Source organism: Streptomyces sp. NPDC046909 (genome assembly GCF_040644695.1).
GTDB lineage: Bacteria > Actinomycetota > Actinomycetes > Streptomycetales > Streptomycetaceae > Streptomyces.
The window spans coordinates 1-114866 of the sequence record NZ_JBEYXC010000007.1 but is presented as its reverse complement, the minus strand read 5'-3'; the positions used below and the strand labels follow the sequence as shown (position 1 = coordinate 114866).

Genomic DNA, 114866 nt, shown 5'->3' with positions numbered 1-114866 from the left:
GAGCGAGACGCGACGGACGCGCACACCCTGGTCGCTGCGGTTCTGCGCGGGCTCACGAGCGGTCAGCTCACGCATCAACGAGGTCGCCTCGGCCGCCTCGCGCTGCGGGATGGCGGGGCCGCCCAGCACCGAGAGATGACGGTCGAGGCGCGAACTGGTCGCGCTGCTCCCGCACGTGATCGCAGGGACCCTCGCCCTGCTGCGCACTGTTATCTGTTCCATGTCACTCCCCACCCGTACGAGTCCACCCGGCCCGGGCAGGGTAACCCTATCGCCCCCAGGGGGCACTCGTGTATCGCGGTCACAGGATTCACCTTCCCCGTAAGGGTGTTGACGACCCCTCCCCGGTTACTCTCCGAATCCAACCGATTTCAGGGCGAGTTGGACAACTGGCTGGGTAGTGGGCTGTGCTGAGCCCCCGTCGGGCTCGACGGTTACAGCCAGTGACGTCGAGGACTTGTCGAGACCGGAGGTGACCAAGGGCGTGTCGGCGTCGAAGAGCCCGAGGGAGCGCGGTTGCGCGCCGGGGCGCATGAGCCACAGCTGGTTCACGCGGTCCGCCGGGATGTCGTCGTATCCGCTGAGGGTGACGACCGCCCGGCCTTCCGACGCGGACGCGACGACGCCGATACTGCGGCCCCGCGCGTCCTTGCCGGTGCTCGCCCGGGCGTCCGGAGCTGCCAGAACGTGGGCGATCTCACTCGCCCTGGCCTTCTCCGCGTTCAGCTGGTCCCGGGTGTCGTTCGCCTGTACCGCGAACAGCGAGGCGACCACCAGGGCCGCGGCCGCGGTGGCGGTGGCAAACGGCACGAACAGCGGCCGGCGCTCGCGGGGAGCGCGGGCGCGCGCGGGCGGCGCCTGGGTGCCCCAGACGTGCGGCGGCAGCTGCGGCTCGTGCACCCGCCCCTGCTGCACGGGCTGCTCCTGCGCCGTGGTGCGTACGGCGGCCAGCACCCGGTCCCGCATCGCGGCCGGTGCCGGGGCGGCCGTCGACCAGGCGAGGCGCACGGCGTCCTCGGTCAGGGCGCGGACCTCGGCGGCGCAGAGCGGACAGTTCCTCAAGTGCTTCTCGAAGCGGGCCCGCTCGGCGGGCTCCAGGGCGTCGAGGGCGTAGGGCGCGGCCAGCGAGTGCGGGTCCTCGCGGCGGAGCAGTTTGTCGAGCAGGCTCACGCCACACCTCCCAGGCACTCGCGCAGCCGGGTGAGCCCGTCGCGCATCCGGGTCTTGACGGTACCCAGCGGCAGCGAGAGCCGCTCGGCCACTTCACGGTACGTGTAGCCGTCGTAGTAGGCGAGGGTCACGGACTGCCGCTGGAGGTCGGTCAGCCGCTCCAGGCAGTGGCGCACCCACTCGCGTTCGAGTCCGGCCTCGACCTCCTCGGTGACCATGTCGAAGGCGGGGCCGCTGCCCCGCCGGGCCACCCGCAGCTCGCGCTCGCCGGCCGCGCGGGCGCTGCGCACCCGGTCGACGGCCCGGCGGTGGGCGAGGGTGAGGATCCAGGACAGGGCGCTGCCCCGTCCCGGGTCGAACCGCGCGGCGGACCGCCAGAGTTCGAGCAGCACTTCCTGGGACACCTCCTCCGACTGGGCCGGATCCCGCACCACTCGGCGCACCAACCCGAACACCGGCCCGGAGACCATTCCGTACAGCTCCTCGAATGCCTTCTGGTCGCCGCCCGCGACGAGCACCAGAAGCTCGTCCGCCTCCAAGTCGCCTCCCCCTCCCGCAAACCCGCATCTGGGCCGTCCGGCCCCACGAGGTATTCGCAACGCACACACCTCCGGATGGGGTTACGGATCAGCGGGCCGAAAACGCGGGTCGCCGTTCGATGAAACATGATCCCCAATCCGCCGTAAGAACGTTTGGGATTCGACCAATCCACCCTGCCGACCGCTCCGAATCAGCGTTCGTCAGGCAAGTTGGGACTGAGGACGGACGGCATGACACCTATCTCCAGGAGCGGCGCGGGGCGCAGGAGCGTCGCGACCCTCATATGCGCTTCGCTGGCCGCCGGGGGGCTCGCAGCCGCCGGCGTGACCGCGCTGGAACCGGGGGCGGCCTCCGCCTCCAGTCACCGGGAGGCCCCGCTCATCTCCGGGGACCCGCAGTACGACAACACCGACGTGTACGCGTTCGTCAGCCCGGACAAGCCGGACACGACGACGATCATCGCGAACTGGATCCCGTTCGAGGAGCCCGCCGGCGGACCGAACTTCTTCACGTTCGCCGAGGACGCCCAGTACGACATCCACATCGACAACAACGGTGACGCGCAGGGCGAACTGCTCTTCCGCTACACGTTCAAGACGCACACGAAGAACGACAAGACGTTCCTGTACAACACGGGTCCCGTCGAGAGCCTCGACGACCCGGACCTCAACATCACGCAGACCTACGACATCGACCTCATCAAGCTGAAGAAGCAGCACGTGGTGTCGAAGACGAAGCTCGCCGACGATGTGCCGGTCGCGCCGTCGAACGTCGGCAAAGCGTCGATGCCGGACTACAACAAGCTCCGCCAGCAGGCGATCTACAAGCTGCCGGGCGGCTCCACGACCTTCGCCGGCCAGGCCGACGACCCGTTCTTCCTGGACCTGCGGGTCTTCGACCTGCTCTACGGCGGGAACCTCTCCGAGGTCGGGCGGGACACCCTCAAGGGCTACAACGTCAACTCGGTCGCCCTCCAGGTGCCGACGGACATGATCACCGAGTCGCACGAGCAGCCGATCGTGGGCATCTGGTCGACGACCCAGCGCAAGAACGCGCAGGGCTACTACAGCCAGGTCTCGCGCCTTGGCATGCCGCTGGTCAACGAGGTCGTCAACCCGCTCAAGGACAAGGACAAGTTCAACGCGTCCTCGCCCTGGAACGACGCGGACTTCCTGAAGAACGTGACCAACCCGGAGCTGCCGAAGCTCATCGAGGCGATCTACAAGATCAAGGCACCCGCCGAGCCTCGCAACGACCTCGTCGACGTCTTCCTGAAGGGCGTCAAGGGGCTCAACCAGCCGCCGTACGTGCGTCCCGCGGAGGAGCTGCGGCTCAACACCTCCATCAAGCCGGCCGCCGATCCCAAGCGGCTCGGTGTCCTCGACGGCGACAACGCGGGCTTCCCGAACGGGCGTCGGCTCACCGACGACGTGCTCGACGCCGCGCTTCAGGTGGTCGAGGGTGAACTGGTCGGTTCCAAGAACGACTTGGGCGACGCGGTCGACAAGAACGACAAGAAGTTCGGCCACTCGTTCCCGTACCTGGCGAACCCGACCGCGGGGTCGCGGGGGGCGCTGGCCAAGGGGACGAGCGGTGGGAACGACGTCCGTAACCAGCTCGGTGACGCGCTCCAGCCCGCGGGTACCTCCGGTGGGGGCATGGACGACACCACGCTGGTCGCCGCGTCGGCCGGTGCGGGGGCCGCGGGTATCGCCCTGATCGGTGCCGGTCTCATGTGGTGGCGTCGGATGCGGACCCGGCCGTACTAGGCCGTAAAGCATCTGCCCGCATCCCTCATTGACTGGCGCGGCCCGCTCGTACTCATCCCCCACGGCGCGGGCCGCGCCGCACATCCGAGCAACTCATTCCTAGGAGAGGGCGATGGTCCCGGGTACGAACGACGACGAGACGCCGGCCACCGGGCGGCGGCTGCGTGCCTTGCAACTCGGTGGTTCCGCCGTTCTGTTGGCCATTGCCCTCACCGCCGGTTCCATCGCCGTCGGCGCCCTGCGTGACGACGGCGGTACGACGGTGGCGGCGGCGCCGAGTGCGGTGTCGCCGGCGCTGATCACCTCGGGTGACCTGGACGCGAGCATCGCCTCGCTCCAGGAGCATCTCCGGTCGCAGCCGCGGGACTTCGGCGGCTGGGCCACCCTCGGCCTCGCCTACGTCGAGCAGGCCCGCACCAAGGGCGACCCCTCCCGCTATCCGCAGGCCGAGAAGGCGCTGAAGCGGTCGCTGAAGCTGGAGCCCGACAACGAGCAGGGGCTCGCGGGGCAGGCCGCTCTCGCCGCCGCCCGGCACGACTTCGCGGACGCCCTGAAGTACGCCGACCGGACCCTGAAGCAGAACCCCTACAACGAGCGCGCGCTCTCCTCCCGTATCGACGCCCTCGTCGAGCTCGGCCGGTACGGCGACGCGGCGAAGGCCGCCGACACGGCCGACTCGCGCAAGCCGGGCATCCCGGTGTTCACGCGGTTCGCGTACGTCCATGAGCTGCGCGGCGACGTGACCACGGCGGAGCGGGTGCTGAAGCAGGCCCTCGTGTCCGCGTCGGCCCCGGGAGACGTGGCGTACGTCGCCGCGCAGCTCGGTCAACTCGCCTGGAACCAGGGCCAGTACGAGAAAGCCCTCACCTACTACGCGCGGGCGCTGGCCGCCGACGACACCTATCTCCCCGCCCTTGAGGGCCGCGCCCGTGCGCAGGCCGCGAGCGGCGACAAGGAGGGGGCGGTGCGCGGTCTGGAGGACGTCGTCGCCCGCTACCCGCTGCCCGGCCCGCTCGTGGAGCTCGGCGAGCTGTACGAGGAGCGCGGCGACAAGGCGAAGGCCGACGACCAGTACGCCCTCGTCGACGCCTGGACCGCGCTCGCCCGCGCCAACGGCGTCAACGCCGACCTGGACACCGCGCTCGCCGCCGCCGACCACGGCGACAAGAAGGCGGCGCTGCGCGCGGCCCGCGCCGAGTGGGAGCGCCGGCACACCGTGCACACCGCGGACGCCCTCGCCTGGGCGCTGCACGTCAACGGCGAGGACGAGGAAGCCCTCCCGTACGCCCGGCAGGCCACGGCGACCGGCTACCGCAGCGCCGCGTTCCTCTACCACCGCGGTGTCATCGAACGCGCCACCGGCCACGCGAAGGACGCCCGCACGCACCTCGCGGCGGCGCTGAAGCTGAACCCCGGCTTCTCGCCCCTGGGCGCCGGCGAGGCCCGTAAGGCGCTCAAGGACCTGGAGGCGGCCAAATGAAGTCCCGTCGGCTGATCGCCTCCGGGGCGGCCGTCCTCACGGCCGCCTGCGCGCTCGTGCTCCTCCCCTCCGGGGCCGCGAGCGCGCACCCCCTCGGCAACTTCACCGTCAACCGTTACGACGGTCTCGTCGCCGCCCCCGGACAGCTCCGCGTCGACCACGTCGAGGACCTCGCCGAGATCCCGGCGACCCAGGCCAAGCCCGACATCGAGAAGCAGGGCATGACCGCATGGGCCGCCGCGCGCTGCGCGAAGGCCGCGCGGGGCAGCAAGGTCACCGTGGACGGCGGCAAGGTCGCGCTGACCGTGGGGAGCAGCAAGGCACGGCTCCGGCCGGGGCAGGCCGGGCTCGACACCCTGCGGGTGGAGTGCCGGCTGACCGCGCCGCTGCCCGAGGGCTCGACCGTGTCCCTCGGCTTCCGCAGCGCGGGCTCGGACACGGGGCCCGGCTGGCGGGAGATCACGGCCCGCGGCGACCGGATGACGCTCACGGCGTCGGACGTACCGAAGACCTCGGTGTCCCATGAACTGACCAGCTACCCGCAGGAGTTGCTCTCCTCCCCCGCCGACACCTCGACGGCACAGCTGCGCGTACGCCCCGGCGGCCCGGCCCTGACCGAGGAGCGGGAGGACGCCCCGGGCGCCTCGATCCTCCCCCGGGGCGCCGACCGCTGGACCCGGGCGCTGGACTCCCTGGTCGCCCGCCACGACCTCACCTTCGGCTTCGCCGCGCTGGCCCTCTTCATCGCCGTGGCCCTGGGCGCGCTGCACGCGCTGGCACCCGGCCATGGCAAGACGCTGATGGCGGCGGTGGCGGCGGCCCGTGGCGGCAAGGCCCGCCTCAAGGACGTCATGCCCCTCGCCGCGTCGGTCACGGTGACCCACACCCTCGGCGTGGTCGCCCTCGGCCTGCTGGTGACGGCCGGTTCGGGCGCGGCGCCCTCGGTCATCACATGGCTGGGCGTGGCGAGCGGTGCGCTGGTGCTCGGGGCGGGGCTGACCCTCGTACGACGGGTGTGGCACCAGCGGAAGCACGAGCACACGGATGGGCATGGTCACGGGCCTGGTCACGGGCCGGAGGACGGGCACACCCATGACCACCCGCACGAGCCCGTGCCGACACCGGAGCGCGAGCTGGTCCTGACCGCCGCCGCGCACACTCCCGCCGCCGCGACGGCTCCCGCGCACGACCACCACCATGACCACGACCACCACCATGACCACGACCATGGCCACAGTCACGACCACGGTCACGGCCACTCGCACGACCATCCCCACCCGCACGATCACCCGCACCCCCACACCCACACCCCCTCCCGCTCGCACACCCTCGTGCACACCCACGGCGGCTTCACCCACAGCCACTCCACGGCGCCCACGCTCCGCGGCACGATCCTTCTCGGGTTCGCCGGTGGGCTGGTGCCCAGCCCCTCCGCGGTCGTGGTGCTGGTCGGGGCCATGGCGCTGGGGCAGGCCTGGTTCGGGTTCCTGCTCGTCGTCGCGTACGGGGTCGGGCTGGCGCTCACGCTCACCGCGGCGGGGTTCGCCGTCGTGAGGCTGGGTACCGGGATGAACCGGCTGCTGGACCGGCGCCCCCGTTGGACCACGCATCCGGTGACGGGGTTCGTCCGCAGGTCCGCTCCCCTGATATCGGCGCTGCTCGTCGTGGCGCTCGGGGCCGGATTGGTGCTCAAGGGGGCGGCATCCGCACTTGGCTGAGCTACTTTTGGGGAGAAATGACGCTAAGTCACGCGGAGTTGCGAATGGGGGACGCCCGTGTCCGAAGAACCGGGCAGTGAACGTCTGATCGCGGGCCGCTACCGCCTCCTGTCCCCGCTCGGCGAGGGCGGCATGGGAACCGTGTGGCGCGCCCGTGACGAGGTGCTGCAACGCGAGGTCGCTGTGAAGGAGGTGCGCGCGCCCTCGGGGCTGCTGGCCTCGGACGTCGAGCGGATGTATGCCCGGCTCGAGCGCGAGGCCTGGGCGGCGGCGCGGATCTCCAACCGCAATGTGGTGACCGTGTACGACGTGGCGAGCGAGGACGGGCGGCCGTGGATCGTCATGGAGCTGGTCCGCGGTGTCTCGCTCGCCGATGTCCTGGACGCGGAGGGCCCGTTGGCGCCGCAGCGGGCCGCGCACATCGGTGCCGAGATCCTCGCCGCGCTGCGGGCCGCGCACGAGGCGGGGGTGCTGCACCGGGATGTGAAGCCGGCCAATGTGCTGCTGTCGAACGACGGCCGGGTGGTGCTCACCGACTTCGGGATCGCCCAGGTGGAGGGGAGTTCGGCGCTGACGATGACCGGCGAGGTGATCGGTTCGCCCGAATTCCTCGCCCCGGAACGGGCGTTGGGCCGCACTCCGGGTCCCGAGTCGGATCTGTGGTCGCTGGGTGTGCTGCTGTACGCGGCGGTCGAGGGTAACTCTCCGTTCCGCCAGAACACCCCGCTCAGCACCCTGCGCGCGATCGTGGACGAGGAGCTGCCGACCCCGTACCGCGCCGGTCCGCTCACCCCCGTCATCGAGGGCCTGCTGCGCAAGGACCCGGCGGAGCGGCTGTCGGCCGAGCGTGCCGAGCACGAGCTGCGGATCATCGGCGCCGGGGGCACGCTGCGCGCGGACACGCCACCGTCCGGACACTACGCCCCGACGATCGCCGCCTATCCGCAGGAGCCTGCGACGGCTCCCTTCCCGCCGGCCCGCACGACCCCCTCCACCCCCGTGGCTCCCCTGGCCGCCGCGCCGACCGCCCCCTCCAGGACCGCCTCCGAGCCGCCCGACCGCAACCGCCGTGCCGCCGTCGTCCTGATCGCGGGCCTCGCCGTCCTCGCGCTGGCGATCGCGGGACTGACGTACGCCCTGCTGAACCGTGACGACAACGGCGGGAACACGGGCACGGGGAACACCACCAGCCAGACGGACCAGGGGACTTCGCCGACCGGGACGGAGCGGGACACCGCGGTGCCGCCACCCGCGAGCACGCGGAGCAGCGGTCCCACGAGCAGTGCGCCGCCCACGCAGACCGTCGCCGTCACGCTCTCGGGTGCCAACACGGAGTACTCGGGGGCGTGTCCGCCGCCGGAGGCCGAGGCGCCCTCCTTCACCGCGACGATCACGGTGAGCCGGTTGCCGGCGGAGGTGACGTACCGCTGGAAGTCCAAGGACGGCAAGGTCATGGACCAGGGCTGGAAGACGCTGAGGTTTCCCGAGGGGGGCGGCAGGTCCCAGCAGGACAAGGCGTTCGTGACGACGTACGACGACAGCGGGACGTTCGAGAACGAGATCAGCGTCGAGGTCCGGGATCCGGAGCACAAGACATCCAACTCGGTGCCGTTCTCGGTGACATGTGAGACGGAGACCCCGACGGACGGGGCCTCCCCCTCTCCTACGGTCACCGAGTGACGGATCAGGCCGCGCTGTTCAGGACGGGCAGGTAGCCGCCGGACTGGCCGGCCGCGGTGGGGTGGTACGACTCGCCGATGTTGAGCCAGTTCAGGCTGTGCAGCCAGGAGCTGCCGGAGCAGATCTCGTGGCCGGTGAAGGTGGAGCGTACGTCGCCCCAGGTGAAGCCGTGGGCGTCGGCGCGCTTCTGGATGGCGTTGTCGAGGTAGTCGGCGGCGTCGTTGATCGCCTTGCGCTTGGTCTCGGAGAGGCCCACGCAGGTGGTGCCGAGCTTGTAGAAGCGCGGGTAACCGAGCACGACGACATGGGCGTTGGGCGCCCTGGTGCTGATCGCCGAGTAGACGCTGTCCAGTTGGCCGGGGAGCGTGGAGTCGACGTACGCCTTGGCCGTGTTGATGCGGGAGAGGCAGGAGCTGTCGGACTGGAGCACACAGGTGGTCATGACGTCGGAGAAGCCGGCGTCGTTGCCGCCGATGCTGATGGAGACCAGGGCGGTGGCGCTGTTCAGCGGGGCCAGCTGGTTCGCCAGAACATCACCCGTTCGAGCGCCCGAGCAGGCCGTGAAGCTGAACGTCGAGGGTGAGTTGGCGGCGGCCCAGAGGTAGGGGTGGGCCTTGGTGCTGCGCTTGCAGTCGCCGCTTGAGGAGAGGTAGCTGCCGGCGCCCACTCCGGAGGAGTAGGAGTCGCCGAGGGCCACGTAGGGGCCGGTGGCGGCCTGGGCGGGGGTTGCCCCGGCCAGTGCGGCGCCGACGGCGAGGAGGAGCGAGGTGACGTAAGCGGCAAATCGGGAACGTCTCATGGAACCTCCCTTTAGCAGGATCTCTGCCTCAACCGTCGTAGCAACTACGCGTGTTGACGGGAAGTGTCCATGCCAAGACTTTTCCGTCCTTACACACCGCGATCCTGTGAGTTCGCTGCGTGTTTGATTACGCGTGCATGACAGATTTGTTGACAGGTGTTCAGCTCCCTTGATCTACACCGGTAGATAACCCAGTCTTTACTCAAGTCCGGGACGGGAACGCGACGTTCCGGGCCCGTGTGCGCGACGACGCGCACCCACCCCCACGGACGCGTGCCCACCCAAGCGCGCGTCGCCTAAGAGGAGGACTCCCTCGCATGGCACAACTGCGTAAGTTCCGGATCGCCGCGATAACCAGCCTGGCGTCCGCCGCCCTCGTGGGCGGACTCACCGCCCTTCCCGCACAGGCCGCCCCGGCCGAGGGCAAGGTCCTTGCCGCTGATTCCCCCACCGCGGTCAAGGACAGCTACATCGTCACGCTCAAGTCGGGCTCCGCGGGTCTCAAGGCGTCCTCCAGCGCCGGAAAGAACCTGGTCAAGGAGTACGGCGGCACGGTCAAGAAGACGTTCGGCACCGTCCTGAACGGCTACTCGGCCACCCTCTCCGCCACCGAGGCCAAGAGACTCGCGGCGGACCCCGCCGTGGCCTACGTGGAGCAGAACCAGGTCGTCAAGCTGGCCGACACCACGCAGTCCAGCGCCCCCTGGGGCCTCGACCGCATCGACCAGGCCGCGCTTCCGCTTTCCGGGACCTACACCTACCCGGACACCGCGGGCAGCGGCGTGACCGTATACGTCATCGACACCGGCGTGCGCATCACCCACACCCAGATCAGCGGCCGTGCCTCGTACGGCTATGACGCGGTCGACGGCGACACCACCGCCTCCGACGGCAACGGCCACGGCACCCATGTGGCCACCACGATCGCGGGTACCACCTACGGCGTCGCCAAGAAGGCGAACATCGTGGCGGTCCGGGTGCTCGACAACTCCGGTTCCGGCACCACGGCCGGTGTGATCGCGGGCATCAACTGGGTGACCAACAACCACACCACCCCGGCGGTCGCCAACATGTCGCTCGGCGGCTCCGCCTCCACCTCGCTGGACACGGCGGTCGCCAACTCCATCGCGAGCGGTGTGACCTACGCGGTCGCGGCGGGCAACAGCTCCGCCAACGCCTCCTCGTACTCCCCGGCCCGCGTCGCCACCGCGATCACGGTCGGCGCGACCACCAGCACGGACGCCAAGGCCAGCTACTCGAACTACGGCTCCACGCTGGACATCTTCGCCCCGGGCTCGTCGATCATCGCGGGCTACAACACCAGCGACACCGCCACCGCCACGCTCTCCGGCACCTCGATGGCGACCCCGCACGTCGCGGGCGCCGCGGCGGTCTACCTGGCCGGACACACCTCGGCCACCCCGGCCACGGTCGCCTCGGCCCTGGTGGCCGGCGCCACCTCCGGCGTGGTCACCAGCGCGGGCACCGGCTCGCCGAACAAGCTCCTGAAGCTCGTGTCGTAAGGCTCGCGGAGCGCATCACCTGAACGACCGTTCCCCGGAGGCGACTTCAGCCTCCGGGGAACACTTGTCTCATTGTCCGTACCAACCGTGGAGCGCGGGGCTTTTCGGTCTTGACGGCGCGCGCGCCCCTGCGCGACATTGAAGCCTCGCATCCGGCGCTTCGGGGGGCAAAGTCGCCAATGCAGACCATACGTATGAAGGCATCTTCAACGGACGCCGAGCGCGCGCGGACAGGACCGGAGAGAGACCTGTCGCCGCTGCTCGCGGGCGCCGCCACGGCGGTCGGCGGGTTCGGGGCGATCCTCGCGCTGGCCGGCTCGGACTCACCGCTGCGCGGCCCCCTCACTCTGTTCTTCCTGCTGGCCGCGCCTTCCGCGGCACTCTTCGCCGCCCTGCGCGGCCTGGCACCGCTCGGCCGGGTGATCACCGCACTCGCGGGCTCGGTCGTCGTCAACATGCTGGTGGCCCAGGGCATGCTGGCCACCCACCGCTGGTCCTGGCGCGGCGGGATCGTGGCCGTCACCGCGATCAGCGCCCTTCTCCTGCTGCTGGTCTGGGTGCGGCGCCGAGGCGGCCGTACGACGACGGGACGGACTCCCTGACGTGGACATCAGCGTGTACCGCCCCGGCGAACTGAGTGCCGCCGACCGGGCGGCGTGGACCTCGTTGCAGTCCAAGGCCCATCTCCAGGGATCCCCGGAGCTGGCGAACCCGTTCCTGTCCCCCGAGTTCACGCTCGCGGTGGGCCGGTGCAGGCGGGGCGTACGGATCGCGGTGGTGCGGGAGGACGGGGAGCCGGCCGCGTTCTTCCCGTTCCAGAGAAGCGCCACCGGGGTGGGGCGGGCCGTCGGCCTCGGGGTCTCGGACGCGCAGGGGCTGGTGCACCGGCCCGGTTTCACGTGGGACGCCCAGGAGCTGCTGCGCGCCTGCGGACTCGCCGTCTGGGAGTTCGATCACCTGGTGGACGGGCAGGATCCTTTCGCCGTCGGCAGCACCGGCAGCTACCCGTCCCCGGTCATGGACGTCGATCAGGGCTACGAGGCCTATCTGGCCCATCTGCGCGCCCACGCCCCGAAGTTCACCAGGACCACGCTGGCCAAGGAGCGCAAGCTCGGCCGGGACGCCGGCGCGGTGCGCTACGTCCACGACGAGCGGGACCCGGCGGCGCTGCGCACCCTGATGGGCTGGAAGTCGGCGCAGTACCGCAGGACCGGGCGCAGCGACCGCTTCGCGCACGAGTGGATCACCCGTCTCGTGGAGCAGCTGTTCCACACCCGGTCCGATCCGTTCGCGGGGATCCTGTCGGTGCTGTACGCGGGCGGCAAGCCGATCGCGGCACACTTCGGGCTGCGTACCGAACGCGTGCTGGCCTGCTGGTTCCCGGCGTACGACCCGGCGTTCTCGAAGTACTCGCCGGGCCTCGTCCTGCACCTGCGGATGGCGGAGGCGGCCGCTGCCGACGGCATCGCGTACCTGGATCTGGGGCGGGGGCAGAAGGAGTACAAGGACTCCCTCAAGACACGGGAGATCTCCGTGTCGGAGGGGTGGGTGACCCGGCGTCACCCGGTCGCACTCGGGCACCGGGCGCGCCGCGCCCCGGTCCGGGCGCTGCGCAACACCGTCCAGTCGCGGCCGGAGCTCTTCGAGCCGGCGGACCGGATCCTGAAGAGGATGGGGAAGTTTCGGTCGGGCCGATCGCACAACCAATAAGGTTCCGTAACGGTCAAACCAACAAAAACGTGAGGCCTGGTTCCAGGTCTTGCCATAGGGGTTCAATCGTCAATACCGTCATACATCTCACCCGCATCGGCACGTCACCCAGCGGTACTAGGGGAGGGCTCAAGGACCGCGACGGACCGGGGCGGGGCGCGGTAGGGGGGTGCCGTGCTCGGTGACCGCACATGTGACCGAGTCGTGCCGCGCGACCGGCGGCCGTTTCGGTTGTCGGCCAGCTTTGCCAGCTCACCCGGGCGTGCTCGGAGATCCCTTTCGGCATGCCGTAGGTGAACAAACCCCCCTTTCGAACCGGACAACAGCCGGACCGCCCAGGGGCGGGCGGTCCAGCCGGACGAGAGGGAACCAGACTCATGAGCTCAGTTCTGCGCCCTGCGTCAACGGGCCAGGATGTGTCCACGGCTGGTAAGTACCGGCCCGTCTCCACTCACCTGGCGATCGCGCCTCCGGTGAGTGTGGTGATCCCCGCCATGAACGAGGCGGAGAATCTCCCGTACGTCTTCAAGACCCTGCCCGACTGGATCCACGAAGTGGTCCTGGTGGACGGCAACTCCACGGACGACACCGTCGAAGTGGCCCGGGGTCTGTGGCCGGAGGTCAAGGTCGTCAAGCAGCGCGGCAAGGGCAAGGGGGACGCGCTCACCAGCGGGTTCGACGCCTGCACCGGCGACATCATCGTCATGATCGACGCGGACGGCTCGGCCGACGGGCACGAGATCCTCAGCTATGTCTCCGCCCTGGTCTCGGGCGCGGACTTCGCGAAGGGCTCCCGCTTCGCCAACGGCGGCGGCACCGACGACATGACCTTCATCCGCAAGCTCGGCAACTGGGCGCTGTGCACCATCGTCAACCGCAAGTTCGGCGCCCGCTACACGGATCTCTGCTACGGATACAACGCGTTCTGGCGGCACTGCCTCGACAAGATCGACCTCGACTGCACGGGCTTCGAGGTGGAGACCCTGATGAACATCCGGGTCGTCAAGGCCGGGCTGAAGGTGCAGGAGATACCCAGCTACGAGTACCTCCGGATCCACGGCGCGAGCAATCTGCGGGCCGTACGCGACGGGTTCCGGGTCCTCAAGGTGATCCTCGGGGAGCGCTCCAACCGGCGTGAGCTGCGCCGGCAGGCCCATCACTCCCCGATGCTCGACTCGGTCCGGGGAGAGGCGTCTTGAGCGATCCCGACATCTCCGTCGTGATCTGCGTCTACACCGAGGACCGCTGGGAGGACATCCTCGCGGCGGTCGCCTCGGTCGGGGCGCAGTCGTATCCGGCGCGGGAGACGCTGCTGGTCGTCGACCACAACGCGGCGCTCCTGGACCGGCTGACCAAGGAGTACAAGGAAGCCGAGACCGTGCGGGTGCTCGCCAACGCGGGCCCCCGTGGCCTGTCCGCGGGCCGCAACACCGGCATCGCCGCCTCGCGGGGCGCGGTGATCGCCTTCCTCGACGACGACGCCGTCGCCGAACGCGACTGGCTGCGCCACTTCGCCGCCGGGTACGCCGATCCGCGGGTGATGGCGGTCGGCGGCCGTACGGTGCCGATCTGGGCGTCGCGGCGGCGCCCGGCCTGGTTCCCGGAGGAGTTCGACTGGGTGGTGGGCTGCACCTACAAGGGGCTGCCCGAGGGCCTGGTCCAGGTCCGCAACGTCCTCGGCGGCAACGCCTCGTTCCGGCGTACGGCGTTCGACGCGGCCGGCGGTTTCGCCACCGGCATCGGACGCGACGGCGACAAGCGTCCGCTGGGCTGCGAGGAGACCGAGCTGTGCATCCGGCTGACCCGGGCCAGACCGGACGCGGTGCTGCTGATCGACGACCGGGCGGTGATCCACCACCGGGTGCCCGAGGCGCGCGAGCACTTCGGGTACTTCCGCACGCGGACGTACGCCGAGGGGCTGTCGAAGGCCCTTGTCGCCCGAAGTGTCGGCGCGGACAAGGGACTTGAGTCCGAGCGCCGGTACACCACCCGGGTGCTGCCCGCCGGGGTGGTGCGCGGGCTGCGGGACGCCGTGCTGGCCCGGCCGGGCGGCGCGGGGCGGGCGGGCGCGATCGTCGCGGGGGTGCTGACGGCCGCCGGTGGGTACGTGGTGGGCAGTGTCCGGGCGCGGAAGGGGGGCGCCACCTTCCAGGTGGCGCGGATCGAGGGGGGATCCGATGGCTGACACGCGCGTGCCGATTCTCATGTACCACGCGGTGGCGACCGATCCGAACGAGGCGACCCGCGAGCTGTCCGTCGCCCCGGACGCGTTCGCCCAACAGATGGAAATCATCCGGGACTTGGGGCACACCCCCATCACCACGGCCGAGCTGGCGGCGCACTGGCGCTCCGGCCGGCCGCTGCCCGAGCGGCCCGTCCTGGTCACCTTCGACGACGGCTACGAGGGCGTGCACCGGCACGCCCTGCCCGTGCTCGCCAAGCACGGCTTCGCCGCCACCCTGTTCGTCTCCACGGCGTGGCTGCGCGGGCCGCACGACAACGGGCACGCCCTGGACACCATGCTGGACTGGTCCCAGGTCCGTGAACTCGCCGCGGAGGGCGTCGAGATCGGCGGCCACAGCCACACCCATCCGCAGCTCGACCAGCTCGACGACGACGCGCTGCGCCGGGAGCTGATCCTCTGCAAGGAGATCGTCGCGGACGAACTCGGCACCGTCCCGGCCTCCTTCGCCTACCCCTACGGCTACTCCAGCCGCCGGGTGCGCGAGAAGGTCCGCGAGACGGGGTACGCCCAGGCACTCGCCGTCGGCAACGGACTCGCGCGGCGCCCCCAGGGGCCGTACGCGCTGCTGCGGGTGACCGTGCGCCGCAGTACGGACGCCGAGGAGTTCCAGCGGCTGATCGAGGGCCGGGCCGTCGCCCGCAACTTCGCCAGGGACCGCGCGTTCACCAAGGGGTACGCCATGGTCCGAAGAGCACGTCAGCTCCGCCGGAAGGCCACCCGTTCCCGTGTCTGACACGACGACCACCCCCGAGGCCACCGAATCCGTGACCGAAGCGCCCGAACAGTCCGGGCGCCGCCTCCGGCTGCCCGGCCTCGGCCGGTCGCCGGGCGGCAGCCAGCTGTTCCGCAACGCCTACGCCCTGATGCTGAACACGGGGATCTCCGCCGTGCTCGGCCTGGGCTTCTGGCTGGCCGCGGCCCGCTACTACTCCGAGTCCGCGGTGGGCCAGGGCTCCGCCGCGATCGCCGCGATGAAGCTCCTCGCGGGCCTGACCGCGGTGACCCTGACCGGCGCCCTCGCCCGCTTCATACCGATCGCGGGCAAGGCCACCGGGCGGCTCATCTTCCGCACCTACGCGGGCAGTTCGGTGATCGTGGCGGTGGCCGCGGCCGTCTTCCTGCTCACGCTGGACGTGTGGGGGCCGTCGTACCGCTTCCTGCACGGCACGGTGAACGGCCTCGGCTTCATCGCGGCCGTCGTCGCCTGGAACGTGCTCACCCTCCAGGACGGCGTCCTGACCGGGCTGCGCAGCGCGCTGTGGGTGCCGGTCGGCAACACCGTGTTCTCCGCGGTGAAGCTGGGCCTGCTGGTCGCGTTCGCGGTGGCGATCCCGACCGCCGGGGTCTTCGTGTCGTGGGTCGCGGCCATCGCGGTGTCCGTGCTGCCGCTGGGCTGGCTGGTGTTCCGGCGCCTGGTGCCCCGGCACATCAAGGCCACCGAGGACCACGCGCAGCCGCCGTCGATGAAGGAGATCGGGCGGTTCCTCGCGGGCGACTACACGGGCTCCCTGTTCTCGCTCGCCGTGGTCTATCTGATCCCGGTGATCATCGCCTCGCAGGTCAGCTCCGAGGACAACGCGTACTTCTACATCACCACGACCATCGGCGGCACGGTCAACCTCCTCGCCATCAACATGGGCGCCTCGCTCACAGTCGAGGGCTCCCACGACCCTGCGCGCCTGGCCTCCAACACCCGTGCCGCGCTGAAGCGGATGGCGCGGATCATGCTGCCGATCTGCGGGCTGCTGTTCCTGGGCGCACCCTGGATCCTCGGGGTGTTCGGCTCGGGCTACGCCGACGCGGCGACCCCGCTGCTGCGCTGGTTCGCGGTCGGCGCGGTGCTGCGGGTCGTCATGGAGACGTACTTCGCGGTGCTGCGCGCCCAGAGCCGGACCGCCGGACTCGCCTGGCTCCAGGGCCTGTTGTGCTTCCTGGTGCTCGGTCTGACGCTGCTGCTGCTCCCGCGGATGGGGCTGACCGGCGCGGGGGTCGCCGAGATCTCCTCGCTCGCGGTGATCGTGGCGATCGCGGCGCCCAAGCTGTACAGGACCGCGATGGGTGTGCCGAGCGGGGTCGTCCCCGAGGAGGCGGCGCCCGACGGTGACCTCGCCGACCTGGGGGCGCGCGAGGTTCCCGTCACGCCGGGCGCCCGTAAGCGGGGGCCCACCTGGGCGCTCGACCAGGACACCCTCGCCCTCGGTATCCATGTCGACTTCGACCACCTGGAACGCCGCCCGGACGTCCGCCCGGGGCCCGGCACCCCGCCCACCGGGATGCCCGTGGTCCGGCCGCGGCCCCGCCCCGAGGCGCACCGGCCGACCTGGGCGAAGCTGCCCGAGGTGGGGCTGCCGGTCGAGGAGCGGGAACCGGGGACGGAGGCCTCGCTGGGACCGGTCGAGGCTTCCGGCGGACCCGCCGAGACCGAGGTGGACGCGCCCTTCGAGAGCACCCTCGACCTGGGGGGAGAGGGAGACGGCGAGCAGGAGGCCGTACGGGAAGAGGCGTCACCGGTGGCCGAGGAACCACCACCGCCGCCGCCACCGCTGTCGTGGCGTGAGCGGTTGCAGCCCAGCAGGGCCGGGGTCGTCCTCGGCGGTCTGCTGACCGCGTCGCTGCTGCTGTACTGGGTGCCCGCGCTGCGTCTGGGCGAGGCCGACCTCGACGAGATGGGCGGGCTCGGGCTGATCTCCGTGCTGCCGCTGCCCACGCTGGTCGGGGCGGCGCTGCTGGCCGTGGCCTTCGCCTCGCTGCTGTGGCTGGGCCGGGAGCACAAGGCGCTGCTGCTCATCACCCTGCTGGCGACGGTCGTGTCGCTGCACGCGCTGCCCGCGGTGATCGAGACGGAACCCCGGTTCGCGACCGCCTGGCAGCATCTGGGCTTCCTCGACTACATCGACCGCACCGGCTCGGCCGTGCCCGACCTGGACGCGCGCTGGAGCTGGCCGGGCTTCTTCGCGGCGGCCGCGTTCGTCGCGCAGGCCTGCGGGGTCACCGACTTCACAGAGCTGATCCGCTGGTGGCCGCTGGCCATCCAACTCCTCTATCTGGCCCCGATGTTCCTGCTCGTGCGCCATATGCGGGCGGGCTGGCGGGCCAAGTGGACCGGCCTGTGGGTGTTCGTGCTCAGCGGCTGGGTCGGCCAGGACTACTTCTCCCCGCAGGGCTTCACCTATCTCCTCTACCTGGTGTTCGTGGCGCTCCTGCTGGTCTACTTCCGCGCCCCGCGCGTGCTCTGGACCAAGAAGCGCCCCGGCGAGGCGGAGGTCGAGCCGACCAACCGCCGCCAGCGCGCGGTCCTGCTGATGGTCGTCATAGGCCTGTTCGCGGCGAGCGTCCCGGCCCACCAGCTGACCCCGTTCGTGATGCTGGGCGTCCTCGCGGCTCTCGTCCTGATCGGCAAGTCCGAACTGCGCGGCCTGCCCATCCTGTTCGCCGTCATGGTCGCGGTGTGGGTGGGCTTCATGGCCGAGCCGTACTGGTCCGGGCACTTCGACGAACTGTTCGGCGGGGTCGGCGGCGTCGGCAGCAACGTCCAGTCGTCGGTCGGCGGCCGCATCGAGGGCGGCAGCTCCACGCACAAGCTCGTCCTCTACACGCGCGTGCTGCTCGCCGGCGGTGTGATGGCGTTCGCCTGCTGGGGCTGGTGGCGCCGCCGCGACGCCCACTACCGCGAACGCGCCCTGCTCGTCCTGACCTTCGTACCGTTCCTGGGCTTCGGCATGCAGTCGTACGGCGGTGAGATGGCGCTGCGCGTCTTCATGTTCGCGCTGCCCGGCGCGGCCCTGCTGATGGGCCTCGCCCTGTTCCCGCGCGCCGGGATCACGGCGAAGGAGCGCGAGAAGGACCGCGTGAGCCTGGCCCCGCTGGCCGCGCTCATGGCGGGTCTGCTCCTCATGGGCGGCTTCCTGATCGCCCGTTGGGGCAACGAGCCGTTCGAGCGGATCCGGCCCGGCGAGGTCGCCGCCATGGAGTACGTGTACGCCCATGACGATCCGACGGTCCGGCTGCTGTGGCTGAGCAACGACACGGTCAACAACGTGACGCCCGCGATGCCGTGGGGCGCGCGGGACATGGAGAAGGTCGAGTACGTGCCGACGCTCGCGCCGACCGACCCCGTGCTGGTGTCGAGCCTCGTCAAGGCGCTCAAGGACGCCGGCCCGAACTCGTATCTGATGATCAACCGCAGTCAGGTGACGTATCTGGAGATGGACGTCGGCTACTCGAAGATGTGGGAGCCGCGGCTCATCGAGAACCTCGACAAGCGGGCGGAGTTGAAGCAGGTCTTCGTCAACGCGGATGTCACCATGTACGCGCTGGCCAAGGAGCCCGCGGGCAAGGTCGCGAAGGCGGACCCGGGTCCGATCGGGCCGCAGGTGACCTGGACGCCGTGGTCGGTGGTCGGCGGTCTCGCGGCGCTGGCGCTGATCGTGCTGCTGACGGCACGTGAGGTGGTCCGGGTCGCGGTGCGGCCGGGGGTGCGGCAACTGCGGTGGCTCCAGAGCAGCTTCTGGTTCTCGCTGCCGCTGCTCGCGGTGCTGCTGGCCTCGCTGGTGCAGCGGTTCATGACGATGAAGTGAGGGCTCGGCGTACCGAGGCTCAGTGGCTCATCCGGACTGCCGGGTGAGCCACTTGACCTCGTAGGCCGCCATGTCGAAGCTCTGCCCGTCGATCTTCGCGCTGATCTGCCGGTCCAGGGTGTTGACCACCAGGACCGTCCTGTCGGTGGCGAGCACGCGCACATTGGGCACGTCGTCGGCGGCCACGGACACCGTCTTGTAGTCGGTCCCCGGCGGGAACGCCTTGCTGAACCGGCTGACGAGGTCGAACATCGGCAGGTTCTGCCCGCCGTCCTTGCCGCTGGTGGGCGTCCAGAGACAGCCGGCGCAGTCGGTGCCCTTCTCGTTCTCCGGGTTCCAGTAGAGGGCGGAGGTCGTACCGCCCTCGGCGAGGGCGATCATCCCGGCGGCCTGTACGGCGACCCGGCGGTCCTCGGACCAGCCCTCGCGTTCGTCGTCGGCGTCGGCGGGCTCGACGTAGTACTCGGCCCACCACAGCGGCAGGTTCCCGGTCTGCTGCCGCACCCACTTGCTGACGGCGGTGAACTTGTCGGTGGCCGCGAACTCGTTCGGCAGCATCTCGTCGTCGTTGGTGTAGCTGGAGCCGTCCACGACAACGAAGTCGGCGCCCACCTTGTTCTTGTTCCAGTAGTCGAAGGCGTCGAGGATCCGCTGGTCCATGGCGCCCCACGGCCCCTTGAAGGTCGTGGACGCGTCCTCGGAGCGCGGATCGACGCTGTCCATCACGAGATACGGCCCGCCGACCATGATCTGCGGGTTGACCTTCTTCAGCGCCCGGTAGACGAGGTTGTAGAGCTTGGTGTAGCCCTCGTAGTCCCAGCGGGCCTCGGAGTCGTTCCAGAAGCCCTTGAACTCGTTCCAGACGATGAAGTGCCGTACATCCGGATAGCGCTTGGCGACGGTCGCTGCGAGCGCGGCGAAGTCGTCGAAGTACGCCGGATCCGGCGCGGTCTCCAGCGCGGACTGGCTCCAGTCGGTGTTGCCGACACCGGGCTCGCCGCCCTTCATCCAGTCCGGGGCGCAGCACAGGGTGACGACCGGGGTGGAGCCGGAGGCGCGGATGAAGTCGATCCGGCGGTCCATGTCCTCGAAGTCGTAACGCCCCTTGACCGGCTCGGGGTTGTCGGCGCCCCAGCCCATGATGTGCTGGTTCTGCGGCAGCCCGCCGACGTCCGCGATGCGCCCCTCGACCCGCTCGACGGCGGTGGAGTTGCCCTCGTCGGCGCTGTACTGGGTGTGGGTGAAGCCCCAGCCCACCTCGGGGGTCTCGGCGTCCGGCGTGCTGGTGGGCGTGCCGTGCGCCTTGCCGCCGTCGCGCGTGGTGCCGTCGGTGCCAGCGCCGTTCCCAGGAAGCGTGTTGAGGAGGGTCACGACCAGCGCCAAGGCCACCGCGCCCACGCCGAGCAGCGCGGTGAGCCGCCACCGCCGTGCCCCCGAATACCACCCATGACGTCCCATCAAGGGTCAATGTAATCGCGGGGACGGCGGTGGCGGCAGGTCTTTGAGATGCACAGCTCTGTAACAGGACGGAGCACCCGCAAGCGGTCTCATCCGACACACCGGACGCACTACGGAAACCGGGTGCATGCGACGCCCCTGTGCCGGATCATGGCGGGCATGTCTGCGAACCCATACGACGCGCTGCCGGTCCGGCTCAACGTCGACGACAGCGACTCCCCGTCCGACGTCGTCGACGCGCTGTTCCTCGGCCGCTTCGCGACGGGCGAGCAGCCGTACTCGCACGCGGCGAACATCGACCGCGTCCGCTCCGCCGCGACCCTCCTCCCCGACAACGCCCGCGTGCTGCGCATCGCCCGCGACGACGACCGCAGCGCCACCCTCGCGGAGGGCGACGGCTGGACCCTGCTGATCTCCCGCTGGAACCGCGGCGCGGACATCACCGTCACCGCGACCAGCGCCGAGCTCGCGCAGAAGGTCCTCGACCAGGCCACGGAGGGCGCATCCGACGAGCCGGAGCCGCAGCCGGAGAACGTGACCATGGGGTTCTGGTACTACTCCCCGCGCCGCGGCCCGCACCGCACGACCCGGCAGATCGCGGCGGGCACCTGGGACGAGGTGCGGGAGAACTACACCGCCCCGGTCGCCGACGCGATGCACAGCCTGATGAACACGACCCCGGAGAACATCGCGGGCCGCCTGCTTCTGCTGCACGGTCCGCCGGGCACCGGCAAGACCTCGGCGCTGCGCACGCTCGCCCGGTCCTGGCGGGGCTGGTGTCAGGTGGACTGCGTACTGGACCCCGAGCGCCTCTTCACCGACGTCGGGTACCTGATGGACATCGCGATCGGCGAGGACGACTCCACGGGCAAGGGCCGCTGGCGGCTGCTGCTCCTGGAGGACTGCGACGAACTGATCCGCGGCGAGGCCAAGCACACGGCGGGCCAGGCCCTGTCCCGGCTGCTCAACCTCACCGACGGTCTGCTCGGCCAGGGCCGCAATGTCCTCGTCGGCGTCACCACCAACGAGGACCTGGAGCGCCTCCACCCCGCCGTGGTCCGCCCCGGCCGCTGTCTCGCCCGCATCGAGGTGGGCCCGCTGACCCGCCGCGAGGCCGTCGACTGGCTCGGCACGGAGGAGGGTGTGGGCCGCGAGGGCGCGACCCTGGCGGAGCTGTACGCGCTGCGCCGCGGCACATCCCCGACGGCCCTGCCGGAGCCGAGGGGCGGGGCGGACGCCGGGCTGTATCTGTGACGGGTGCTTTGATGGAGGTGTGACCCGTTACGTCGGTACGTCGGGCTGGCAGTACAGGGACTGGCGCGGCGTCCTCTATCCGGCCGGATGCCCGGTGCGGCTCTGGCTGGAGGAGTACGCCGCGCACTTCACGACGGTCGAGATCAACAACGCCTTCTACCGGCTGCCGTCCCGGGAGACCTTCGAGGCGTGGCGGGACCGGGTGCCGGCGGACTTCGTGGTCGCGGTGAAGGCGAGCCGCTACCTCACCCACATCAAGCGCCTGAAGGACCCCGGGGAACCGGTCACCAGACTGATGGACCACGCGGAGGGCCTGGGCCCCAGCCTCGGCCCGGTGCTCCTCCAGCTCCCCCCGACCCTGAAGGCCGACCCGGACCTCCTGGACACCTGCCTCGGCTGCTTCCCCTCCGGCACCCGGGTGGCGGTCGAGCCCCGGCACGAGTCCTGGTGGACGCCGGAGGTGCGCGGAGTACTGGAGTCCCGGGGCGCGGCCCTGTGCTGGGCCGATGTCCGGGCCCGCCCGGTGACCCCGCTGTGGCGGACGACGGACTGGGGGTACGTCCGCTTCCACGAGGGGCGCGCGAAGGAGTGGCCGGGGTACGGCAGGCGGTCACTGGAGACGTGGGCGGGGCGGCTGACGGAGACGTGGACCGAGGCCGAGGACGTGTACGCGTACTTCAACAACGACCCGAACGCGGCGGCGGTGAGGGACGCGAGCTCGTTCACGAGGCTTCTCGCCCGCTGAACCCCGCTGCCCGCTGTCTTTACTCCCCTCAACCCGCCCCTCAGCCCTCCCCGTAAGCCGCCCGCAACGCGTCCCGCACCGCCGCCAGCGCATCGGCCTCGCTCTGCCCCAACCGCCGGGCCCGCTCGACGTACGCCTGCGCGGCCGACGCCAACTCCCGTTCCGCGGCCGCCCCCGCCGCCGCGACGAACGTGCCGTTGCGCCCCCGCGTCTCGATCACCCCGTCGCTCTCCAGCGCCCGGTACGCCTTGGCGACGGTGTTGGGCGCGAGCCCCAGCGTCTCGGCCAGTCCGCGCACCGTCGGCAGCCGGTAGCCGACCGGCAGCACCCCCGAGCGGGCCTGGTCGGAGATCTGCGCCCGCACCTGCTCGTACGACGGCGCGCTGTCGTCGATGTCGATCTTCAAGGTCACGGGGTCGATTGTCCCGCACCCGCCGCCGCCCCGCCGGTGGCCCGCCGGAAAATGAGAGGCAACGCGGTACGCCACCCCCGTAGCGTCGGACCACATGACCGTGATCGTGCGCGAGCTGCGCCCCGATGTCCGAGCCGACCTGGAGGACTTCGTCCGCGTCCGCGACCGTGCCCTCCCCTTCATGCTGTACTCCCCCGACTCCGTCGCCTACGACATCGCCCATATGCACCCCGAGGCCCGCTACCGCCCCCTCGTCGCCGAGGCGGACGGCGAGGTGATCGGCACGGCCCAGGTCGGCCTCGTGTACGACAGCCCGGAGCCCGGCCAGGGTTACGTCAACGTGTACGTGCACCCGGAGCACACGCGCCGCGGCGCCGGGGCGGCGCTGGTCCGCGCCGCCGAGGAGCACCTGGCGGCCCAGGGCGCGAGGAAGCTGTACGCCTGGGTCCTGGACGAGCCGGACAACCGCGCCTTCGCCGAGCGCCACGGCTACCGCGCGAGCCGCTCCGCGCACTTCATGCGCCTGGACCTCGCGAACGGCACGCTGCCCCCGCTCCAGGAGCCGCCGCCGGGCGTCGAGCTGCGCTCGGGCGCCGACTTCGCGGCCGATCCGCGCCCGGTGTTCGAGCTGGACGCGCAGACGCTGGCGGACGAACCGAGCGACGTCGACTACGAGTTCACGGACTACGAGGCCTGGCTCCGGGAGACCTGGAACCAGCCGCTGATGAGCCATGAACTCACCACGGTCGCCCTGGTCGACGGCCACCCCGCCGCGTTCAGCCTGGCCCGCACGGACGGCCGCGCCCGCTACGGCACCGCCATGACCGGCACGGCCCGCGCCCACCGCGGCAAGGGCCTGGCCAAGCTCGCCAAGAACGACTCCCTGCACCGCGCCCGCGCCGCCGGATTCACCGAGGCGTTCACGGGCAACGACACCGGGAACGGCCCGATGATCGCGATCAACAAGTGGTTCGGCTACGAGATCTGTGCGACGGAGGTGCGGTATGTCCGCGAACTCGGCTGACGGGACGGCCAGGACGGTCACCTTGGACGTCGTCCTCGTCAAGGCGGGCCGTACGAAGATCCGTTACCCGGCCGAGCTGATCGCCGACGACGGCAACCACATCACGGTCCGCGCCGCCTGGGCGGGCGAGGGCGTACGCGACTTCGGCTTCGTCCGCTTCGAGCCCGGCGACGTCTTCACCGAGCACTACTGGCGGGACCGCTGGTACGCGGTGAAGGAGGTCCGCGCGGCCGACGGCACCCTCAAGGGCTGGTACTGCGACATCACCCGCCCGGCCGTGGTCGACGGCGCCGAAGTCGTCGTCGAGGATCTCGACCTGGACCTGTGGCGCTCCGCCGACGGGACGGACGTACGGCGTCTGGACGAGGACGAGTTCGCCGAGAGCGGTCTGGCGCGGACGGATCCCGAGGCGGCGGACGCCGCGATGACGGCCCTCGACGAGCTGGAGGCACGGGCCGGCGCCGAGGGCGGTCTGGAGTCCCTGCTCGTCTAGACGGTCGCCAGCACCGCGTACCGCTCGTCCGTCACGGCTCTCCCCCACAGCACGGGGTCGTCCGAGAGCCGCTCCACGCGTACGTGCCCGGCGAGCGGCTCGACGAGGGCCGTGAGCCGGTCGGCGGGTATACCCGCCGGGCTGACCGTGCCCCACACGCCCTCGACCAGCACCAGCCGGCCTCCCGGCCGCAGCAGTTCGCGCCAGTGCCGCAGGGCGCGGCCGGGGTCGGGCAGCGCCCACAGCACATGCCGGACGAGGACGGCGTCGAAGCGCTGCTCGCCCACCGGCGGTGCCGCCGCGTCACCGATCTGGAACGCCGCGTCACGCCCGGCCAGCTTGGCGCGGGCGAGGTCGACCATGGCCCGGGAGCTGTCCACGCCGGTGACGCGGTGTCCCTGCTCGGCCGCGAGGAGCGACAGGCTGCCGGTGCCGCAGCCGAGGTCGAGGAGGTCGCAGGACCGGCCGGGGAGCCAGGAGCGCAGCCGATCCGCCCAGGCGGCGCGTACCTCGGGGTCGCGCAGGCCGTGGTCCGGCTCGTCGTCGAAGGAAGCCGCCCGCGCGTTCCAATCCACGTCCGCGTCGGCCTCGAATGCACTGTGATCGGTCATGGTCCCCAGCGTGACATCCGGCACTGACAATCAGAGCTCGCTGGAAGTCCACTCGAAAACCACTCGGAATCGTGATGGTCACCACTGACAGATCGCCACCGATGAGGAACTCTCCCCGAAAGGGTCTACCTCCGTGAGAACGCGGAACTCGGTAGGCACTGAAGGAGGCAGCGATGCGCCGTACCACCGTGCAGAAGCCCCTGAAGAGGACGGACACTCGCCGGATCCGCGAGGAGGCCGACGAGCGCCCCGCCGGACGACCCGAGGTGCGAAAGGACATCGCACGCACCTGGTGGCCGGACGGCTGACGGCGGCCGCCGTGTCGCTCAGACCGTCCAGACAGCTCAGACCAGTCGCTTGCGGTAGTGGATGCGGTCGTAAGGCCCGTCCACTCGTCGTTCCACGACCTCGTAGCCGTACTTCGGATAGATCTTCTGGTTCTCCCACATCATCGCGTTGGTGTAGAGCCTGACCTCGGACAGGCCGAGCGCACGCGCGTGTGCGTCCACGAACCGCAGCAGCCGTCCCCCCACGCCCGTTCCCTGGGCGTCGGGGTGGACGGCGATGTTGTCGAGGTACAGATGGTCCGGGTACTCCTCGACGACCACCAGGCCGACCGCGGGGTCCCCGGTGACGAACACCTGCCCCGCGGCCACGTTCGCCGCGTGGTCCCGTTCCATGGGCTGCGGCACCACTCCGATGCGCTCGATGTAGTGGTGGTAGGCGGCGTCGGTCACGGTCTTCACGCTCGGCACATCGGCCGAAGTGGCGGGGCGTATCTCCTCGTTCGTCATGCGCGCACGCTACCTACCTGATCTCAGTCTCAGCAGCCCCTTAAGGGGGCCATAAAGATCGTTCCCGGCCGCCACAAGCGGCGGATTTCAGGGTTTCTTGGATCCGGCACCCACCAGCACCGCTTCCGAGGAGTCCCGCCATGCCCGCACGCCGTAAGGCCGCCGCCGTCGCCGCCCTCGGCCTGACCCCGCTCGCCCTCACCGCGCTGGCCGCCGCGCCCGCGTCGGCGCACGGCACGATGGGCGATCCGGTCAGCCGGGTCGCGCAGTGCTACGCGGAGGGTCCCGAGAGCCCGAAGTCGGACGCCTGCGAGGCGGCGGTCGCGGCCGGCGGGACCCAGGCGCTCTACGACTGGAACGGCGTGCGCATCGGCGACGCCAACGGGCAGCACCAGTCGCTGATCCCGGACGGCAAGCTGTGCAGCGCGAACAACGACGAGTTCAAGGGCCTCGACCTGGCCCGCGCGGACTGGCCGACGACGAGCGTGAGCAGCGGCTCGTACACCTTCAAGTACCGCGTGACCGCCCCGCACAAGGGCACGTTCAAGGTCTACATCACCAAGGCCGGCTACGACCCGGCGCAGCCGCTGGCCTGGGACGACCTGGACCTCGCCCACCCGGTCGCGACAGCCACCGACCCGACCGCGACGAACGGCTACTACACGTTCTCCGGCACCCTCCCGGAGCGCTCGGGCGCCCACCTCCTGTACGGGATCTGGCAGCGCTCGGACAGCCCGGAGGCGTTCTACTCCTGCTCGGACGTCACGTTCGGCGGCGGTGACAGCGGCGACGGCAGCGGCAGCGGTGGCGGTACGACGACCAGCCCGGCCCCGAGCGCCTCCGCCCCCTCCGAGGAGCAGATCGAGGAGGGCGCGGACGAGTCGACGGTCGAACACGGCGGCCACGGTGACAACGACGCCAGTACGTCCGCGGAGCCGGCCGCGGCGGAGGCGACGGAGTCGGAGACGTCCGCCGCCGCTCCCGTCAGCGACGTGAAGGCGGCCGGTGCCACGGAGGACCTCGCCGAGACCGGCGGCGACAGCAGCACCCCGTATCTCGCGATGGGCGGCGCGGCCGTTCTCGCGGCCGGTGCGGCGCTCCTGTTCGGGTCGGTCCGGCGGCGCGCGGTGAGCGGCGGCCGGCACGGCCGTTAGTCGCACCATGGGGGGCGGGGGGGTGTCCGGCGGCTCAGGCCGGACACCCCCCGCACACGCGTGACACGTGTTACTGCTGACTAATCGAAATCACTGCCGGCTACTCGAAGACGGACGCACAGGTGGTCGGGCTGGCGTGCGCGGGGTCGAGCGCGTTGCTCACCTCGTGGAAGGCGATCAGGTCGAGCAGTCCGATCGCCGCGTGCTCGGAGAGGTCGAGCGGGCAGAGGTCCTGGATCAGGACGTTGTGGACGCCGGATCCGCTGAGGAACTGGCTGCGGTACGGCGTGACGACCTCGTCGTACTTGGTGGCGAGGACCGTGTACGTGACGCCGGGCACGGTGTCGCCGCCCTCGTTGAGCTTGGTGAGGAAGGGCGATCCGGCGACCTGGTCGGCGAGGGCGGGGGTAGCGGTGGAGAGCAGGTCCGCGGCGCCCGGGAAGTAGGCCAGCAGGTTGGCGAGGCCGTTCAGGGTGGTGCCGTGGTTGTCGGGCGCGATGCCGACGAGGGCGTTCACCTTGGCGGCGCCGCCGAGGAACTTGAGGTAGTAGCGGGGCATCATGCCGCCCTGCGAGTGGCCGACGACGTCGGTCTCGGCGGCGCCGGTCGAGCCGAGCACCTTGTCGACGAAGACGGAGAGCTGCTCGGCGGACTTGTCGATCGGGCCGAGGCCGTAGAAGACGGGGACGCCCGCCAGTTGGCCGTAGTCGAAGGAGTAGACGCAGTACCCGCGGGTCTTCAGGTACGGCGCGAGGCCCAGCCAGTTGTCGACGGAGTTGGCGAAGGTGCCGTGCACGAGGACGACGGGGCGGGGATGGGCGGCGGACGGCTTGCAGGAGAAGTCGTTCCAGCCGCTGCTCGTCGAGTCGGCGGCGGCATAGGCGGTGGTGGTGGCGGGGACGACTGCGACCGTGGCGGTCAGCAGCAGCGCGGCCAGGGGTCTGAGCACTCGTTTCCAGGGCAGCATCGTGTGATCTCCTTGCGGCTCAAGGGAGTTGCGACGGCCTTACGCCCTGTGATCCGGATCACGAGGATGCTGTTCATTCGTCAAGTTACGAGTGAGTAGCCCAAGTGTGAAGTTACGCGTCAGTAAAAAGTCACCAGGCAGGCCTGATGGGACCATAGGGCGCAATGCGCACCAAGTGATCACGCAACGCCCGTACTTCACCCTCACCGACCAGCCCGACCCACTCCCGCACAGCCTCACCAGCGGCTTCCTCCGCGGCCCGGGTACAGGCCCACCCCCGCTCGGTCAGCACGATCAGCCGGGCCCGAGCGTCAACGGGATGCGCCCGCCGCTCGACATACCCCTTCCGCACAAGCTCCTCGACCAGCTGACTCGCCGCCTGTTTCGTCACCCCGAGATGCGTCGCGAGATCGGTGACCGTGGCCCCGTCCGGAGCGAGCCGGGTGAACGCGAACCCGTACGCGGGCCGCGCCTCGAACCCCCGGGCGACGACACCGTCATTGATACGCCGGGTCAGATCACCGGCGGCGGCGAGCAGGGCGGCGGTCAGAGAAATCGCTTCGAAGTTCTGCACGGGCGAATTATAGTCAAGCTACTTGACTATCCATCGGTCGACTCGGAGGTCCCGCATGCCCGTCATCCGTTCATCCGACGCCGTCACGCACGAGATCCACGGCGCCCGCTTCGTCTCGTACGCCACTCCCCTCACCGGCTCCAAGGAACTGTGCGCCTGGCGCGGGGAGATCCCTCCCGGCACAAAGGCTCCCGCCCACACCGTCAGCCGTGAGGAGATCCTGCACATCCTGGTCGGCGAACTCCTGATCACCCTCGACGACCGCACCGACCGGGTCACCGCGGGCGACACCCTGATCATCAACCCCGGTGCGACCCTCGCCGTCGAGAACCCGACCGAGCACACCGCCCTCACCTGGGTCACCACATCGATCGGCCTGTCGGCCGAGCTCGCCGACGGCACGGTCATCACTCCCCCGTGGGCCAACTGACCGACCCACGACGGGACTTACGCCGCCAGCGCCCCCGGCATCACCGCGTGCGGGCCGAACTTGGCCCGTACGCGGTCCGCGACCTCCTCGATCCGGCGGAGCTTCTCGTCGGCGGGGTCGAAGGTGAGCTGGTGGGAGGCCTGTTCGGCGGGGCCGAGGGCCTCGGCGCGCAGGGCGATCGCGCGGACCCGGGCCCGCTGGAGACCCAGCGCCTCGTACAGGTCGTAGGCCGTCCTGGTCAGCGCCGCCGAGTGCGCGGTCGGCTCCTTCAGGGTGCGGGTGCGGCTGGTCGAGGAGCGGTCGGCGTAGCGGACGGTGAGGGTCAGGGCGCCGCAGACCTTGTCGAGGGCGCGGAGCCGGGCGCCGAGTTCACCGGCGGCGGCGAGCAGGGCGCGCCGGTGCCGCTCGGGGTCCAACTCGTCGCGGGTGAAGGGGCGTTCGGCGGCGAGGGAGCGGGAGATCGCGTTTGGGATCACCCGGCCGCGGTCGACACCGTTCGCCTTCTCGTGCAGCTCGCGGCCGACGCGTGCGCCCACCAGGCGCTGGAGCGTGGACAGGGGCGCGGCGGAGACCCGGCCGAGGGTGTCGAGGCCGTACTCGCACAGGGTGCGGGCGGTGGCCGTGCCGACGCCGGGGAGCGCGGCGACGGGCTTCTCGGCAAGGAAGTCGGCGACCGACTCCTCGGACACCGCGCGGGTCACCCCGGGCCGCGCGTCCTTCATCGCCATCCGGGCCAGCATCCGCCCGGGCCCGGCGCCGATCACACAGTCGACCCCGTGCAGGGCGAGGGCGCGGACCCGGATCACCGAGGCCAGTTCGACGGCGTCCCGTCCGAAGTACCGTTCGGCGCCCCGCAGATCGGCCAGCGCGCCGTCCGGTGGCAGCGCCTCGACGACCGGGGTGAAGTCCTCCAGCAGTCCGAGCAGCGCGGGCAGCGCCGCCTCACCCGACGGCGGCAGCTGGAAACGTACACAGAGGATGGTCATCCCGCACTCCCCGGACTCTGGTGCCACAACTTCCGTACCTGTGAAGGCTCTTGACCCGCAGGTCGCAGATCGGCCCACGGATGCAGTTCGTATCCCGTCGGCATTTGGATGCGCCGGCCGCCGGTCGGATCCTCACTCGCCCCACCGGCCCCTTCCGGCACGGGTTCGGCCAGCCGGGCGGAGACCGCGTCGAGGCCGTGCTCGGCGCGCAGTTCGACCAGTTCGGCGAGGTTCCAGGCGGCGGCGCCCACCACGCTGAGGCTGCGCGGGCCGCGCCGCTGCACCACCCCGCGCACCAGCAGCAGCCAGGAGTGGAAGACGGTGTGGGCGCAGGCGTCGTGGGAGTCGTCGAAGAAGGCGAGGTCGACCAGGCCGGTGCCGTCGTCCAGGGTGGAGAAGATGACCCGCTTGCCGGACCGGATCGGCGGCGTCTGGGTGGCCGCCTTGGCACCCGCGACCAGGACCGTCTCCCCGTGCCGCGCGTCTCGCAGCCGGCGCGCGTCGACCACGCCCAGCTCGTCCAGGAACTCCCGGTGGTCGTCCATCAGGTTGCGTGAGGCGTCCATCGACAGCACGCCCAGTTCGGCGCTGAGCCGCTCGGCCGAGGACAGGTCGGGCAGCCCGGCGGGGGCCGTCTTCCGCCCACCCGCCAGCGGGAGTTGACCTCCTCCGGCACCCCGCGCACCCCGGTGCAGCTCGGTCAAGTGCAGTTGCAGATCACGCCGGTTGGCCCCGAAGGAGTCCAACGCACCGACCTGCGCCAGCCTTTGGGCGAGCGGCCGGCTCGGCCGCGCCCGCTCCCAGAAGTCAAGGAGCGAGGCGTACGGCTGCCCGTCCGCGATCCGCGCCGCCTCCGCCTCGCTGATGCCATGGACGTCGGAGAGGGCGAGCCGAAGCCCCCACACGCTCCGGGACCTCCGGGAATCCTTGGATTCAGACACCAGTTCGATACGGTGGGCGACCGCCGACCGGTTCACATCCAACGGCAGGATCGGCACCCCCCGCCGCCGCGCGTCCGCCAGCAGCAGCCGCTTCGGATACATCCCGGGGTCGTGCGTGAGCAGCCCCGCGTAGAAGGCGGCCGGGTGATGCGCCTTCAGCCACGCCGACTGGTACGTCGGTACGGCGAAGGCGACCGCGTGCGCCTTGCAGAAGCCGTAGGACCCGAAGGCCTCGATGATCTCCCAGGTTCGCTGAATCGTTTCCGCGGAATACCCGTTCGCCGCCGCGTGCTGCGCGAACCAGAACCGGATCCGCCCCTGCGACTCCGGATCGGACAGCCCGCGCCGCACCCGGTCCGCCTCGCCCCGTCCGCAGCCGGTCATGATGTCGACGATGTCGATGATCTGCTCATGGAAGACGACGACCCCGTACGTCCCCTCCAGCGGCCCCGCCAGATCCGGGTGCGGGTACCGGACGGGCGCCCGCCCGTGCCGCGCCTCGATGAACGGCCGCACCATGTCGGCGGCGACCGGCCCCGGCCGGAACAGCGAGATGTCGACGACGAGGTCGTGGAAGGTGGCCGGCTGGAGCCGCCCGACGAGGTCCCGCTGACCCGGCGACTCGATCTGGAAGCAGCCCAACGTCTCGGTGGAACGGATGAGTTGATACGTCGCCGGGTCGCCCGGCGGTACGGCGTCCAGGTCGATCCGGTCCCCCGTCGCCCGCTCCACCTCCGCGACCGCGTGCGCCATCGCCGACTGCATCCGCACGCCCAGGACATCGAGTTTGAGCAGCCCGAGGTCCTCGACGTCCTCCTTGTCGAACTGCGACATGGGGAAGCCCTCGCCGCTGGTCGGCATGACCGGCGTACGGCTCAGCAGGGACGCGTCGGAGAGGAGCACTCCGCACGGGTGCATGGCGACTCCGCGCGGGAGGGCGTCGAGGGCCTCGGCCAGCTCCCAGAGCCTGCCGTACTTCGCCCCTTCCCGCTGAAGCTCCCCCGCCAGCGCCCGGAGTTCGGGCAGTTCCTCCAGGGCCGCGCGGGCGTCGCGGGCGCGGATGTGCGGGAAGGACTTGGCGATGCGGTCGATGTCGGCGGGGTCCATGGACAGGGCCGCGCCCACGTCCCGGATCGCGTGCCGCACCCGGTAGGTCTCCGGCATCGCGACCGTCGCGACGCGCTCGGTGCCGAACCGGCCGATGATCGCGCGGTAGACCTCCAGGCGGCGCGCGGACTCCACGTCGATGTCGATGTCGGGCAGCACAAGACGCCGCTTGGACAGGAACCGCTCCATCAGCAGCCCGTGTTCGACGGGGTCGGCGTGGGCGATGCCGAGGAGGTGGTTGACGAGGGACCCGGCGCCGGAGCCGCGCGCGGCCACCCGGATGCCCATGTCCCGTACGTCGTCCACCACTTGAGCGACCGTCAGGAAGTAGGAGGCGAAGCCGTGGTGGGCGATGATGTCCAGCTCCTGGTGCATCCGCTCCCAGTAGGCGTACCGGCCGGCGTATCCCTTCAGCACCATCCCGGCCGCCGCCCGGGAGGCGAGCGTCCGCTGGGCGGTACGGCGGTCCGCGCCCACGAGGTGCGGTTCGGGGAAGTGGACGGTGCCGATGCCGAGGTCGTCCTCGGGGTCGACCAGGCACTCGGCGGCCGTCGCCCGGGTCTGCTCCAGGAGGCGGTGGGCGGTGTCGCGCCGGAAGCCCGCGGCCTCCACGATCCGCTCGGCCGCGGTCAGCATGGCGGACGCGTCCTTGAGCCAGGCCTCGCCGGAGTCCAGCTCCTTCGTCGGGTCGACCGGGACCAGGCGGCGGGCCGCGTCCAGGACATCGGCGACCGGGCCCTGGCCGGGGTCGGCGTACCGGACGGCGTTGCTGAGCACGGGACGTACCCGCTGCTCGGCGGCGAAGCCGACCGTGCGGGCGGCGAGGCGCAGGGAGCCGGGTCCGGTGCCCTCGCGGCCGTGCCAGACGGCCTCCAGGCGGAGGGCGTCGCCGTAGATCTCCCGCCAGGGGGCGAGGAGGCGGGCGGCCCGGTCGGGGCGTCCGGCGGCGAGGGCGCGGCCGACGTCGGAGGCGGGGCCGAGCAGAACGGTCAGGCCGTCGCCCTTGTTGTCCGCCCACGGCAGCAGGGGTGTCCCCTCTCCCGCGTGCGCCGCCGTGACGAGCCGGCACAGGTCGGCCCAGCCGCGGGCGCCGTCGCGGGCGAGGAAGGTGACCCGGGGTGTCGACTCATCGATGAAGGCACCTCCGCGCACGGGGGCGCGGCGCCTTTCAGGCCGTACGGAATCGCCTTGCCGCACGGAAGTGCCCCGCCGTACGGGCTCATGCTCCGCGACCGCCAGCTCCGTGCCGAACAGCGGCCGCACCCCCGCCTTCGCGCAGGCCTTGGCGAAGCGGACCGTGCCCGCGAGGGTGTCGCGGTCGGTGAGGGCGAGGGCGTCCATGCCCCGTTCGGAGGCGCGCTCGGCCAGCCGCTCCGGGTGGGAGGCGCCGTAGCGCAGGGAGAACCCGGAGACGGTGTGCAGATGCGTGATCCCAGGCATCCGCACCTCCACTTCCGAACTTTCGAACATTAGTTCCCGACTGCCACACCCCCACCATAGACCAAAACTCGAACGCGTGTACGACAACCGTTCGGACGCCTCCCACCTGCGGAAACGTCCGCCCCCTCGGACTGTGGGGACATGACACAGAACAGCTTTCTCGCCGAGGTGAAGGACGCGGTCACTCCGCGGGCCACCCTGCTGGTCCTCGGAGTGGTCGCCCTCCAGTTGCTGTTCATCGCCTCCTATGTGGGAGCGCTGCACAATCCGAAGCCGAAGGACGTGCCGTTCGGGGTGGTCGCGCCGCGGGTCGCCGCCGAGCAGGCGGTGGCCCGGCTGGAGAAGCTGCCCGGCTCGCCCCTGGACCCGCGCGTGGTGGCCGACGAGGCGACGGCGCGGAAGCAGATCATGAACCGGGACATCGACGGGGCGCTGGTCGTCGATGTGACCGGCACCCGGGACACCCTCCTGGTCGCGAGCGGCGGCGGCACCGTCCTCGCCACCACCCTGGAGAAGTACCTGACCGCTCTGGAGGCCGCCCAGAAGCGGACCGTCAGGACGGTGGACGTGGCCCCGGCCTCGGCCACCGACTTCGACGGGCTGTCCGCCTTCTACCTGGTCGTCGGCTGGTGCGTGGGCGGCTATCTGTGCGCCTCGATCCTGGCGATCAGCCACGGCTCCCGGCCCGCCACCACGCGCCGCGGGGTGATCCGGCTGGCCGTGATGGCACTGGTGGGGATCGTCGGCGGACTCGGCGGCGCGGTGATCGTCGGGCCGATCCTGAACGCGCTGCCGGGGAGCGTGGCGGCCCTGTGGGGGCTGGGCGCGCTGGTCATCTTCTCGGTGGGAGCGCTGACCCTCGCGCTGGAGGCCGTCTTCGGAGTGGTCGGCATCGGCGTCGCGATCCTGATCGTGGTGATCGCGGGCAACCCGAGCGCGGGCGGTGCCTTCCCGCTGCCGATGCTGCCGCCGTTCTGGCGGGCGATCGGCCCGGCGCTGCCGCCGGGCGCGGGGACCTGGGTGGCCCGCTCGATCGCCTACTTCAAGGGCAACGACACGACCGCCGCCCTGCTGGTGCTGTCGGCATGGGCGGCGGCCGGGATCGTGGTCACACTGCTGATGGCGGGGCTGCGCGGGAAGAACGAGAGCGAACCCGTACCGGCTCAGGTGCCGTAGTACGCCCTCCGCATCAGCTCCTCCATCTCGTCGAGCATCGGCATCCGCGGGTTGGCGGGCGCGCACTGGTCGGCGTAGGCGTTCATGGCCTGCTGCGGGAGGGCGTCGAGGAAGGCCTGTTCGTCGACGCCCGCCTCCTCGAAGGAGGCCGGGATGCCGCAGCGGGCGCGGAGTTCCTCCACCGCGCGGGCGTACGACTCCACGCCCTCCTCCGGGGTGGCCGCCGGCAGGCCCAGCATGCGGGCGATGTCCTGGTAGCGCTCGGGGGCGCGGTAGGTCTCGGCCTTGGGCCAGGGGGTCGCCTTGTGGGTGACCGTGCCGTTGTGCCGGATGACGTGCGGCAGGAGCAGCGCGTTCGTCCGCCCGTGGGCGACGTGGAAGGTGTTGCCGAGGGTGTGTGCCATGGCGTGGACGAGGCCGAGGAAGGCGTTGGCGAAGGCCATGCCCGCGATGGTCGACGCGTTGTGCATCCGCTCCCGCGCCCGCGGCTCCGCGGCGCCCTCCACCACACAGGTCTCCAGGTTCTCGAAGATCAGCCTGATGGCCTGGAGGCACTGGCCGTCGGTGAAGTCGTTGGCGTAGACCGAGACATACGCCTCTGTCGCGTGGGTCAGCGCGTCGAAGCCGGAGTCGGCGGTGACGTCCGGCGGGAGGTGCAGCGGGAGTCGGGGGTCCACGATGGCCACGCTCGGGGTGAGCGCGTAGTCGGCGAGGGGGTACTTGCGGGCGGCGGCCGGGTCGGAGATGACGGCGAAGGGCGTGACCTCGGACCCGGTCCCGGACGTCGTCGGCACGGCGACCAGCCGGGCCCGCTCCCCCAACTGCGGGAAGGCGTAGGCCCGCTTGCGGATGTCGAAGAACTTCTCCTTCGTGTCCGCGAACTCGACCTCCGGGTGCTCGTACATCAGCCACATGATCTTCGCCGCGTCGATCGGTGACCCGCCGCCGAGCGCGATGATCGTGTCGGGCCCGAACTCCCGCATGGCGGCGGCGCCCGAACGCACGGTCGCCAGCTCGGGGTTGGGCTCGACGTCATCGATGATCTGCACCTCGACCCGCCTCTCGCGCCCGGCCAGGATGTCGGTGACCCGCCGTACGAACCCGAGCCGCCGCATGTTCTTGTCGGTGACGAGGGTGACCCGTTCGACGCCCTCCATCTCGCCCAGGTACCGGATGGCGTCGCGCTCGAAGTAGATCTTCGGCGGGACCTTGTACCACTGCATATTGGTGTTCCGCCGCCCGACGCGCTTGATGTTGAGGAGGTTCACGGCGCTGACGTTGTCGGACACGGAGTTGTGCCCGTACGAACCGCAGCCCAGCGTCAGTGACGGCAGGAAGGCGTTGTAGACGTCCCCGATGCCGCCGAAGGTGGACGGCGCGTTGACGATCACCCGGACCGCCTTGACCCGCTTGCCGAACTGCTCGGCGAGCCACTCGTCCTCGGTGTGGATCGCGGCGGAGTGCCCGAGCCCGTCGAACTCGACCATCCGCGCGGCGAGTTCGATGCCCTCGTCGATGTCGTAGGCGGTGAGCGCGGCCAGTACCGGCGACAGCTTCTCCCGGGTGAGCGGCTCGCCCGGTCCGACCTCCGCGCACTCGGCGACGAGGATCGAGGTCTCCTCGGGCACCTGGAACCCGGCCTGCTCGGCGATCCAGTGGGCGGACCGCCCGACGGCGTCGGCGTTGAGCCTGGCTCCCGCGCAGTCGGTGCCGTAGGCGGTGGTGCCGAACAGGAACTCCTCCAGCTTGGTCTTCTCGGCGGCGGTGACGACATGGGCGTTCAGCCGCCGCAGCTCGGCGATCCCCCGCTCGTACAGGGACGAGTCCAGGATCACCGCCTGTTCGGAGGCGCAGATCATGCCGTTGTCGAAGGCCTTGGACAGCACGATGTCATGGAGGGCGCGGCCGAGTTCGGCGTCCGGGGCGACATACGCCGGTACGTTGCCGGCGCCGACGCCCAGGGCGGGCTTGCCGCAGGAGTAGGCGGCCTTCACCATCGCGTTGCCGCCGGTGGCGAGGATGACGGAGACGCCGGGGTGATGCATGAGATGCCGGGTGGCCTCCATGGAGGGCTCCTCGATCCACTGGACGCAGTGGTCGGGGGCGCCGGCCTCGATGGCGGCGTCGCGCACGACACGGGCCGCCTCGGCGGAGCTGCGCTGCGCGCTCGGGTGGAAGGCGAAGATGATCGGGTTGCGGGTCTTGAGGGCGATGAGCGCCTTGAAGACGGTGGTGGAGGTCGGGTTGGTGACGGGCGTCATCGCGCACACGACCCCGACGGGTTCGGCGATCTCGGTGACGCCGTTCAGCTCGTCCCGCCGTACGACCCCCACGGTCTTCAGCCCGCGCAGCGAGTGACTGACGTGCTCACAGGCGAACAGATTCTTGACCGCCTTGTCCTCGAACACCCCCCGCCCGGTCTCCTCGACGGCCATCCGAGCCAGCTCCCCATGCACCGCGAGCGCCGCCAACGCGGCCTGCCGCACGATGTGATCGACCTGCCCCTGGTCAAACGTCTCGAACCACTCCAGCGCGTCAGCCGCCCCGGCGACCAACCCATCCACCTGCTCCTCGACCCGCATGGCGAGCCTCCTTGGCTGCGACCTTCTCCGGCACCTCCCATTCGACCGCCGAAGCGGCACGAAAGGGGGCCGTGAAGGGCCTGACCTGGAGGGAGAAGGTCGGACGGCGGAAGGGAGGAAAGTCCACGAGGCGGGAGGGCCGAAGGTCCCACACCGACCCGCCAGACCGGACCGACGACGACCAGCCGCACACGCCCCGCAGCCGCCGGCGGCGCTCAACCCCCGCAGGGGCCACCCGCACGGGCGGTGCGGGTGGGAAACGAAAAGTCCCGCCCCCGGAGGGGCGGGACCTCACATCACCACGAACCGTCAGCCGATGGACGCACCCGTCGCCGACAGCGCCTCCGTCACCGGCTGGAAGAACGTCTCCCCGCCGGAGGTGCAGTCACCGCTGCCCCCCGACGTCAGCCCGATCGCGCTGCTCCCCGAGAACAGCGAACCCCCGCTGTCCCCCGGCTCCGCGCACACGTCGGTCTGGATCAGCCCGTTGACGATGTCCCCGTTGCCGTAGTTCACGGTGGCGTCGAGGCCGGTGACCGTCCCGTCGTGCACCTGGGTCGTGGACCCGCTGCGCGTGACCTTCATGCCGACCGTCGCCTCGGCCGCACCCGTGATCGCCTGCGCGGACCCGTTGTAGAGGTCCACCTCGCTCGGGTGGTCGACCTCCGCGGTGTACTTCACCAGCCCGTAGTCGTTGTCCGGGAAGCTGGACACCTCGTTGGTCCCGATCTGGGTACCGCTGGAGTCCGACCACGTGGAGATGGACTCCGTGCAGTGCCCGGCGGTGAGGAAGTACGGCTCCCCGCCCTTGACCACGTTGAACCCGAGCGAGCACCGCCCACCGCTGCCGGTGATCGCGTCACCACCCGCGATGAAGGGCTTGAACTCCCCCTTGGTCCGCTGGAGTTCGGCCGTGCCGCCCAGTCCGTCGACGACCTTCGTGAGCGTGGCCCACTCCGCGTCGGAGACCGTGCGGTCGGCGGTGACGACCACCTTGTTGGTGGTTGGGTCGGTCGCCCAGGACGTCCCCGGGATGGTCGCGTCGTCCTTGAGCGTCGTACGGGCGCTTCTGAGCTCGGCGAGGGAGTTCTCCACGACCCGCGCCCGGGCGCCGGCCTCCTCGACGACCGAGGCCGCGGCCTCGTCGAGGACGTTGACGACGAGGGCCTTGCTCTTCGCGTCGTAGTACGTTCCCGCCGCGTCGGTGCCGAGCTCCTTGTCGAGCGTCGAGGCGAGATTTCCGGCCGCGAGGGCCGACAGAACCTTGGGCCCGGCGTCGTTCGCGGGCTCACTGGCGTTCGCAGTCTGGAAGGTGACACCCGCGGCGACCAGCGCGGCGATGCCCGCACCTGCCAGGGCTGCCCGCCGCTTGGGTATGCGTCGGTGCTTCAACTCATGTCCTCCTGTGGGGGGTCGGCCCGGTCGGTTGTGGGGACCTCGTGGGCCGGAAGGCTGGTTGACGAGCCCTTACTCTTTCGAACCCGGCGGGGAGCGCACAAGGTTGAGTTCCGGACGCGCGTAGAACGCGGTTGCGCGCCCCCACTTGATTGACCGTGCACAGTCACGCCAGGCGAATTCGCAGCGCAAACACTACGTGCGGGTAACCAATGAGCAGCCTGTGAGGTCTAGTCCTGTCCTGAATTCGACCCCTCATGACCGGGATCCAAGCGAGGCACGGGAGGCGGAAGTTGCTCCTGCACCGGTTGCGGCGCCACGGGAGCCACCGGCCCCGCGGGAGCCACCGGACCCGGAGGAGCCGCCGCCTGCTGCACCACCCCGGGCCCCTGCTGCGCCCTCTCCAGGAACCGCAGCAGCTCCACCGGGAACGGCAGCACCAGCGTGGAGTTCTTCTCGGCCGCCACCGCCACCACCGTCTGCAACAGCCGCAGTTGCAGCGCGGCCGGCTGCTCGGACATCTCCTTGGCGGCCTCGGCCAGCTTCTTCGACGCCTGGAGCTCGGCGTCCGCGTTGATGACCCGGGCCCGCCGCTCCCGGTCGGCCTCGGCCTGCCGGGCCATGGACCGCTTCATGGTCTCGGGCAGCGAGACGTCCTTGATCTCGACCCGGTCGATGGTGACGCCCCACTCCACGGCCGGGCTGTCGATCATCAACTCCAGCCCCTGGTTGAGCTTTTCGCGGTCGGACAGCAGATCGTCGAGTTCGCTCTTGCCGATGATGGACCGCAGGGACGTCTGCGCCATCTGCGAGACCGCGAACCGGTAGTCCTCCACCCGCACGACCGCTTCGGCCGGCCCGGTCACCTTGAAGTAGACGACCGCGTCCACCCGCACGGTGACGTTGTCCCGGGTGATGCCCTCCTGCGCCGGCACGGGCATCGTCACGATCTGCATATTGACCTTGCGGAGCTTGTCGATGCCCGGAACGATCATCGTGAACCCCGGTCCGCGCACTTCGGGACGGAGCCTGCCGAGCCGGAAGACGACACCCCGCTCGTACTGTTTGACGACCCTCGCCGCCGCCATCACATACACCGCTCCGGCGGACGCGAGCGTCACTCCCGCTGCCACCAGCTCCTCGACCATGCCGGCCCCCCAGGGTCCGAATCAGGCGCTCAAGGTGTGTACTTCGACGGTAACTCCGCGATGTACACGATGGGGAGACGGAGGACCCAGGTGCTCGACGGCATACAGACGCGCGACGGCCGGTGGCTGACGGTCGAGGAGTACGGCGACCGCGACGGCACCCCGGTGGTGCTGCTGCACGACACCCCGGGCTGCCGTTCCGGGATGGTGCCCGAGGCGGTCGTCAAGGCACACCCGGAGGTGTGGTTCATCGCCTACGACCGTCCCGGCTACGGCGATTCGGACCGGCGGCCCGGACGCCGTATCGCCGACGCCGCCCTGGACGTGGCGGATGTGGCCGACGCCCTGGGCCTCGACCGGTTCTCGGTCCTCGGCCGCTCGGGCGGCGCCCCGCACGCCCTGGCCTGCGCCGCGCTCCTGCCCGCGCGGGTACGGCGGGCGGCGGCCCTGGTCTCCCCCGCGCCGCCGGACGCGCCGGGGCTGCGCTGGTTCGACGGTATGACGGAGTCCAACGTCGAGGACGCCACCCTGGCCCTGACCGACCCGCTCGCCTTCGCCGACCGCCTGAACTCCCGCGCCGCCGCCATCCGCCGGGACCCCGCCCAGCTCCTCGTGACCGTCCGCGAGGGACTCACCGAGGCCGACCGGCGGATCGTCTCCGACCCGGCCGTGAGCGACATGCTGCTGCGCAACTACCGCGAGGCGCTGCGCACTTCGGCGTACGGCTGGCTCGACGACGCCCTCGCCCTGCTGAGCAACTGGGGCTTCGACCCGGCGGACATCACCCGCCCCGTCCTGCTGTGGCACGGCGCCGAGGACCGCTTCGCCCCGGTGAGCCACTTCACCTGGCTCCTGGAGCGCGTCCCCCGCGCCCGTCCCGTCCTGGACCCGCACGCCGGGCACTTCGGGGCGATCGAGGCGCTGCCCGCCGTACTGGAGTGGCTCTGCCCGCCCATGTGACCCGCGTAGCGAACCCCCGTACGCCGGTGGCGTACGGGGGTTCGTCACTTCAGGGGCGGTACGAGGGGTCTGCGACTAGAAGACGCTGACGCCGTACGCGCTCAGGGCCTCGGCGACCGGCTGGAAGAAGGTCGTGCCGCCGGAGGTGCAGTTGCCGCTGCCGCCGGAGGTGAGACCGTAGGCGATGCCGCTGGTCGAGTAGAGCGGACCACCGGAGTCGCCGCCCTCGGCGCAGACATTGGTCTGGATCATGCCGTAGACGACGTCGCCGCCACCGTAGTTGACGGTGGCGTTCAGCGCGGTGACGCGGCCGCTGTGGATGCCGGTGGTCGAGCCGTCACGGTAGACCGTGGTGCCGACGCTGGGCGTACCCGAGCTGGTGATGTCCGTGTTGCCCGCGCCGCCGGTCTTGGTGACCGAGGTGTTGGTGTACCGGACCAGCGCGTAGTCGTTGGTCGGGAAGCTGTAGCTGACGTTCGTGCCCAGCGTGGTGGTCTGACCCGAGTTGGAGTACCAGGTCGAGGCGACCTCGCCGCAGTGGCCCGCGGTCAGGAAGTAGTAGGTGCTGCCGCTGCGGACGTTGAAGCCGAGCGAACAGCGGTAGCCGCCACCGTAGATGGCGTCGCCGCCGGTGATCAGCTTGTTGAACTTGCCGGGCGTCGACTTGATCGTCAGCGCGCCGGCGTTGGCGCCGGCCTGGCGCTTGATCTTGGCGATCTCGGCCTTGGACACCGTGCTGTCGACAGTGACGACGACCCGGTTGGTCTTGCTGTCGACGGCCCAGGCGGTGCCCGGGATGTCGGCCTTGAGCACCGAGTTGTTGACGCTCTTCAGCTGCGAGGCGCTGAAGGTGGTCGGGGACGCCGCGTTGGCGTTGGGGATCGCTATCGCGGCCGCGGCCACGAGTCCGGTGGTGACGGCGATCAGCCGGGTCCGTCTCGCGATACCGCTACGGGGGGTGGTGCGCTTGATCCTCACTTGTCGTTCCTCCACATGGGAAGTCGGGGGCCCGCGTGGGGTCGGGGCCCGTGAGGCGCAGCCGGGGGCCCTGAATGTCCGGATTCCGGACAAGCCGTGCCCCTGACAAGCGCTGCGGAGGAGTATTTGGCCGAACGACCGGTAGGCGCAAGGGCGCCTTTCGGCCGTCAAGCCTTGAACAACCCATGCGTCCCCGGTCAACCGGCCGCGTTTCAGACCACGTTCCGCTCCCCCGCCTCGATGGCGAGGTCCAGCGTATTCCCCGGCGGCGGAAAGGGGCAGATGAAGTGGTCGGAGAAGGCGCAGGGCGGCAGCAGCGCACGGTTGAAGTCCACCGTCGTACGCCCCTCGGCGTCCGGCGCGGCGGGCCGCAGGAACCGGAAGCGGTTGCTGCTCACCCCGCTCGTCGCATCGCCGAAAACCGCCCACAGCGAACCGTCCGCCTCGACGCTCACCTGAAGCGTCAACTCCCGCCCGTCCAAGGCGAACGCCAGCTCCCCGCCCAGCCCGAGACCCCGTTGCCTGCCGTCCGCGTTCTCCACCCGCACGGTGCGGTCCTCGTCGTACGGCGTGAAGCGCCCCGGCACCGACCAGCGCGGATCGTAGGGCGTGGCGTCGATACCGCGGAACCCGCGCCGCGCCTCCGAGCCGGGATCGAAGTCCCGTACCCCCCAGACCCCTTCACGCACCAGCACCACCAGCCGCCGCTCACCGAGCGCGAGTTCCCCGGCGTCCACGGCGAGCCGCACCTCACCGCTGAGAGGCAGCCCGTCCAGGGTGAGCCCGTCGCCCACCTCGGCCGTCAGCACCACCGCGTCGCCGTCGAGCCGCCAGTTCCCGGGAATGCCCGGAAGTCGGCCCTCCGGATAGTCCTCCAGCCAGTGGGTGCCGGTGAGCGAGAGCGGCCCGTAGGGGGCGGAGACCGTCTCCACGCGGTGCTCGTGCCACTTCTTCCACTCGTCGAACGCGTCCGACGTCATGTGATCAACCCTTCCATACCGGTGTAGAAAGCCCGAGGTGGGAGCGGAGAGAGGTCCCCTTGTACTCGGTACGGAACACCCCCCGCTCCTGAAGCAGCGGCACCACCCGGTCCACGAACTCGTCGAGTCCGGCCGGGGTGAGGTGCGGGACGAGGATGAACCCGTCGGCGGCGTCGCGCCGCACGAAGTCGGCGAGTTCGGCGGCGACCGCCTGCGGGGTGCCGATGAAGGACTGCCGGCCGCCCGCCTCGATCACGGTCTCCCGGATCGACAGCCCCTTCTCCTTCGACGCGCCCGCCTCCCCCACTCTCGAACTTCGCTCGAGCGGGGGGACCCCCATCTCGGCGATCGCGCGTGTGTCCCCGCGCCGGGTCCGGCCCTGGGTGAGCGACGGCTCGGTCACCGGGTCGATCTCGGGCAGCGGGCCGTCCGGGTCGTACCCGGAGAGGTCGACGCCCCAGATCTGCTCCAGCGTGAGGATCGCGGTCTGCGGCGAGGTCTGCTGCCGACGGATCTCGGCGGCCTTCTCCTGCGCCTCGGCGGCGGTGTCGCCCAGGACGACACTGACCCCGGGCATGATCTTCAAGTCCTCAGGAGTACGGCCGTACTTCGCGAGCCGCCCCTTCACATCGGCGTAGAAGGCCCGCCCGGCGTCCAGGGAACTCTGCCGGGTGAAAACAACGTCGGCCGTGGCGGCGGCGAACTCCCGCCCCTCGTCGGAGTCCCCGGCCTGGATGACGACCGGATGCCCCTGCGGTGAGCGCGGCACGGTGAACTCACCCGCGATGTCGAAGTGCCGCCCGCGGTGCGCGAACGGCCGGGACACCCCGTCCGGCGTCCAGGAGTCCCACAACTCCCGTGCCGTGGCGACGAATTCGGCGGCCCGTGTGTACCGGTCACCCCGGTCGAGGAACCCGCCGCGCCGGAAGTTCTCCCCGGTGAAGGCGTCGGAGGAGGTCACCACGTTCCAGCCCGCCCGGCCCCCGCTGAGATGGTCCAACGTGGCGAGCCTGCGGGCGAGTTCGTACGGCTCGTTGAAGGTCGCGTTGACCGTGGCGGCGAGCCCGAGGTGCTCGGTGACGGCGGCGAGCGCGTTGAGGACGGTGATCGACTCCGGGCGCCCCACCACGTCCAGGTCATGGATACGGCCCTTGTGTTCGCGCAGCCGCAGCCCCTCGGCGAGGAAGAAGAAGTCGAACAGACCGCGTTCGGCGGTGCGGGCCAGATGCTCGAAGGAGGAGAACTCGATCTGCGACCTCGCCCTCGGATCGGCCCAGACGGTGTGGTTGTTGACGCCGGGAAAGTGCGCGGCGAGATGCATCTGCCTGGTCATGAGGGTCCCCCCGCGTACTGGTTGGCGGGCCGCGTCAGCCCCAGGTGGTCCCGGAGCGCACTGCCCGGATAGAAGGTGCGGAACAGCCCCCGGTGCTGCAACAGCGCGACGGTGCCGTTGACGAGCCGCTCCAGGTCACGGCGCGGCTCGACGGGCGTGAGGTGGAAGCCGTCGACGGCGCCCTCCCCGTGCCAGGAGGCGACCAGCTCCGCGAGATCGACGGGACCGCCGCGGTACAACGGCCCCTGCGCGGTCTGCCGGGGACCACCCCCGCCATGCCCCGGCTCGGCCGCGTGCTCCCCGTCACCGAGATCGACGACAAGCCCGGCGAGCACCCTCAGCGCATCGGGATCCCGCCCGAACTCGACGGCGGACGCCCGCAGTTCCTCCCGCACGGCCCGGGCGTGCGCGGCGCTCACAGACCGCACGAGCGCCACGTCGGCATACCGGGCGGCGGTCCGCCGGGCATGCCCGTCGGAGGCGTCGATCACCCGGACGGGGTGCCCCTGCGGAGGCCGGGGCACGATCGACGGACCCTTGACGGAAAAGTCGGCGCCCTCGAAATCGACGTAATGCAGCTTGTCCCGGTCGATGAAACGGCCGGTCGCCACATCCCGTATCTCGGCGTCGTCCTCCCAGCTGTCCCACAACTTCGCGGCCACATCGGCCACTTCACCGGCCTCCTGCCACAGCGCATCGGCAGGAGCGGCATGCCGCCGCCCGAACAGCCGGGCCTCCCCTTCAGTGGTCGACACATCGAGCCGCCACCCGGCCCGCCCCCGACTGACCCAGTCGAGAGTGGCGACAGCGGCCTGAACATGGAAAGGCTCGGTATGCGTGGTCGTCACGGTCGGCACCAGCCCGATCCGACTGGTGACCGGCGCGACCCGCGACAACACGGCGAGCGCGTCGAGCCCGGGCCGCGCGAAGGTGTCGTCCAGCGTCACGAAGTCGAGAACGCCGTGTTCGGCAAGCCGCGCCAGTTCAATGTAGGAGTCGGCGTCGTAGGCCGACGGTTGGTCGACCGCGGCGGAAAGATGCAACATGGGATCCCTTGTAATCATGGGGTTCTGGGACGCGCCCCAAAGGGGCGCGGGGCTGTGTCTATGTGCGGCTACCGCCGCGTGGGCGCGACCAGCCCCCACCGGCCCGCAGCCGAAAACGGCTCACGCCGCCGCACGCCCCGCAAGGCCCGCGAAGAACTCCAGCGCCGCCCGAGCCGTCGCATCGTTCTGCCGAAACGCGGGCCCCCCGGTCCGCGGCCGGGTGAAGGCCCCCGGCGTCCGGCCGTCCGTGAACGGCCCGAGCGCGAAGCGCCGTGGGTGAGGACGCCCGCCCCGGTCGAGGATCCGCCCGTCACCGGGGTCCACCCGGAGCAGCCCCTCGGGAGTCTCCCCGGCCCCCTCCTCATGCAGCTCGCGCAGCAACGTGTCCCGCGCCCGCCCGACCGTCGGCTCGGGCAGCCGCGCCTCGACCAGCGCCCGCGCCTCGACGAAGGCACCCGGCACGCTCACACTGGAGGCCCGGAACACCCCGCCCTCGGCGGTGACCCCCATGTCGGCCCCCAGGAACCGCACGATCCCGGCACGGGACAGCGCCTGGAGCTGCCGCAGCCGTGGCCCGGGCGGCCCGGAGGCCAGATAGCTGAAGAAGCCGTGCCACCAGGACCCGATGTCGCCCAGCCGTATCAACTGACCGTAGACGGACAGCAGTCCGAGAAAGACGGCCGAGTCCGCACTGAACGAAGGATCATGACGTCTGCTCAGATCCCGTTCGACATGCCCCCGCAGCCCCTCCTGGAGCTCCTCGAACGACCCGTACCGCACCCCCTCCAGCGGCCGGTCGAGCGCGTCCAGGTCGAGACGGTCGGCAGGATCCGGGACGGCGGCGGCCACGAGCGCCCGCACCTCCGCGGCGGAGCCGGCCGCGTACTTCTCCTCGAAGTCGGCCCAGGACATCGTGGTCCGCTCACCGTGCACCGTGAACAGCCGGTGGTAGTGCGCGAACCCCAGCTCCTTCTCGATCAGCGGCCACACATCCCGCCGGAAGTCGAACCCACCTGATCTGGCGAGCAGTTCATCGACCTCGGCGGGCCCGAAGAAACGGGGCAGCGGGGGCCGCTCCCCCGTCCAGTCGTAGCCGATCTTCGAGCGGTACGGCACTCCGCGCCGCGAGCCGACATGCAGCACGGGCTCCTGCCCGGACGGCACATACGTGTCCCCCTCGTACCGGCCGCCCCGCCCCTCCGTCAGCAGCACCATCAGGTCGACGAAAGCGAGCCCGAACCCGCGGACGAGGACGTCGGAGCCGGGCGCGAGCGCGGACAGATCGCTGTCGGCGGTGAAGTCGGGCGGCAGATGGACGAGGTCGTGCTCGGCGGCGTAGGCGGCCAACGACCGCTGCTCGTCGTCGAGTTCGGCGTCGAGGTGACCGAGGGCCAGGACGACGAGGTCGGCGAGGAGCGGGCGCGGGCGGTCCTCCAGCCACACCTGCTGACGTCCCTCGCGCGGACCGGTGACCCGCACGGCCCGGCGCGGATGATGGTGCACCCGGATCGAAGGAGGCAGCGCGGCGACCGCCTGCTCATGCACCCACCGCAGGTATCCGCCCTGGAGCTGCCGGTCCGCGAAGGTGGCGGCGTCGATGCCGGCCCATTCGTGCAGCGTGGGCCCGGGACGCACGGGTCCCGCCATGTTCACCGTCTCGTCGGTGAACATGGTGACGTCCTCGGCGTGCGAGTTCATCCAGAGCAGCGGCGACTGCGCCTCCCGCCAGATGCGCCCGGCGCCCGGCGGATGCGGGTCCACGAGATGCACATCGAGGCCCGAACCGTCGTACAGCTCGGGGGCGTTGGCGGCGATCCGCTCGATCAGACCGGTCCCTCGCGGCCCGGCCCCGACGATCACCAAAGAGTGCCGGCCGGGACGGGGCTGCGGGACGGTCCGCGAGGAAAGGGTGTCGGAGGGCATGCGAAGGCTCCGTGGCAGCGAGTCGTCAGAACTCGGATGGATGCCTTCACACGAGCGCGCCGCGCGGCGCGGATGCGGCCGAGCCCCTCAGCAGGGCCGCTCCTTGAGAGTACGGGGCCGTTTCCCCTCGCTGTCAAGGCTGTCCAGACTGTGGGCAGTACGTCTCATCTCAGTTGACGCACAACCGGATGCCTGTTCCACTTGGCCCATGCATCCACAGCAGTGGCTGGTCAAGCGCTCCCACATCGACCTCGGTCGCGTGTGGTCCTCCTCCTGTTGAGCTGACCCACTGCGCGCCCCGATTCCCCGGGGCGCCCTTTCGCGTTCTCCTCCCCCGCCTTCACACGCGCCCTCCCCTCAGCAGCGCTTCCCGTTTCCCTCAGCATCCGCAGTCACATCCGCAGTCGCACCCGTCGCAGCAGTTCCCACAGCAATCGCCGCAGTTCCCGCAACAGTCACAGCAGTCGCAGCAATCTCCGCAGTCGGCCTGGTTGCAGAGCCCTTCCCGGCGCTGCCGGCTCCACGGGTCCTCGAACTCCCCGCAGCACATCTGGCACGTACAGGCCAGCCCCAGCCACACCGCACACCCCGCCAGCAGCCCGCGCCGGTCACGGCGGGGCGGCTCCGGGGGCGGCGGCACACCCGGACCGCCCGGGGCACCCGGCGTACCCGGCCCGGTGGGCGCGTAGGGGTTCGACAGCCCGGGCCCGTGCCCGCAGGACGCCGTCCCGAAGGCCCGGTCCACGGACGTCCGCAGCTCATGCACGAGCAGCACATGCGCCAGCTTCTGATCGGAGAAGTCCGCCTCCCGCAGCGCGAGCCGTATCCCGTGCACGGCGTCGTCCGCGAGCCGCCGCGCCTCCGCCAAGGAGGTCCCCGTGGCCGTCAGCGGATTCCACGCGCCCGACGCGGCGTCGGCCTCCCGGTCCTCCACGGCGTCCAGCAGATGCGCGAGCCGCCCGAAGAGCCGCCCCGCCTCGGCGAGCGGTTCGGCGTTGCCCGGCCGTCCGGCGAGGACCGCGGTGTGCGCGAAGGCGGCCGCGGTGGCCGTCTCGGTCGGTTCGGTGACGGTCAGGATCGGCGTCCCGGGCCCGGCGAGGGTCTCGATGCCGAGCTGCCGGTCGACGGCGTCGACGAGGACGTCGGTGTCGAACCCGACGGCGGAACCGCTGCGGGCCCCCGCCGCACCCCAGCTCGACGCGACCCGGCGGGCCGCCAGCGCCACCGGCCTGCGGGCCAGCAGCCCGTCTCCGTCGGCGACATGGTCCCGTACCTTCGCCGAGGCGAGCACGAGGGAGACGGCGGCCGAGAGCCGCGCGCCCTCCCCGTTGGCGACGGACGCGGTGCGCATTCCGCGCAAGGCGCAGGGGCCCGCCGTACGCCTCGAAGCGCCGCCCTCCGAAGCCTGAGCATCCGTCAGAACCGATATGAGCAAGCCGTCGTAGTTGGTGACGAGCCGTGCGAACTGGCCATGGTCCTTGCGCAGTGCGAGGCACAACCCGCACAAATGCGCCATCCACTGGGTCTTGAGGCTTTCACCGAGCCGATGGCGGCAGGGCCTGACGATTCCGAACATGGTGATCCCCCGTGAGCGGTGCGACGTTGAGCGGCCGCATCGTACCGACCCCTCCGTTCACCCGTACGCCCCGGCCGTCACCCATACGCCGCGAAGAATCATATTTCACTCACAGTCAGCAGCCGTATGGGGAACGGCCCTTGTGAATCCCGGGCTCTCGACGAATGGGCTGTGCACCAGTACCGTCACAAACCCCCCGCGCGGCGTCTATCCACATGGCGCGTCATCCGCATCATGGATGACGATAGGGATACGTAAAGCGAGAAAGACCGCTGTGAGAGGAGGCGTCCATGGGATCGGTGCGCAAGGCGAGTGCCTGGCTGGGCCTCGTTGACGACAACGATGACGAGCGTTACTACGACGACGACGGATACTCCGAAGGAACCGAGCCCGGGGATGCCTGGGTCACCGACCCCCGGGTCAAGGTGGCCTCGGACGTCGCCGAGGAGAAGGGCCGTCGCATCGGCACGGTCACCCCGGACAGCTTCCGGGACGCGCGCGCCATCGGCGAGCTCTTCCGCGAGGGAGTGCCCGTCATCATGAACCTGACCGCGATGGAGGCCTCCGACGCCAAGCGCGTCGTCGACTTCGCGGCCGGCCTGATCTTCGGACTGCGCGGTTCGATCGAGCGTGTCTCGACCCGCGTGTTCCTGCTGACCCCCGCCAACACGGAGATCGTGAACGGCGACCCGGCCGCGCACCGCACGGACGGCTTCTTCAACCAGAGCTGAGGCAGGGCCGCTCACCGGCCCTGCCCCCGCGCAGGGTTCACCGAGAGGCCTCGACGGAGCGGCTTTACCGGAACGCGTCGAGCCCGGTGAGCGCCTTGCCCAGCACCAGCTGGTGCATCTCGACGGTGCCTTCGTAGGTGAGCACCGACTCGAGGTTGGTCGCGTGCCGCATCACGGGGTATTCGAGCGAGATCCCGTTGGCGCCGAGGATCGTGCGCGATGTACGGCAGATCTCGATCGCCTCGCGGACGTTGTTGAGCTTGCCGAAGCTGACCTGCTCGGGGCGCAGGCGGCCGGCGTCCATGCGCCGCCCCAGATGGTGGGCGAGCAGAATCCCCTTGTGCAGTTCGACCGCCATGTCGGCGAGCTTGGCCTGGGTGAGCTGGAATCCCCCGATGGGCCGCCCGAACTGCTCGCGCGTCTTGGAGTATTCGACCGCGGCCTCCAGACAGGACCGCGCCGCTCCCATCGCCCCCCAGACGATCCCGTACCGGGCGTGCGACAGACAGCTGAGCGGACCCTTGAGCCCCACGACCTCGGGCAGCACCGCGTCCGCGGGCAACCGCACGTCGTCGAGGACGAGTTCGCTGGTGACCGAGGCGCGCAGCGACCACTTGTGCTTGATCTCGGGCGCGGAGAACCCGGCGCTGTCGGTGGGCACCACGAATCCGCGGATCCCCTCGTCGGTCTGCGCCCACACGACGGCGACCCCGGCGACGGACCCGTTGGTGATCCACATCTTGCGCCCGTTGAGGACCCAGTCGGAGCCGTCCTTCTTCGCGTGGGTCCGCATGGACGCGGGGTCGGACCCGTGGTCCGGCTCGGTCAGTCCGAAGCAGCCGATGATCTCGCCGGCCGCCATGCCGGGCAGCCAGGCCTGCTTCTGTTCCTCGCTGCCGAACCGGTGGATGGCGTACATGGCGAGCGAGCCCTGCACGGAGACGAGCGAGCGGATCCCGGAGTCGGCGGCCTCCAGCTCCAGACAGGCGAGCCCGTACTGCACGGCGCTGGCCCCGGCGCATCCGTACCCGTCGAGCGACATCCCGAGCGCCCCGATCCCGCCGAGTTCCCGGGCGAGTTCGCGGATGCCGGGCAGTTCGCCGCTCTCGTACCACTCGGCGACATACGGCAGCACCCGGTCCGCCGCCCAGGACCGCACGGTGTCCCGGACGGCGAGGTCCTCCGGGTCCAGCAGGTCGTCGATGCCGAGGGGGTCGGCGGGATCGAACGGGGGCAGCTTCGCGGACGCGGACATGGGACACCCTCCGGCGGCTTCGGCGACTCGGCAGACGACTAGACGGACGACTAGACAGACACCCTAAAACTAGCAGCGCTAGTTACGGCTCTCCGGCCGACGTTACGGGTGCAGTGTCACGCACGTCCAGTACCTCAGGCGGAGACGCGGGACTCGGCGACTTCCCGAGGGGCGGGGACCTCCACCGCGACCGGCTCGCACTGCATGATCCGCGGCAGCCGGAGCGCCATCACCGCGCCGAGCAGCAGCAGCCCCGCACTCACCAGCAGCGTCACATGCAGCCCGTGCACGAAGCAGTCCCGCGCGGTGCGGCGCAGGGTCTCCCCGGCCGAGCCGCCGAGCCGTCCGGCGATCTCGTACGCCTCGCCCAGCGAATGCCCCGCCGCGGCCGAGTCGCGCGCCGGAACTCCCTGCACCGACGACAGGCCGGGCGCGTACGCCGCGTTCATCACGCTGCCGAGCAGGGCGATACCGATCCCGGCGCCCAGCTGGTAGGAGGTCTCGCCGATCGCCGCGGCCCCGCCGGCCTGCTCCGGCGGCGCCTCGCTGAGCATCGACTCGTAGGCGCCGAAGAGCGTGGTCTCCAGGCCGAAGCCGAGCAGCACGAAGCCGAAGAGCAGCAGCAGGGGGTTGTCCTCGCCGCCCATGGCCATGAGCGTCAGCACGGCGACCGCCGTGAGGACGAAGCCGAAGCAGACCATCCGGCGCGGCCCGAACCGCCGCAGCATCCGTGCCCCCGCCAGTCCGGAGGCCATCGCGGCGATGGTCAGCGGCAGCAGCCGAAGGCCCGTCTCCAGCGGGGAGAGCCCCAGCACCAGCTGGAGATACTGCGCGGCGATCAGCTCAAGTCCCACCAGGGCGAGCATCGCCAGCACGATGCAGCCGACGGAGGTGCTGAAGGCCGGGCGGGCGAACATGCGCAGGTCCACCAGGGGATGTGTGCGGCGCCGCTGTCGTCGTACGAAAAGAACCAGGAGCCCGGCGCCCACGATCAGGGGCAGCGCGGTGATTTCGTCGATCTCGCCGCCGCCGAGCCGCTTCACGCCGAGGACCAGGCCGAACAAGCCCGCCGCGGCCATCAGCGCGCCGACGACGTCCCAGGGACCGTCGGCGGTGCCCTTGGACTCGGGCAGCAGCAGGCGGCCCACCGGCAGACTGACCAGCATCAGCGGGATGTTGACGAGGAAGACCGAGCCCCACCAGAAGTGTTCGAGGAGGAAGCCGCCGAGCAGCGGGCCGACCGCGGCGCCCACGGCTGCCACCGCGCTCCAGATGCCGATCGCGAGGGCCCGCTCACACCGGTCGGGGAAGACCTGGCGGAGGATCGAGAGCGTCGCGGGCATGATCATCGCGCCGCCGACGCCGAGCAGGGCGCGCGCCACGATCAGCACCTGGGCGGTGTCGGCGAGTGCGGCCAGGCCGGAGGCGACGCCGAACAGGGCGTAGCCGAGGAGGAGGACCCTTCTGCGGCCGACGCGGTCGCCGAGCGTGCCGAAGAGGATCAGCAGCGAGGCGCAGACGAGGGGGTAGACGTCGACGATCCAGAGCAGCTCTATCGCGCCGGGCTTGAGGTCCTCGGTGACGGCGGGGACCGCCACGTGCAGCACGGTCGCGTCGACCGCGACCAGCAGCAGGCTCACACAGAGGACGACGAGGACGACCCAGCGGTTGGCACCGGCCCCGGCCGCCCGACGGCGCAGCGCAGCGGCGGCCGTGGTCGTCCCGGACATGTACGTACCTCCCAGATGTTCCCTCGCGGTCGGCGGGCACACGGGGTGGGGACTCCCCGTGATCTCGGCCGGAGAGGAGCGGTGATCCCCGGCCCGCGCAACGAAGGCGAGTGACACGTCAGCGTACGCGAGTTCACGCCTCGGCCAAGTGGTGGACCTCTCAGACTCCGCCGAGAACACGTGTGGCGTACGCCACGCTCCGCTCTCCGCCTCCTCTCCGCCAACACGCCCCGGCGGGCCGCGCGGTTCGGGGCACGGTCGATAATCGGACCCGTGACCGATCTTGAAACGCGCGCGGCACCGGCGGAGAGCGCCCTGCGCCGCGCGGCCCCGGCCCTCCTCGGGTACGCGGCCGTCCGCGCCCTGGGCCTGCTCACCCTGGCCCTGTGGAGCGCGGCGCGCGACAAGAGCGCGTACACGCTGCTGACCGCCCGCTGGGACGCCCTCTGGTACACGAGGGTCGCCGAGCTGGGATACGGCTACGAGGTCCGCCTCCCGGGCGGCGACGTCCACTCGAATCTGGCCTTCTTCCCGCTGCTGCCGTGGCTGGAGCGGGGCCTGGCAGCGCTGTCCCCTCTCTCGTACGCCGACGCGGGCTTCGCGGTCAGCCTGCTCGCCTCGTTGGCGGCGGCGTGGGGCGTCTTCGCGGTCGCGGACCATGTGTACGGCCGCCGGGCCGGGGGCTGCGCGGTGCTGGTCTGGGCGGTGCTGCCGGTCGGGATCGTGCAGTCGATGGCGTACAGCGAGTCGCTGTTCACGGCCCTCGCCGCGTGGTCGCTGTACGCGGTGCTGACCGGCCGCTGGGTGCTCGCGGGCGCCCTGGCGTCTCTGGCGGGCCTGACCCGGCCGGTGGGGCTGGCGGTGGTGGCCGCCGTGTGGGCCGCGGGGATCGCCTCGTTCGTGCGGGAGAGAAGCACGGCGCGCGCGGACGGCGCCCGCCCCCTCCCCCGCGCCCTCGGCATGCTCCTCGCCCCCCTCGGCGCCGCCGCCTACGTCCTCTGGGTCGGCCACCGCACCGGCAAGGGCCCCCTCGGCTATCTCGACGTCCAGGCCGGCTGGCGCAACGGGTTCGACGGCGGCTACGCCTTCGCCCGGTTCGTCGGCGAGAAGTTCACGTCGTTCCCGTCGGCCCTCGCGGGCGCGGGTCTGATCATCGGGGTCGGGCTCATCGTATGGCTGTACGTCGTCGGCGTGCGGCAGCGTCAGCCGCTGCCGCTCCTCGTGTACACGGGCGTGGTCACCGCGCTCGCCCTGTGCGCGTCGAGTTACTTCGGCTCGAAACCGCGCCTCCTGATGCCCGCGTTCCCCCTTCTGTTCCCCCTCGCCCTGGCCCTCGCCCGGTCGCGTACGTCCAGGTCCGTGCTGGTGGTGGGCGGTGTCGCGGTGGCGTCGGCGGTCTACGGGGCGTTCTGGCTGAACGGCTCGGGCCCGCCATGATCGACTCGCGGCCGTCCATGAGCGGCCGGAGAATTCCTCCCCATGATTCGGTGAACGAATTCATAATCGCCAATAAACCGGAACCCGGAATGATCAAAGGAATTGAAGGGCGCGGGACGGTCCGATAGTGGATTCCTCGGAAATAAACCTCTCCCTGAGAGGAATCCCACATCACATCGTCATCACAAAGCCGTGGATTCGACGGGGTTCCGCACTCACTCGCTGTAACGTCGATTGAGTGCGTACCGAACGAAACCTCACCCGTCTGGACCGGGTGTTCGCCAGGCTGGACCGTGAGCCGGAACGACCGGCCCATCTCGACGTGCCGAAGATGTCCCGGCACCGGGTCGCGCTGCTCGCCGGAACCCTGCTGTTCTACCTGGCGATCGTGTGGCTCGTCGTCGACACGTCGTGGCTGGTCCGCCTGGACTGGCAGGTCATGTTCTTCCGGCCGTACCAGCAGTGGTCGGAGATCCACTGGTTCGTCGACTACTACGTGGTGCTCGGCCAGCGCGGCCCCACCGCGGTGATGGTCGCGGCCTGGCTGGGCTGGCGCTCCTGGCGGCAGCACACCCTGCGCCCGATGCTCACCCTGGGCGCCTCGCTGCTGCTGCTCAACATCACCGTCGGCGCCGCCAAGCTCGGCATGGGCCGCCTCGGCCCGCACTACGCGACCACCATCGGCTCGAACGAGATGGGTCTGGGCGGCGATATATTTCCCAGCGGCCACACCGCGAACGCCGTGGTGACCTGGGGAATCCTGGCCTATCTGGCCTCCACCCCGAGGGCCCGCAGATACCTGTCCGCGGTGTCCGCGGTGACCTCCCTGGGCGTCGGCCTCGCCACCGTCTATCTCGGTACGCACTGGCTGAGCGACGTCCTGCTGGGCTGGACCGCGGGTCTGCTGGTGCTGCTGGCGCTGCCGTGGTGCGAGCCGCTGATCGCCCGCACCGAGACCGCCCTCTTCGACCTGCGCGACCGCTGGCGGGCCCGCCGTGCCGTACCCGCGGCCGTCAAGCCCGTCGAGGTCCCGGTCCCGCTCAAGCCGCGCACCGCTCCCCAGAGCGAGCCCGCGGCCCGCTCCACCCGGGCGCCCGCCTATCTGGCCCCGGGTCCGCATCTGACCCGCTCGGAGCGCACCCCGGTGACCCCGGTCGGCCCGCGCCGGCCACCCCACCCCGACCGCGTGGCACGCGGCACAGCCTCGGCGGCCCGCCCCCTGACAGGCGGCTAGCCGGCGGACAGCGGGGACGGTACGCACACACCCACCCCGCAGCGACGGCCCCGGTTCCTCCTCAGGAGCCGGGGCCGTCGTCGCGTCGGAGGCGTTGTTCAGCCCTTCCAGGCGCGGGCCACCCGGCCGTCCTTCACCTCGAAGTTCAGCCGCCCCACGCGGTACTCCATCGTGATGATCGCCCCCGGCGGCAGCGAACGCACCGTCGACCAGCCCTTCTCCCGGGCGAGCCGCTCGGCGCGCGCGGAGTCCAGACCGACGTACGTGTCCGGGCTGTCGTGGGGTTCGGCGGAGGGTTTCGGTATCGGTGCCATACGGCCACGCTAGGCCCTGTCCGGCGGCCGGGGCCAGGGATCAGGCCACTGTCGGTAGCTGATCCCCCTCCGGTCACGCTTCTGTCACAGGATCACGACAGCCGTTTCAGCGGTGCTTTGTCACTCCTACGAGCGGTTCCGTACGCCTTCCGCGCGCAATCGAACGTAATTCCCGCGTGTCGCGGACGCTCTTCGAATAAGCGGGCGGAAAGTGCCGGGAGATGTGCCGCCGGAGCCTTTCGAATCCGATTCCGGGCGGGGCCGCGGGATCTGACGCCGCATAGGAAAAACACTGATCCGGCACAGAACCCCCGTACGCCCTCTGTCGCTGCGCACGGCGGCGCGAGCATCATGACGTGACCCGAGGCGCGACCAGCGAAGGGGCGAGCGAGCGATGGGGACCGAGACCGTGCGGACGACGGTACGACCCGTGCGAAGCAGGAATCACGGCCGGGTGGTCGTCGACTGGCTGACGACGACGGACCACAAGAAGATCGGCCATCTGTACCTGATCACGTCGTTCGTGTTCTTCCTGGTCGGCGGTGTCATGGCGCTGCTGATGCGCGCCGAACTCGCCCGGCCGGGACTTCAGCTCCTGGACAACCAGCAGTTCAACCAGCTGTTCACCATGCACGGCACGATCATGCTGCTGCTGTTCGCGACCCCGATGTTCGCGGGCTTCGCCAACGAGCTGATGCCCTTGCAGATCGGCGCGCCCGATGTCGCCTTCCCGCGGTTGAACATGCTGTCGTACTGGTTCTTCCTGTTCGGCGGGCTGATCGTGACGAGCTCGCTGTTCGTGCCGTCCGGGCCCGCCGCCTTCGGCTGGTTCGCCTACGCGCCGCTCAACAGCGCGGAGCGCTCCCCCGGCGTCGGACCCGACCTGTGGATCATGGGCCTGGCGCTCGCCGGTTTCGGCACGATCCTCGGCGCGGTCAATTTCATCACCACCATCATCGGGATGCGCTGCCCCGGCATGACGATGTTCCGGATGCCGATCTTCACCTGGAACACGCTGTTCACGTCGATCCTGATCCTGATGGCGTTCCCGGTCCTCGCGGCCGCGCTGCTCTGTCTGGAGGCGGACCGCCGGTTCGGCAGCGTGGTCTTCGACTCGGCCAACGGCGGGGCGCTGCTGTGGCAGCACCTGTTCTGGTTCTTCGGCCATCCCGAGGTCTACATCATCGCCCTGCCGTTCTTCGGGATCATCACGGAGATCCTGCCGGTCTTCAGCCGCAAGCCGCTCTTCGGTTATCTGACGCTGATCGGCGCGACGATGGCGATCACCGGTCTGTCGATCGTGGTGTGGGCGCACCACATGTTCGTCACCGGCGCGGTGCTGCTGCCGTTCTTCTCCTTCATGACCTTCCTGATCGCGGTCCCGACGGGCGTGAAGTTCTTCAACTGGATCGGAACGATGTGGAAGGGCTCGGTGTCCTTCGAGACACCCATGCTGTGGGCGTGCGGCTTCCTGGTGACGTTCCTGTTCGGCGGCCTGACCGGGGTGATCCTGGCGTCACCGCCGCTGGACTTCCATGTCTCCGACTCGTACTTCGTCGTCGCGCACTTCCATTACGTCGTCTTCGGCACGGTCGTCTTCGCGATCTTCGGCGGCTTCTACTTCTGGTGGCCCAAGTTCACCGGCAAGATGCTCGACGAGCGGCTCGGCAAGATCCAGTTCTGGACACTGTTCGTCGGCTTCCATCTGACGTTCCTGGTGCAGCACTGGCTGGGCGCGGAGGGCATGCCGAGGCGTTACGCGGACTATCTCGCGGCCGACGGGTTCACCGCGCTCAACACCCTCTCGACGATCGGCGCGTTCCTGCTGGGCGCCTCGACGCTGCCGTTCCTCTACAACGTCTGGAAGACGGCCAAGTACGGCGAGAAGGTCGAGGCCGACGACCCCTGGGGCTACGGCCGTTCCCTGGAGTGGGCGACCTCCTGCCCGCCGCCCCGGCACAACTTCAGCACGCTGCCCCGGATCCGCTCCGAGTCCCCGGCGTTCGATCTGCACCATCCCGAGTACGCGGCGTTCGCTCCTCAGCCCGAGCCAGAGAGCGAGAAAGCCGGTCCCGAGCGGTCCTGATGGCCTCGGTCAGCTCGGCGGGCTCCAGCACCTCGAACTCGAAGCCCATCAGCATGACGTGAATGACCATCACATCGAGGCTCGCGGCTCCGGTGCGCAGGATGCACGCGTCCGGCCCGTCGGGTTCGAGCTGTCCCGCCGACGGCGACACACGCTCGGCGGCCTCTTCCAAGGGCACCAGCAGCCGTACGGCGGCCTGCGCGGCGTACGCGCGCGTGGAGACGCCCTTGGAGACGAACGCGGCGAGATCCTCGGCCGGGGGCGTACGCGGGGTGAAGCGGGGACCGTGCGGCGGCTTGGGGGTGATGCGGTCGACGCGGAAGGTCCGCCAGTCGTCGCGGTCGAGGTCCCAGGCGACGAGGTACCAGCGGCGCTCGGTGCAGACCAGGCGGTGCGGTTCGACGGTACGGCGGGTGGGCTCGCCGATGGGGGTCCCCCCGCTCGAGTCTGTTCGAGAGTGGGGGCGGCTGCGGTACTCGAAGCGCAGGCGCTCGGCGTCCCGGCAGAGGTTGGCGAGCTCGGTCAGGACGGCCGGGTCGACGGCGTTCGGCTGGGGGCCGCGCAGCATCGGCACGGTGAAGGCGTTCAGGGCGCCCACGCGGCGGCGCAGCCGGTTCGGCAGGACCTGCTCCAGCTTGGCGAGGGCCCGCACCGAGGTCTCGCCGATGCCTTCGATGCCCTGTCCGGCGGCGGTGCGCAGGCCCACGGCGACGGCGACCGCCTCGTCGTCGTCCAGGAGCAGCGGGGGCAGCTCGGCACCGGCGCCCAGCTGGTAGCCGCCTCCGGTGCCGGGGCTGGCGTTGACGGGGTAGCCCAGCTCGCGCAGCCGGTCGACGTCCCGGCGCACGGTGCGCGGCGTGACACCGAGGCGGTCGGCGAGGTCGGCGCCGGACCACTCGCGGTGGGCCTGGAGGAGCGAGAGCAGGCGGAGCAGTCGTGCCGAGGTCTCCAACATGGTCGAATTCTTCATCAGGGCGGGTTCTTCGGCAGGGCGTTCCGGTGTTCATCAGGGCGTTCTTCATCAGGGCGAGAACGGCAGTTGCGGCACCTCGAAACAGTTGCTGTCCATGTCCCCCTGCGAGACCCATCCCTCGCCGTCCCGCCAGCGCGCCACCGACAGACACGTCCGGCGGCTCTCGGGCGGCTCGGCCAGCCGTTCGAACCGCACCGGAACGAGCAGCCCGTCGGCGGTGAAGTCCTCGCTGCGGTCCATGGACGCGTCGACGCACGCGCGCGTGATGCCGCTGTCGGCGCAGGACTCGGCGGCGTCCGTGAACCACTTGGCGGCCGCCCACCCCTCCAGCTGCCACTGGGAGTGCGTCTCAAGCCCCTTCGTGGCGTCCCGGAACTCCCGTACGGCGTCCTGTCCCGTGTCCTCGAAGTTGCGGCTCGATCCGGTGGCCCACAGGGCGTTGCGGCAGTTCGGGGCGTCCTTGTAGTCCTCGGCGACGGTGGAGGACCAGTTCTGCACATTGGTGACCTTGGCGGTGACCCGGGCGCCGACGTCGTCCATCGCCTCGCACAGCCGGGCGTTGCCGTGCGCGTCGATGGCGTCGAAGACGAGGTCGACGCCCTGCTCCTTCAAGTCGGCCGCGACGGCACGGAAATTGGGCAGCGCGAAGTCGACCTGCTCGCTGACCACCTCGTACCCCTCGGCCTTCAGCCCTCGCTCGACGAGCCGGGCGTAGGCGGCGGACGCGGCCTGGTTGTACGAGACGACGGCGGCCGTACGGGCTCCGTGCTCGCGCTTGAAGTAGCGGTAGACCTCCGTGCCGCCGTACTGCCGCCCGCCCCAGCCGGTGGTGCCGTTCCGGGGCGCGAGGCTGCCGTAGATGCCGTACAGGTGCGGGTAGGTGTCGTAGGCGGCCCCGATGGGCTGGCCGCCGATGTCGGGCACGCGCGCGCGGGAGACGCGGGAGGCCCCGGCGTAGTCGAGGGAGGTGGTGGCGACGAGGGCCACCACCTCGTCCTCGTCGATCAGTCGGTGCACACAGGTGTTGTTGCCGACGCCGCTGCCGCCGTCGTCGCACTCGCGGACCTCCACGCGGCGTCCGTCGATGCCCCCGCGCGCGTTGAGGCGCTCGAAGTACGCCTTGGCGCCGTCGCGGGGGCCGGTGAAGGTGTCGCCGCCGACCGGGCTGGTGGCGCTGGTGATGATGCCGACCCGGATCGGCGCGCTGTCCTGCGCGGGGCTCGCGCGCTCGCCGCGGCCCTCGAAGTCGCTCTCCGGCAACCGGCTCCCGCACCCGGTGACCGCCGCGAGCAGCAGGACCGCGGCGAGGGCCTCAGCAGCCCGGCAGGGCCGACGCCGTGGCATTGCCGCTCAGCTGGACGAGGGCGCACAGGGTCGTCACCGACACCTTCCAGGTGCCGTCCTGTTCGACCGCGGTCCCGGAGGCGTCCGGCAGGGCGGTGGCGCCGTTCAGGAGCAGGGTGTACGTCACGGTCGCCTCGGTCGCCGAGGTGAACTCGACCTTGGTGACCTGCGCCTCCACCTGCCCGCCGCGCTGGTCACCGCTGAAGGCCTGGAGTACGGGACCCATCTGGTCGCCGTTCTCCAGGACGGCCTGTTTCTCCTTAGTGGAGGTCTTGGGGTCGAAGAACTTGTGCCAGTTCTCCTTGATCTGCTTCTCCGCCGCCGCCTGGTCGGCCGGCCCGCTCGGGGAGGGGCTCGGCGACTCGCTCGTCTGTTCCACCGAGGGCGTGGGAGGGGTGCTCTCGCTGCCGCCGCCGCTGTCGTCACTGCATGCCGTCAGGGCCACGGCGAGGGCGAACACCACCGCCACCAGCCCCCGGCCGCCGTTCCCCCATGTGCGGTCGCTCCCGAGAACCATCTGGCTCACCACCGGGTGTCGGTCCGGGCCATGAGCGCCCGGTGCTTTCAGGGTCAGCTTGCAGAAGGCATAGTGCAAGCCATCGGCTGACATGGACAGACACTTGACGTGTTGGGAGTCAGAGATGCGGACAGCCCGACTGCGGACCGTGCACCCCGTGCTGTGGGCCGGCTGGGCCGCGCTCGCCGCGGGCGCGGTGCTCTGCGTCATCGGCTGGTACGGCATCTCCGGCGAGCGCTACGCCGAGCGGCAGCTCCCCTACCTGGCCTCCTGCACGGTCCCCGGCGCCGCGCTGATCATCGCCGGGGCGGTCCTCCTGGCCCACGGCCGCACCACCATCGCCGCGCTGCGCGTGGAGGAGCTGTACGGCCTCCTGGTCGCCACCGAGCCCACCGACACCGAGGTGTCGGGACCGGCGACGGCGCCGCTCGCGGTCAGCGCCGACCTGCTGATGGTGCCGGGCGGCACCCTGTGGCACCGCGCGGACTGCCCGCTGGTCTCCGGAAAGGTCGAGGCCGTACCGGTGGACACCAAGCTCGTGGCGAGCGGCGAGCTCGGCCCCTGCCCCATCTGCGAGCCCGCCGAAGAAACCGACTGATGTCCTCCCTCACGTACGACCTCACCCTCGCCGGCCTCTCGGTCGGCAGCGCCGCCGCGCTCACCGGAATCGGCCTGATCGTGACGTACCGCGCGACCGGGGTCCTGAACTTCGCGCACGGGGCGATCGCGATGGTGTGCGCGTATGTGCTGCGGCAGTGCGTGGTGGAGTGGGGCTGGCCGCTGTGGGCGGGCGCGACGGTGACGCTGCTGGTCCTGGCACCCGGGCTGGGGGTGCTCCTGGAGCGATACGTCTTCCGCCCGCTGTCCGTCCTGGGCAGCGACCCGGCGCAGACCCTGGTGGCGTCCATCGGCGTGTTCGTGCTGCTGGTGGGCGGGGCGGCGCTGGTGTGGGAGCAGGGGGCGCGGGACGACGCGCCGGAGCTGGTGTCGGCGGACCCGTGGGGCCAGTTGGCGGTCGCGCTGGTCCTGGCGACGGGTGTGGGGGCGGTGATCCGCTGGACCCGCTTCGGGCGGGAGCTGCGGGCCGTCGTGGACGACCGCCAACTCGCCGTCCTGGGCGGCATCGACGCGGACCGGGTGGCCGCGGCGGGCTGGGCGTTCGGCTCGTTCACGGCGGGCCTGACGGGCGTGCTGCTGGCCCCGTACGTGCGCCTGGACCCGTACGGTCTGCCGCTGCTGGTCATGGAGGTGGTGGCGGTAGCGGTGGCGGCGAGGATGCGCAGCCTGCCGGTCGCGGTGGTGGTGGCGCTGGGCATCGGGGTGGCGCAGAGCCAGCTGACGCGGCTGCATCCGACGGGCTGGGGCGAGCCGTTGTTGCAGGCGGTGGGGGCGAACCTGTTCGTGGTGGCCCTGCTGATCGCGGCGCTGGCGCTGCCGAGGATCGGTTCCAGGGACGCCCTGCCCCGCACCGCCACCGCGCGCGTGCCGACCCCTCCGGGCGCGTGGATCGTGGCGGTGGTCCTGTTCCTGCTGCCCCTGGGCTTCGCGGGCTCGGACCTCCAGACGTCGGTGCAGGTCCCGGCGCTGGGCGTGGTGCTGCTGTCCCTGGTGGTGGTGACGGGCAGGGGCGGCCAGATCTCGCTGGGCCAGGCGGCGTACGCGGGGCTGGGCGCACTGTTCACGGCCCTGCTGGCGGCGGGCCGCTTCCCGGGCCTGCCGCGCCTGCCGGAACTGGCGGCGCTGGCGCTGGCGGTGGTCCTGGTCGCCCCGCTGGGCCTCCTGACGGGCTGGCCGGCGATCACCCGCCAGGGCCTGGCGCTCGCCCTGGCCACCTTCGCGGTGGGCGTGGGCGTGAGCCGCTTCGTCTTCGCCCAGCCGTACGCCACGTCGGGCTTGTCCCTGGACCGCCCCTCGGGCTTCGAGGGCGACCGCGCGTACTACGTCCTGGAGTTGACGCTCCTGGCGGCGGCCCTGCTGACCACCCGCCTGCTCCGCACGGGCCGTACGGGCCGGGCCCTGGCCGCGATGCGCGACCACGAGGCGGGCGCGTCGGCGGCGGGCGTCCGGGTGCCGTCCCTGAAACTCCTGGCGTTCGTGGCGGGCGCCGCCCTGGCCGCCCTCGGCGGCGGCATGCTCGGCATGGGCCTGCGCGCCTTCGACCCCGCCGCCTTCGACCCCGTCCGCGGCCTCCTCTGGTTCGCCGCGGTGGTCGTCCTGGGCGCCGACAGCACCCTGGGCGCCCTGACGGCGGCGGCCCTCCTGGTGGGGCTCGACGCGGGGGCGAGGGGCGGGGTGGCGGCGGCGCTGATCGGCGTACTGGCGGTGCTGGTGGGCCGGTTCCCGGGCGGGCCGTACGAGGCGTTGCGGGCGGCGGCGGGGAGGCTGCGGTTGCGGCGGGGGGCGGTGCTGACGCCGTTGGGGGAGGGAGTGCGGGCGAGGCTGCGGCCAGTGCAGGCAGTGGAGCAAAGGGCGGCGCGTGTACCGGCGTTGGTGGCCACGACTGCCGCCCCCGCCCACGAAAGCAGGACGCGTGCTGCGGGCGGGAACCCAAGCCTCAAAGCCCGCAACCTACAAGCCCGCTACGGCACCTTCACCGCCCTCGACCACATCGACCTCGACATCCCCCCGGCCCAGGTCACCGCGATCATCGGCCCCAACGGCGCGGGCAAGAGCACCCTCTTCCACTGCCTGGCGGGCACCCTCCGCCCCACCACCGGCAAGATCCTCCTCGGCCCCCACGACATCACCCCCCTCCCCGCCCACGCCCGCACCCGCCTCGGCATCGCCCGCACCTTCCAGCAACTCGCGATCTTCCCGTCCTTGACCGTGGCCGAAAACGTACGAGTGGGCGCAGAACAGGGCCGTATCCCCGACCCCACCGCGGTGGAACGAGCCCTGCGACTCCTCGCACTGGACGGCCCGCTCCAGAACCTCCCCGCCGCCGCCCTCCCCACCGGCACCCTGCGCCGGGTCGAACTCGCGAGAGCCCTCGCCGGCAGTCCGAGAGTCCTCCTCCTCGACGAACCCGCGGCGGGCCTGGACACCGCGGAGGTGACCGCCCTGACTCGCGTACTGAAGACACTCGCGGCCGACGGCACCGCCCTCCTCGTGGTGGAGCACGACCTGGACCTGGTGGCGGACCTCGCGGACGTCGTGCACGTGATGACGGCGGGCCGCATCGTCGCATCCGGCCCACCCGACCACGTACTGGACACCGCGTGGACGGCGGCCCCATGAGCGCCCCGGCCATCTCCCTGCGCCACGCGCGCGTGCGCTACGGCCCCTTGGAGGCCCTGCACGGCATCACCCTCGCCGCCCCGGGCCCCGGCCTCACCGTCCTGCTCGGCCGCAACGGCAGCGGCCGTACGACCGCCCTGCGCGCCCTCGCCGGCACCGTGCCGCTGTCCGGGGGCGCCGTGGTGTGGGACGGCGCCGACGTGACCCGCGTGCCGGCGCACGAGCGCGCCCGCCGCGGTCTGTGCCTGGTCCCCGAGCGGCAGGCGGTGTTCGGCTCCCTCACGGTGCGCGAGAACCTGGAGCTCGCCTCACCGTCGTACGACGAGGTCCTCGACGCCTACCCCCAGCTCGCCGCGCTCCTCCCCCGCCGCGCGGGCACCCTCTCCGGCGGTGAGCAGCGCATGCTCGCGCTGTCCCGCGCCCTGCTGGCACGCGCGCGTGTGGTGCTCGTCGACGAACCCGCGCAGGGCATGTCACCGGCGGTCGCGGCCCGGACGTACGACCTGCTGAGCGGGCTCCACGCGTGCGTGGTCGTCGCCGAGCAGCGGCTGCCGCCGGTGCTGCACGGCCGGGCGGCGTTCGTGTACGAACTGCGCCGGGGCGCGGTCGTGTTCAGCGGAGAGGCGGCCGAACTGGACCCGCCGACAGGGGCGGACCGAACACGGCCAGGTCCCGGGTAGCGCTCTGGGGATCCTTGGGGTCCTTGGAGTTCTTGGGGATCACCAGCAGGGTCCCCACGTTCAGCCGGTCCGGATAGCGGCCGATCATCTCCTTGTTGGCCTCGTACAGCGCCCGCCAGCCGCCCTGGACGCCGTACTTGCCGGCGATCGCCGAGAGCGTGTCGCCGCGCTTCACCGTGTGCATACGGCCCTTGAGCCGGTACCGCGCGGAACAGACCGGCCAGGCCTCCCAGCCCTGCACGGCCAGCACCTCCTGCGCGACGGCGATCTGCTGCGCGCGCGGGGCGAGGTCCGCGCGCGGGGCGTACTTCAGGCCGCCGAACTCCTCCCAGGTGGGCTGCCAGAACTGAAGCCCGCCGTAGAAGCCGTTGCCGGTGTTGACGTCCCAGCGCCCGCTGCTCTCGCACAGGGCGATACAGCTCCAGGGCCAGCCGTCGCGAGCGCAGTCGTACGGCACGGGGGTGGGCGGCGGACCGGGGGCCGGGGGCGGCGGGGCGGCGTACGCCAGAGCGGGAGCCGCGGGGGCCGCCGCGGCGAGCAGGCAGACGGCGAGGAGCAGTTCGAGCGGCTTGCGGGAAATCGGCGTGCGGTGCATCGGTCCATGCTGGGCAGCGCGTCGCGTACCGCCGCACAGACGCGGCGGAAGGTGCCAGGGCCCCACCCGGTCGGCGGACCGACCAGGCGGGGCCCCGTGCCCGGGAGGGGGGAGCTTCTCAGAGTTCGAGTCGCTGCCCGGGCACGATCATGTCGGGATCACCGCCGATGACGGCCTTGTTGGCGGCGTAGATCCGCTGCCAGGTGGTCCCGTGCCGGGCGGCGATGCCGCTGAGCGTGTCGCCCTTGCGGACGGTGTAGTCGCCACGGGACGCGCTGCGGTCCGTGTGGCTCTTCGAACGCGCCGGCGCCTTCGACGGCTTGGACGGGGCGGCCTTGGTGGTGGTCGAACCGGAGGAGGCCGAGGGTGCGCTGCCGTACGCCCCGGCCCGTGCGGAACAGGTCGGCCACGCGCCCCACCCCTGGGCGTGCTGGACCTTGGTGGCCACGGCGATCTGCTGGGACCTGCTCGCCCTGTCCGCCGTCGCGGCGTAGGCGGTGCCGCCGTACGCGCGCCAGGTGGAGGCGGAGAACTGAAGGCCGCCGTAGTAGCCGTTGCCGGTGTTGATGTGCCAGTTGCCGCCGCTCTCGCACTGGGCGATGCGGTCCCACACTCCGCTGTCCGCCGCCGCGGCGTTGCCGGTCGCGGCCAGCAGCCCGAGCGGGGCGAGCAGGGCCGCTCCGGCGAGAGCCGCCGTCGTACGGGTCTTACGAGCGTTGTCGCGAGTGGTATCGGCACATTCGGACATGTAAATCCCTCTCGAAGGACCCGGGGTCCCCCAAGGCGGCGCACGCTCCCCGCACATGGGCGGGTCGTCGCGCTCCGCCCCGTCCGCCGGAGGGTGGTGCTGCGAGCTGGCTGGTGCGGCCGGCGGACGATCCCGAGCGGTGCTCGTTGCACACGGCCGAGAAATCTAGGGAGGGCGACCGCCCGGTATCAACCAACTCCTTGTCATTCCAGGCCAGTTCGCCGTTACCCCGGGTATCGGCTTTTTTCGGCCACCCACTTCATTCGCCGATTTCCTGATTTGTCGACCAGTCGTCCCGGCGATCTGTGACTCACTTCACGCAACCAACTTCCTTGGATTTCCCAGTAATTGACATGGAGTGCCCGATTCCGGGCCCGGCGTGACCCTGTGCGTCGGATGGTTCGATTCCGTTCGCCCTGGAGCGTGACTCCCGCCACAGATCGCCCGTTGTCTTCTTCATGAGCCCGGGACCCACCCGGGCACCGGTTCCTGAGGGAGTCACCCGTGCCGCGCATGCTCGACGTCAGCGACGAGGTTCGCGCCGAGATCGGCGACGATGAGGCCGACCGGCTGCTCGCCGGCGACAACGCCCCCGGCAGTTACGACTGCACGTCCTGCCGCACTCCGGGCGACTCCGAAGCGGAGCGCACCAGCACCGTCCTGTTCATCGGCGACGAGACCGCGGTCCTCGCCTTCGCCCACGCCACCTGTCTGCCCTCGCAGGTCGTCCAGGTCACCGAGGAGCAGCTCCAGGGGGCGGTGCGCTCCATCAGCGGCGACACCGTCGACCTGGAGCCGGAGAAGGTCGTACCCGAGCAGGCGGTGCTCGGTGTCACCAGCGGACTCGTGCTGATCGCCGGGGAGTTGCACCCCGCGCTCGTGGTGGAGCCGACGGGGCCCATCGTCCGGCCGGGCGCGACCGGCGCCGGGGACGACTTCCTGCCGCTGCTCATCGAGCAGGGGTTCATGCCGGTGACGGAACTGTCGGAGGTGCCGCCGGTGCTGCACGGGTGGTCGGTGCTGCTGGCCATGGGCCAGCTGCACGCCGTACTCCAGCCCGGGTCGGGTGGCGGGCAGTCGGTCGCCTGGTGGCAGGCGCATCAGCCGTTGCAGGTGACGGAGAGCTGGCGGGCCGCGGCGAACAAGCATCAGCAGGTGCTGATGTTCGCGGCTCCGGTGGGGTCGATCGGGCGGCAGCCACGTGAGGATCTGCTGCGGGACGCGATCGACAAGGCCGCGGCGAACGGGAAGTTGGTCGCGTCGGCGCTGCCGCTTGCCGGGACGTGAGGCGCCTGGCAGCCCCGCGCCCCTAAAGGCGATTCCCGAACCGCATCTCTTGTAGTTCGGGGTCGTTTGGACATACGTGCACACCTACGACGTTCCCCGCCGCCAGTCCTTCGCCTCGGTTCCGGCCTCCCGGACCGCCCCGGACCCCCTTGGCGGCCCATCGGCCACGCCGATCTACGACGCGCTCTACGCCGAGTACGTCAAGTCGTTCCGCTCGCTGCCGGGTGACCGGAGTGGTGAGGAGGGGCTGGGGTTCACCGCCTTCGGGAGTCTTCCGCACGGGTCCGACTCGTACGGCGGCGGGTATCGGCCGGGGTCGTTCAGCAGCTCGTACAGCGCTTACAGCGCGGGCGCGCACAGTGCCCGGGTCGGGCAGCAGCAATCGCAGTGGCAGCGGGTCGGGCAGATCGGGCAGCACGGGACGATGGTGCAGCATGTGCCGGCTGCGCTGCCGCCCGGTCAGCGGCGCGGGTTCTGACGGAATACCGGAAGGGCGGCCCCAGTTGGGGCCGCCCTTCCGGTATTTCAGCGACTACTTCTTCTTCGCGCCGCGCTTCTCGCGCACCCGCACCGAGATATGGATCGGGGTGCCCTCGAAGCCGAACTCCTCGCGCAGACGGCGCTCGATGAAGCGGCGGTAGCCCGCCTCGATGAAGCCGGAGGCGAAGAGGACGAAGCGCGGGGGCTTGGTGCCGGCCTGGGTGCCGAAGAGGATGCGGGGCTGCTTGCCGCCGCGGATCGGGTGCGGGTGGGCGGCGACCAGCTCGCCGAGGAAGGCGTTGAGGCGGCCGGTCGGGACCCGGGTCTCCCAGCCCGCGAGGGCCGTCTCGATCGCCGGGACCAGCTTCTCCATGTGGCGGCCGGTGCGTGCCGAGACGTTGACCCGGGGCGCCCAGGCGACCTGGCCGAGCTCGGTCTCGATCTCCCGCTCCAGGTAGTAGCGGCGCTCCTCGTCGAGGGTGTCCCACTTGTTGTAGGCGACGACGATCGCGCGGCCCGCGTCCACCGCCATGGTGACGATGCGCTGGTCCTGCACGGAGATGTTCTCGGAGGCGTCGATCAGGATGACCGCCACCTCGGCCTTCTCGACGGCGGCGGCAGTGCGCAGCGAGGCGTAGTAGTCGGCGCCCTGCTGGAGGTGGACGCGCTTGCGGATACCGGCGGTGTCGACGAACTTCCAGGTGACGCCGCCGAGTTCGATCAGCTCGTCGACCGGGTCACGGGTGGTGCCAGCGAGTTCGTTGACGACGACGCGCTCCTCGTTGGCCACCTTGTTCAGGAGGGAGGACTTGCCGACGTTCGGGCGGCCGATCAGGGCGATGCGGCGCGGGCCGCCGACCGCGGTGCCGAAGGTCTGCTCGGGGGCCTCCGGGAGGGCCTCCAGGACGGCGTCCAGCATGTCGCCGGTGCCGCGGCCGTGCAGCGCGGAGATGGGGTGCGGCTCGCCGAGGCCGAGGGACCACAGATAGGCCGCGTCGGACTCGCCGCTCTGGCCGTCGACCTTGTTGGCGGCGAGGACGACGGGCTTGCCGGCCTTGCGGAGCAGTCGTACGACGGCCTCGTCGGTGTCGGTCGCGCCGACCTTGGCGTCGACGACGAAGACGACGGCGTCGGCGGCCTCGATCGCGTACTCGGCCTGCGCGGCCACGGAGGCGTCGATGCCGAGGACGTCCTGCTCCCAGCCGCCGGTGTCGACGACCTTGAAGCGGCGGCCCGCCCACTCGGCCTCGTAGGTGACACGGTCGCGGGTGACGCCCGGCTTGTCCTCGACGACGGCCTCGCGGCGGCCGATGATGCGGTTCACCAGAGTCGACTTGCCGACGTTCGGGCGGCCGACGACGGCGAGGACGGGCAGCGGTCCATGACCGGCCTCCTCGATCGCGCCCTCGACGTCCTCGACGTCGAAGCCCTCTTCCGCGGCGAGCTCCATGAACTCCGCGTACTCGGCATCGCCAAGCGCTCCGTGGTCGTGCTCTGCGAAAGAGCCCTCGGAGTGGATGTGGTCGTTCATGAAGTCCGTACCTCGTCGTTCATCGTGGTGATCGGTGGACCAGCCGGATTCTGCCGGTTTGATCCACTACTCAGTGTCGCCTAGCGGCCGGTCAGCCGCCTGGCGTTTTCCAGGTGCGCGGTGAGCTGCTTCTGGATGCGCTCGGTCGCTTCGTCGAGCGCCTTGCGGGTGCGCCGCCCGCTGCCGTCGCCCGCCTCGAACGGGTCACCGAAGACCACGTCGACGCGGCTGCGCAGCGGAGGCAGCCCCTTTATCAACCGTCCGGGCTTGTCGGAACTTCCCAGCACGGCGACCGGGACGATCGGGGCGCCGCTGCGGACCGCGAAGTACGCGAGCCCGGCGCGCAGCGCGGCGAAGTCGCCCTCGCCCCGGGTGCCCTCCGGGAAGATGCCGAGGACACCGCCGGCCGAGAGCACGTCGAGCGCCTGGGTGATGGCCGTGCGGTCGGTGCCCGAGCGGTCGACCTTGACCTGCCCGATGCCGAGCAGGAACGGGTCGAGCGGGCCGATGAACGCTTCCTTCTTGATCAGGAAGTGCGTCGGCCGGGGCGCGACACCCATGACCATCGGGCCGTCGATGTTGTGGGAGTGGTTGACGGCGAAGATCACCGGGCCGGTCGCGGGGACCTTCCAGGACCCCAGCACCCGCGGCTTCCACAGCCCGTACATCAGGCCGACGCCGATCCGCCGCCCGACCTCGGCACCCCGCAGGGAAGGCGCCTTCGCCGAAGAGCCCGCGGTCACTTCCCGGCCCGCTTCTCCTCGACGAGGGTGACGACACACTCGATGACCTGCGCGAGCGTGAGCTCGGTGGTGTCCACCTCGACCGCGTCGTCCGCCTTGGCGAGCGGCGAGGTCTTACGGGTGGAGTCCGCCGCGTCCCGCTTGATCAGGGCCTCGCGGGTGGCGTTGACGTCGGCGCCCTTGAGCTCACCGCTGCGCCGGGCGGCACGCGCCTCCGGGGAGGCGGTGAGGAAGATCTTGAGGTCGGCGTCGGGCAGCACGGTCGTCCCGATGTCCCGGCCCTCGACGACGATGCCCTTCTCCGCGCCGGCCGCGATCGAGCGCTGAAGCTCGGTGATCCGGGCCCGCACCTCAGGCACCGCGCTCACGGCGCTGACCTTGGAGGTGACCTCCTGGGTGCGGATCGCGGCGGCGACGTCGGTGCCGTCGACGGTGATCGTCGGGTTCGCCGGGTCGTCGCCGGAGACGATCTCCGCCTTGCCCGCCACGGCGGCGATCGCGGTCGGGTCCTCGATGTCGATCCCGTTGGTCACCATCCACCACGTGATCGCCCGGTACTGGGCGCCGGTGTCCAGGTAGCTCAGACCGAGCTGCGCCGCGACGGCCTTCGACGTGCTCGACTTGCCGGTGCCGGAGGGACCGTCGATGGCGACGATCACGGGCTGGGCGGCGCCGTTTTCCACGGGAGGACACCTTCCTGGTGCGGTGTGGCGGGGAGTGCGGGGCGCGATGGGGCCCCGCACAAGGGTACTGGCTCGCCAGAGGCCTCCTTACGGGCGGATGACCACGGGCAGGCGACCATGGGCGGGCGACGACGGACGGCTACTGCCGGATGGCCCAGCCCCGCTCCCGCAGCGCCGCGCTCAGCACGGGCGCCGCCTGCGGCTCCACCATCAGCTGCACCAGACCCGCCTGCTGCCCGGTCGCGTGCTCGATCCGTACGTCCTCGATGTTGACCCCGGCCCGTCCCGCGTCGGCGAAGATCCGGGCCAGCTGACCGGGCTGGTCGTCGATGAGAACGGCCACGACCTCGTACGTCCGCGGGGCGGTCCCGTGCTTGCCGGGTACCCGCACCTGCCCGGCGTTCCCGCGCCGCAGCACATCCTCGATCCCGACGGCGCCCTCGCCGCGCTTGGCCTCGTCGGAGGACTGGAGGGACCGCAGGGCCTGGACCGTCTCCTCCAGGTCGGCGGCGACATCGGTGAGCAGGTCGGCGACCGGCCCGGGGTTGGCGGAGAGGATGTCGATCCACATCCGGGGGTCGGAGGCGGCGATCCGGGTCACGTCCCGGATGCCCTGACCGCACAGCCGTACGGCGGCCTCCTCGGCGTTCTCCAGGCGTGCGGCGACCATGCTGGACACCAGGTGGGGCATGTGGGAGACGAGCGCGACGGCGCGGTCGTGGGCGTCCGCGTCCATGACGACCGGTACGGCACGGCAGTGCGAGACGAGCTCCAGGGCGAGGTTCAGGACCTCGGTGTCGGTGTCCCGGGTCGGGGTCAGCACCCAGGGGCGGCCCTCGAAGAGGTCGCCGGTCGCGGCCAGCGGGCCGGACTTCTCGCGGCCCGACATGGGGTGCGTGCCGATGTAGGAGGAGAGGTCGAGGCCGAGCGCCTCCAGCTCGCGGCGCGGGCCGCCCTTGACGCTGGCCACGTCGATGTAGCCGCGGGCCACGCCCCGGCGCATGGCGTCGGCGAGCACGGCGGCGACATGGGCGGGCGGGGCGGCGACGATCGCGAGGTCGACGGGGCCCTCGGGCGCCTCGTCGGTCCCGGCGCCGAGCGCGGCGGCGGTGCGGGCCTGCTCGGGGTCGTGGTCGGCGAGGTGGACCTGGACGCCCCGGCCGGCCAGCGCCAGCGCTGCGGACGTACCGATGAGGCCGGTGCCGATGACGAGTGCGGTTCTCACTGGGCGATGTCCTTGCGCAGAGCGCCCGCGGCACCGAGGTAGACGTGGTTGATCTCGGTACGGGGCCGCTCGGACTCTATGTGCGCGAGGATCCGCACGACCCGGGGCATGGCGCCCTCGATGTCGAGTTCCTGGGCGCAGATCAGGGGTACGTCGACGATGCCGAGCTTGCGGGCCGCGGCCGCCGGGAAGTCGCTGTGCAGGTCCGGCGTGGCCGTGAACCAGATGCTGATCAGGTCGTCCGTGGTGAGCTCGTTGCGCTCCAGGACGGCGGTGAGCAGGGCGCCGACCTGCTCGTCCATGTGGCCGGCTTCGTCCCGTTCGAGTTGGACGGCGCCCCGGACCGCTCGTACCGCCACGGCTCTGCTCCTCGCTGATGTACGGCTCTTGGTACATCCAGCCTAGTCAGCCCGCGTCGGGGCGGTGTGCGCCGCCCGATCGCTGAGACGCCTACAGGTATCGCCGGGGTATCTACAGGTTCTGCTGCCGGGCGAGCTCTTCGAGGCTGGCCGGCACCTGTCCGTCGGGGGTGAGTTTGTCGACGGCCCCGGGGAGCACCTGGGCCAGTTCGTCGGCGGCCTTGTCCGGGGAGACGCCCGTCTGCTCGGCGACCTGCTGGAGGGTGCCGTCGGGCAGGGCCTCCTGGATCTGCGCGCCGGTCACGGACTGGTTGGCGCCGCTGCCGACCCAGGAGTCCTTCTGCTCGGCGAGCCCGGACCTGGCGAGGATGTCGAGGAGTCCGCCGAGGGAGCCGCCGCCCTGACCGTTCTGGCCGGCACCTTGACCGCTCTGGCCGCCGAGGGCGGAGAGCAGCGCGCCCAGGATGTTGCCCCCGCCGGAGGTGCCGCCCGAGCCGAGGAGGCCGCCGAGCAGACCGCCGAGATCGTCACCCGCCATGATCACGCCTTTCGGGAGTCGCCGTCCGGGAGTACGGACCATGCCAATGTCACCCGAATGTCACAGCTCCGCTACTTGGGGCGAAAACACACCGATGCGCCCCTGGACTCCGGCCCCCGTGTCCGCTCTCATAGCAGGAAGCTCGCCTCGGGGGAGGCCCTTTCATGAAGCGTTCCGGACCGCTGTTCACTCTTCTCGCGGGTCTGCTGGTGGGCCTGTTCATGCTGTCGCTGAACGCGACGACAGGTGAGAAGACCGCGTCGTCGTCGGTGGAGCAGTCGCCGTCACCGAGCACGAAGGCGTCACCGAGCCCCACGCCCACCACGGCATCACCCTCGCCCTCACCGTCGAAGTCACCGATCCCGAACGCCGACTACGCGGGCCGCACCGACGACGACTCCTCCGCGGTCGCCGTCTCCCTGCGCGACGGCAGGGCGATCGCGTACTTCTGCGACGGCCGGGACAAGGAGTCGTGGCTCAAGGGCGACGTAGAGGACGACGGCACGATGAAGCTGACCGCCAAGGGCGGCGCCGTGCTGAACGGCACCCTCAAGGAGGGCAAGCGGATCAGCGGCACGGTCGACATCGGCGGCGGGCACTACACCTTCACCGCCGACAAGGCGATCAAGCCGTCGGGCCTGTACCGGGCGACCGCCACCGTACGGAGCGCGAAGTTCGACGGCGGCTGGATCGTGCTGAAGGACGGCACCCAGGTCGGCATCCTCAACAAGAACGGCAAGCCCTCCCCCGCACCCGAGATCGACCCGGAGACCGGTCTGGTGACGGTCGACGGACAGCAGCTCACGGCCCGCCCCGTCACCCCCTGAACTCCAGTCCGTACGAGGGAGCCGACATGACCGTCGACCCGAACGCCGCCACCCAGGGATTCCCGTCTCCGCAGCCCGCCGGGCGGCCGCCGAGCGCGGCCCGCTATCTGGTCCCGGCCCTGGTCGCCGCCGCGGTGGCGGTCGGCCTCGGGGTGTACGGCAAGACGCATGACCCGGCGGGGACCGCCTTCAACCTCGCCGGCTTCAGCAGCACGGGCGCGGTGAAGTCGTGGATGGCCACGGTCGCGGTCTTCTTCGCGGTCGTCCAGTTCTTCTCGGCGCTGATGATGTACGGCAAGCTGCCGGGCCCGAGCTGGTCGGGGCGGCTGCACCGCTGGTCGGGCCGGGCCGCGTTCCTGGTCGCGGTCCCGGTGGCGGTGCACTGCCTGTACGCGCTCGGCTATCAGACGTACGAAACGCGCGTTTTCTGGCACTCCCTCCTGGGTTGCTTCTTCTTCGGTGCTTTCAGTGCCAAGATGCTGCTGCTCCGCTCGGAGCGCCTTCCCAACTGGCTGCTGCCGATCGTCGGCGGGCTCGTCTTCACCGCGCTGACGATCATCTGGCTGACCTCCGCCCTCTGGTTCTTCCGCACCTTCGGAGTGACGACATGACGATGCAAGGCCCGACGCGACGTTCGGTCCTCCTCGCGACGGGCGCCGCGGCGTTCACCGTCGGCTGTGGCGAGTACGGCGACGAGAACGACTCGGGATCGGACACCGTCGAGGCCTCCGCCGGTCAGGAGCTGGCGAAGACGAGCGACATCCCGGTCGGCGGCGGCAAGATCTTCAAGGACGAGAAGATCGTCGTCACCCAGCCGAAGGAAGGCGAGTTCAAGGCCTTCACCAACATCTGCACCCATCAGCAGTGCCCGGTGGCCAGCGTCTCCGGCGGCACCATCAACTGCAACTGCCACGGCAGCAAGTTCAACATCACGGACGGCTCGGTGGCACACCCTCCGGCGACCCAGCCGCTGGCCGAGAAGAAGATCAGCGTGCAGGGCGACTCGATCCAGCTGGCCTAGTCCCAGAGCGCGCCCAGCGTCACCAACTCGCTCTGGTACTCGATCCGGTCCGCCCACGCGACGGGCCACACGTCCGCCCCGTGGTACGCCCCCGCGAAGGCGCCCGCGAGGCAGGCGATCGAGTCGGAGTCACCGGCCGTGCAGGCGGCCCGCCGCAGGGCCGTCACCGGCTCGTCGACGAAGAGCAGGAAGCACAACAGGCCGGTCGCCAGCGCCTCTTCGGCGATCCACCCCTCACCGGTGGCGAGGCACGGATCGGTCTCCGGCGACACCGAACGCACCGCCTCCTGAAGCCGGTTGAGGATCTCCAGGCACTCGTCCCAGCCCCGCGCGATGAAGTGCTCGGGGGTCGGGTCCTGGCTCCGGGTCCACAGGTCGCCGAGCCAGCGCTCGTGGTACCGGGTGCGGTTCTCGACGGCGTACGACCGCAGCAGCCCGACCAGTCCGGTCGGCTCGGCGCCCTGCGCGAGCAGTCGTACGGCGTGCGCGGTGAGGTCGGACGCGGCGAGCGCGGTGGGGTGGCCGTGGGTGAGGGCGGACTGCAACTGGGCGGCGCCGGCGCGCTGTTCGTCGCTCAGTCCTGGTACCAACCCGACGGGGGCGACGCGCATGTTGGCTCCGCAGCCCTTGGAGTGAATCTGGCTGGCGTCCTGCCAGAGGTCCGTGCGCTCCAGCAACTCGCAGGCCCTGAGGCAGGTGTTGCCCGGGGCCCGGTTGTTCTCCGGGGAGCGGTTCCAGGCGATGAACTCCTGCCGCAGAGGCTCCGCCAGCTCCTGAGGCGAGAGCACTCCCCGGTCGGTCGCGGTCCTCAGCGCACGCCCCACGGCCAACGTCATCTGTGTGTCGTCCGTGACGATCGCCGGCCTCGGCAGCTCCATCTCCCGCCACGGCCCGCACTTGGCGAGGATCGACGGCACGTCGTTGAACTCGGTCGGGAAGCCCAGCGCGTCCCCGAGGGCGAGCCCCAGCAGGGCCCCTGTCGCGGCGCGCTTCCTGACGGTGGTGGTGGTCATGCGGGACGTCCTTCCCGAGGCGTTCGGAGCAGAGGCGGATGGAGCGTCGTCGCCGTGCCCGCGCGGTACAGCGCGGCCGGTTTCCCCCGGCCACCGGTCAACCGGGCGGCACCCGGTACGGGTTCGACGAAGCCCGGCGTGGCGAGCACCTTGCGGCGGAAGTTGGGCCGGTCGAGGACGGTCCCCCACACCGTCTCGTACACGTGCTGGAGCTCGCCGAGCGTGAACTCGGGAAGGCAGAACGCGGTGGCGAGGCAGGTGTATTCGAGCTTGGCCCCGACCCGTTCCCGGGCGTCGGCGAGGATCCGGTCGTGGTCGAAGGCGAGCGGCCGGGCCTTGTCGTACGGCGCCCAGCGGGCGTCGGCCGCGTCGGTACCGCCGTGCGGCTGGGGCGGGTCGGGCAGCAGCGCGGCGAACGCGACGGAGACGACCCGCATCCGGGGGTCGCGGTCCGGCTCGCTGTAGGTCCGCAGCTGCTCCAGATGCAGTCCGGAGACGTCCGACAGCCCGGTCTCCTCGGCGAGTTCACGCCGGGCGGCCGTCTCGGCGGACTCGTCCGGCCGCACGAAGCCGCCGGGCAGCGCCCAGTGTCCGGTGTACGGCTCCTGTCCGCGCTCGACGAGCAGGACGTGCAGGGCGCCTTCGGCGACGGTGAGGACGGCGAGGTCGACGGTGACGGCGAAGGGTTCGTAGGCGTGCTTGTCATATTTCTCGGTGCTCACGCGAACCCACCCCCTTAATAGTCAGTACGACTATAAAGAGGGTGAGGACGTCTCCACAAGCCCCTAACCGCGGCGCGGAGCCAGCACCGCCACCACCGCCCCCGCCGACGCGACACCCGCCGAGACCCACAGCGCGGGCCCGCAGCCGTCCAGGAAGGCGGTCCGGGAGGCATAGCCGCCGAACGTCGTGAAGACCGCCGCGGCGACGGCGACCCCGAAGACACCGCCGAGTTCGCGCAGCGCGTTGTTGACCCCGGCGGCCACTCCCGCGTCGCCGAGCGGGACGGAGGAGGTCACGGCGTTGGCCACGCTCGGGAAGACCATGGAGATGCCGATGCCCGCGACGATCAGCGGGCCGACGAGGCTGCCGTAGCCGACGCCGGGTTCGACCTGCCGGGCGAGCCAGGCCAGGCCCGCCCCCTGGAGCGCCATGCCGGCGACCATGAAGGGCCGGGTGCCGAACCGGTCCGCGAGGGCGCCCGCGACCGGGGCGACCAGCAGGGGCATGGCGTTCCAGACCAGGATGCGCACCCCGGCCTCCAGCGGGTTGTAGCCGAGCCCGGTCTGGAAGAACTGCGTGATCATGAAGAGGGCGCCGATCAGCGAGGCGAACGCCAGGAAGCCGACCGCGTTGGCGGTGGAGAAACCGCGCCGGCGGAACAGCCCGAGCGTCAGCATCGGATACCGGGCGCCCTTGCGCTCCCAGCCCAGGAACCCCGCCACGAACACGATCCCGACCGCGAGCGCGCCGAGCACCTCGACGCTCCCCCAGCCCACTTCGGGGGCCCGGACCGGCGCCCAGGCCAGGCCGGTCAGCCCGACGGCCGCCAGCACCAGGCCGACGATGTCGAGCTGGGGGCGCGGCCCGCGGCTCTCGGTGAGTTTGCGGGCGGCGAGGGGCAGCATCGCGAGCCCGAGGGGCACGTTCAGCCAGAAGATCCACTGCCAGGACAGGCCCTCGGTGACGGCCCCGCCCAGCACCGGCCCGGCGGCCACCCCGAGCCCGCTCACACCGCCCCACACGCCGATCGCCACGCCCCGCTTCTCCGCCGGGAAGGCCTCGCTGATCAGGGTCAGCGTGAGCGGCAGCAGCACGGCCGCGCCGGCGCCCTGCACCACGCGCGCCGCGATGAGCTGGCCCGAGCCCGCGGCGAAGCCCGCGAGGGCGGAGGCGAGGGTGAAGACGGCGAGCCCGACGACGTACATCCGCCGTCGCCCGAACCGGTCGCCGAGCGCGGCGCCGGTCAGGGTGAGGCAGGCGAAGACGAGGTTGTAGGCGTTGATCGTCCATTCCAGCTGGGACAGGCTCGCCCCGAAGTCGGCCTGGAGCGCGGGCAGGGCGGTGGAGACGACCACGACGTCGAGGGCGCACAGCAGGGCGCCGAGCCCGGAGAGGACGACGGTCCAGCCGCGGTGCGGCGGGGCCGGTGCGGCAGGAGGTTTCCGGAGGGGGCCTGCGAGTGCTCCGGCCGCTCCGGTTGCCGCGGTCGCTGCGGTTGCTTCGGTCATCAGAGTGCCTTCCGTGAGAGTCGTTCACGGAAGGCAGACCAGGCTCACCCCGGAAAGGAATCGCGGCGGCCCAGGAAGGCCAGGAGCCGGGCGTCCGGCGGCGCGGAGACCGCCACCGCGACCGGCGCCCCGAACCGCACCCCCCGGTCCTCCTCCGTGACCACGCACCGCGCGATGGGCAGCAAATCGGCCGCGAGGGCGACCGGGAGGGGCCGGGGCCGCCCGCACGCCTGGGCCACGTCCCATCCGTGCACGGCGATCTCGACGGCGCCGACCGCGCCCATCACCCGCACGTCCAGCGGCCGTTCACCGACCAGCACCTCTCCCCCGGGTCCGGCCGCCCAGGCGCCGAGCACGGCACACGCGCGCGTGCGGAAGCCGCAGACGCGGTCGGTCTGCGGGAGCAGCCCGATCCGCCCGCCGGTCAGCCCCTCGTGCAACGCGTCCAGGGAGTCGTCGAGATGCTCCAGCAGCTCGCCCAGGTCCCACTCGGCGCAGGGCGTGCCCCGGCCCAGTCCCGCGGGCCCCACCGCGGCGACGCATCCCAGCGCGTAGGCGAGCGAGCGCTCCAGCAGCTCCCCGGGGTTCACGACAGCACCTCGGGCAGGCCGAAGCGGGCGAAGGACCGTCCGTGGTCCAGGAATGCGGTGATCCGTACGATCTCGCCGCCCTCCCGGGTGATCACCTGCACGGAGTGCGCGCGCAGGACGCCGTCCGCGCCCCGCTCGTACATCGCCACGGCCGGCTGCCCGTTCGCGCGCGTGGGCACCATCCGCAGCGCGCCCGGGACCCGCACGCGTGCGTGGAAGAACCGCAGCACGGCCTTCTTCCCGGCGAACCACTCCAGGTGCGGCGGCATCTCCAGCGAGACCCCGTCCTGCAACAGCCCGAGGAGGGCGTCCAGGTCGGCGTTCTCGAAGGCGGCCATGTACCGGTCGAGCACCTCGCGGTCCGCCGCGCCGTCCGGTTCGACGACGAGGTCCTCGTCCGGGGCGATCTCGTCGAGACGAGCACGCGCGCGTTGGAGGCTGCTCTTCACGGCCGCCGTGGAGGTGCCGAGGAGGGCGGCGACCTCGGGCGCACGCCAGGCCAGCACGTCCCGCAGGATCAGTACCGCACGCTGCCGCGCGGGCAGGTGCTGCAACGCGGCGACCAGCGCGAGCCGCAGACTCCCCCGTGCGGCCACGACCGTCGCGGGGTCGAGCAGCGAGTCCGGCACCGGCTGGAGCCACGGGATGTCGGTCGCAGGGGCCCTCAACGGCTCCTCAGGCGCCTCTGACGGCCCCCCGAGCCCCGAGGGCAGCGGACGTCGCGCGCGGCTCTCCAGGGCCGTCAGACACGTGTTGGTGGCGATCCGGTGCAGCCAGGTCCGCAAGGAGGCCCGGCCCTCGTAGCCGTCGTAGGACCGCCAGGCCCGCAGATACGTCTCCTGCACCAGGTCCTCGGCCTCGTCGACCGAGCCGACCATGCGATAGCAGTGGGCGAGCAGCTCGCGTCGGTACCCGTCCGTCAGCCGGACGAACTCCTCGCGGTCCGCGGTGGTCGTGGTCATCCCCGCTCCCTCCGTCACGGGTACAGACCGCCGGGAACGCGAAAACGAATCGGCCGGTCCCGGAAAGAATTCCGCGACCGGCCGTCGTACGGTTCGACCTGCGTCGTACGGGACGACCTACAGGTCGACCTCCTTCATCAGCATGCCGACCTCGGTGTTCGACAGCCGCCGCAGCCAGCCCGACTTCTGGTCGCCCAGGGTGATCGGCCCGAAGGAGACCCGCACCAGCTTGTCGACCGGGAACCCGGCCTCGGCGAGCATGCGCCGCACGATGTGCTTGCGGCCCTCGTGGAGGGTGACCTCGACGAGGTAGTTCTTGCCGGTCTGCTCGACGACCCGGAAGTGGTCCGCCTTCGCGTACCCGTCCTCCAGCTGGATGCCGTCCTTGAGCCGCTTGCCCAGGTCGCGCGGGATCGGGCCCACGATGTGCGCGAGGTAGACCTTCTTCACGCCGTACTTGGGGTGGGTCAGGCGGTGCGCCAGCTCGCCGTGGTTGGTGAGCAGGATGACGCCCTCGGTCTCGGTGTCCAGCCGGCCGACGTGGAAGAGCCGCGTCTCACGGTTGGTGACGTAGTCGCCGAGGCACTGGCGGCCCTCGGTGTCCTCCATCGTGGAGACGACACCGGCGGGCTTGTTCAGCGAGAAGAACTGGTACGACTGGGTCGCGACGGTCAGTCCGTCGACCTTGACCTCGTCCTTCTCCGGGTCGACGCGCTTGCCCTGCTCCAGGACGATCTCGCCGTTGACCTCGACGCGCGCCTGCTCGATGAGCTCCTCGCAGGCCCGCCGGGAGCCGTAGCCCGCGCGTGCGAGGACCTTCTGGAGCCGCTCGCCCTCCTGCTCGGCGCCCGGGAAGGTCTTGGGCAGCTTGATGTCCTTCTTGCCCGCGTACCGGTCGCGGTTGCGCTCCTCGGCCCGGGCCTCGTACTCACGGGAGGTCGCCGGGACCCAGCGGCCCCGCCCGGTGCCCTGGCCCTGCTTGGGCCCGCCCTTGGCACCGCCGCGCGCCGAGGCGCCGCGCCCCGACTTCGGCCCTTCGGGGGAGGCGCCAGGGCCTACGTCGTAACGACGCTCCTCGGGGCGGGGCTTCTTCGGCCGGCCGCCCTGCTTGTCATCGCGGGCGTTCCCGGCACCGCGGTGATTACCGCGGCCACCGCTGCTCCCGCCGCGGCCGCCGCTGTTGCCACCACGGCTCCCGCCGTTGTTTCCGCTGCTGTTCCTGCCGCTGCTGCTTCGCATCAAATTTCCGTCTAGTCGTCTGCGTCGTGGCCGTCCGGCGCGTCAGGAGCGTCCGGATCGAACGACGGAACCCCTTCCAGTGTCTCGGCCTCGATCGCCTCCGCCTCCGGGAGGAAGGGCGCGAGCTCCGGGAGCTCGTCCAGGCCGCGCAGGCCCATCCGCTCCAGAAAGTAGTTCGTCGTCGTGTACAGGATCGCACCTGTTTCGGGTTCCGTGCCCGTCTCCTGGACCAGACCCCGCTGGAGCAGGGTCCGCATGACCCCGTCACAGTTGACTCCGCGCACCGCGGAGACCCTGCTGCGGCTGACCGGCTGGCGGTAGGCGACGACCGCGAGCGTCTCCAGCGCCGCCTGGGTGAGCCGGGCCTGCTGCCCGTCGAGCACGAAGCCCTCGACGGCCGCCGCGAACTCGGGCCGGCTGTAGAAACGCCAGCCCCCGGCGATCAGCCGCAGCTCGAACCCGCGCCCCTGGACGGTGTACTCGTCGGCCAGCTCCCGCAGCGCGTCCGCGATCTGCCGCTTGGGCCGCTGGAGGATCTTCGACAGATGCTCCTCGGTCGCGGGCTCGTCCACGACCATGAGGACCGCCTCCAGCGCGGGCTTGAGATCGAGGTCGGCGACGGTGCGCAGCCCCGCCGGGACGTCGGTGGTCGTCTCCTCGCTCACGCCTTGTCCTCCTTGGGCGGCTCGGGCGGTCGGTCGAACTCGTCGGTCACCATCGGCTCGGCGCCGTCCTCCCCGCCGGTCCACCGCACGATGAGATCACCGAGGGCGGTCTCCTGGTCGAGGGCGACGGCCTTCTCCCGGTACAGCTCAAGAAGCGCCAGGAACCGCGCCACGACGGTGAGGGTGTCGTCGGTGTCCTCGACCAGCGCCCGGAAGCTGGCCTCGCCGAGTTCCTTCAGCCGGGCGACGACGATGCCGGCCTGCTCCTGCACGCTCACCAGCGGCGCGTGGATGTGGTCGACGTACACCTGCGGCTTGGGCTTCGGCTGCATCGCCTTCACGGCGAGCTTCGCGAACCCCTCCGCGCCGATGCTGATGACGACCTCGGGCAGCAGCTCGGCGTGGTGCGGTTCGAGCCCGACGGTACGGGGATAGCGCCGGGCCTCCTCCTCCAGCCGCTGATTGAAGATGTCCGCGATCTGTTTGTACGCGCGGTACTGGAGCAACCGCGCGAAGAGCAGGTCACGGGCTTCGAGGAGGGCGAGGTCGGCCTCGTCCTCGACCTCGGCGGAGGGCAGCAGCCGGGCGGCCTTGAGGTCGAGGAGGGTGGCGGCGACGACGAGGAACTCGGTGGTCTGGTCGAGGTCCCAGTCCGAACCCATGGCCCTGATGTGCGCCATGAACTCGTCGGTGACCTTGGACAGGGCGACCTCGGTGACGTCCAGCTTGTGCTTGGAGATCAGCTGGAGGAGGAGATCGAAGGGCCCTTCGAAGTTGGCGAGCCGAACCTTGAAGACACCGTCGTCGGGTTCCTGGGATTCGGCGGGTTCGTGAGGAGGTGCCTCGGGCTCCGGTACGACCACTTGGGGCTCCGGTACGACCACTTCGGGCGCCGCCGCCACAGGGACCGGATCCGACCCCGGCCCCCGCCCCAGCGCACGCCGACGGCCGGCAGCTGCGCCGGAGAGGGGAGCGTCGTTCGAGGTCATGGCCCCCGCAGGCTACCGCTACCGCCCGCGAAGCCGGCGTACGAGGATGCTCGCGTCTCCCCGGGACTCCAGATCGGCCAGCACCACGGCGACCGCCTCACGGACGATCCGCCCGCGGTCGACGGCGAGACCGTGCTCGCCCCGGAGCACCAGACGCGCGTGCTCCAGATCCATGAGCTCCTCGGCGGAGACGTACACGGTGATCTTCTCGTCGTGCCGCTCACGCCCGCTGGGCCGCCGTGAGGCCGCCCTGCTGCCACCACCGCGCTGCTTGCGCGGCGCGGCCCCGGCAGAACCTTCCTGCGCGTCCTGACGTCGCCCGGAGCGCTCCGCCGCCGCGTCCCGGCTGCGGGACTCACCGGCCGCGGCGGGCTCCGTCGCCACATGCTCCGCCCCGTCGCCGTCGCCGCCCTGTACGGGCACCGACTGCGGCGCGTCCTCGGGCGACGCGGCCGCGGCCCCGTCGCTCTCTCCGGCCGGCGCGGGGACCCGGGCGTCGCCGTTGGCCCCCCGTCGCGGAGTGGACGGCTGGAGCGCCATTCCCCCTGTCGTACGGAAGAGTTCGTCGGCCCCCGGCAGACTCACTCGGCGTGACACCGGGCGAGCACCTCCCTGGCGAGCTGACGGTAGGCGGCGGCGCCGACGGAGTTGGAGGCGTACGTGGTGATCGGCTCACCGGCGACCGTGGTCTCCGGGAAGCGGACCGTGCGGCCGATGACCGTGTGGTAGACGTGGTCGTCGAACGCCTCGACCACACGGGCCAGCACCTCGCGGCTGTGGACCGTGCGCGAGTCGTACATGGTGGCGAGGATCCCGTCGAGCTCCAGCTCCGGGTTGAGCCGCTCCTGGACCTTCTCGATGGTCTCCGTCAGCAGGGCGACACCACGCAGCGCGAAGAACTCACACTCCAGTGGCACTATCACCTTGTGCGCGGCCGTCAGAGCGTTGACGGTGAGCAGACCCAGCGAAGGCTGACAGTCGATCACGATGTAGTCGTAGTCGGCCATGAGCGGCTTCAGGGCCCGCTGCAGTGTCGACTCGCGCGCGACCTCGGAGACCAGCTGGACCTCCGCCGCCGACAAGTCGATATTGCTCGGCAGCAGGTCCATGTTGGGGACCGCGGTCTTGAGCAGGACCTCGTCGGCCGCCATGCCCCGCTCCATGAGCAGGTTGTAGACGGTGAGGTCGAGCTCCATCGGGTTGACACCGAGACCCACCGACAGCGCGCCCTGCGGGTCGAAGTCCACGAGCAGCACCCGGCGTCCGTACTCCGCGAGCGCGGCACCCAGGTTGATGGTCGACGTGGTCTTGCCGACGCCGCCCTTCTGGTTGCACATCGCGATGATCTTCGCGGGTCCGTGATCGGTCAGCGGACCCGGGATCGGGAAGTACGGCAGCGGGCGTCCGGTCGGGCCGATGCGCTCACGGCGCTGGCGGGCAGCGTCGGGAGCGAGCGTGGCCGCGTACTCGGGATCGGGCTCGTACTCGGCGTCGGGGTCGTAGAAGTGCCCCTCGGGCAGTTCGTCGTAGTCGGCGAACTGGTTGTGGGGCGCGCCACTTCCGTCGCCGGCCATGGCGTTCACGTGATGGCCATCCATGCTCTGGTGTGCTGACAGAGTCACTCGTGAGTTCAGGTGACTCTGGTGGGCTGCGAAGGTGCGCACCGCGACGGAGCCGACAGCCTCGAACCCCGCGGGGCCCTCGGCCCGTGCAGGCGTTCCTGGTTGACCACCCCCGGGAGTAAATGTCGACTCATTCACAAGTCGTCTTACCTCCTTGGTGACCAGGAAACTTCTAGACAAGGTCAGCGTGGCACCATGCCGACAGTCGGCGACTCTATGGCGTGTCGGGTGTTCACAGCAACACAATCCGCCGGACCCGGCCCGATGTGTCGGCAATCAAACATCGCGCTGTCAAGGGCGTACAGCCGTCGCACGGCAGGTTTCACCGGTGTGCGAATCGACCAAAGGGTTACGTTCGAGGCGAGTTGACCGAGAGTCGCAAAGTGACCATACACACATCCGGCCGGACCTTGTGGGGCAAGGTCCGGCCGGATGCGAGTGGTTGACACGCCTTGTTGACGTATCGCCTTTACGAAAAGGTGACTTAGTCCTCCGGTGTCCTCGGGCTCAGCCGAGCAGCGTCTCCAGCTCGACGTGCTCCAGGCCGTGCGCCTCCGCGACCTCCTTGTAAACGACCTTGCCGTCATGGGTGTTCAGACCCTTGGCGAGCGCGGGGTCCCGGCGCAGCGCCTCGACCCAGCCCTTGTTGGCCAGTTCCACGATGTACGGCAGCGTCGCGTTGGTGAGCGCGTACGTGGAGGTGTTGGGCACCGCGCCGGGCATGTTGGCGACGCAGTAGAAGACCGAGTCGTGGACCTGGAAGGTCGGCTCGGCGTGGGTGGTCGGGCGGGAGTCCTCGAAGCAGCCGCCCTGGTCGATCGCGATGTCGACAAGGACACTTCCGGGCTTCATGCGCGCCACGAGCTCGTTGGTGACCAGCTTCGGAGCCTTGGCGCCCGGGATGAGCACCGCGCCGATGACGAGGTCGGCGTCGAGGACGGCCTTCTCCAGCTCGAAGGAGTTGGACATGATCGCCCGGACCTTGGTGCCGAAGACCTTGTCGGCCTCGCGGAGCTTGTTGATGTCGCGGTCGAGCAGCGTGACGTGGAAGCCCATGCCGACGGCGATCTGGGTGGCGTTCCAGCCGGAGACGCCGCCGCCGATGACGACGGCACGCGCGGGCTGGGTGCCGGGGACGCCACCGGGGAGCACACCGCGGCCGCCGACCGAGCGCATCAGGTGGTAGGCGCCGACCTGCGGGGCGAGGCGGCCCGCGACCTCGGACATCGGGGCGAGCAGCGGCAGCGCGCGGGAGGGCAGCTCGACCGTCTCGTATGCGATCGCCGTGGTGCCGGACTCGATGAGCGCGTCCGTGCACTCCTTGGAGGCGGCGAGGTGCAGGTACGTGAAGAGCGTCTGGTCCTTGCGGAGGCGGTGGTACTCCTCGGCGATGGGCTCCTTGACCTTGAGCAGCAGGTCGGCGGTGGCCCACACCTCGTCGGCGGTGCCGAGGATCTGGGCGCCGGCGGCGACGTACTCCTCGTCCGGGATCGACGAACCGACACCGGCGTTCTGCTCGATGACGACCTGGTGGCCGTGGCGCACCAGCTCGTGCACACCGGCGGGGGTGATGGCCACCCGGAACTCGTTGTTCTTGACCTCGCGGGGGATGCCGACCTTCACGTCGATCACGGTCCTTGGCTCAGAGGGTGTGGGGTAACACACGGGGTAATCCAACACATACCCGGCCATGCGTGAGCACACCAGGATGCACCGCAGGAGAAGGTGCGGCAGAGCCAGTCTAATGAAGGTGTTCCCGCTGTCTAGCCTTTCATTGCATCAATCTTCAGCGGGTGTACTGCGGATTTCGCAGGCGTCAGCGTCTTGTTTCGGGAGATCGGGCTGCTCCGGCTCCGGTTCCCCCTCCGAAAGCTCCTCCCCCAGCAGCCGCTCCGCGGCCCCCCGGTGCAGCCCCGCCGCGGCGGGATCGCCGAGGTGGTCCAGCGTGTCGGCGAGCCGCAGCTGAAGCGCCGCCTGGAGCCGTACGTCCTCCGCGCGCCGCGCCCACTCGACGGCCTCCTGGCAGGTGCGCATCGACTCCTCGGGCCGCCCCGCGTACTCCTGGACGCGCGCGAGTTCGCTCAACGCCCGTGCGTGCGCGGCGACATCGCCGTTCTTGCGGTGCCCGGCGACCGCGGCGCGCCAGCCGCGCTGCGCCTCGCCGTAGCGGCCCGCGTAGGTGTGGGCGGCGGCGATCCGGCCGTACAGCCGGGCGGCGTCCTCCCGCTCGTCCCTGGCCAGCCGCTGGGCGAGGGCCCGGCCGAACCAGTCGGCGGCCCGGTCGTAGTCCCCGAGCTCCAGGTACGCGCCACCTACGGATTCCATTGCGCGGCCGGTCGCGTACGGGTCATTTGCTCTGCGTCCGGCATCCAAAGCTGTTCGATATCGCAGCAGCGCGTCCTGTGTACGACCGGTCTGCGCGTCCAGGTCCCCCAGATTGAGCAGCGCCGCCGCCTGCTCGCGGGGCAGCTCCCGCCGCTCGGCCACATCCAGGACGAGCCCGTGGATGCCGTACAGGTCGGGCGCGGCGGCCTGGGTGCCGAAGTGCGCGACCATCGCCCTGACCAGCTGGGACATCAGCCGCCTGGCGAGGGTGTCGAGCTCCCCGTCGGCGACCGCGAGCCGGGCCGAGGCCAGCAGGGCGGGCCTGCGGACGCGCAGCCAGTCCTCGGCGGCCCGGGGGCTGGGGAAGCGCAGCGAGCGGGGCAGGCCCTGGAGCTTCTCGCGGGCCTCGGGGTTGTCGGTCTCGGTGATCGCGCGGGACGACTGGAGCAGCCGTACCGTCCGCTCCAGCATCCGGGCACGGGCCAGTTGCAGTTCGGCGGGGCGGTCCTGGCTCTCGGTGAGGGCCTTGAGCAGGGGGTGCAGACAGCCCGGCACCTCGTACTGGGGCAGCGGGGAGTCCACGGGGTGCAGCAGCCCCAGGGCGACGAAGTCGTCCAGCGTGGTGCGGGCGCCGCCCACCGAGCAGCCGGCGAGCGCGGAGGCGGTGTGCGGGTCGATCAGTCCGGCGGGGGCGAGGGAGAGCAGTCGCAGTATCCGGGCGGCCGGGCTGGGCAGGGAGCCGTAGGCGAGCCGGAAGACCCGGCTGAGCGGGGTCCCTTCGTCACCCTCCGTGCGCAGATGCTTGGCGAGGTCGGCGACGGCGGCCTTCGGCCGGGCGGCGAGCCAGCCGCCGGCCAGCGTCAGCGCGGCGGGGTGCGCCTGGCACTCCTCGACGAGTCCCTCGGCGGCCCGCGGGTCGACGGTGATGCGGACCGAGCCGGTGGAGCGGGTCAGCAGTTCCAGCGCGGACTTGGTGTCGAGGCCGCCCAGCGTGCAGGGGCGGACGTCGGAGATGCCGGTGAGCGGACCGCCGGACACGGCCACGACCAGGCATTCCGGGGTGTCCGGGAGCAGCGCGTCGACCTGCTCCGCGCTCACCGCGTCGTCGAGCAGGAGCAGCGCGCGCCGGTCGGCGAGGGCCTCGCGCAGCGCCGCCGCGAGGTCGTCCTCGGCGGCGCCCGCCGGGGTCGGCCGGTCGAGGGCGGCGAGCAGTTCACGGGCGGCGCGTTCGACCGGGACGGGGGTGCCGTCGGGCTCGCTCAGCCGGACGCGCAGCACCCCGTCGTCGTAACGCTCCGCGACCTGCCGTACGAGTTCCTCGGCGAGCGCGGTGCGGCCGGAGCCGGGTCTGCCCGCGATGAGGAGCACGCGCGCGCGGGGCGCCTTCTTGCCGGAGAGGGTATCGAGGCCCGCCCGCTCGATGTCGGCGAGCAGCTCCTTCAACTCCCGTGTCCGGCCCAGGAAATGACCCTCGGCCGACAGCCGGACGCCGCCTGTCTCCACCGCCTGATCCGTCACGGGCCACACTCCCGTCCCACCGCACGCGCAAAGCCCGCCGGGACTCCGGTTCGGGCATTTTCAGAGCCTAGTTCACGCTCTGCAACGTTCCGTGAGGAGCGCGGCGGACACGTCGCCCGATCGGATCAGCCGATCGTCACACCAGAGACGATCTTCGTGTGCTCAGACGTCGAAGGGGCGCGCCGGCCAGGGCGCGTCCGCGGGACGCAGCGCGTCCAGGCCGTCCCCGTGCTGCGCCGCCACCAGCGAAAGCACACCCACCACCAGGCAGTTGTTGTGCAGCTCCCCCGCGAGCACCCCGCGTACGAGCTCCTCGACGGGCACGCGCGCGTACTCCAGGTCGATCTCCTCGTGCTCGACCTCGAAGCGCTCGCCCTCGGCCTCGGACAGATCGCGGGCCAGGAAGATCCGTACGGCCTCGTCGCAGCCGCCCGCCGTGGTGTAGACGTCGGTCAGCACCCGCCAGTCCTCGGCCTTGACGTGCGCCTCCTCGTACAGCTCGCGCTGGGCGGCGTGCAGGGGGTTCTCGCCGGGCACGTCGAGGAGGCCGGCCGGGATCTCCCAGAGCTTCTGGCGTACGGGGTGGCGGTACTGCTTGAGGCACAGAACACGGCCCTCGTCGTCCAGGGCGAGGACACCGACCGAGCCCGGGTGGACCTGGTAGTCGCGGCGGACGACCTTGCCGTCGGGCATGACGACGTCGTCCGTGCGGACGGAGGTCTTGTTGCCCACGAAGGGGGTCTCCGTCGCCCGGATCTCCCACTCCTCGGGGGTGTCCTTGATCGTCATGCCGTCCGTCCTCCCACACACAAAAAGAAACCGGGGTGCGCACCTTTGAAGGTATGCACCCCGGCAACCGTACAACTGACGTGTTACTTGGAATTCTTCCGCTCGACCGACGCCTTCACCAGGCCGGCGAACAGCGGGTGCGGCCTGGTCGGGCGCGAGCGCAGCTCCGGGTGCGCCTGCGTGGCGACCAGGTAGGGGTGGACGTCGCGCGGGTACTCGACGTACTCGACGAGCTTGCCGTCCGGGGAGGTGCCGGAGAACACGATGCCCGCGTTCTTCTCCAGCTCCGCGCGGTAGGAGTTGTTCACCTCGTAGCGGTGACGGTGCCGCTCCTCGACGTACTCCTTGCCGTCGTACACCTCGCGCACGATCGAGCCCTCGGCCAGCTTGGCCGGGTACATGCCGAGCCGCATGGTGCCGCCCATGTCGCCCTCGCCGGCGACGATGTCGAGCTGCTCGGCCATGGTGGAGATGACCGGGTGCGAGGTCGCCGAGTCGAACTCGGTGGAGTTGGCGTCCGGGATGTCGGCCAGGTTGCGCGCGGCCTCGATCACGATGCACTGAAGGCCCAGGCAGAGGCCGAGCAGCGGGATCTTGTTCTCGCGGGCGTACTTGATCGCGCCGACCTTGCCGAGCACACCGCGGTCGCCGAAGCCGCCCGGGATGCAGATGCCGTCGACGTCACCGAGCTGCGCCGCGGCGCCGGCCGGGGTCTTGCAGTCGTCGGAGGTGACCCACTTGATCTTCACGCGGGCCTTGTTGGCGAAGCCGCCCGCGCGCAGCGCCTCGGTGACCGAGAGGTAGGCGTCCGGCAGGTCGATGTACTTGCCGACCAGGGCGAGGGTGATCTCGTGGTCGGGGTTGTGGACGCGGTCGAGCAGGTCGTCCCAGGTCGTCCAGTCCACGTCGCGGAACGGCAGGTCCAGCTTGCGGACGACGTAGGCGTCCAGGCCCTCGCCGTGCACGGTCTTCGGGATGTCGTAGATCGAGCGGGCGTCGGGGCAGGCGACCACGGCGGCCTCGTCGACGTCGCACATCAGCGAGATCTTCCGCTTGATCGCGGTGGGGACCTCGCGGTCGCAGCGCAGCACGATCGCGTCCGGCTGGATACCGATGTTCCTGAGGGCCGCAACCGAGTGCTGGGTCGGCTTCGTCTTCAGCTCCCCCGACGGACCGATGTACGGCAGGAGGGAGATGTGGACGACGAAGACGTTGTCACGACCGACCTCGTGGCGGACCTGGCGGACCGTCTCCAGGAACGGCAGGGACTCGATGTCGCCGACGGTGCCGCCGACCTCGGTGATGACGACGTCGACCTCGTCGGTGGCCATGCGACGGATGCGGTGCTTGATCTCGTTGGTGATGTGCGGGATGACCTGCACGGTGTCACCGAGGTACTCGCCGCGCCGCTCCTTGGCGATCACCGTCGAGTAGACCTGGCCGGTGGTGACGTTTGCACTGCCGTCCAAGTCACGGTCGAGGAAACGCTCGTAGTGTCCGATGTCCAGGTCCGTCTCGGCACCGTCGTTGGTGACGAACACCTCACCGTGCTGGAAGGGGTTCATCGTGCCCGGGTCGACGTTGAGGTACGGGTCGAGCTTCTGCATCACGACGCGCAGACCGCGCGCCTTGAGGAGCATGCCGAGGCTGGAGGCCGTCAGGCCCTTGCCGAGAGAGGAGGCGACACCCCCGGTGACGAAGATGTGCTTGGTCGTCGTTGATTTGGGCGTCATGGCCAAAGGGGGGCTCCCGTGGTCTCGGTCTGAGGTGCTGGGCGGCTTCACGACCGGAGATCTCCGGGGTTGCCGTCGCTGCGGTCGGGGGTTTTATCCACCACCGGTCCACGGGCTACCAGGGTATCAGCGCCTCGGCGAGATGGCTTCCGGCCACGCTCCGCACACGCGTGGACACACAGGTCGGCACACACGCGTGCCCGTCTCGCGTTCCTCACCTGTTGCTCACCCGATCGGCCCACCCGCGTTGCCCGGAGCGGCACACAGATCATCTACGTGCGTCGTATCCTGCTCGGACATTCGCTGCCGAGCCCGACCGGCAACACGGCACCACCCCCGCCCGTAATCACCGGAACAACGAGAGCTCGTCAGTTCGTTGAGCAGAAATTGTCGTTTTGCCTCGCAGCCGATCGGCTGCTTTGCTTCACCGCTCAACGACGCATTACAAACGACCCCTTGACCGCACTAGCGACAGCCCCCTTTTTCCTCGGGGGGTGACGTGGCCGTTCGACTGGAGTTGCACGTGGCCGGGCGCATCGAAGACTACGCACTCATCGGAGACATGCAGACCGCGGCGTTGGTCTGCCGGGACGGCACAGTGGACTGGCTGTGCCTGCCGCGCTTCGACTCGCACGCCATCTTCGCCGGTCTGCTGGGCACCGAGGAGCACGGCTTCTGGCGCCTGGGGCCCGCGCACGCCGCCGACGCGGAGCCGCCCACCGCGGCCCGGCGCACCTATCGCGGCGACTCGCTGATCCTGGAGTCCGAGTGGGACACCCCGCGCGGCACGGTCCGGGTCACCGACTTCATGCCCCCGCGCGACGGCGCCCCGCAGCTCATCCGGATCGTCGAGGGCGTCTCCGGCCGCGTCCCGATGCGCTCCGCCCTGCGGATGCGGTTCTCGTACGGGCGGGTCGTGCCGTGGGTGCACAAGCACGAGGGCCGTACGGTCGCCGTCGCAGGCCCGGACTCGGTCTGGTACGACACCGAGTGCGAGACCTACGGCAAGTCGCTGACCACCTACTCCGACTTCACGGTCGCCCCCGGTGACCGGATCGCGTTCACCATCTCGTGGCAGCCCTCGCACAAGGAGGCGCCGCCGCTGCCGGAGCCGGAGCAGTCGCTGGAGCTGACCGAGGAGTTCTGGCAGGACTGGGTCGAGCACTGTACGTACCACGGCCCGTACCGCGAGGCCGTCGTCCGCTCCCTGATCACGCTCAAGGCCCTCACCTACGCCCCGACCGGCGGCATCGTCGCCGCGCCGACGACCTCCCTGCCCGAGGACATCGGCGGCGTCCGCAACTGGGACTACCGCTACACCTGGCTCCGCGACGCCGCGATCACCCTCTCCTCGCTCCTGCGCACCGGCTACCGCGAGGAGGCCCGCGCCTGGCGCGAGTGGCTGCTGCGCGCGGTCGCGGGGGACCCCGAGAACCTCCAGATCATGTACGGCATCGCGGGCGAACGGGAGTTGGGCGAGGCCGAGCTGGACTGGCTGCCGGGCTACGAGAACTCGGCGCCGGTGCGCGTCGGCAACGGCGCCGCCCACCAGCTCCAGCTGGACGTGTACGGCGAGGTCACCGAGGCCCTGCACCTGGCGCACATGACGGGCCTGGCCCGCAACGACTACGCCTCCCTGCTCCAGCTCAAGCTCATCCGCTACCTGGAGGACCACTGGGACGAGCCCGACGAGGGCATCTGGGAGGTGCGCGGCCCGCGCCGCCACTTCGTGCACTCGAAGGTGATGGCCTGGGTCGCGGTCGACCGCACCATCAAGCTCATCGAGTCCGGGGACGCGGACGGCCCGCTGGAGCGCTGGCGCGAGCTGCGCGACGACATCCACCGGGACGTGTGCGAGAAGGGCTACGACAAGGAACGCAACACGTTCACGCAGTCGTACGGCTCGAAGGAGCTGGACGCCTCCCTGCTGCTGATCCCGCAGATGGGCTTCCTGCCGCCGGACGACAAGCGGGTCATCGGCACCATCGAGGCGATCCAGCGGGAGCTGTCCACGACGGACGGCTTCATCCTGCGCTACCCGACCGAGGGCGACAGCGAGGGCGTCGACGGCCTCCCCGGTGACGAAGGGGCGTTCCTCGCCTGCTCGTTCTGGATGGCCGACGACCTCGCGATGATCGGCCGCGTCGACGAGGCCCGCAAGCTGTTCGAGAAGCTGCTGGCCCTGCGCAACGACCTCGGGCTGCTCGCCGAGGAGTGGGACCCGCGGCTGAAGCGCCAGGTCGGCAACTTCCCGCAGGCCTTCAGCCACGTTCCGCTCATCGACACGGCCCTGCGGCTGACGGCGTCGGGGGCGTACGGCGGTTGAGTCTTACGGATCGATGACGCACGGCGTCTGAACAGGACCGCCGAGCCGGGCCCGCCTACGCTGGAGCCATCAGCCCCTGCACGGAAGGGGGCGCCCCATGGCCTCCCCATCGAAGGCGGGCGCGGCTCTCGCCGCGCTCCGCGAGGATCTGGTCGGCGACGTGTTCGCCCCGGGGGATCCGGGCTACGACGAGGCCCGAGTCGTCTTCAACGCCATGATCGACCGCCGTCCGGCGGTGATCGCCCAGTGCGTGGACGAGTCCGACGTCGTACGGGCCGTGCGCTTCGGCCGTGATCTCGATCTGCCGATCGCGGTGCGCGGCGGCGGTCACAGCGTGGCGGGCATGTCGCTCAACGACGGCGGTCTCGTGGTCGACCTGCGCCACATGCGCGCGGTCACCGTCCATCCCGGGGCCGAGGCGGTACGGGTCGCGGGCGGGGCCACGATGAGCGATCTGGACCGGGCCTGCGAGCCCTACGGCCTCGCCACGACCGGCGGCCGGGCCTCGACCACCGGTGTCGGAGGCTTCGTGCTCGGCGGCGGCTCCGGCTGGCTGGACCGCTGGTGCGGGCTCGCCGTGGACAACCTGCTCGGCGTCGAACTGGTCACCGCGGACGGTTCTCAGGTCCACGCGAGCCCCGACGAGAACCCCGAGCTGTTCTGGGCCCTGCACGGCGGCGGAGGCAACTTCGGCATCGCCACCGCGCTCACCCTGAAGCTGCACGAGCTGCCCGAGTTCGCCATCGCCCTGCTGCTGTACCTCCCGGAGTACGGCCCCGAGGTCGCCCGCACCTACCGCGACCTGATCGCCGTGGGCCCGGACGAGGCGAGCGGCGGCGTCATCTACCTCACCGGCCCGCCCGAGGAGTTCTGCCCGCCGCATCTCCAGGGCACCCTGTTGTGCGGCGCGCTGCTGACGTACGCCGGGTCCGAGGAGGACATGCGCAAGCTGGCCGAGCCGCTGCTCGCGCTGCCGCACGAGTCGGAGATCATCGGGGCGATGCCGTACGCCGACGTCCAGTGCATGCTCGACGATCCGCCGGGGATGCGGAACTACTGGTCGGCGGAGTATCTGACCGGCGCCCCGGACGACTTCCTGGACGTTTTCTGCGCCCGGGCCCAGTCGATGCCCGTCCCCACCGGCTCCATCCACGTCCTGTTCCCGCTGGGCGGGGCGATCTCCGCCGGACCGCACGAGTACCCGGTCCCCTACCGGGACGCGCGGTGGGCCGTACACCCGTTCGCCATGTGGGAGGACCCGGCGGACGACGACCGGGTCGTCCAGTGGGTCCGGGACGTCCGCACGGATTCCCAGCCGTGGAGCACGGGCGCGGTCTACCTCAACTTCATCGGCGACGAGGGCACCGACCGGGTCACGGCGGGCCTCGGCCCCGAGAACACGCGGCGACTGGCGGAGGTGAAACGGGAGTTCGACCCCGACAACGTCTTCCGCTTCAACCACAACATCAGACCGGCTTGAGCGCCCTCAGCGTCCGCTCCCCTCCCGGGTCCCCCGCCGTCGCCGGGACCAGGGCGATCTCGTCGAGCCCGGCATCGGCGTAAGCGTCGACACGCGCGCGTACGGTGTCCAGGTCGCCGACCAGACCGAGCGTGGCCGCGGCTTCCGGTGGCAGTGCCCACAGCAGGGTCTCCCGGTCGGCGCCGGACGCGGCCAGTTCGACGGCGGCGCCGAACCCGGCGTCGGCGAAGACCTCGCTGTACCCGGGCACGGTCAGATACCCGGCGATGCTGCCCAGCACCTGCGCGAGGGACTCGGGCCCCGGATCGACGGCCGCCGGCAGCCAGGCGGCGAGCGTGGGCGCCGTACGGCCGAGGTTCCGGGCCGCCGCGTCCAGCGCGCCGCGCAATTCGCGCACCTGCTCGGGCGAGACCACGTCCAGCAGCATGCGGTCGGCGTGCGCGGCGGCCGCGGCGATGGCGCGGGGCCCGAAGGCCGCCACGGTGAGCGGTCCCCCGGGCGGGGGCAGACGCCGGCGGAAGGCACCGACCGCCCCGCCGGGCTCGGCGCGCAGATGCCGCCGTACGGCCTCCGCCGCCTCCGCGAGGACAGCGGCGGGCCGCGCCCGGGGCACCCCGTGCACCCCCTCCACCACCCGCTTGCTGGACGTCCCGAGCGCCACCCCGACCGGCCGCCCGGTGAGGGCGGCGACCGAGGCGGCGCCCCGCGCGATGGTGTACGGGTCGCGCACGTTCACCGGCACCGGACCGGCCGTCACCGCGACCCGCTCGGTGGCGCCGCCGATCGCCGTGGCGAGGACGAAGGAGTCCCAGGTCGGCCCCTCCCCCGCCCACACCTCCCGGTACCCGAGCCGGTCGGCGGCCACCGCCACCCGTACCGGCTCCTCGACCGGACTGTCGTCCTCCCGTGCCACGGCGACCACGCTGAAGTCCATGCACTCCACCGTAGGCAGGTCTACCCCAGCGCGGCTATCACCTCCTGGGCCGCCCGCTCGCCCTCGGTCGCGCCGCCTTCCATGAACCCCTGGAAGTCGTAGGAGCAGTGCTCGCCGCCGATGTGGACGTTGCCCTGTGCGACCCCTTCGTAGCCCGCGTACCGGTGCAGATAGCCCACCGGCCAGTACGAATAGGCGCCCCGCGCATAGGGGTTGAGGTGCCAGGCGGACAGCTGGGCCTTGCCGGTCCAGGCCGCCGACGTACCGGGGAAGAAGGCGTCGATGCCGGCGAGGTACTTGGTCGCGAGCTTCTTCACATACGGATCGCTCTCGTACGAGAACGGCGCCGCCGGGGCCAGCGACGCGGCCAGGCTGCCGCCGCCGTACTGGATGAGGATGCCGCCCGTGCCCGACTGGACCTTGGTGGTGTCCCAGGTCTGCTGGACCTCGGAGTCGGTGAAGCAGTCGCCCGCGGAGACACCGGGCCAGGCGCCGGTGCCGCGCCAAGGGCGGCTGGAGAACTGCATGTTGAGCTTGGTGCAGTGGCCCATGCGGGCGTCCCGCAGGAGGTTGGTCATCCGGGTGTCGAACCCGGCCTGGGTGAGGTCGAGTTGCTGGAGGACCGGAAGCGGGACGCACAGGACGGTGTGGTCGGCGGTGACCGTCCTCGTGGCGCCCGACTCGGTGAAGGTGAGGGTCTGGGTGCCGTCGCTGTTGGCCTTGACCGCCTCCAGGGACCAGCCCTGCCGGATGGTGTCGTCGGGCAGGTAGTCCGCTATGGCGTGCGGGAGTTGGTCGTTGCCGCCGACGATGTGGTAGCGCTCGTTGGACAGGCCCCAGATGTTGAAGTTGCCGGGATTGGTCTGGTAGCCCATGAGCAGCACGAGGGCCAGGGAGGACTGGTCGGTCGTGTCGGCGCCGTACTCCACGTTGTAGGCGACGTCGAAGAACTTGCCGAGCGGGGAGTCGTGGCCGCCGGGGACCCGGGACTCGATCCAGTCGTAGAGGGACATGGTGTCGAGGGCGGTGCCGGCGGCGGTGGTCTGGTTCCAGAAGACCTCGCCGGAGGACTGGAGGTCCTTCTTCAGGGCCTGGTAGACGTCCTTGAAGTCCTCGTCGGCCTGGTCGCGCGGGTAGTACGCGCCGTCGAACCACAGGACTTCCTCGGCCCCGTTGGGCCCGCCGCCGAGGAAGTCCTCGGTGGGCAGCGAGAAGCGGCGGCAGAGTTCCAGCATCTTCTTGTGGCTGGTGTCGATCAGCTCGCCGCCGATCTCCGAGGTCTGGCCGTAGGCCCAGTGGTCGCGCTGGGAGTACATGCGGCCGCCGACACGGTCCGGGTTGGCCTCGTAGACCGTGCAGGCGTAGCCGGCGTCGGCGAGGGTGAGCGCCGCGGTGAGGCCCGCGATCCCCGCGCCCACGACGGCGATCCGGGGCGCGGCCGCGGCGGCGGGTCTGGCCGCGGTGGTCGCCGCGACGGCCGCGGTGGTGGCGACGGCGCCCTTGAGGACCGTACGGCGGCGCACGCGCGCGTCGGCTACAGGCATCGCGAGCCGCTCGGCGGCGGCGTGGTCGGCGAAGAGGGAACGCAGGACGTGCATCGAATTCGTTCGGGACACTGAACTGCTCCTCAGGCGTTGACGGGGGCTTCCTCGGTACGCTCCGCCGCGTCCTCCAGGACGATCCGGCCGATGATGTCGTAGCGCTCCGGCTGCCTGGCCCTGAGATAGAGGCCGAGGCCGAGACCGCCGAAGAAGACCAGGCCGACGATCCACGGGATGGCCTTGAAGAAGAGCGAGTCGGCCGCCGTACCGGCCGCGGTGTCGAGGTTCACCACCAGCAGCACGACGACCGCGATCATGCCGATGCCGCCGAGCAGCGGGGCGGTGAAGGTGCGGAACCAGTGCCGGTCCTCGGGGTGGTTCTTGCGGAAGTAGCCGATGACCGCGAAGGAGCACAGGGTCTGCACGATGAGGATCGCCATCGTGCCGAGGATCGCGAGCAGGGTGTAGAGGTGGATGTAGGGGTCCTGGCCGGTCAGCCAGAAGGCCGCCACGAGCGCGACCGCGATGACCGACTGGACGAAGGACGCGATGTACGGGGAGCCGTGCCTGGCGTGCGTGCGGCCGAGGGCGGGGTGCAGGAAGCCCTCGCGGCCGATGGCGTACAGATAGCGGGCCGCGCACTGGTGGAAGGCCATGCCGCAGGCGAAGGACCCGGTGATCAGCAGCCACTGGAAGGTGTCGACGGCCCAGGCGCCGATGAAGGAGTGCGCGGGGTCGAAGAAGAGGTCGAGCGGGCTCGCGGACGAGGAGATCTTCACCGAGCCCGCCAGCCCGTTGCCGGCGATGGTCATCCAGGAGACGTAGATGTAGAAGATGCCGACGCCGACGACCGAGATCAGGGTCGCGCGCGGGATCACCCGCTTCGGGTCGCGGGACTCCTCGCCGTACATCGCGGTCGACTCGAAGCCGACCCACGACCAGAAGGCGAAGAAGAGTCCGAGGCCGGCGGAGGTGCCGGTGAAGGCGTTCTTCGGGTTGATGGGCTCCATGGGGATGCCGTCGGGGCCGCCGCCTTGCAGGAGTACGGCGGTGGCGACCGCGAAGAGGACGGCGATCTCGGCGATCAGCATCACGCCGAGGGCCTTCGCGGTCAGGTTGATGTCGAAGAACGCCAGGACCGCGGTGACCAGCAGCATGGCCGCCGCGTAGACGATCCACGGCAGGTCGACGCCGAGCTGGTCGTCGACGGTGGTCTTCGCGAAGTAGGAGAAGACGCCGACGATGGACGCCTCGAAGACGATGTACGCCAGCACGGCGAGCATCCCCGAGGCCATGCCGGCGATCCGGCCCAGGCCGTGCGAGATGTAGCCGTAGAAGGCGCCGGCGGCGGTGATCCGCCGGGCCATGGCGACGTATCCGACGGAGAACACCGTCAGGACGAGCGTCGCGAAGAGATAGCCGGCCGGCGCGCCCGTGCCGTTGCCGAAGCCGACGGCGATCGGCAGGTTGCCGGTCATCGCGGTGATCGGCGCGGCGGTGGCGACCGCCATGAACACGACACCGACCAGGCCTACGGAATTCGCCTTGAGCCGGTGTACCTCTCGCGTGGGCTTTTCTGTCATTCCCGCCCCCATCCCTCGTGTATGACAACGAAATCCGAAGATCAGAACGCACTTCGCTTTCGGATGCGTCAGTGTGGCGGCGGAGTGACGCATGCCACAAGCGACACGCGGTCGTGCAATTCGGCCGGGGGCGCGACGGATTGTCGTGTACGGCGCGCCGGTGATCGTTCCCGTAATCGCCCGGAGATGTCCCCGAAGCATGCGCGCGGGTAGCGTCCGGCTCATGGACAGCAGATTCGACAGCCAGGGCGCCGGCATCACCGTTCAGCGGGCGCTGGAGCTGCCCGGCCTGCGCAGCGGCCTCCCCGAGATCCTCGCGGGCGCCGACCGGCTGCAACGGCCCGTGCGCTGGGTGCACGCGGGCGAGGTACCGAACATCGCCTCCCTCCTCAAGGGCGGCGAGCTGCTGCTGACCACGGGCTACGGACTCGGCACCCGTCCGGCCGAACAGCGGGCGTTCGTCCGCACCCTCGCCGAGCGGGGCATCGCGGCTCTGGTCGTCGAACTCGGCCCCCGCTTCACCCGCCTCCCCGCGGCCCTGGTCGACACGGCCCGCGCGGCCGGGCTGCCGCTGGTCCAACTGCACCGCGAGGTGCCGTTCGTGACGGTGACGGAGGAGATCCACACCGAGATCGTCAACGGCCACTACGCCCTGCTCCAGCAGGCCGAGGAGGTGCACCGCCGATGTACCGAGGCCCTGCTGGGCGGCGGCGGGGTGCCCCAGGTGCTCGGCATCCTGGCGGACTTCAGCGGCAACCCGGTGTTCCTGGAGACGACCGACGGCCAGCTCCTGTACGCCGCCGGGGCGGGGCCGGAGGGCGCGGACCCGCTCCAGGTGTGGGAGGGGCTGCGCGGCCAGCACAAGGACGCCCCGCCGGCCGGTTCGGTGCTGGTGGACGTGCCCGGGGGCGGCCCGGGAACGGGTTCGGTCCGGGCCCGCCTGGTCCTGCTCCCCGTACGCGCTCCCCTGGTCCCCGTGCACCGCATGGCGGCCGAGCGGGCGGCGGGCATCCTCGCGGTGGTGCTGATGCAGGCCCGCCAGGAGGAGGAACTGGCGGCACGAGGCCGGGGCGACTTCCTCACCGACCTCGCCGAGGGCCGCATCGCCGCCGAGGACGCGCCCGCGCAGGCGCGCGTCCTGGGCTTCAAGCCGGGCACCAGCCCCCTGCTCCCGGTGGTGATGCGGCTGGGCGACACCCTGTCCCCGGGCGGCGGCTGGGCGGTGCTGGCGCGGGCGGTCTCGGAGGAGCTGGCCTCGGTGGGGGTTCCCGTCCTCCTGGGCGTACGTCCGCTCGAAGGCCGCGTCCTGGTCCTGCTGGGCCTGCGCTCGGAGTCGGAGCGGTCGGCGGTCGCGGACCGGGTCGCGGCGGCGCTGCGGGCGGGGGTGGAGCGGGCCGGGATGCAGCGGCCGGGAGCGCAGCCGCCGGTGGTCGTGGTCGGCGTCGCGGGCGGCTGGGCGGCGGCCTCGGCGGGGCTACGGCACGCGGCGGAGACGGCGACGGCGGCGCAAGGCCTGTCGGACCGCCCCTGGTACGACGCCCGCCGCCTCGACATCGACCTGCTGCTGTGGCGGCTGCGCGACCACCCCGACCTGGCCGCCTTCGTGGACCGCGCGATCGGCCCGGTCCGCGACCACGACCTCCGCTCCAAGCCGCCGCTGCTGCCCACGCTGGAGACGTATCTGGCACACGCGGGCCGCAAGGCGGAGACGGCCCGCGAGCTGCACCTCAACCGGCAGACGCTGTACAACCGCCTCGCGCGGATCGGCGAGTTGCTGGGCACGGACCTGGACGATCCGCAGACGGTACTGGCGTTGAGCCTGGCGCTGCGGGCGCGGAGGCATGTGCCCTAGCCGGGACTGAATGACAGGAGCTAGATGAGCGGCCGGGGCTGGGTCAACTCGTCGTAGACGCTGAGGACTTGGGCGACGGTCTCGTCCTCGGTCGGCCAGGTTGCCGCCTGCCGTACGCCCTTCTCCCGCAGCTCCTCGCACCGCGCGGGGTCCCCGAGCAGCCGCACGACGGCGTCGGCGAGAGCCTCGGCGTCCCCGTACGGCACGAGTTCGGCGGCGTCGCCCACGAGTTCGGGCGTGCTCCCGACGTCGGTCGCGATGAGCGGCACGCGCGCGTGGAGCGCTTCCTGGGCGAGGACGGAACGGGACTCCCAACTGCTCGACAGCAGCGCGAGGTCGGCGGCCGCGAGCAGCTCGGTGACATCGTCACGCCGCCCGATGAGCCGTACCGGCAGCCCCTCGTCCTCGATCCGCCGCTGCAACTCCGTGCGCAGCGGCCCCTCCCCCGCGATCACGACGAGGGGCATGGGGTCGAGGCCGCGCCACGCGCGCGCGGCGTCCAGCAAAGTGTCGTACCCCCGATGCCGGTCGAGCGAGCCGACCGCCATCAGCAACGGCCGCCCGGTGGCCCCGAGTTCGGCCCGCACCTTGGGCCGCAGCCGGTCGGGATCCTCCAGCCGTACGGCCTTACGGACCCCCGGCAGGGCAACGGCGGCGAGCCGCGCGTCCCGCGCCCCCGTGGTCCGCGCCCGGTCGACGAGCGCCGAACTGGCCCCCAGCACCACGGAGGCGGCCTTCACGACCCGCCGCTCCAACAACCGCACCAGATGGGCCCGCGCCCCCTCGGCATGCGCCCGGTCATGCCACGTCACCACCAGCGGAGTCCGCCGCCCGCTGAGCGCGAGAACGGCACGGAACGAGGCGTGCAGCCCGTGCGCGTGCACGAGATCGGCGTCCGCACAAGCCGCCCGCAACGCCGCGACAGCCCCCGGATCACTACTCCGAGGCACATGCACATGCTCGGCACCGGCCCCGCTGAAGTCATAGGCGCGATCGGCCTCGACAGGAGCGCACACGGTCACCCGCACGCCCCTCGCGACCAGCCCGGAGGCCAGGGACCGCACATGCGCGCTGCTGCGGGCGTTGCCCCCGCCGAGCACCTGGACGGTGCGCAGCGGCGACTGGCCGTGCGGTGAGTGGCTGCTCACGGGGGTCACGTGGCCGGGGCTCCTGGTTCGGCGTCGGGCGGTCACGAGGAAACGTACAGAAGGTATCGAGCGGAGGGATGTACCGCGCGCTTCCTACGCGTACTGCGTTATAGGCCAAGGATGCCAGCACGTACGGGTGTTCCGGGAACGCGGAGGGTGTGCGGGTTCTGGGAGAAGAGACACCGGGTCACTCACACGGGTGAGAAACGGGGCGTGTTCGGGTCGAGGGGGAGGCACTGGGGCGCGGGTGGGGCGACTTGGGGTGGGTGGGGGCATTGGGCGGGAGTGGGGGCGTGGGGAGGGGGTGGGGGCGTGGGGAGGGGGTGGGGGCGTGGGGAGGGGGTGGGGCGCGGAGAGGGGGGTGGGGCGCAGGAAGTGGGGTAGGGCGCGGGGAGTGAACTGGGTCGCGCGGAACGGGCGAGGCGTTCGGACGGACGGGCCGTGGACGGGCGAGGTGGCTCGGAACAGGCGGCAACGGTCGGGGCGAGCCGAGCAGCGCGCTGCGGGAGCAGTCGCGCGGCGGCGGCCAACTCGCCTGCCGCAGGCAGACCACCCCGCAGCCGGCAACATCACCCGGCGCCCCCAGAACGACGCGACACGCGCCGAACACCCCACAGCACCCGGCGTCACTCGGCGCGATCGCGGTCACTCGGAGAGCCCGCGCCCGGCGTCAATCGGCACCCGGCACCCGGCACCCGGCACCCGGCACCCGGCACCCGGCACAAGCGCGTCACTCGCGGAGCCCGAGCGGCAGCGCTCGCGCGGCCTCGCTGACCTTGTCCCCGTACACGGCCGCGGCCACGACGGCGGCCGCGTGCGCGATCAGCCCCACCCTCCCGTTGCCCGCGACGACCGCGGCCCCCAGAGCCGCGCCCAGCGCGTGCGCCCCCGTGTCGCCGATCATCGCGCGCTCACCGAGGTCGTCCGGCAGTACGGCAGCGGCGGCGCCCACAGTCGTGGCGGCCAGCGCGCCCCCGGCCCCCTTGCGCACCACCCCCGGCAGCCCCAGCGCGACGACCGAACCGACCGCCCTCCCCGGCCGCACATCCACGAGGTTGACGAAGTGCGCGGCCCCGGCGATGACGACCCCGGCCAGCACCTTGTCGACGACCCGCTCCTTGAGGAACGCCCCGGCGACGAGCCCAGCCGCCGAGATGCCGAACAACTTGACGGCCCCGCTGGTCACTTCGCCCTCCCGGAGCGCGGAGAGGTGCGCACGGAAGCCGCGGCGCGGATCATCGGCGCCGGCGACATCGTCGTACGCCCCACAGACCCCGGCGGCGACGACGGCGAACCCGGCGGCGGGGTGGACCCGGCCCGCGGCGAGCGCGACGCCGGCCGCGGACGCGGGGCCGGCGTACAGCTCGACCGTGCGCCCGGCGTAGTTCTTCCGCTCCCAACGGCCCCGTCCGCCGGGAGCCTTGGCCCGGAGGGCGCCGGCGGCGGCACGGGTGAGGACGGCGGCGAGGGCGAGGGAGGCGGAGCGGCTGATCATCCAGCCACCCTAGGGCCTGCCCGGCGGATCATGCCGACGTCGCGGGGTCTGGCACGCACTCCCCCACTGCCTTAAAGGCGTGGGGGGACCCCCAGCGGCGTTGTCGTGGTTGCCGACTCCCCCACTCTCGACTTCGCTCGAGCGGGAGGGGCCCCCACGCGTCGCCGCCCTCCTCCGCCTTGCAGCTGCACGCACCAGACCCCGCTCAAGTCAGCCAGGCAGGCAGCGTTCCTCACAACCCGGCCTGATCCGCCGGACAGGCCCCAGTCCGCAGGGACAGACTCCCCGCGCACCGCCGAAGAGTCACGCGTCCGCCCGAGCCGCCTCCAGCAACTCCTCCGCATGTGCCCGAGCCGTCTCGGAGTCCTCCTGCCCGGCGAGCATCCGGGACAACTCCCGCACTCGCTCCTCACCTTCGAGCACCTTGACCCCGGACCGCGTGACGGACCCGTCGTTGGTCTTCTCGACGAGCAACTGCCGGTCGGCGAAGGCCGCGACCTGAGGCAGATGCGTGACGACCACCACCTGCGCGGACTTGGCCAGCTTCGCGAGCCGCCGCCCGATCTCGACCGCCGCCTTGCCACCCACCCCCGCGTCGACCTCGTCGAAGAGATAGGTCGGCACAGGATCCGTCCCCGCGAACACGACCTCGACGGCCAGCATCACGCGCGAGAGCTCACCACCGGACGCCCCCTTGGCGATGGGCCGCGGCGGCGCACCGGGATGCGGGGCGAGCAGCAGCTCGACCTCGTCCGCACCGGACGGCCCGTAGGCGACCGCCCGCCCGCCGACCTCGACCCCCTCCGCGTCCTCGGTCTGCCGGATGTCGAAGGACACGCGCGCGTGCGGCATCGCCAGCGAGGCCAGCTCGGCGGTCACGGCGGCGGCGAACCGCGAGGCCGCCTCCGCCCGCGCATCGGTCAACGCCTGCGCCAGCCCACCCAGTTCGACCCGCAGCGCGTCCCGCTCGGCGGTCAGCTCATCGATCCGCTCGTCGTCGCCGTCGAGCTCGGTGAGCCGCGTGGCCCCCTGCTCGGCCCACGCCAGAACGGCGGCGATGTCCTCGCCGTACTTCCGCGTGAGCCCCGTAAGAGCCGCCCTGCGCTCCTCAACAGCCGCCAGCCGCAAGGGATCCGCGTCGAGATCGTCGGCGTACCCCGCCAACTCCCCCGCCACATCGCCCAGCAGGATCCCGATCTCCCCGATCCGCTCGGCGAGCGCCGCCAGCGCCGGGTCGTGCGACCGTACGGCGTCCAGGGCCCGCTGAGCGCCCGCGACGAGCGTGGCGGCGTCGATGCCCTCAGGGTCCTCGGGATTCCCGGCGAGGGCCGCGTGCGCGGCCGTGGCGGCCGACGACAGCGCCTCGGCATGCCCGAGCCGCTCGGCCTCCTCGGCCAGCTCGACGTCCTCCCCGGCCCGCGGCTCGACACCGGCGATCTCATCGAGCCCGTACCGCAGCATGTCGGCTTCCTGAGCCCGCTCACGCGCGCGCGTGGTGATCTCGTCGAGTTCCACGGACACGGCCCGCAGCCGCCGATAGGCCTCGGTGTACTTGGCGAGCGGCACGGCGACCGCGTCCCCGGCATACCGATCGAGCGCCTGCCGCTGCCGGGACAGCTTCAGCAGTCCTTGCTGATCGGTCTGCCCATGGACGGCGACCAGCTCATCGGCCAGCTCGGCCAGCACCCCGACGGGCACACTCCGCCCGCCCACATGCGCCCGGGACCGCCCTTCGGCGGAAACGGTACGGCTGATGAGCAGAGCCCCGTCATCGAGCTCGGCACCGGCCTCCTCGGCGCGCACGACGACCGACGCGCCGGCAGGCACACTGATGCGCCCCTCGACGACAGCCTTCTCGGCCCCGATCCGCACGAGCGCCGGGTCCGCCCGCCCACCGAGCAGCAGCCCCAGGCTGGTGACCACCATGGTCTTGCCCGCACCCGTCTCACCCGTGACAGCGGTGAACCCGGGCGACAACTCGACAACGGCGTCGTCGATGACTCCGAGCGACCGTATCCGCATCTCTTCCAGCACGGTGAAGACCTTACGAGGTCCATCCGCTCAAGTGCGAGGCCCCCTGTCACCCGGGCGAGTGGACCCACCTATAAGGGGCGCGGGGAACTGCGCGACCAGCCACAAACCACCCGCACCCGCCAACGCTCTGCAACCACCCCCCCACAGTCGGCTAGTGAGGAGCCCCCCGCCACCCGGAAACAGGCAACGCGAACTTCGCCACCAGCCGATCCGTGAACGACGCATGATGCAGCCGAGCAAGCCGAACCGGCACAGCCCCCCGCCGCACCTCAACCCGCGCCCCCGCCGGCAACTCCACAGTCCGCCGCCCGTCACACCACAGCACCCCCGGCGGAATGTGCGGCAGAACCTCCACAGCGAGCACAGAATCCGGCGAGGTCACCAACGGCTTCGCGAACAACGCATGCGCACTGATCGGCACCATCAACAACGCCTCGACCTCAGGCCACACCACAGGCCCACCAGCGGAAAACGCATAGGCAGTGGACCCAGTAGGAGTCGACAGCACAATCCCGTCGCACCCGAACCCAGTGACAGGCCGCCCATCGATCTCAAGGACGACCTCAAGCAGCTTCTCCGCACCGGCCTTCTGAACCGCCGCCTCATTCAGCGCCCAGTCGGTGTGCACGATGTCCCCGTTGCTGTGAACCACCACATCAACGGTCATCCGCTCCTCGACCTCGTACGCCTTCGTCACCACCCGGTCGACGACCTTGTCGAGATCATCCCGCTCGGCCTCGGCGAGGAACCCGACCCGCCCGAGGTTGACGCCCAGCATGGGCACCCCGGAGGCACGGGCGAACTCGGCGCCGCGCAGCAGCGTCCCGTCCCCACCGAGCACGATCAGCAGCTCGCACCCGTCGAGGCACTGAGGCGTCGCCTCCTTGACGAGCTCCACTTCCTCCGGAAGCGGCAAGTCCGCGGCCTCGTACTCCAGCACCCGCACGCCGATGCCCTCACGCAGCAGCCCCTTCACCACGAGCTCGGCGCTGCGGATCGCCGCAGGCCGCCCCGTGTGGGCGAGCAGGAAAACAGTACGAGCTCGGTTCTGTGTCAACGAGGCCCCTCCGCCACCGCACGGTCAACATCGGCCGGATCAAGGGCGTCAGCCCCCGCACGCAGCCACAGAAAGTATTCGACATTGCCCGAGGGCCCGGGCAACGGACTTGCCGTGACGCCCTTCACCCCGAGCCCGAGTTCCCACGCCTTCTCGGCCACTCCCCGCACGGCCTCCGCCCGCAGCTGCGGACTCCGTACGACTCCCCCACTGCCCAGTCGTTCCTTCCCCACCTCGAACTGCGGCTTGACCATCATCACCAGGTCGGCGTCCGGCTTCACGCACCGCGCCAGGGCGGGCAGCACCAGCCCGAGCGGGATGAAGGACAGATCCCCCACGACAAGATCCACAGGTTCCCCATCGATCGCTTCAAGCGTCAACTCGCGTACGTTCGTACGGTCCTTGACGGTGACGCGTTCATCGCTCTGGAGAGTCCAGGCGAGTTGTCCGTACCCGACGTCGACGGCGACGACATGCGCGGCCCCCGACTGCAGCAGCACATCCGTGAACCCACCGGTCGACGCCCCGGCGTCCAGCGCCCGCCGCCCCTCGACGACAAGCCCCTGCGGCACGAACGCCGCCAGCGCCCCCGCGAGCTTGTGCCCGCCCCGGGACACGTAGTCCGGATCGCCGTCGTCGTCCTGCACCACGATCGCCGCCGCGGTCTCCACCTGCGTGGCCGGCTTGGTCGCGACGGTCTTCCCGACGGTGACCCGCCCCGCGGCGATCAACTGGCTGGCGTGCTCACGCGACCGCGCGAGCTTCCGCCGTACCAGCTCCGCGTCCAGACGACGGCGTGCGACTCCTGCCACGTTCGGTTCAGCTCCTAGTGCCATACGAGGGTGAAGGCGCCCTCTGGTCATACGACGGTGAGGGCGCCGGAGGTCCCGGGCGGGCGTCGAGCGCGGTGAGCGCGTCGCGCAGCCCCCGGTGTACATCCTCGTACACCTCGACATGCCCGTCCGTGGCGAGGTGGTCCGCGTCGCCGAGCCGGTCCAGCTGGGCATCGACCTCGGCGTTGCCGGTGGGGGTGCGGGGGACGTTCAGGGGGGCCGGGGCGGCCGGGTCGTGCTCCACCGCCGCTTCCGCCGCTTCCGCCGCTTCGAAGGCCTCCGGGGTCTCCGGTACTGCGTCGCTCATGCCCAGACGCTACCCCGAAGGGCCGGTGTACCGTCGATCTCGATGGCAACGATCGAGGAGTGCCGCGCCGCACTCGAAAAGCTCTCGGACAACATGCAGAGCGCCGAAGGGGACGTCCGTACGGCCGCCTCCCTCGACCGCTCGGTGAGCTGCCGGATCACCGACCTGGACGTCACGTTCGTCGGCCGGATGACGGACGGCCGGATCGTCGTGCACGACACGATCCAGGGCCCTCCCAAGGAGAAGGCCCAGATCAGACTGACCATGAAGGGCGACGACCTGGTGTCCCTGGTCAACGGCGAGCTGAACTTCGCCAAGGCCTGGGGCTCGGGCCGGGTGAAGCTGGAAGCCGGGCTGCGGGACCTGTTGCAGCTCAGGAAGCTTCTTTAGCCGCGACCCGCGCCTCGTCACGCGCGCGTGCCTTCCGCGCCGCCGGCACCACCAAGGGCGTCCCCGTCTCCGGGTCGTCGATGACCTGGCAGCGCAGCCCGAACACCTCCTCGACCAGCTCGGCCGTGACGATGTCGTTCGGCGCCCCCTCGGCGATGACCGAGCCGTCCTTGAGCGCGATCAGGTGGGTGGCGTACCGGGCGGCGTGGTTGAGGTCGTGGAGCACCGCGACCAGGGTGCGCCCCTGCTCCTCGTGCAGCTCGGCACAGAGGTCGAGCACGTCGATCTGGTGCTGGATGTCCAGATAGGTGGTCGGCTCGTCGAGCAGCAGCAGGGGCGTCTGCTGGGCGAGCGCCATCGCGATCCACACGCGCTGCCGCTGACCGCCGGAGAGCTCGTCGACGTAACGGTCGGCCAGCTCGGCGACCCCCGTCTGCGCCATCGACTCCTGGACGACCCGCTCGTCCTCGGTCGACCACTGCCGCAGGATGCCCTGGTGCGGATAGCGGCCGCGGCCGACCAGGTCGGCGACCGTGATCCCGTCGGGCGCGATGGACGACTGCGGCAGCAGGCCCAGCGTCCGCGCGACCTTCTTCGCCGGCATCGACTGGATGACCTGCCCGTCGAGCAGCACCCGGCCCTGGTGCGGCTTCAGCATCCGTGACAGGGCCCGCAGCAGCGTGGACTTGCCGCACGCGTTCGGGCCGACGATCACCGTGAAGGAGTTGTCGGGGATCTCCACCGACAGCTGCTCGGCGATGACGCGCTGGTCGTAGGCGAGGGTGACGTTCTCGGCGGAGAGGCGGTTCACGGTGCTCCTTCGGGTGTTCTGGTTCTCTGAACCGCGCGGGTCGGGCTGGGGCGGGTCCGGCTTGGTGAGGGCGCTCATATCCGGCCCGCCTTGCGTTCGGTGACCAGCAGCCACAGCAGATAGACGCCGCCGAGGACACCGGTGACCACGCCCACCGGCATCTGGTCGGCGCCGAAGACCTTCTGCGAGATCCAGTCGGCGCTGACCAGCAGGGCGGCGCCCATGCACAGGGAGGGCAGCAGGTTGGGGCCGGGCGAGCGGGTCAGCCGGCGGGCGAGCTGCGGGGCGGTGAGCGCCACGAAGCTGACCGGACCGGCGGCGGCGGTCGCGGCGGCGGTGAGCAGGACGGCGGCGACCATCAGCAGCCCCCGCACCCGCTCGACGCGCACCCCGAGGGCGTTCGACACGTCGTCGCCCATCTCCATCAGCCGCAACCCGCGCGCGTTGCCGAGGACCAGGGGTACGAGGACGGCGCACAGCCACAGCAGCGGCCAGACCTGCCCCCAGTCACGGCCGCTGAGCGAGCCGGTCATCCAGACCACGGCCTGGGAGGCCTCGGTGATCGTGGACTTGGTGAGCAGATAGCCGTTGACCGCCGTGACGATCGCGGACACCCCGATCCCGACCAGGACCAGCCGGTACCCGTGCACCCCCTGCTTCCACGCGAGCAGATAGATCGCGAGCCCGGTCACCAGGCCGCCCACCAGCGCCCCGACGGTGACCTGACCGGCGTCCCCGGAGAACACCACGATGACGGTGAGCGCCCCGGCCGTCGCCCCCTGCCCGAGCCCGAGGATGTCCGGACTGCCCAGCGGATTCCGGGACACGGCCTGGAACAGCGCCCCGCCGAGCCCGAGCGAGGCCCCGACCAGCAGCCCGACGAGCACCCGCGGCAGCCGCAGCTCGTTGACGATGAACTCCTGCCCCGCGTTCCCCTCGCCCATCAGCGTCTTGAGCACGTCCCCGGCGGGGATCGGGAAGTCGCCGGTACCGATCAGCACCACGCTCGCGGCGAGCGCGGCGGCCAGCAGCACGAGTACGACGGTGAGGGCACGGACGTCGAGCCGGACCGAGAGTCCGCCCGGCGTCCTGATGGCACGGTTGGCACGGTTGGTCTTCACAGCTGCGCCGTCCTCCGCCGTCGTACGAGAAAGATGAAGACCGGGCCGCCGATGATCGCGGTCACGATGCCGACCTGAAGCTCGGAGGGCCGGACCACGACCCGCCCGATGACATCGGCGCCGAGCAGCAGCACGGGCGACAGGACGGTCGCGTACGGCATGATCCAGCGCAGGTCGGGCCCGGTGAAGGAGCGCACGACGTGCGGCACCATCAGGCCGACGAACACGATCGGCCCGCACGCGGCGGTCGCGGCCCCGCACAGCACCACCGCGGCGAGCATCGACAGCGCCCGGGTGCGGTTGAGGTTGGCGCCGAGCGCCTTCGCGGTGTCGTCGCCCATCTCCATGGCGTTCAGCGGCCGGGCAAGCGCCAGGGCGAGCAGCGTGCCGGCCGCGAGGAACGGCAGCACCTGCATGATGGTCGACTCGCTCGCCGAGGACAGCGAACCCACGGTCCAGAAGCGCATCTTGCCGAGCGCCGCCTGGTCGCTGATCATCACGGCCTGGAGATAGCCGTACAGCGCCGCGCTGATCGCGGTACCGGCGAGCGCGAGCCGCACCGGCGTCGCTCCCCGGCTCCCGCCGAGGAACCACACGAGCGCCCCGACCGCCGCAGCGCCGAGAAAGGCGAACCAGACATAGCCGCTCAGGCTGGTGACGCCGAAGAACGTCATGGCGGTCACGACAGCGGCGGAGGCACCGGCATTGATGCCTAGCAGCCCGGGATCGGCCAGCGGATTACGGGTGAGCGCCTGGAGCACGGCCCCCGACAGCCCGAGCGCGGCACCGGCCAGCAGCCCCAGCACAGTCCGCCACACCCGCTCGCCGACGACGACATCGCCGTACGTCCCCGAGTCCTCGAACAGCCCGTGCCAGACCTGTCCCATCGACAGCTCTTTCGCCCCGATCGCGATGCTCGCCAACGCGACGAGCACCAGGATCACGACGGACACGAGCAACCCAAGGGCACGTATCGCCCGGCGGGTTGGGGGCGCGGGGGCGGTCTCCGCGCGCTGTTCGGGAGGACTGTCGACCAACACGCAGTTAGGTTAGCCTACCCTCGGATTGAGCCACGATCCCGCCGCAAGGGTTCACAGACAGGCGCGCTCCCCGCCCAGGCTCACAGCCCCAGCCGAGCGAGCGCCTTCCCCCCGTCCAGCTCGCACGTCCCCGCACCGGCCGCCGTCCACGCCGCCGCGCTCAGCGCCCGCAGCCCGTCCAGGGCCTCCCCGTCACCGTCCAGTTCCAGCCGCTCGGCACCGGCCGTCGCCGTCCAACCCCCGCACCGGAAGCCGCCGTCCACCTCGGTGACCTCCGGCTGCCCCGTGAGCATGCCCCGCAGATCCGCGTCGACATACGTCGGCCGGTGCTGCGGCGGCGCGGCCAGCAGCTGCGCCCCGTCGGTCACCCCGGTCAGGACGAGCAGCGAGTCGACCTCCCCGTTGAACGCCCCCTCGATGTCCGTGTCCAGCCGGTCCCCGACCACCAGCGGCCGCTCGGCCCCGGTCCGCAGAATCGTCTCCCGGTGCATGGGAGGCAACGGCTTCCCCGCGACCTGCGGCTCGGCTCCCGTGGCGATCCTTACGACCTCGACGGCCGCCCCGTTCCCCGGCGCGATCCCGCGCCCGCTCGGAATGGTGAGATCCGTGTTGGAAGCGAACCACGGCACCCCGCGCGCGACGGCGTACGAAGCCTCCGCGAACCGCCCCCACGGCAGGTCGGTCCCCCCGAACCCCTGCACCACGGCCGCCGGATCGTCATCGGCGGACTCGACGGGCTCAAGACCCCGCTCCCGCAACGCGACCCGCAGCCCCTCCCCACCGATCACGAGCACCCGCGAACCGGCGGGCACCTGCTCACTGATGAGCCGCGCGACCGCCTGCGCCGAGGTGATGACGTCACCGGCCTGCGTCGGTATCCCCAGCTCGGTCAGATGCCCGGCGACGGTGTCCGGAGTCCGCAGCGCGTTGTTGGTGACATACGCGAGATGCATCCCGCCCGCCCGAGCCGTGGCCAGCGACTCGACGGCGTGCACGATCGCGTTGCCCCCCGCGTACACCACCCCGTCGAGGTCGAGCAGCGCGGTGTCGTACGCCTCGCTCAGGGCCTGCCCACTGCCCTCGGGCTTCGTCCTGACGCTCTGGCTCATTCCACATCGCTCCTTGCTGGACGGCTTTCCCCCGATCATCCCTCACGCCACTGACACACGTACGATGCCGGGATGAACACCGCAGGTCACTCGGAAGCAATGGAGCGCCGGGGCCTGGAACTCACCCCGTTCCGAGGCCTTCGCTACGACCCCGACCGGGTCGGCAGCCTCGCGGCCGTGACGTCCCCGCCGTACGACGTCGTCGTACGCCCCGACGGCGTCGTCCACCTCCAGTCCGCGGACCCGCACAACATCGTCCGGCTGATCCTGCCCCAGGCGACCACCCCGAACGCCCGCAACGAACAGGCGGCCGACACCCTGCACCGCTGGCTCGCGGAAGGCGTCCTGACCGCCGACCCCGAACCCGGTTTCTACGTCTACGAGCAGCGCGCCGGCGACGGCATGCTCCAGCGCGGCATCATCGGCACCCTCCGCCTCTCGGAGCCCTCGGAGGGCGTGGTCCTGCCCCACGAGGACGTCATGCCGCATGTGATCGCCGACCGCGCGGCCCTGATGCGCGCCACCAACGCGAACCTGGAACCGCTCCTCCTCACCTACCGCGGCAACGGCTCGGCGTCCGACACGACAGCCGTCGTGGAACGCACCGCCGAGCAGGAACCGCTCCTCTCCACCACCACCGAGGACGGCTACAGCCACCGCCTGTGGGCGATCACCGACCCGGCCGACGTGGCCGCGATCCAGACCGACCTCTCCCGCCACCAGGCCCTCATCGCCGACGGCCACCACCGCTGGGCGACATACCGCCGTCTACGCGCGGAGCACCCCTCCCCCAGCCCCTGGGACTACGGCCTCGTCCTCCTGGTCGACACCGCCCGCTACCCCCTGCGCGTACGCGCCATCCACCGCCTCCTGCACGGCCTCCCGGTGGCCGACGCCCTGGCATCACTGGAAGGCCTGTTCCGCATACGCCGTCTGGACGTCCCGCTGTCCGAGGCCCTGGAGACCCTCGCCGACGCAGCCTGCGCGGGCAACGCCTTCCTCCTCGCCGGCGACGGCGCCTTCCACCTCGTCGACCGCCCGGACCAGGACCTCCTCGCCCGTACGATCCCCACCGACCGCCCCGCCGCCTGGCGCACCCTCGACGCGACGGTCCTGCACGCCACCCTCCTCGACCACGTCTGGCACGTCCCCGAGGACGACCCCACCCGCATCGCCTACATCCACGACACCGCCGCCACGGTCCGCAAGGCCGAACGAGACGGCGGTACGGCCGTCCTGATGCACCCGGTCCGCGAGGAGGTCGTCCGCGACCTGGCCCGCCAGGGCGTCACGATGCCCCGCAAGTCGACGTCGTTCGGCCCGAAACCGGCGTCGGGACTGGTGCTGCGAGCCCTGGACGTCTAAGCCGCCGCTCAACAAAAAAGGGCGGGACCCCGTTCACTGGGATCCCGCCCTTGTCACTTACGTACGAAGGTCAGTCCTTGTCGTCCTGAACCTCGTCCTCAACGTCGACCTCGTCCGCTGCCGTTTCCTCTTCTTCCTCTTCCTCGGAAACGACCACGACCTCGGCGGTCTCGTCACCAAGCGCGTCCACGAACTCCACCCCGTCCAGCTCGGCAAGCCGGTCCGAGGCGTCCGTGCTGCCGTCCTTGTCGGACTCCACGGCCTTCGCGAACCACTCCCGCGCCTCGCCCTCCCGACCGGCGGCCAGCAGCGCGTCGGCATAGGCGTACCGCAGACGGGCCGTCCACGGCTGTACGGAGTTGGAGGCCAGCTCGGGACTCTGCAACGTCACGATGGCCGCGTCCAGCTGCCCCAGGTCACGCCGGGCACCGGCCGCGACGAGCCGCATCTCGACCTGCCCGGCCTTGTCCAGCTTGCCCACCTCGGGCGCCCCGGCCATGTCCAGCGCCTTCTCCGGTCGCCCGAGCCCACGCTCGCAGTCGGCCATGAGGGGCCACAGCTCCACACCACCGGTCATCCGCCGCGCGGCCCGGAACTCGGCGAGCGCCTCGGAGTACTTCTGGTTGGCGTACGCCGCGAACCCGGCCGCCTCCCGTACGGCGGCGACACGCGACGCGAGCCGCAGCGCGATCTTGGAGTACGCGTACGCGCCCTCGGGGTCCTCGTCGATGAGCCGGGCGACCATCACCAGGTTCCTGGCGACGTCGTCCGCGAGCGTCTTCGGCAGGCTCAGCAGCTCCTGCCGAACGTCGGCGTCGATCTCGTCGCCCGTGACGTCCTCGGGGATCGGCAGCCGCTTGATGGGCTCACGGTCCCTGTCCCGGTCCCGCTCGTCACGGAACCGGCCGCCACCGCGACGGTCGTCACGGCGGTCGTAGCCGCCGCGCTCCCCACCACGGTCGTCGCGCCCACGGAACCCTCCGGCCCCTCCAGGACGGCCACCGCGATCGTCCCGACGGGGCCCACGGCCACCTCGGTCGTCGCGGCCACGGAAGCCCCCGCGGTCGCCACGGTCGTCGCGGCGGTCGCCGCCCCGGGTGTCATCGCGGCGGCTGTCATCGCGTCGGAAGGCCGGACGCGGCCCACGGTCGTCGCCACGGCTGTCGTCACGCCGGAACGCCGGGCGCGGCCCGCGGTCGTCGCCTCGACGGTCGTCCCGCCGGTCATCGCGGCGCTCGTAGCCACCGCCCCGGTTGTCGTCACGACGGAAGCCACCACGGTCCCCACCGCGGTCACCCCGGTCGCCTCGGTCGTCACGGCGGAACCCACGGTCGCGGTCGTCGCTGCGGAACCCGCCGCGGTCACGATCGCGGTCACGGTCGTCCCGGCGGAAACCGCCCCGGTCGCCGTCACGGCGGTCGCTGTCGCGGCGGTCGTCGCGTCGGTCGAACCCACCGCGGTTGTCGCCGCCGCGGTTGTCGTCACGCCGGAAGCCACCACGGTCCCCGCGGTCATCGCGCCGGCCGTAGCCACCGCCCCGGTTGTCGTCGCGACGGAAGGCGGGACGCGGCCCACGGTCGTCGTCACGACGCTCCCCACGGTCCCGGTCGTCACGGCGGAAGGCCGGACGGTCCCCGTCCCGACGGAAGCCACGGTCGCGGTCGTCCCGGCGCGGCCCGCTCGGGCGGTCATCGCGACGGGGTGCACCCGCACGGTCGTCACGGCGGAAGGCCGGACGCGGCCCGCGGTCGCCCTCACGGCGGTCATCGCGCCGGTCGTCCCGGCGGCCGTAGCCGCCACCGCCGTAGCCGCCACCGCGGTTGTCTCCGCCACGGTTGTCGCCGCCGCGGTTGTCATCGCGTCGGAAACCACCACGGTCCCCGCGATCATCGCCTCGACGGTCGTCACGCCGGCCGTAGCCACCGCCCCGGTTGTCGTCCCGCCGGAAGCCACCACGGTCGCCGCCGCGGTCGTTGTCGCGGTTGTCGCGGCGGAAGCCCCCGCGGTCTCCACGGTCACCGCGGTCGTTGCGGTCACCACTGTCCCGTCGCCGCTGGTCGCGCTCCGGTCGGTCGTCGGGAGAGTTGGTGGACATCGGTGACTCCTGTCTCGGTACTGCAAGCATTGTAAAAACAAAAGGACCCCTGGTCCCAGCTGAACGCTGGGACCAGGGGTCCTTCCAAAGATTGTTCGGCGGCGTCCTACTCTCCCACAGGGTCCCCCCTGCAGTACCATCGGCGCTGTGAGGCTTAGCTTCCGGGTTCGGAATGTAACCGGGCGTCTCCCTCACGCTATGACCACCGAAACCCTAATGGTTTCGAGCGAACAAGCACACTCTGTAGTTATTAGTGATGCGTTCTGCTCAAAAAACCGGCAACGGTCGTTGCCTCAGAACTAACACAGTGGACGCGAGCAACTGAGGACAAGCCCTCGGCCTATTAGTACCGGTCACCTCCACCCATTACTGGGCTTCCAGATCCGGCCTATCAAC

The 114866-nt window shown here is 71.0% G+C and carries 100 protein-coding genes, 2 rRNA genes and 1 pseudogene (1 of these 103 running past the window's edge); 37 read left to right on the top strand and 66 right to left on the bottom strand.

Going from position 1 to position 114866, the window contains the following annotated elements; translation table 11 throughout:
- The 3 genes from ABZ928_RS24110 to ABZ928_RS24100 all read right to left on the bottom strand — a co-directional run.
- Positions 1 to 222 carry the 5' portion of a hypothetical protein gene (locus ABZ928_RS24110; protein WP_361522523.1) on the bottom strand. The gene continues 48 nt to the left of window position 1, outside the view, so 222 of the gene's 270 nt are visible here — the first part of the coding sequence; the start codon lies at positions 220 to 222; its stop codon lies beyond the left edge, outside the window.
- A gap of 126 nt (positions 223 to 348) precedes the next feature.
- A complete protein-coding gene (locus tag ABZ928_RS24105; protein ID WP_361522521.1) occupies positions 349 to 1170 on the bottom strand; it encodes an anti-sigma factor in 822 nt (273 codons plus the stop codon).
- Positions 1167 to 1709 carry a sigma-70 family RNA polymerase sigma factor gene (locus tag ABZ928_RS24100; RefSeq protein ID WP_361522519.1) on the bottom strand — a complete coding sequence of 181 codons (543 nt, stop codon included), beginning with the start codon at positions 1707 to 1709 and terminating at the stop codon, positions 1167 to 1169. The genes ABZ928_RS24105 and ABZ928_RS24100 overlap by 4 nt, the downstream gene beginning before the upstream one ends.
- 231 nt (positions 1710 to 1940) lie before the next feature.
- On the opposite strand from ABZ928_RS24100, the gene ABZ928_RS24095 reads away from it, so the two are divergent.
- The 4 genes from ABZ928_RS24095 to ABZ928_RS24080 all read left to right on the top strand — a co-directional run bounded on the left by ABZ928_RS24095 (position 1941) and on the right by ABZ928_RS24080 (position 8357).
- The gene (locus tag ABZ928_RS24095; RefSeq protein ID WP_361522516.1) at positions 1941 to 3479 is read left to right on the top strand and encodes a DUF4331 domain-containing protein; all 1539 of its coding nucleotides are present in this window, start codon (positions 1941 to 1943) and stop codon (positions 3477 to 3479) included.
- Positions 3480 to 3591: 112 nt separating this feature from the next.
- Positions 3592 to 4959 (top strand): tetratricopeptide repeat protein, encoded by a 1368-nt coding sequence (locus tag ABZ928_RS24090; RefSeq protein ID WP_361522513.1) that lies wholly within the window; start codon positions 3592 to 3594, stop codon positions 4957 to 4959.
- Positions 4956 to 6677, top strand: coding sequence for a sulfite exporter TauE/SafE family protein (locus ABZ928_RS24085; RefSeq protein ID WP_361522510.1), 1722 nt, complete (start codon positions 4956 to 4958; stop codon positions 6675 to 6677). The genes ABZ928_RS24090 and ABZ928_RS24085 overlap by 4 nt, the downstream gene beginning before the upstream one ends.
- Positions 6678 to 6734: 57 nt before the next feature.
- Positions 6735 to 8357: a protein kinase gene (locus ABZ928_RS24080; protein WP_361522507.1), complete on the top strand. Its 1623-nt coding sequence runs from the start codon at positions 6735 to 6737 to the stop codon at positions 8355 to 8357.
- A 4-nt stretch (positions 8358 to 8361) separates the two neighbouring features.
- On the opposite strand, the gene ABZ928_RS24075 is transcribed toward ABZ928_RS24080, so the two are convergent.
- Entirely contained in the window at positions 8362 to 9156 is a 795-nt protein-coding gene (locus ABZ928_RS24075; RefSeq protein WP_361522504.1) for an SGNH/GDSL hydrolase family protein, read from the bottom strand.
- A gap of 317 nt (positions 9157 to 9473) precedes the next feature.
- Between ABZ928_RS24075 and ABZ928_RS24070 the strand changes: the two genes are divergently transcribed.
- The 7 genes from ABZ928_RS24070 to ABZ928_RS24040 all read left to right on the top strand — a co-directional run bounded on the left by ABZ928_RS24070 (position 9474) and on the right by ABZ928_RS24040 (position 19211).
- Positions 9474 to 10679: a S8 family peptidase gene (locus ABZ928_RS24070; protein ID WP_361522501.1), complete on the top strand. Its 1206-nt coding sequence runs from the start codon at positions 9474 to 9476 to the stop codon at positions 10677 to 10679.
- A gap of 194 nt (positions 10680 to 10873) precedes the next feature.
- Complete coding sequence (locus tag ABZ928_RS24065; protein ID WP_361522498.1) at positions 10874 to 11281, top strand: hypothetical protein; 408 nt, start codon at positions 10874 to 10876, stop codon at positions 11279 to 11281.
- 1 nt (position 11282) lies between these two features.
- Positions 11283 to 12389 (top strand): GNAT family N-acetyltransferase, encoded by a 1107-nt coding sequence (locus tag ABZ928_RS24060; RefSeq protein WP_361522495.1) that lies wholly within the window; start codon positions 11283 to 11285, stop codon positions 12387 to 12389.
- 377 nt (positions 12390 to 12766) lie between these two features.
- Positions 12767 to 13588, top strand: a complete 822-nt coding sequence (locus tag ABZ928_RS24055; RefSeq protein ID WP_361522492.1) for a glycosyltransferase family 2 protein — start codon at positions 12767 to 12769, stop codon at positions 13586 to 13588.
- A complete protein-coding gene (locus ABZ928_RS24050) occupies positions 13585 to 14574 on the top strand; it encodes a glycosyltransferase family 2 protein (RefSeq protein ID WP_361522490.1) in 990 nt (329 codons plus the stop codon). The genes ABZ928_RS24055 and ABZ928_RS24050 overlap by 4 nt, the downstream gene beginning before the upstream one ends.
- Positions 14567 to 15367 carry a polysaccharide deacetylase family protein gene (locus tag ABZ928_RS24045; RefSeq protein WP_361522487.1) on the top strand — a complete coding sequence of 267 codons (801 nt, stop codon included), beginning with the start codon at positions 14567 to 14569 and terminating at the stop codon, positions 15365 to 15367. Before ABZ928_RS24050 ends, ABZ928_RS24045 begins: the two co-directional genes overlap by 8 nt.
- Positions 15360 to 19211 carry a lipopolysaccharide biosynthesis protein gene (locus tag ABZ928_RS24040; RefSeq protein ID WP_361522484.1) on the top strand — a complete coding sequence of 1284 codons (3852 nt, stop codon included), beginning with the start codon at positions 15360 to 15362 and terminating at the stop codon, positions 19209 to 19211. Before ABZ928_RS24045 ends, ABZ928_RS24040 begins: the two co-directional genes overlap by 8 nt.
- 27 nt (positions 19212 to 19238) lie before the next feature.
- On the opposite strand, the gene ABZ928_RS24035 is transcribed toward ABZ928_RS24040, so the two are convergent.
- Positions 19239 to 20669 carry a xylan 1,4-beta-xylosidase gene (locus ABZ928_RS24035; protein ID WP_361522481.1) on the bottom strand — a complete coding sequence of 477 codons (1431 nt, stop codon included), beginning with the start codon at positions 20667 to 20669 and terminating at the stop codon, positions 19239 to 19241.
- A gap of 159 nt (positions 20670 to 20828) precedes the next feature.
- Between ABZ928_RS24035 and ABZ928_RS24030 the strand changes: the two genes are divergently transcribed.
- Both ABZ928_RS24030 and ABZ928_RS24025 read left to right on the top strand, forming a co-directional pair.
- A complete protein-coding gene (locus ABZ928_RS24030; RefSeq protein WP_361522478.1) occupies positions 20829 to 21923 on the top strand; it encodes a DUF5925 domain-containing protein in 1095 nt (364 codons plus the stop codon).
- 19 nt (positions 21924 to 21942) lie between these two features.
- Positions 21943 to 22668, top strand: coding sequence for a DUF72 domain-containing protein (locus tag ABZ928_RS24025; protein ID WP_361522475.1), 726 nt, complete (start codon positions 21943 to 21945; stop codon positions 22666 to 22668).
- Positions 22669 to 22708: 40 nt separating this feature from the next.
- Here the strand turns inward: ABZ928_RS24025 and ABZ928_RS24020 are convergent, their stop codons facing one another.
- A complete protein-coding gene (locus ABZ928_RS24020) occupies positions 22709 to 23080 on the bottom strand; it encodes a GntR family transcriptional regulator (protein ID WP_361522472.1) in 372 nt (123 codons plus the stop codon).
- A 94-nt stretch (positions 23081 to 23174) separates the two neighbouring features.
- On the opposite strand from ABZ928_RS24020, the gene ABZ928_RS24015 reads away from it, so the two are divergent.
- Entirely contained in the window at positions 23175 to 24104 is a 930-nt protein-coding gene (locus tag ABZ928_RS24015; RefSeq protein ID WP_361522470.1) for a GNAT family N-acetyltransferase, read from the top strand.
- The gene (locus tag ABZ928_RS24010; protein ID WP_361522467.1) at positions 24085 to 24597 is read left to right on the top strand and encodes a DUF402 domain-containing protein; all 513 of its coding nucleotides are present in this window, start codon (positions 24085 to 24087) and stop codon (positions 24595 to 24597) included. Before ABZ928_RS24015 ends, ABZ928_RS24010 begins: the two co-directional genes overlap by 20 nt.
- Here ABZ928_RS24010 and ABZ928_RS24005 read toward each other — a convergent pair.
- On the bottom strand, positions 24594 to 25208 hold the full coding sequence (locus tag ABZ928_RS24005) for a class I SAM-dependent methyltransferase (RefSeq protein WP_361522464.1): 615 nt from the start codon (positions 25206 to 25208) through the stop codon (positions 24594 to 24596). The two genes, ABZ928_RS24010 and ABZ928_RS24005, sit on opposite strands and share 4 nt — an antisense overlap.
- A gap of 173 nt (positions 25209 to 25381) precedes the next feature.
- On the opposite strand from ABZ928_RS24005, the gene ABZ928_RS24000 reads away from it, so the two are divergent.
- Entirely contained in the window at positions 25382 to 25516 is a 135-nt protein-coding gene (locus tag ABZ928_RS24000; protein WP_360941478.1) for a hypothetical protein, read from the top strand.
- A gap of 36 nt (positions 25517 to 25552) precedes the next feature.
- Here the strand turns inward: ABZ928_RS24000 and ABZ928_RS23995 are convergent, their stop codons facing one another.
- Positions 25553 to 26002: a GNAT family N-acetyltransferase gene (locus ABZ928_RS23995; RefSeq protein WP_361522462.1), complete on the bottom strand. Its 450-nt coding sequence runs from the start codon at positions 26000 to 26002 to the stop codon at positions 25553 to 25555.
- Between the two features lie 140 nt (positions 26003 to 26142).
- Here ABZ928_RS23995 and ABZ928_RS23990 point away from each other — a divergent pair, with 140 nt between their 5' ends.
- Positions 26143 to 27156, top strand: a complete 1014-nt coding sequence (locus ABZ928_RS23990; RefSeq protein ID WP_361522459.1) for a lytic polysaccharide monooxygenase — start codon at positions 26143 to 26145, stop codon at positions 27154 to 27156.
- 100 nt (positions 27157 to 27256) lie between these two features.
- On the opposite strand, the gene ABZ928_RS23985 is transcribed toward ABZ928_RS23990, so the two are convergent.
- Together ABZ928_RS23985 and ABZ928_RS23980 are read right to left on the bottom strand one after the other, a co-directional pair.
- Positions 27257 to 28123 carry an alpha/beta fold hydrolase gene (locus tag ABZ928_RS23985; protein ID WP_361522456.1) on the bottom strand — a complete coding sequence of 289 codons (867 nt, stop codon included), beginning with the start codon at positions 28121 to 28123 and terminating at the stop codon, positions 27257 to 27259.
- A gap of 130 nt (positions 28124 to 28253) precedes the next feature.
- On the bottom strand, positions 28254 to 28697 hold the full coding sequence (locus ABZ928_RS23980; RefSeq protein WP_361522453.1) for a MarR family winged helix-turn-helix transcriptional regulator: 444 nt from the start codon (positions 28695 to 28697) through the stop codon (positions 28254 to 28256).
- Positions 28698 to 28752: 55 nt separating this feature from the next.
- Between ABZ928_RS23980 and ABZ928_RS23975 the strand changes: the two genes are divergently transcribed.
- On the top strand, positions 28753 to 29127 hold the full coding sequence (locus ABZ928_RS23975) for a cupin domain-containing protein (RefSeq protein ID WP_289918466.1): 375 nt from the start codon (positions 28753 to 28755) through the stop codon (positions 29125 to 29127).
- Between the two features lie 17 nt (positions 29128 to 29144).
- On the opposite strand, the gene ABZ928_RS23970 is transcribed toward ABZ928_RS23975, so the two are convergent.
- Complete coding sequence (locus ABZ928_RS23970; RefSeq protein WP_361522450.1) at positions 29145 to 30113, bottom strand: hypothetical protein; 969 nt, start codon at positions 30111 to 30113, stop codon at positions 29145 to 29147.
- Positions 30110 to 33601, bottom strand: a complete 3492-nt coding sequence (gene dnaE / locus ABZ928_RS23965) for a DNA polymerase III subunit alpha (protein ID WP_361522447.1) — start codon at positions 33599 to 33601, stop codon at positions 30110 to 30112. Before dnaE ends, ABZ928_RS23970 begins: the two co-directional genes overlap by 4 nt.
- A 141-nt stretch (positions 33602 to 33742) precedes the next feature.
- Here dnaE and ABZ928_RS23960 point away from each other — a divergent pair, with 141 nt between their 5' ends.
- Positions 33743 to 34777 (top strand): DUF3533 domain-containing protein, encoded by a 1035-nt coding sequence (locus ABZ928_RS23960; RefSeq protein ID WP_361522444.1) that lies wholly within the window; start codon positions 33743 to 33745, stop codon positions 34775 to 34777.
- On the opposite strand, the gene adhE is transcribed toward ABZ928_RS23960, so the two are convergent.
- From adhE to ABZ928_RS23945, 3 genes are all read right to left on the bottom strand, one after another.
- A complete protein-coding gene (gene adhE / locus ABZ928_RS23955) occupies positions 34765 to 37359 on the bottom strand; it encodes a bifunctional acetaldehyde-CoA/alcohol dehydrogenase (protein WP_361522441.1) in 2595 nt (864 codons plus the stop codon). The genes ABZ928_RS23960 and adhE overlap by 13 nt on opposite strands.
- Positions 37360 to 37668: 309 nt before the next feature.
- Positions 37669 to 38751: a S1 family peptidase gene (locus ABZ928_RS23950; RefSeq protein ID WP_361522438.1), complete on the bottom strand. Its 1083-nt coding sequence runs from the start codon at positions 38749 to 38751 to the stop codon at positions 37669 to 37671.
- Positions 38752 to 38984: 233 nt separating this feature from the next.
- On the bottom strand, positions 38985 to 39902 hold the full coding sequence (locus ABZ928_RS23945; RefSeq protein ID WP_361522435.1) for a slipin family protein: 918 nt from the start codon (positions 39900 to 39902) through the stop codon (positions 38985 to 38987).
- Positions 39903 to 39992: 90 nt separating this feature from the next.
- Here ABZ928_RS23945 and ABZ928_RS23940 point away from each other — a divergent pair, with 90 nt between their 5' ends.
- The gene (locus ABZ928_RS23940; protein ID WP_361522432.1) at positions 39993 to 40862 is read left to right on the top strand and encodes an alpha/beta hydrolase; all 870 of its coding nucleotides are present in this window, start codon (positions 39993 to 39995) and stop codon (positions 40860 to 40862) included.
- A 75-nt stretch (positions 40863 to 40937) separates the two neighbouring features.
- On the opposite strand, the gene ABZ928_RS23935 is transcribed toward ABZ928_RS23940, so the two are convergent.
- The 6 genes from ABZ928_RS23935 to ABZ928_RS23910 form a co-directional block, all read right to left on the bottom strand.
- Positions 40938 to 41840 (bottom strand): S1 family peptidase, encoded by a 903-nt coding sequence (locus ABZ928_RS23935; protein ID WP_361522428.1) that lies wholly within the window; start codon positions 41838 to 41840, stop codon positions 40938 to 40940.
- Positions 41841 to 42052: 212 nt separating this feature from the next.
- A complete protein-coding gene (locus ABZ928_RS23930; protein WP_361522425.1) occupies positions 42053 to 42820 on the bottom strand; it encodes a DUF1684 domain-containing protein in 768 nt (255 codons plus the stop codon).
- A 4-nt stretch (positions 42821 to 42824) separates the two neighbouring features.
- Positions 42825 to 44141 carry an NtaA/DmoA family FMN-dependent monooxygenase gene (locus ABZ928_RS23925; protein WP_361523408.1) on the bottom strand — a complete coding sequence of 439 codons (1317 nt, stop codon included), beginning with the start codon at positions 44139 to 44141 and terminating at the stop codon, positions 42825 to 42827.
- Between the two features lie 8 nt (positions 44142 to 44149).
- On the bottom strand, positions 44150 to 45199 hold the full coding sequence (locus ABZ928_RS23920) for an LLM class flavin-dependent oxidoreductase (protein ID WP_361522422.1): 1050 nt from the start codon (positions 45197 to 45199) through the stop codon (positions 44150 to 44152).
- Between the two features lie 120 nt (positions 45200 to 45319).
- Complete coding sequence (locus ABZ928_RS23915; protein WP_361522419.1) at positions 45320 to 47122, bottom strand: FAD/NAD(P)-binding protein; 1803 nt, start codon at positions 47120 to 47122, stop codon at positions 45320 to 45322.
- Positions 47123 to 47501: 379 nt separating this feature from the next.
- Positions 47502 to 48698 carry a DUF5685 family protein gene (locus ABZ928_RS23910; RefSeq protein ID WP_361522417.1) on the bottom strand — a complete coding sequence of 399 codons (1197 nt, stop codon included), beginning with the start codon at positions 48696 to 48698 and terminating at the stop codon, positions 47502 to 47504.
- A gap of 290 nt (positions 48699 to 48988) precedes the next feature.
- On the opposite strand from ABZ928_RS23910, the gene ABZ928_RS23905 reads away from it, so the two are divergent.
- Entirely contained in the window at positions 48989 to 49429 is a 441-nt protein-coding gene (locus tag ABZ928_RS23905; RefSeq protein ID WP_123988213.1) for a cell division protein SepF, read from the top strand.
- Positions 49430 to 49493: 64 nt separating this feature from the next.
- Here ABZ928_RS23905 and ABZ928_RS23900 read toward each other — a convergent pair whose 3' ends face one another.
- On the bottom strand, positions 49494 to 50684 hold the full coding sequence (locus ABZ928_RS23900; RefSeq protein ID WP_361522414.1) for an acyl-CoA dehydrogenase family protein: 1191 nt from the start codon (positions 50682 to 50684) through the stop codon (positions 49494 to 49496).
- Positions 50685 to 50818: 134 nt separating this feature from the next.
- The gene (locus ABZ928_RS23895) at positions 50819 to 52414 is read right to left on the bottom strand and encodes an MFS transporter (protein ID WP_361522411.1); all 1596 of its coding nucleotides are present in this window, start codon (positions 52412 to 52414) and stop codon (positions 50819 to 50821) included.
- Positions 52415 to 52687: 273 nt separating this feature from the next.
- Here ABZ928_RS23895 and ABZ928_RS23890 point away from each other — a divergent pair, with 273 nt between their 5' ends.
- Both ABZ928_RS23890 and ABZ928_RS23885 read left to right on the top strand, forming a co-directional pair.
- Positions 52688 to 53851 carry a hypothetical protein gene (locus ABZ928_RS23890; RefSeq protein ID WP_361522409.1) on the top strand — a complete coding sequence of 388 codons (1164 nt, stop codon included), beginning with the start codon at positions 52688 to 52690 and terminating at the stop codon, positions 53849 to 53851.
- A gap of 238 nt (positions 53852 to 54089) precedes the next feature.
- Positions 54090 to 55085, top strand: a complete 996-nt coding sequence (locus tag ABZ928_RS23885) for a phosphatase PAP2 family protein (RefSeq protein ID WP_361522407.1) — start codon at positions 54090 to 54092, stop codon at positions 55083 to 55085.
- A 98-nt stretch (positions 55086 to 55183) separates the two neighbouring features.
- Here ABZ928_RS23885 and ABZ928_RS23880 read toward each other — a convergent pair whose 3' ends face one another.
- On the bottom strand, positions 55184 to 55399 hold the full coding sequence (locus tag ABZ928_RS23880) for an I78 family peptidase inhibitor (protein ID WP_361522404.1): 216 nt from the start codon (positions 55397 to 55399) through the stop codon (positions 55184 to 55186).
- Positions 55400 to 55793: 394 nt separating this feature from the next.
- On the opposite strand from ABZ928_RS23880, the pseudogene ctaD reads away from it, so the two are divergent.
- Positions 55794 to 57320, top strand: a pseudogene (gene ctaD / locus ABZ928_RS23875) (cytochrome c oxidase subunit I); the annotation flags it as partial.
- Between the two features lie 43 nt (positions 57321 to 57363).
- On the opposite strand, the gene ABZ928_RS23870 reads toward ctaD, so the two are convergent.
- From ABZ928_RS23870 to ABZ928_RS23860, 3 genes are all read right to left on the bottom strand, one after another.
- Entirely contained in the window at positions 57364 to 58440 is a 1077-nt protein-coding gene (locus tag ABZ928_RS23870) for a YafY family protein (RefSeq protein ID WP_361522401.1), read from the bottom strand.
- A 66-nt stretch (positions 58441 to 58506) separates the two neighbouring features.
- On the bottom strand, positions 58507 to 59802 hold the full coding sequence (locus ABZ928_RS23865; protein WP_361522399.1) for an ABC transporter substrate-binding protein: 1296 nt from the start codon (positions 59800 to 59802) through the stop codon (positions 58507 to 58509).
- Positions 59771 to 60331: a hypothetical protein gene (locus ABZ928_RS23860; protein ID WP_361522396.1), complete on the bottom strand. Its 561-nt coding sequence runs from the start codon at positions 60329 to 60331 to the stop codon at positions 59771 to 59773. Before ABZ928_RS23860 ends, ABZ928_RS23865 begins: the two co-directional genes overlap by 32 nt.
- Positions 60332 to 60443: 112 nt before the next feature.
- Here ABZ928_RS23860 and ABZ928_RS23855 point away from each other — a divergent pair, with 112 nt between their 5' ends.
- Genes ABZ928_RS23855 through ABZ928_RS23845 form a run of 3 tightly spaced genes read left to right on the top strand, consistent with a single transcriptional unit; the run spans position 60444 to position 64236 of the window.
- Positions 60444 to 60917 (top strand): hypothetical protein, encoded by a 474-nt coding sequence (locus ABZ928_RS23855; RefSeq protein WP_361522393.1) that lies wholly within the window; start codon positions 60444 to 60446, stop codon positions 60915 to 60917.
- A complete protein-coding gene (locus tag ABZ928_RS23850) occupies positions 60917 to 63556 on the top strand; it encodes an ATP-binding cassette domain-containing protein (RefSeq protein WP_361522390.1) in 2640 nt (879 codons plus the stop codon). The genes ABZ928_RS23855 and ABZ928_RS23850 overlap by 1 nt, the downstream gene beginning before the upstream one ends.
- A complete protein-coding gene (locus ABZ928_RS23845; protein ID WP_361522388.1) occupies positions 63553 to 64236 on the top strand; it encodes an ATP-binding cassette domain-containing protein in 684 nt (227 codons plus the stop codon). Before ABZ928_RS23850 ends, ABZ928_RS23845 begins: the two co-directional genes overlap by 4 nt.
- Here ABZ928_RS23845 and ABZ928_RS23840 read toward each other — a convergent pair.
- Complete coding sequence (locus ABZ928_RS23840; protein ID WP_361522386.1) at positions 64169 to 64831, bottom strand: transglycosylase family protein; 663 nt, start codon at positions 64829 to 64831, stop codon at positions 64169 to 64171. The two genes, ABZ928_RS23845 and ABZ928_RS23840, sit on opposite strands and share 68 nt — an antisense overlap.
- 118 nt (positions 64832 to 64949) lie before the next feature.
- On the bottom strand, positions 64950 to 65579 hold the full coding sequence (locus ABZ928_RS23835; RefSeq protein ID WP_361522383.1) for a transglycosylase family protein: 630 nt from the start codon (positions 65577 to 65579) through the stop codon (positions 64950 to 64952).
- A gap of 504 nt (positions 65580 to 66083) precedes the next feature.
- Between ABZ928_RS23835 and ABZ928_RS23830 the strand changes: the two genes are divergently transcribed.
- The gene (locus tag ABZ928_RS23830; RefSeq protein ID WP_361522381.1) at positions 66084 to 66866 is read left to right on the top strand and encodes a hypothetical protein; all 783 of its coding nucleotides are present in this window, start codon (positions 66084 to 66086) and stop codon (positions 66864 to 66866) included.
- Between the two features lie 76 nt (positions 66867 to 66942).
- The gene (locus ABZ928_RS23825) at positions 66943 to 67344 is read left to right on the top strand and encodes a hypothetical protein (protein WP_361522379.1); all 402 of its coding nucleotides are present in this window, start codon (positions 66943 to 66945) and stop codon (positions 67342 to 67344) included.
- A gap of 54 nt (positions 67345 to 67398) precedes the next feature.
- On the opposite strand, the gene der is transcribed toward ABZ928_RS23825, so the two are convergent.
- The 6 genes from der to ABZ928_RS23795 form a co-directional block, all read right to left on the bottom strand.
- Positions 67399 to 68877, bottom strand: coding sequence for a ribosome biogenesis GTPase Der (der, locus tag ABZ928_RS23820; RefSeq protein WP_361522376.1), 1479 nt, complete (start codon positions 68875 to 68877; stop codon positions 67399 to 67401).
- A gap of 80 nt (positions 68878 to 68957) precedes the next feature.
- A complete protein-coding gene (locus ABZ928_RS23815; RefSeq protein ID WP_361522374.1) occupies positions 68958 to 69659 on the bottom strand; it encodes a lysophospholipid acyltransferase family protein in 702 nt (233 codons plus the stop codon).
- Positions 69617 to 70303, bottom strand: a complete 687-nt coding sequence (cmk, locus tag ABZ928_RS23810) for a (d)CMP kinase (protein WP_361522373.1) — start codon at positions 70301 to 70303, stop codon at positions 69617 to 69619. The genes ABZ928_RS23815 and cmk overlap by 43 nt, the downstream gene beginning before the upstream one ends.
- Before the next feature lie 139 nt (positions 70304 to 70442).
- Positions 70443 to 71528 (bottom strand): prephenate dehydrogenase, encoded by a 1086-nt coding sequence (locus tag ABZ928_RS23805; protein WP_361522370.1) that lies wholly within the window; start codon positions 71526 to 71528, stop codon positions 70443 to 70445.
- A complete protein-coding gene (gene aroH / locus ABZ928_RS23800; protein ID WP_361522368.1) occupies positions 71525 to 71887 on the bottom strand; it encodes a chorismate mutase in 363 nt (120 codons plus the stop codon). Before aroH ends, ABZ928_RS23805 begins: the two co-directional genes overlap by 4 nt.
- A 112-nt stretch (positions 71888 to 71999) precedes the next feature.
- Positions 72000 to 72425, bottom strand: a complete 426-nt coding sequence (locus ABZ928_RS23795; RefSeq protein WP_361522366.1) for a YidB family protein — start codon at positions 72423 to 72425, stop codon at positions 72000 to 72002.
- 164 nt (positions 72426 to 72589) lie between these two features.
- Between ABZ928_RS23795 and ABZ928_RS23790 the strand changes: the two genes are divergently transcribed.
- From ABZ928_RS23790 to ABZ928_RS23780, 3 genes are read left to right on the top strand one after another with little or no spacing between them, the layout of a single operon-like run.
- On the top strand, positions 72590 to 73252 hold the full coding sequence (locus ABZ928_RS23790) for a hypothetical protein (RefSeq protein ID WP_361522363.1): 663 nt from the start codon (positions 72590 to 72592) through the stop codon (positions 73250 to 73252).
- Positions 73253 to 73278: 26 nt separating this feature from the next.
- On the top strand, positions 73279 to 73863 hold the full coding sequence (locus tag ABZ928_RS23785; RefSeq protein WP_361522360.1) for a DUF6529 family protein: 585 nt from the start codon (positions 73279 to 73281) through the stop codon (positions 73861 to 73863).
- Positions 73860 to 74273: a Rieske (2Fe-2S) protein gene (locus ABZ928_RS23780; RefSeq protein ID WP_361522357.1), complete on the top strand. Its 414-nt coding sequence runs from the start codon at positions 73860 to 73862 to the stop codon at positions 74271 to 74273. Before ABZ928_RS23785 ends, ABZ928_RS23780 begins: the two co-directional genes overlap by 4 nt.
- Here ABZ928_RS23780 and ABZ928_RS23775 read toward each other — a convergent pair.
- The 14 genes from ABZ928_RS23775 to ABZ928_RS23710 all read right to left on the bottom strand — a co-directional run bounded on the left by ABZ928_RS23775 (position 74270) and on the right by ABZ928_RS23710 (position 89949).
- A complete protein-coding gene (locus ABZ928_RS23775) occupies positions 74270 to 75286 on the bottom strand; it encodes an ADP-ribosylglycohydrolase family protein (protein ID WP_361522355.1) in 1017 nt (338 codons plus the stop codon). The two genes, ABZ928_RS23780 and ABZ928_RS23775, sit on opposite strands and share 4 nt — an antisense overlap.
- Positions 75283 to 76008 (bottom strand): NUDIX domain-containing protein, encoded by a 726-nt coding sequence (locus ABZ928_RS23770; RefSeq protein ID WP_361522352.1) that lies wholly within the window; start codon positions 76006 to 76008, stop codon positions 75283 to 75285. Before ABZ928_RS23770 ends, ABZ928_RS23775 begins: the two co-directional genes overlap by 4 nt.
- Before the next feature lie 63 nt (positions 76009 to 76071).
- A complete protein-coding gene (locus tag ABZ928_RS23765) occupies positions 76072 to 77517 on the bottom strand; it encodes an MFS transporter (RefSeq protein WP_361522349.1) in 1446 nt (481 codons plus the stop codon).
- A 44-nt stretch (positions 77518 to 77561) separates the two neighbouring features.
- Positions 77562 to 78107 carry a TIGR03086 family metal-binding protein gene (locus ABZ928_RS23760; protein WP_361522346.1) on the bottom strand — a complete coding sequence of 182 codons (546 nt, stop codon included), beginning with the start codon at positions 78105 to 78107 and terminating at the stop codon, positions 77562 to 77564.
- Positions 78104 to 79069 carry a sigma-70 family RNA polymerase sigma factor gene (locus tag ABZ928_RS23755; RefSeq protein ID WP_361522343.1) on the bottom strand — a complete coding sequence of 322 codons (966 nt, stop codon included), beginning with the start codon at positions 79067 to 79069 and terminating at the stop codon, positions 78104 to 78106. The genes ABZ928_RS23760 and ABZ928_RS23755 overlap by 4 nt, the downstream gene beginning before the upstream one ends.
- Before the next feature lie 117 nt (positions 79070 to 79186).
- A complete protein-coding gene (locus tag ABZ928_RS23750; RefSeq protein ID WP_361522340.1) occupies positions 79187 to 80308 on the bottom strand; it encodes a pseudouridine synthase in 1122 nt (373 codons plus the stop codon).
- An 11-nt stretch (positions 80309 to 80319) separates the two neighbouring features.
- On the bottom strand, positions 80320 to 80973 hold the full coding sequence (gene scpB, locus ABZ928_RS23745) for an SMC-Scp complex subunit ScpB (RefSeq protein ID WP_361522337.1): 654 nt from the start codon (positions 80971 to 80973) through the stop codon (positions 80320 to 80322).
- The gene (locus tag ABZ928_RS23740) at positions 80970 to 81962 is read right to left on the bottom strand and encodes a segregation/condensation protein A (RefSeq protein WP_361522334.1); all 993 of its coding nucleotides are present in this window, start codon (positions 81960 to 81962) and stop codon (positions 80970 to 80972) included. The genes scpB and ABZ928_RS23740 overlap by 4 nt, the downstream gene beginning before the upstream one ends.
- A gap of 18 nt (positions 81963 to 81980) precedes the next feature.
- The gene (locus ABZ928_RS23735; RefSeq protein WP_361522332.1) at positions 81981 to 82559 is read right to left on the bottom strand and encodes a hypothetical protein; all 579 of its coding nucleotides are present in this window, start codon (positions 82557 to 82559) and stop codon (positions 81981 to 81983) included.
- Positions 82544 to 83722: a ParA family protein gene (locus ABZ928_RS23730; protein WP_361522329.1), complete on the bottom strand. Its 1179-nt coding sequence runs from the start codon at positions 83720 to 83722 to the stop codon at positions 82544 to 82546. Before ABZ928_RS23730 ends, ABZ928_RS23735 begins: the two co-directional genes overlap by 16 nt.
- A 369-nt stretch (positions 83723 to 84091) precedes the next feature.
- On the bottom strand, positions 84092 to 85207 hold the full coding sequence (ald, locus tag ABZ928_RS23725; protein ID WP_361523405.1) for an alanine dehydrogenase: 1116 nt from the start codon (positions 85205 to 85207) through the stop codon (positions 84092 to 84094).
- Between the two features lie 156 nt (positions 85208 to 85363).
- Positions 85364 to 87427: a tetratricopeptide repeat protein gene (locus ABZ928_RS23720; RefSeq protein ID WP_361522326.1), complete on the bottom strand. Its 2064-nt coding sequence runs from the start codon at positions 87425 to 87427 to the stop codon at positions 85364 to 85366.
- 162 nt (positions 87428 to 87589) lie between these two features.
- A complete protein-coding gene (locus ABZ928_RS23715) occupies positions 87590 to 88216 on the bottom strand; it encodes an NUDIX hydrolase (protein ID WP_361522323.1) in 627 nt (208 codons plus the stop codon).
- 83 nt (positions 88217 to 88299) lie between these two features.
- Entirely contained in the window at positions 88300 to 89949 is a 1650-nt protein-coding gene (locus ABZ928_RS23710) for a CTP synthase (protein WP_361522320.1), read from the bottom strand.
- 523 nt (positions 89950 to 90472) lie between these two features.
- Between ABZ928_RS23710 and ABZ928_RS23705 the strand changes: the two genes are divergently transcribed.
- Both ABZ928_RS23705 and ABZ928_RS23700 read left to right on the top strand, forming a co-directional pair.
- Complete coding sequence (locus ABZ928_RS23705; protein WP_361523402.1) at positions 90473 to 92275, top strand: glycoside hydrolase family 15 protein; 1803 nt, start codon at positions 90473 to 90475, stop codon at positions 92273 to 92275.
- Between the two features lie 97 nt (positions 92276 to 92372).
- Positions 92373 to 93755 (top strand): FAD-binding oxidoreductase, encoded by a 1383-nt coding sequence (locus tag ABZ928_RS23700; RefSeq protein ID WP_361522317.1) that lies wholly within the window; start codon positions 92373 to 92375, stop codon positions 93753 to 93755.
- Here ABZ928_RS23700 and ABZ928_RS23695 read toward each other — a convergent pair.
- The 3 genes from ABZ928_RS23695 to ABZ928_RS23685 are packed head-to-tail and all read right to left on the bottom strand — an operon-like array spanning position 93742 to position 97813.
- Positions 93742 to 94689: an LLM class F420-dependent oxidoreductase gene (locus ABZ928_RS23695; protein WP_361522315.1), complete on the bottom strand. Its 948-nt coding sequence runs from the start codon at positions 94687 to 94689 to the stop codon at positions 93742 to 93744. The two genes, ABZ928_RS23700 and ABZ928_RS23695, sit on opposite strands and share 14 nt — an antisense overlap.
- 20 nt (positions 94690 to 94709) lie before the next feature.
- Complete coding sequence (locus tag ABZ928_RS23690; protein ID WP_361522312.1) at positions 94710 to 96305, bottom strand: NAD(P)/FAD-dependent oxidoreductase; 1596 nt, start codon at positions 96303 to 96305, stop codon at positions 94710 to 94712.
- A gap of 11 nt (positions 96306 to 96316) precedes the next feature.
- Positions 96317 to 97813, bottom strand: coding sequence for an APC family permease (locus tag ABZ928_RS23685; RefSeq protein ID WP_361522309.1), 1497 nt, complete (start codon positions 97811 to 97813; stop codon positions 96317 to 96319).
- A 223-nt stretch (positions 97814 to 98036) separates the two neighbouring features.
- Between ABZ928_RS23685 and ABZ928_RS23680 the strand changes: the two genes are divergently transcribed.
- Complete coding sequence (locus ABZ928_RS23680; RefSeq protein ID WP_361522307.1) at positions 98037 to 99665, top strand: PucR family transcriptional regulator; 1629 nt, start codon at positions 98037 to 98039, stop codon at positions 99663 to 99665.
- A 20-nt stretch (positions 99666 to 99685) separates the two neighbouring features.
- Here the strand turns inward: ABZ928_RS23680 and ABZ928_RS23675 are convergent, their stop codons facing one another.
- The 6 genes from ABZ928_RS23675 to ABZ928_RS23650 all read right to left on the bottom strand — a co-directional run bounded on the left by ABZ928_RS23675 (position 99686) and on the right by ABZ928_RS23650 (position 106539).
- The gene (locus ABZ928_RS23675) at positions 99686 to 100822 is read right to left on the bottom strand and encodes a glycosyltransferase family 4 protein (protein ID WP_361522304.1); all 1137 of its coding nucleotides are present in this window, start codon (positions 100820 to 100822) and stop codon (positions 99686 to 99688) included.
- A 721-nt stretch (positions 100823 to 101543) separates the two neighbouring features.
- A complete protein-coding gene (locus ABZ928_RS23670; protein ID WP_361522301.1) occupies positions 101544 to 102308 on the bottom strand; it encodes a hypothetical protein in 765 nt (254 codons plus the stop codon).
- A gap of 303 nt (positions 102309 to 102611) precedes the next feature.
- Positions 102612 to 104330, bottom strand: a complete 1719-nt coding sequence (gene recN, locus ABZ928_RS23665) for a DNA repair protein RecN (RefSeq protein WP_361523400.1) — start codon at positions 104328 to 104330, stop codon at positions 102612 to 102614.
- 163 nt (positions 104331 to 104493) lie between these two features.
- Entirely contained in the window at positions 104494 to 105399 is a 906-nt protein-coding gene (locus tag ABZ928_RS23660; protein WP_289918360.1) for an NAD kinase, read from the bottom strand.
- Positions 105396 to 106211 (bottom strand): TlyA family RNA methyltransferase, encoded by an 816-nt coding sequence (locus tag ABZ928_RS23655; RefSeq protein ID WP_361522299.1) that lies wholly within the window; start codon positions 106209 to 106211, stop codon positions 105396 to 105398. The genes ABZ928_RS23660 and ABZ928_RS23655 overlap by 4 nt, the downstream gene beginning before the upstream one ends.
- A 7-nt stretch (positions 106212 to 106218) precedes the next feature.
- Positions 106219 to 106539 carry a hypothetical protein gene (locus ABZ928_RS23650; protein ID WP_361522296.1) on the bottom strand — a complete coding sequence of 107 codons (321 nt, stop codon included), beginning with the start codon at positions 106537 to 106539 and terminating at the stop codon, positions 106219 to 106221.
- Positions 106540 to 106581: 42 nt separating this feature from the next.
- Between ABZ928_RS23650 and ABZ928_RS23645 the strand changes: the two genes are divergently transcribed.
- On the top strand, positions 106582 to 106929 hold the full coding sequence (locus ABZ928_RS23645; protein WP_361522293.1) for an SCP2 sterol-binding domain-containing protein: 348 nt from the start codon (positions 106582 to 106584) through the stop codon (positions 106927 to 106929).
- Here the strand turns inward: ABZ928_RS23645 and ABZ928_RS23640 are convergent.
- The 4 genes from ABZ928_RS23640 to ABZ928_RS23625 form a co-directional block, all read right to left on the bottom strand.
- Entirely contained in the window at positions 106913 to 107818 is a 906-nt protein-coding gene (locus ABZ928_RS23640; RefSeq protein WP_361522290.1) for an ABC transporter ATP-binding protein, read from the bottom strand. The genes ABZ928_RS23645 and ABZ928_RS23640 overlap by 17 nt on opposite strands.
- The gene (locus ABZ928_RS23635; RefSeq protein WP_361522287.1) at positions 107815 to 108861 is read right to left on the bottom strand and encodes an iron chelate uptake ABC transporter family permease subunit; all 1047 of its coding nucleotides are present in this window, start codon (positions 108859 to 108861) and stop codon (positions 107815 to 107817) included. Before ABZ928_RS23635 ends, ABZ928_RS23640 begins: the two co-directional genes overlap by 4 nt.
- A complete protein-coding gene (locus ABZ928_RS23630) occupies positions 108858 to 109901 on the bottom strand; it encodes an iron chelate uptake ABC transporter family permease subunit (RefSeq protein ID WP_361522285.1) in 1044 nt (347 codons plus the stop codon). Before ABZ928_RS23630 ends, ABZ928_RS23635 begins: the two co-directional genes overlap by 4 nt.
- An 80-nt stretch (positions 109902 to 109981) precedes the next feature.
- A complete protein-coding gene (locus ABZ928_RS23625; RefSeq protein WP_361522283.1) occupies positions 109982 to 111010 on the bottom strand; it encodes an HAD hydrolase-like protein in 1029 nt (342 codons plus the stop codon).
- 72 nt (positions 111011 to 111082) lie between these two features.
- Here ABZ928_RS23625 and ABZ928_RS23620 point away from each other — a divergent pair, with 72 nt between their 5' ends.
- On the top strand, positions 111083 to 112375 hold the full coding sequence (locus ABZ928_RS23620; RefSeq protein WP_361522280.1) for a DUF1015 domain-containing protein: 1293 nt from the start codon (positions 111083 to 111085) through the stop codon (positions 112373 to 112375).
- A 70-nt stretch (positions 112376 to 112445) separates the two neighbouring features.
- Here the strand turns inward: ABZ928_RS23620 and ABZ928_RS23615 are convergent, their stop codons facing one another.
- The 4 genes from ABZ928_RS23615 to ABZ928_RS23600 all read right to left on the bottom strand — a co-directional run.
- Complete coding sequence (locus ABZ928_RS23615; protein WP_361523397.1) at positions 112446 to 113228, bottom strand: hypothetical protein; 783 nt, start codon at positions 113226 to 113228, stop codon at positions 112446 to 112448.
- Positions 113165 to 114412, bottom strand: coding sequence for a hypothetical protein (locus tag ABZ928_RS23610; RefSeq protein WP_361523394.1), 1248 nt, complete (start codon positions 114410 to 114412; stop codon positions 113165 to 113167). Before ABZ928_RS23610 ends, ABZ928_RS23615 begins: the two co-directional genes overlap by 64 nt.
- A 151-nt stretch (positions 114413 to 114563) precedes the next feature.
- Positions 114564 to 114680, bottom strand: a 5S ribosomal RNA gene (gene rrf, locus ABZ928_RS23605).
- Between the two features lie 113 nt (positions 114681 to 114793).
- Positions 114794 to 114866, bottom strand: a 23S ribosomal RNA gene (locus ABZ928_RS23600); the annotation flags it as partial.

Bases quoted from the DNA above. Each gene is read 5' to 3' on its own strand.
- ABZ928_RS24095 (WP_361522516.1), top strand. From the start codon at position 1,941: ATGACACCTATCTCCAGGAGCGGCGCGGGGCGCAGGAGCGTCGCGACC.
- ABZ928_RS24090 (WP_361522513.1), top strand. From the start codon at position 3,592: ATGGTCCCGGGTACGAACGACGACGAGACGCCGGCCACCGGGCGGCGG.
- ABZ928_RS24085 (WP_361522510.1), top strand. From the start codon at position 4,956: ATGAAGTCCCGTCGGCTGATCGCCTCCGGGGCGGCCGTCCTCACGGCC.
- ABZ928_RS24075 (WP_361522504.1), bottom strand. From the start codon at position 9,156: ATGAGACGTTCCCGATTTGCCGCTTACGTCACCTCGCTCCTCCTCGCC.
- ABZ928_RS24070 (WP_361522501.1), top strand. From the start codon at position 9,474: ATGGCACAACTGCGTAAGTTCCGGATCGCCGCGATAACCAGCCTGGCG.
- ABZ928_RS24065 (WP_361522498.1), top strand. From the start codon at position 10,874: ATGAAGGCATCTTCAACGGACGCCGAGCGCGCGCGGACAGGACCGGAG.
- ABZ928_RS24055 (WP_361522492.1), top strand. From the start codon at position 12,767: ATGAGCTCAGTTCTGCGCCCTGCGTCAACGGGCCAGGATGTGTCCACG.
- ABZ928_RS24045 (WP_361522487.1), top strand. From the start codon at position 14,567: ATGGCTGACACGCGCGTGCCGATTCTCATGTACCACGCGGTGGCGACC.
- ABZ928_RS24035 (WP_361522481.1), bottom strand. From the start codon at position 20,669: ATGGGACGTCATGGGTGGTATTCGGGGGCACGGCGGTGGCGGCTCACC.
- ABZ928_RS24030 (WP_361522478.1), top strand. From the start codon at position 20,829: ATGTCTGCGAACCCATACGACGCGCTGCCGGTCCGGCTCAACGTCGAC.
- ABZ928_RS24015 (WP_361522470.1), top strand. From the start codon at position 23,175: ATGACCGTGATCGTGCGCGAGCTGCGCCCCGATGTCCGAGCCGACCTG.
- ABZ928_RS24010 (WP_361522467.1), top strand. From the start codon at position 24,085: ATGTCCGCGAACTCGGCTGACGGGACGGCCAGGACGGTCACCTTGGAC.
- ABZ928_RS24005 (WP_361522464.1), bottom strand. From the start codon at position 25,208: ATGACCGATCACAGTGCATTCGAGGCCGACGCGGACGTGGATTGGAAC.
- ABZ928_RS24000 (WP_360941478.1), top strand. From the start codon at position 25,382: ATGCGCCGTACCACCGTGCAGAAGCCCCTGAAGAGGACGGACACTCGC.
- ABZ928_RS23995 (WP_361522462.1), bottom strand. From the start codon at position 26,002: ATGACGAACGAGGAGATACGCCCCGCCACTTCGGCCGATGTGCCGAGC.
- ABZ928_RS23990 (WP_361522459.1), top strand. From the start codon at position 26,143: ATGCCCGCACGCCGTAAGGCCGCCGCCGTCGCCGCCCTCGGCCTGACC.
- ABZ928_RS23985 (WP_361522456.1), bottom strand. From the start codon at position 28,123: ATGCTGCCCTGGAAACGAGTGCTCAGACCCCTGGCCGCGCTGCTGCTG.
- ABZ928_RS23975 (WP_289918466.1), top strand. From the start codon at position 28,753: ATGCCCGTCATCCGTTCATCCGACGCCGTCACGCACGAGATCCACGGC.
- ABZ928_RS23970 (WP_361522450.1), bottom strand. From the start codon at position 30,113: ATGACCATCCTCTGTGTACGTTTCCAGCTGCCGCCGTCGGGTGAGGCG.
- dnaE (WP_361522447.1), bottom strand. From the start codon at position 33,601: ATGCCTGGGATCACGCATCTGCACACCGTCTCCGGGTTCTCCCTGCGC.
- ABZ928_RS23960 (WP_361522444.1), top strand. From the start codon at position 33,743: ATGACACAGAACAGCTTTCTCGCCGAGGTGAAGGACGCGGTCACTCCG.
- adhE (WP_361522441.1), bottom strand. From the start codon at position 37,359: ATGCGGGTCGAGGAGCAGGTGGATGGGTTGGTCGCCGGGGCGGCTGAC.
- ABZ928_RS23945 (WP_361522435.1), bottom strand. From the start codon at position 39,902: ATGGTCGAGGAGCTGGTGGCAGCGGGAGTGACGCTCGCGTCCGCCGGA.
- ABZ928_RS23930 (WP_361522425.1), bottom strand. From the start codon at position 42,820: ATGACGTCGGACGCGTTCGACGAGTGGAAGAAGTGGCACGAGCACCGC.
- ABZ928_RS23925 (WP_361523408.1), bottom strand. From the start codon at position 44,141: ATGCATCTCGCCGCGCACTTTCCCGGCGTCAACAACCACACCGTCTGG.
- ABZ928_RS23920 (WP_361522422.1), bottom strand. From the start codon at position 45,199: ATGTTGCATCTTTCCGCCGCGGTCGACCAACCGTCGGCCTACGACGCC.
- ABZ928_RS23915 (WP_361522419.1), bottom strand. From the start codon at position 47,122: ATGCCCTCCGACACCCTTTCCTCGCGGACCGTCCCGCAGCCCCGTCCC.
- ABZ928_RS23910 (WP_361522417.1), bottom strand. From the start codon at position 48,698: ATGTTCGGAATCGTCAGGCCCTGCCGCCATCGGCTCGGTGAAAGCCTC.
- ABZ928_RS23905 (WP_123988213.1), top strand. From the start codon at position 48,989: ATGGGATCGGTGCGCAAGGCGAGTGCCTGGCTGGGCCTCGTTGACGAC.
- ABZ928_RS23900 (WP_361522414.1), bottom strand. From the start codon at position 50,684: ATGTCCGCGTCCGCGAAGCTGCCCCCGTTCGATCCCGCCGACCCCCTC.
- ABZ928_RS23895 (WP_361522411.1), bottom strand. From the start codon at position 52,414: ATGTCCGGGACGACCACGGCCGCCGCTGCGCTGCGCCGTCGGGCGGCC.
- ABZ928_RS23880 (WP_361522404.1), bottom strand. From the start codon at position 55,399: ATGGCACCGATACCGAAACCCTCCGCCGAACCCCACGACAGCCCGGAC.
- ABZ928_RS23870 (WP_361522401.1), bottom strand. From the start codon at position 58,440: ATGTTGGAGACCTCGGCACGACTGCTCCGCCTGCTCTCGCTCCTCCAG.
- ABZ928_RS23865 (WP_361522399.1), bottom strand. From the start codon at position 59,802: ATGCCACGGCGTCGGCCCTGCCGGGCTGCTGAGGCCCTCGCCGCGGTC.
- ABZ928_RS23855 (WP_361522393.1), top strand. From the start codon at position 60,444: ATGCGGACAGCCCGACTGCGGACCGTGCACCCCGTGCTGTGGGCCGGC.
- ABZ928_RS23850 (WP_361522390.1), top strand. From the start codon at position 60,917: ATGTCCTCCCTCACGTACGACCTCACCCTCGCCGGCCTCTCGGTCGGC.
- ABZ928_RS23845 (WP_361522388.1), top strand. From the start codon at position 63,553: ATGAGCGCCCCGGCCATCTCCCTGCGCCACGCGCGCGTGCGCTACGGC.
- ABZ928_RS23840 (WP_361522386.1), bottom strand. From the start codon at position 64,831: ATGCACCGCACGCCGATTTCCCGCAAGCCGCTCGAACTGCTCCTCGCC.
- ABZ928_RS23835 (WP_361522383.1), bottom strand. From the start codon at position 65,579: ATGTCCGAATGTGCCGATACCACTCGCGACAACGCTCGTAAGACCCGT.
- der (WP_361522376.1), bottom strand. From the start codon at position 68,877: ATGAACGACCACATCCACTCCGAGGGCTCTTTCGCAGAGCACGACCAC.
- ABZ928_RS23795 (WP_361522366.1), bottom strand. From the start codon at position 72,425: ATGGCGGGTGACGATCTCGGCGGTCTGCTCGGCGGCCTCCTCGGCTCG.
- ABZ928_RS23790 (WP_361522363.1), top strand. From the start codon at position 72,590: ATGAAGCGTTCCGGACCGCTGTTCACTCTTCTCGCGGGTCTGCTGGTG.
- ABZ928_RS23785 (WP_361522360.1), top strand. From the start codon at position 73,279: ATGACCGTCGACCCGAACGCCGCCACCCAGGGATTCCCGTCTCCGCAG.
- ABZ928_RS23780 (WP_361522357.1), top strand. From the start codon at position 73,860: ATGACGATGCAAGGCCCGACGCGACGTTCGGTCCTCCTCGCGACGGGC.
- ABZ928_RS23775 (WP_361522355.1), bottom strand. From the start codon at position 75,286: ATGACCACCACCACCGTCAGGAAGCGCGCCGCGACAGGGGCCCTGCTG.
- ABZ928_RS23765 (WP_361522349.1), bottom strand. From the start codon at position 77,517: ATGACCGAAGCAACCGCAGCGACCGCGGCAACCGGAGCGGCCGGAGCA.
- ABZ928_RS23755 (WP_361522343.1), bottom strand. From the start codon at position 79,069: ATGACCACGACCACCGCGGACCGCGAGGAGTTCGTCCGGCTGACGGAC.
- ABZ928_RS23750 (WP_361522340.1), bottom strand. From the start codon at position 80,308: ATGCGAAGCAGCAGCGGCAGGAACAGCAGCGGAAACAACGGCGGGAGC.
- ABZ928_RS23740 (WP_361522334.1), bottom strand. From the start codon at position 81,962: ATGACCTCGAACGACGCTCCCCTCTCCGGCGCAGCTGCCGGCCGTCGG.
- ABZ928_RS23715 (WP_361522323.1), bottom strand. From the start codon at position 88,216: ATGACGATCAAGGACACCCCCGAGGAGTGGGAGATCCGGGCGACGGAG.
- ABZ928_RS23710 (WP_361522320.1), bottom strand. From the start codon at position 89,949: ATGACGCCCAAATCAACGACGACCAAGCACATCTTCGTCACCGGGGGT.
- ABZ928_RS23700 (WP_361522317.1), top strand. From the start codon at position 92,373: ATGGCCTCCCCATCGAAGGCGGGCGCGGCTCTCGCCGCGCTCCGCGAG.
- ABZ928_RS23695 (WP_361522315.1), bottom strand. From the start codon at position 94,689: ATGGACTTCAGCGTGGTCGCCGTGGCACGGGAGGACGACAGTCCGGTC.
- ABZ928_RS23685 (WP_361522309.1), bottom strand. From the start codon at position 97,813: ATGACAGAAAAGCCCACGCGAGAGGTACACCGGCTCAAGGCGAATTCC.
- ABZ928_RS23680 (WP_361522307.1), top strand. From the start codon at position 98,037: ATGGACAGCAGATTCGACAGCCAGGGCGCCGGCATCACCGTTCAGCGG.
- ABZ928_RS23670 (WP_361522301.1), bottom strand. From the start codon at position 102,308: ATGATCAGCCGCTCCGCCTCCCTCGCCCTCGCCGCCGTCCTCACCCGT.
- recN (WP_361523400.1), bottom strand. From the start codon at position 104,330: ATGCGGATACGGTCGCTCGGAGTCATCGACGACGCCGTTGTCGAGTTG.
- ABZ928_RS23650 (WP_361522296.1), bottom strand. From the start codon at position 106,539: ATGAGCGACGCAGTACCGGAGACCCCGGAGGCCTTCGAAGCGGCGGAA.
- ABZ928_RS23645 (WP_361522293.1), top strand. From the start codon at position 106,582: ATGGCAACGATCGAGGAGTGCCGCGCCGCACTCGAAAAGCTCTCGGAC.
- ABZ928_RS23640 (WP_361522290.1), bottom strand. From the start codon at position 107,818: ATGAGCGCCCTCACCAAGCCGGACCCGCCCCAGCCCGACCCGCGCGGT.
- ABZ928_RS23625 (WP_361522283.1), bottom strand. From the start codon at position 111,010: ATGAGCCAGAGCGTCAGGACGAAGCCCGAGGGCAGTGGGCAGGCCCTG.
- ABZ928_RS23620 (WP_361522280.1), top strand. From the start codon at position 111,083: ATGAACACCGCAGGTCACTCGGAAGCAATGGAGCGCCGGGGCCTGGAA.